Here is a 113,302-nt window from a genome sequence, read left to right on the forward strand (position 1 = left end):
AATTACTGGGGTAAGCTTTACTCATAACGCTCTCTCAGTGCTGTGTACTACATATTCGCAGCTTACACTGAGTGAGCTTTTTTGCTATCTAACCGACTTTTAAAACATCCTCTTAACAGCCTTCTTACTGCAAGCTGAACAGCAAACCCACGCCACCTAATGCAATTAAAACGCCTAAAATAGCTCTGGAACTGGGTTCATTTCAGCACGAACGCTGCAAATGTAGTATATTAGTAGTATTATAAACTGATAGCTTCCGCTGGAGCTTACCAGCGACTTGACTGTTATGACAGCACATTCTTTGCACTATCGAGCAACATCCGGTATTCAGGGAGAGATTTATTATTATCCACAAGCAGATGAAACTGTTAAAGATACTATTGAAATATTTAAGGATAGAAACCATAAGATTGAAATGCTTACAACTCCTAAAGAAGGAAAGCTGCTAATTCATGCGTTGATTTTAGAAATTTTAAATCATCAAATCTTAATTAATAAAAAGTCGGATCAGCTATATAAATATTCCGAAACTGCAATATTTCATTGCTTCAATGTTATTAAGTTTATTTCTAAAGCCTATTCAGCTACTATAAACAAGCCTAGCAATATAGAATATAACGGAAAAATCCAGACTATAGTGGAATTTGCATGCGGCTTATCTTTTGAATGCAATATTGTACCTTCCATTAGTAGTTCTACGTGTAAATCTTTAAATTATCCCGTCGATAATAATCTAAATGAATACATTAAAAGATATATGCTTATTGCTCAATTTTCTGATATGCCTTTGCAACTTGGAAGTTTGTATGGGTTAGTCGAGTTTATGGCATATAGAGAAGGATTGAAAACAAAGGATTTTCTAGAAAAAATGATGGTTGAGTTTGTAGATAAGACAAGAAAAGATTTAAAAGAGCCTATAAAAACTCAACGTATACAACAGCAATATGCTCAAATTAGGTGTGTTCGCAACCTAGTAAGTCATGGTGTATGCAATAAAGGAGATACTGTAACAACTCTTAATGAGGTACTTGGCACAAAAAAAACTTCACATGAGTTTGACCGAAATAATAAAGAGCAGATGGAATTAGTTACAAAATGTTCTAATGAACTTTTGGGTATCTTGAAAAACTATATTGATAGTCAAATTTACAAAAATGTATAGAAACTTATAAGTGTATTAAGACGATCGCTCATTCACTCCTTTTTTAAGAAAGTAACGATCGCTTCCCAGCCAAACCCTTATCCTACCGGAGGCTAAATAGCAAACCCACGCCACCTAATGCAATTAAAACGCCTAAAATAGCTCTGGAACTGACCGTTTCACCCATCAAAATTACGAGCGGTAAAACAAACAAAGGGCTTGTGGAAGTGAGAGTTTGAGCAATGCCCACGGGTGCGAATTTCAGAGAAGTTTGTTGTAACCAGATGCCGAGGTAGGTGCTGAAAAAGGAAGTCAAAGCGATCGCTCCCAACACTCGCCAAGATTGTAAAACCTTGAACGTCGGGACACTTTCGGGAGCCTTCTGCTGCTTACCTTTGAGCAACAACCACAGCACCAATACCAGTACCCCAGCTCCCAAACGCACCAGGGTACTCCACAAAGGGCTGATACTCGACTGCGCCAGCGCTGCACGGGAGAGGACTGCGCCATTTGCCTGTGAGACTGCTGCAAGCATTCCCCAACTGATCCCGCGTACAGTCAGATGCGTGGTGTTGGGGGTGGAATTGGGCAAGCGTTCCGTCACCACCCAAGCAACGCCTAAAATCGTCAATAAAATACCGCACCAAGAAGCGCCGCTGAGCTTTTCTTGTAAAAAAATCATGGCAAGCAGTGCTGCTAAGGGCGGTGCTAAGGTTTCTAATATTAAGGTGCGTCTAGGTCCCAGATAGTTGATGGCGGAAAAATAAGCTGTATCTCCTACGCCAATTCCCAGTCCGCCGCTGAGTAGCAGCAATGTCAGTGCAGTTGGGTTGATTTCAGGCAGCAGCTGACCGGAATAAAGTAGGGTGAGAATCAAAAGAGCGATCGCTACTATTCCCTTAAGGAAATTTAGTTCCAGGGGTGGAATTTGCCGCCCCAAGCGACCGTAAACTACGGATGCGATCGCCCACAAAAATGCGGCACCCAGCGCCGCCAGTTCTCCTTTAAAATTTGTAATCTCAATTAAAATATTTGCTAAAAATATCATTACAGTCTCTGGCTTTGGTTAAGTTAGATGTATATTTTATCTAAAGGTAGAGAAACTACTACCAGGGTCGCACTCCTTTTGGCTGATACTTTTCTTAATTGCACATCAATAAAATTTACTTTAGTGGGATGCTAAAGATGTAACCAATGTGACCATACTATCTTCTAAGAATTGGTATGACTCACAAAGAGAGAACAGATTCAGGTGACGGCTATGAAATATACCTTTGAAATTTTAGGTGTTTCTCCCGTTTTATACTTCTTCAACCACCAACAGGAAATAATTCAAAAAGACCCCAGCATTGGGGTGGAATATTTGGGAACCCCTAAATGCACTCTTGACGCTTTTTTAGAATCAGTCGAGGTTGTTCCGCCTAAGCGAGGCTGGGATTTAGAAGAAGTTTTAAATACGGTAGTTGACTTCTGGGTGAACAATTCAGAAAATATCCAGTATTGGAACAAGCGGTTAAAGGATGCGGGAAGAGAGAATTTATTAGTTGCCAGAGTCGCTGATTTTAATTCCTTAAAGGCTGAATTTGAATCTTTGTTTGGGGAAATATAGATGAACTAAGCTGCTTTACTTTTTAAGAGGATGTTTAAATTATGTATGTAACTCTGAAATCTTAGATTTCTCCGCCAGCATCCCCATAAATTGGGGGACTTGAAGCGGTAACGTTAGAAAAAACACTTTTTAAACATCCTCGAAAGAATAATTGTAGGTTGAGTTTGTGGAAGCATCTAGGCGGAATTTCTTAGGGGGCAGACAATAAAATAGAATTTCTGCTACGGCGCTAGGTTTTTGGACTCATCCCTTAACTTACGTGGGAGCGGAGTTTCTGGCGGATAACACTTGTCGCTATTCCCTGCCAAGCCGCTTCAGCCAGAATTAAGCTGTAAGCATAAGCAAACAGCCACTACTAGCCAACGTATTCCTTTAATAATACAGATGTACTAAACTGGGTTTTACCCAGTCCAGAGGTAAAAGCAGAGATGCTAAAGTCTTTGGTCAAGCGATCGCAACCGAGTTCTCGTGGAATACTTTGGCTTTCTCTTTTGGGCAGGCGATTGCACTGCCCCTACGACTCAAGACTATTGTGGTGGCAACAATGCAATAATTTGCTCCACAAACAGTTGATGATCGACAACTGGTTTAGAAATGTAGCTATCGGCACCGCTTTGCTTAAGGAAATTTTCCCGATCGCCCTCCATAGCGTGAGCCGTAACCAGGATAATAGGCAAATTGGCCGTTTGGGGATCAGCTTTCAACATTTGGGTAATTTTTATGCCATCAACCGACTTACCTTGGTAAACACTGTGTGCCAAGGATACATCCATCAAAATAATGTCAGCTTCTCCGGACTGGGCAATTTGCATTACCTCTTCTACATTTTCGGTATGCTTAACTGCCAAACCACCTCGTTTGCTCAGAATCTTAGAAAAAACCCGAGCATTAATCGGATCGTCTTCTACAATCAGAACGGTTTTCATCGAGTTTTTCCTTTCATTGGTGCTTTTGTGCAGAGTCGTGGTCATAACTGCGTTTCCATCCTACTGTGAAAGGTTCTTTGTCACGTTGCCATTTGCTAAGCAATTTGTCATCAATCTCTAGATGCAAAAAAATTTTGTGTGTTCAGGAAATAGGAATTAAAACTCATGGCGAAACAATTGAACCTGCTGGCGACTGGACAGATCATCCCCACGCCTCTACACGCGGAGATGCAACGGTCATATCTTGAATATGCCATGAGTGTGATCGTCGGGCGTGCCTTACCCGATGTCCGCGATGGATTAAAGCCAGTTCATCGGCGTATTTTGTATGCTATGCACGAACTGGGACTGACTCCAGACCGCCCTTATCGGAAGTGTGCGAGGGTAGTGGGAGACGTTTTAGGCAAATATCACCCCCACGGCGACCAGTCGGTTTATGACGCTTTGGTGCGCCTGGTGCAAGATTTTTCCAGTCGCTATCCCCTACTAGCTGGTCATGGTAACTTTGGCTCGGTGGACAATGACCCGCCAGCTGCTATGCGCTACACAGAGACGCGACTAGCGGCGATTGGCAATGAAGCGCTTTTGAGCGAAATTGGCGAGGCAACAGTTGACTTTATTGGCAACTTTGACAACTCCCAACAGGAACCAACTGTACTGCCAGCACAGTTGCCAATTTTGTTACTCAATGGTTGCGCTGGAATTGCCGTAGGTATGGCGACTAATGTACCGCCGCACAACTTGGGTGAGGTGGTGGATGGTTTAATTGCCCTTATCGATCGCCCTGATTTATCGGACGAAAAGTTATGGGAGCTGGTTCCGGGGCCAGATTTCCCTACTGGGGGCGAAATTATTGGCACGGAGGGAATTAGAGAAGCTTACAGCACTGGGCGCGGTATTATCCCGGTGCGGGGAGTGGCGACAATTGAGGAAATGCCAGCCAGTCGCGGTCGCCGAGGGCGGACGGCGCTGGTGGTGACAGAGTTGCCTTTCCAGGTGAATAAAGCATCTTGGATTGAAAAGGTGGCGGAACTGGTCAATCATGGTCGAATCGAGGGCATTGCCGATCTGCGGGATGAGAGCGATCGCGATGGTATGCGCGTGGTGGTAGAACTGAAACGAGACACCAACCCTCAAGATGTCCTCAGTAATCTCTACAAGCAAACTGCGCTGTGTACCAACTTTGGAGCGATTTTGCTGGCGTTGGTAGACGGACAACCGCGCCAATTGACACTGCGCGAAATGTTGCACGAGTTTATCAGTTTCCGTGAACAAACCCTGACTCGGCAGTATAGTCACGAGTTAGGGGAGGCAGAAAAACGCCTCCACATTGTGCAAGGGTTGGTAGCATCTTTATCTCAGCTGGATGCTGTGATTGAAATTCTGAGAAATGCTCCTGATGGTAGCAGTGCGAAAATCTCCCTGCAAGAACGGTTGAACATCAGCGAAGTGCAATCAGATGCAATTCTGGCAATGCCAATGCGCCGCCTGACGGGGTTGGAGAGGCAAAACTTACAAGCTGAGCTTGAGCAACTTTCAGAGAGAATAGGAGTATTGCGGGTTTTACTAAGCGATCGCCATGAATTGCTGAAAGCTTTGAAGAAAGATTTGCGAACTCTCAAACGTAAATTCGCAGATGCGCGTCGCACCAAAATAGTTGTCCCTCGTAAGTCGCGGCAAACGACTGAAACTAAAGAACGAAAAACTGACAAAAAAACTACAGCCGACAACCCACAACAAACAACAGACAATACACAACCCTCAGAAGAAGTTACTCTGGAATTTACCCGCCGCGGGTATGTGCGGCGACTGTCAAAAAGTGGAAATAAATCAGCGTCTGGTAAGGGTAACGGTGGAAGTCGTCCAGATGATTTTGTGGTGCAATTAGAGCAGACTGACACTACAGCAGAATTAATAGTTCTGACTGGTGGCGGCAAAGCTTACCCGGTCAAAGTTCGCGATATTCCGCCCACAACTGGACAGTCGCGAGGCACGCCACTCATAACATTGTTGTCTAGTTCTGCTCAAGCTGCTGCTGAAACAATTGTTTCCCACTTTGTTTTACCAAAAGAGCCGGAAAACGCCGACTTAATTCTTTTGAGCAAACAGGGGAAAATTAAGCGTTTACCAATGGTAGAACTTGCTAATATTTCCGGTCGGGGCTTGACGATAATTAAATTGAAAGAAGATGATGAATTGAAGTATGTCAACCTGACTAAAAGCGGCGAACATTTAATTTTGGCAACTACTGGCGGACGCTTGCTCAAGGTGGAAGTTACTGAGGAACAGTTCCCGGCAATGGGACGAGCAACGATGGGGGTGCAAGCATCGCGGTTGCGGCGTGGTGAGCAAGTTGTCGGGTGTGTAACGCTGCGTCCTGATGATAGTGTATTGCTGGTTTCTGGGTTGGGTTACGCTAAACGCTTGCCTGAAAATACTCTGAGATTGGGAAATTTGGGCGACATTGGAACTCAGGTGATGCAGTTTACTGATAAAACTGATGTTTTGCTGGGAATGGTACCAGCTAGAAAGGGAGAGGCGGTAATACTGCTGACGAATCGAGAGCGAGTAGTGCGAAGTCCCATAGATTCAATCAGGTTTTGGGGGAAAGATGGGACAGGCGATCGCATTCTTCAACTCAACGCTGACGAAAAAATCGTCAATGTAGTTATTGGTCAGTAGCTAATGGCTAATTGTTTTCTCTTTCCATTAGAGGATGTCTGAAAAGTCATCATCAACACGCTTAGATGGTGGAGATCCCCCCCCTTGCATCCCCCTTAAAAAGGGGGACTAAGACTTGATTCTCCCCCTTTTTCTCTAGCACAGCGGCTGGAGGGGATTAAATTAACTTTTGATTCTGGGACATCCTCTTAGCTATTAGTTATTGAGCCATAACTAATTAACATGAGCAGGCAAAATCCCGAAGGCTATTAATCGCGCCGGAAGGTCGCGTAAAATCGGCAAGCGGAGGATTGCTGGCAGTTTAAATTGCCGATTCGGCTCGATCGCCGGGGCAATAATTTGCTTCTGGGCAAAAGACTGAAATGCCTGTATAGTTCGTGTCGGTAACTCGCGCCGACGCTGCACCGCCGCTAAATCGCTCAGTTTTAACTGCTCCGTCCTCAGCGGCTTACTCAGTACATTTGCCGCTACAACTGCATCTTGAATGGCGTAGTTGATACCAACTCCCCCGACAGGCGACATTACGTGAGCAGCGTCACCGATGAGCAGCAGCCCTGGACGATACCAACGCTTTAAGCGACTCGACTCGACACTGAGAAAGGCAATCTGCGACCAGTCGTGAAGATGCTGCACGCGATCGCTAAATTCTGGCACCACCTCTACAATTGCTTCGCGCAGCGCCTCCAGACCCGCAGCGCGAATCTGCTGGTAGCCGCCTTTGGGGATAACATACGCAACTTGCCAGGTGTCGGAACGGTCAAGCATAGCCACTATCTTACCGCTACCAATGCGACCCATCAGACCCTCTAGGTCTTCTGGATGACGCGGTAAGCGGAACCAGAGGACATCCATCGGGGGTGAGGTGCTGATAACTTCAAAGCCAGCCAGTTGACGCATTTTGGAGTGGCGACCGTCCGCGCCGACTGTAAGACGCGATCGCACTTCGTGCCAGCCACCGTGTCCCCGATATCGCACGCCCCGAATCTCACCATCTTCTTCAACTAGCTCCTGCACGTTTGCACCCAGCACCAGCACAAAGTTAGGGTAACGTTTTGCCTCCTCCACGATCAATTCCAAGAATCGCACCTGCGGCATTATCGTAATGTACGGGTAGGGAGTCTTGAGGCGACTGAAGTCGGCAAGCGTTAGCGAACCTGACGGGGTAATAATGCTCATTTGACGAATTTTGCTGTGAGGTAGCTGGAGCAAACGGTCAGCTAGTCCCAGTTGTTCCATAATCTCCATAGTTGAAGAGTGAAGTGTATCCCCCCGGAAGTCGCGATCAAAGTCTTTGTGCGCCTCCAGCAACATCACCCCAATCCCAAGACGCGCCAGAAGTAGCGCCAGAACAGCACCCGCAGGCCCCCCGCCTACGATGCAGCAATCTGTCTGCTGTACATCTATTACCTCGTGGGTTTTGGTTGTTTCCTGATTCTGAGTGGATGTTGTGTTGATAGTCATAAAAACAACTCCTTTTTGATTGATTGATTAATCAACAAATAGTTAGGAGTGAGGGATTAATAACTCGTAGCTTTTAACTCCTAACTCTTAACGCTCCTATTCCCCATCTCCTTTTAAAGGATTGCCTTTTTCCATGCCCCACAAAAAAACTTCAACCACCGTCGTCGCCATCGTCTGCGGGCTTAAATCCTGGGCATCAGGCTGTGGAAAAACCTCTCGCGAAAGAACGTAAGCGATCAAAGGGCCAATAAAACATCGTGCTGCTGCCCCTGGATTCATGGTTTGCAGCACACCTGCATCCATCTGCTTTTCTAGATAACGAGTTAAGAAGGCAAAACCGCGCCCAGGCCCAATGGTATTAATCATTTCAGCAACCAAAGGGCGGCGAGTTGCTTCACCTAACATCAGCTTCATCAGCGCGATCGCAGTGGGATTATCCACTATCTTGAGAAACGTGCTGGCAAAGAGGGTAAGTGTTTCCTGCGGTGGTTTGGTCATCATCTCTTCGCTGTGGGTGAGTAATTGCAGCAAAGGGATGCGTTGTTGTACTACCTGCTGGAACAGGTCGCTTTTATCCTTGAAGTAGTGGTAAATCAGTCCAGGTGAGCCAATCTGAGAGGCTTGGGCAATATCTTTGTTGGTCGCCTTCTCAAAGCCTTTGCTGGCAAAGACTTCCAAAGCACCGTCAATAATCTGCTGTCGCCGACTCTCAAAGTCTTGCTCATCCCGTGCAGGCATCGTTTAATATTGATTGACTGATTAATCAATCATAAACTAGCCGATAGCTAATAGCAAGTTTAAGCAGGATCTTTATTTTCGATTTAGATTTTATTTAGCTGTTGGGTAGGCAATGGGGGTAATACGGCTCGGATAAGCCCATAGGCTAAAGGGTTGTATCGGGCGATAGGGGTTAATAGCCTACCTCAACTGCTTAGAAGAGTGTTATACGTTACCAGTTGCCTCATCCAATCAATGTGCAACGCTGATTGTTGCGCTCCTTTGTAAGTAACCGAGAATAGATTGGTAGTGGATATTGATTTATCGTGGCAAAAGTTGTTATAGAGAACGTTTACAAAAGCTTTTCCGTTCGTAAAGGGGAAGTTGTCGCACCAGTAACGGCAGAAATGCTGACATCAGTAGATGAAGCAGACAAGTCTTCGCCCACTGGAAATACGAATGTCTTGCGACGGATTCATCTGACGGTGGAAGATGGTGAGTTTATGGTGTTGGTGGGGCCTTCTGGTTGCGGCAAAAGTACCCTGTTAAGGATTATTGCCGGACTCGAAGAGTTGACTGGCGGCAATATCTGGGTAGGCGACTCCTTGGTGAACGACTTACCGCCGAAGGAACGAGACATCGCGATGGTGTTTCAAAGCTACGCCCTCTATCCCCACATGACAGTTTATGACAACATCGCCTTTGGATTGCGACGCACAGGGAGAGGGGGAGAAGGGGAGAAAAACCCTTCACTCACTCCTAAGTCCTCTTTGCCAATTTGGGCGGAAAATCTGTTGGTGGAGATGACGCGATCGCTTCCTAAACATCTTCGCTACATACCCGAACGCGAGAAAGCGATTAATGAGCAGGTACGGACGGTTGCTCAATTGTTGCAAATTGAGCCACTCTTAAACAGGTTGCCAAAACAACTATCGGGAGGACAAAAGCAGCGAGTTGCATTGGGACGAGCGATCGCACGTAACCCCCAAGTGTTTTTGATGGACGAACCCTTATCTAACTTAGATGCTAAACTCCGGGCGGAAACTCGCGCCCAAATTGTCAAGCTTCAGCGACAACTAGGTACGACAACAATATACGTCACCCACGACCAAACTGAAGCGATGACGATGGGCGATCGCATTGCGGTGATGAATCACGGTAAAATCCAGCAAATCGCCGCACCTTTGGAAATTTACAACCATCCTGCTAACCGCTTTGTGGCGGAATTTATCGGTTCTCCCCCGATGAATTTTCTCCCAGTACAGGTGAAAGCCCCCTTGTTAATTACCCATTCTCAGTTTCGCCTCACCTTACCTGATATTTGGGCATCGACACTGCAAAAATACGACACGCGATCGCTTACTTTAGGCATCCGTCCCGAACACTTAAGTATCGGCGTTCCCGCCCCTAAAAATCTACAAGTACGAGTCGATTTGGTGGAAGCACTAGGCAACGAAACTTATTTATCTGTAACTTTGCTTGATTCACCTACCACATCTCCCTTACAAGTCCGAATCCCACCAGACAAAGAGGTGAAAATAGGCGATCGTTTGTGGTTATCCTTAACACCAGAAAAAATTCATTTCTTCGATCCACAAACTGGCATGGCAATTACCTCGCGTTAGTCATTAGTCATTAGCTCATTGCTAATGACTAATGACTAAGTTTATTACCATTAGCTATTGATTAACTTATGACAACACTAAACGCCCGCAATTTATCTCTAGACGATGTTCATCGTTTTTTAAGATTTCAAGAGCAGTACGACGGCTCATTCACGCCTTTATTATCGCTAGAAACTATGACAGAATTTGAACACCAAGAACTTGTACAAATTAGGAATGACTTTCGGCACTACCTAACAGCAGGAAAAGTTTTGGAAGGACAGGTGAAGGGATGCTCCTAAACCCAATAAACCCAATATTAGCTTTGGTTTTCGTTACCTCAACCCAACCTATTTGCTTCTACAAATTTGGTAATCTAATCCTGCGCCTTGTTTTTAAAAACCCTATTTTTTCAAGCTTTCTATAACTTCAATCAATTCGTGGGGATTGTAAATTAGAAAATCTGGATTATGCTTGGCTAACACTTCTTTGGAATTAAACCCCCAACTGACTGCGATCGCTTTCACATTACTTTTTCTAGCTGCTTCTATATCTCTAGTTTCATCTCCAACATAAATAACATCTTGTTGTTTGATGTTATGTTGTTTTAAAAAACTATTTATTACCTTGTGCTTGCCAAAAACAGTAGGAGCTGAGTAAAGAAAATCAAAAATTTCTAAAAATACATTATTTTCCAAAAATAATATCACATTATCTTGGGAATTAGAAGTAATAATTCCTAAAGTATTACCTTGAGCTTTTAGCTCTATAAGAGCTTCTTTAATTCCGGGAAATGGTTTTAGCTCTTGAATTTTATTATTTAAGCCTGCTCTAACTTTCCTCAGCAGAAAGGGTAACTTAAAGAAGGAAACGCCAGATTTGTGAATAATTTCTCTAGAACTTAAATTTCGGAATTGTTCTATATCCTCTAGAGTGGCTAGCTTATAACCAAATTCTAAGGCTAAACAATTAGTAATACTCACAATGGCATCGAACGTATCAGCAATTGTGCCATCAAAATCAAAAATAATGGCTTTTTCGGTCATCGGTTTGGGTGTATCTTAACTTGGGATAAATTTTGTTTTGTGTACCGCCCACTTCTCCACCCTATTTTATTGGTTTAGTTGCCTGAAGCTTCTAGATTTGTTCTGGCATTGCGCCGCAACATCTCTGGTTTGATCCGCCGCAGGGCTGAGGCTGGAAACCGACGATCCCATTCTTCATCAGAAATTTCAGCTAATTCTGTTAAAGTGGGAGCCACATTTTCAGGATAAGGCTGAAACTCTGTAAGGTCAGTAGGCTTAGCGAAACGCTGGTTCCAAGGGCAAACATCCTGGCAGATATCGCAACCAGCAACCCAGCCTTGTAAATGGGGCGCGATCGCATCCGGCAACTTTTGAGTTCGATTCTCAATCGTGTGGTAAGCGATGCACCGCGAAGCGTCTACCACAAAGGGCTGAGTAATTGCACCCGTAGGACAAGCATCTAGACAACGAGTACAAGTCCCACAATGTTCAGTATGAGGCAAGTCAGGCGTTAAGTCGAGGTTAGTCAAAACTTCCCCCAAAAACACCCAAGAACCGTACTCTCGCGTAATGACATTCCCATTTTTGGCAATCCAGCCAATCCCAGCCTGCTGCGCCCAGACTTTATCTTGCACTGGCCCAGTATCAGCATAGTAACGCGCCTGAATACCTTCGCCTTGTTCACAGAGCCAGTTAGCTAGTGCTTTCAACTTTTTATGCAAAACCTTGTGATAATCCCGTCCCCAACCGTAACGGGAAATTTTCGCATACTCGCTGCCTTCGGGACGCTGCTGAGGCGTGTAATAGTTGAGGGCAACACAAATAAGCGATCGCGCCTCTGGCATCACCAGGCGAATATCCTGACGCTTGGGATTCGCCATCCATTCCATATCTGCCTGATAGCCTTGTGCCAGCCACGCCTGCAATCTCTGCGCCTCTAAACCGTCTGCTGCCCCATCTACAGCCGCAATTCCCGCCTTGTGGAATCCCAACTCCAAGGCGAGTTGCTTCACCTGACTGCTGCTGACGGAAACTTTCACACTCATTTTGGATACGTTTTTAATTATCCGAATTTCATTCTAACGTCAATAAAAAACTATATAGTTTAGCTTTTCTGTACTGTTTTTCTTATAAAAATGTCTAATGAGAACATTTTGGGAAAATCCCTCTAAAAGAGCAGGTATAAACCTGCTTTTTTGTTTAATACTAATAGCGTGGTTTCTTCTTAAACTGATGACACTTGCCGACAATTTGCCCGCAACCGAATCTGTTTCTACCACTGAGTTGAAAATTGAAGGACTAAATGAGCCAGTGGTACTGCGTTACTTTGAAACGATGAACGCAAGTGAGTTTGAAGCAACAGCTGCTTTATTTGCAGAAGATGGAGCAATGAATCCTCCGTTTGAGTCGCCGATAGTGGGGCCAGATGCGATCGCATCTTACCTGAAAGCAGAAGCCCAAGGATTTACACTTTCTCCCCGTCAGGGAATTGCCGAAACTTTAGAAGACACTAATACACAAGTCCAAGTCAGCGGCAAAGTGCAAACACCTGTCTTTGGTATCAACGTCTCCTGGCTATTTATCCTTAACCCAGAACATCAAATTATTTCCGCCACCATCAAACTCTTGGCATCTCCCCAAGAACTCTTAAATCTACGCCGCTAAACGATATTGTCTCTCGTTAAGAGTCACAGACTGAGAATGCCTGCTGTGTTGGCTTCGCTAATACACTTAAATTTGAAGAGAAAGCAGGCACCTCCCAATTGGCATTCCGGGTTCGGCATTGCTGAAAAGATAATGTTTTAGGCAACGCCAGCCAGCGATTTGAATCGCTGGCTGGCGTTGCAGCGTAGGTGCAATATAGGAGTTAGGCTACTGCTGATTGTTGCCAAGAAAGCGCCAACATCTCACGCCATAACTCTAGATCCTTGGGAGCGCATACCCAATCTGGGTGACTTGTCCGCAAGAGACTTTCGAGTGTTTCTTGGTCAAAAAGGTGCCATACGGGTGCGCCATTCACAACAGACGCTACCGCAAAGCAGTTTTCGCTGATACAGTGAATGGTACAAAAACAGGTTGTCCGCTCTATCCTCATCTGCTCCTCTGGCTGCATAGCTCTAAACAGCCGAATTTTTTGCTTCCACTCATCCAGAGAGCATACATTTAAGCCAGGAATTGCTACTTTCAGAGTGCGATCGCCATTTACCGCAATCCAGTAGTAGCGTGCTGGATCGATTCCCTCCAGCCAGGGTGATTCATCATCAAGGCGGTAACGTGGAGCCAGGGGAAACAACTGTTTCATAGCGATCGCCAACGCAAGATTAAAATTTAATGTCTTAACTTTTTCAAATAGTAAATATTAATTAGATTAAATCAATTCTTCTTAGTAAAACTTGACAAACACGTTTTTTTCTTGAAACTCCTTTACAAAGCTATCCCATCCCCATTGCCAACAACCAGCTTTAAAAGTTAAGCAAATTTTAGGTCAAAAGCTTTGCTTGAGTCCCCTGTGTTTAACTGTAAGACACCCTAATTGAATATTCGTTGATACGTCCCTAAGCTTTAGTTGCCTCTGGTAAGCTTGCTTCCAGCTTCAGACAGTTGCGACCATTTACCTGTAAGCGGTATTCCACCCTGTCCATCAGTCGGTTCATAATTAACCAACCATAGCCGCTTTCCTGTTTATCATCCGGGTTGGGTGGTAGATAAGTTGATAAATCAAATCCCTGACCGTGATCCCAAATTTCTAGAGCAATATCCCGATCTTTCAGCTCCAGACGAATCAACACTGGCAGATTTGGTTGATCTCTATGAGCATGACGCACCACGTTTGAGTATGCCTCCACCAAAGCCAATCGTAAGCGATTCGATTGACGAGGCCAATCAACCGAGTCAGTCAGCTCAACTTCCAAACAGCCCAGCAGCCAGCTTTCGACAATCGTCAAAAACTTTAAGTCACTTGGTACGTGCAGCTCAGTTCTCATTTATTTAAAGAACCTCCAGAGAGAGTATAGTTTGGTCGTCTTCCTGAACGTTGTTCGTCTGTTCTCGAATCCGGGCTAATAAGTTGGTCAAATTGAAAGGCGCTGGCTCTTGCCTAAGAAGTTTCCAAAGACCATCTTGTGTCAGCATACTACCCTGGGGTTCCAAGCTCCCACCAACATCCGATTGACCCGGTTCGCTCGACTGAGTGACAGTCGCTTCGGTGATCCCGTCACTCGTCAGCAAGAATATTTCCCCTGCATTTAAAGTTACCTGTCCCTGCTTGGCTTTCCAGATTGGTAGAATCCCTAGAGGAATGCCACGAGTCTTCAGGAAATTTGGCTCAAGTGCCGAGTCCTCAAGTTGTGCTGATTGTTGCAACACTGCTTGATGCGACCATATGAGGGGATAGATGTGACCAGCATTGGCATAGACGAGAGTATGATCTGCTGGGGTATAACGAGCCAGCACCATTGTAATAAAGCAGTTAGTGCTGACTAAATCATCTGACATAATACTGTTTAAATTCCGCATTACGACATCTGGCTCCGGAGAAATTTCTTGAGCCAGTTCCCGGCGCAACACGGAAATCGCACTAGCCATAAATAACGCGGCTGGTACGCCTTTACCAGATACATCTCCTACTGCCAGCCAGATGTCGCCTTGGGGATGGAAATATACTTCAAAAAAATCACCCCCCACCTCTCTAGCTGCTACGCAACAGGCTTGTACCTTAAGACCTTCTACTTCTGGCCAGCTTTGCCGCAGTAGGTTGTTTTGGATTTGCCGTGCTACCTCTAGTTCGGCGCGCATTTGCTGAGCCTGCTGTTGCGTGCGCTGGTAGAGTTTTGCCTGAGAAATTGCCAATGCTGCTTGTTCGGCAACACCTTCAATTAGCTGCACTTCTTGGGGTTCCCACATCCCATTTTGAGTGTCCTGATAGAGGCAGAGAACTGATTGCTGCTGTTGCTGGTAGATCAGGGGTACAACTAGATGGGTGTATTGCGTTCCTTGTTCTTCGCCTTGAGCCAATTGTGTTTGGTGAGTCTCAAGGGCAGCTTCGAGGGCGGAATCAATATTAGGGAATTGACTAGCGGCGGCATTAGGATCTTGGTATGAGAAGGCTTCGCTCGTCAAGCGATCGCCTTCTACTGGTCTGAGAATACAACGGCTTGCCTCAAATGTCTGACCGATTGTATTGACAACCGTTTGCAGCATACTGTTGTAGTCCAGTGACTCCCGAATGGCAGTTGTCACCGCATTAAACAGTTCTTCTCGTCGCAAAGCACGGCGCAGTTCGTTTGTTCTTTGCTTTAGAACCTTGTAGGTTTCTGAGGCTTGTTGAACTACTGCTTTCAGGTTCTCTGGGTTCCAGGGTTTGGTGATGTATTTGAATACCTGACCTGAGTTAATTGCATCCACCAAGTCTTCAACATCGGTGTATCCGGTTAACAGGATGCGAATTGTATCAGGGAAGCGCTCAACTGTTTTGCTTAAAAATTCCGTGCCGTTCATCTGGGGCATTCGCTGGTCAGAGATAATCACAGCCATTTCCCCTTCTGCCTCCAATACTTGCAGCGCCAAGGCGGCACTGTCGGCTTTGAAGACTCGAAAATCTCGGCGGAATGTTCGATAAAGCAAATCTAGGTTGTCATGCTCATCATCAACCACCATCAGTTTGAGTTTGCTCCCTTCTGCCTGACTCATCGGCTCATACCAATTTTGGATTGTGGATTGTGGATTGTAGATTGTGGATTGGAAAAAAGGTAATTACTAACACCCCATTTTTGCTTTTCACCTCTTCCCCAGTCACCTCCTCTCCATATATCGCTTGAGGGTTAAGATTAAACATCGACAGCTTAAGGGTAATCCAAATGGTCATACTTTGTTTTAATACAGCCAACCGGAGACAACGCTAAAAGCGTTTTTACCCTGTCAGATGCCGCTGGTTGATGATTTGGTCAGAACGACAGCTGATAAAAAGTTTAAAATGCAAAATTAATAAATTAATCATCGCTTTTTAATTTTTAATTTTGCATTTCAAACTCTGATGGCTCAAGAGTGTTTATCCTACTAAACCAGAGCGCAATGCACGCACAGCTGCTTGGGTGCGGTCATCGGCACACAGCTTATTTAAGATGTTCCGGACGTGGGTTTTTACGGTTCCTACGGTGATGTATAGTTTTTCGGCGATCGCGGCATTGCTACAGCCTTCAACAATCAGTTGCAGAACTTCCAATTCCCTTTCTGTCAGCGGGTAAGCTTCTATTAGCTGAGAGTATTCTGGCTCTGTAGCATGAATTATTACCGTTTTTGATGCAGGTGCTAAATCGCCTCCTGCTTGACTGGCTCTGGTCTGCCTTAAGACAATTCGGGCGATCGCTGGATCAATCCATCCGTTGCCTTCGTGAGTCACTTGCAGCGCTTCCAGCAATTTATCAAAACTGATATTCTTCATGCAGTACGAGTCTGCACCTGCTGCGAATGCCGCCAGCACTGCTTCTTCGTCATCTTGCAAGGTCAACACCAATACTTTCGTGTTAGCTGGGTCTTCCAATGCTGCCTGCGCTTCTTTGAACGTTCTTGTTAATTCAATCCCGTCCATATCTGGCAGACCAATATCGACAATGGCGACATCTGGCTTGGTCGCTTCCAGTAACTTCAGACCTTCGGCGGCATTTGCTGCCTCGCCGACAAATTCTATTTCCCCACGCTGTTGCAGCGCTGTTCGTATCCCGACCCTGGTTAGGTCGTGGTCTTCAATTAAAGCTACGCGAATTTGGCTCATCTTTTACTTCCACACTTTCCAATTCTATGACTTTCTTAAAATAATTGAGTTTATAAACATTTTGCAGCAGTCAATTAAAGTGCATCGCTTCAGTGTTCTGATAATTTATTCCCTCCCGAGCAAATTTCAGCACTCTTGTTTACTAAGGGTAGTCTAGGTAAACATTACACTACATTAATGTCAAGGGCAGCGTTTGTTTCTGGTGACAGTTTAGGGACTGGTTAATTGTAGTACAAACCTGTGAGCGATCGCGCCCTTTAAACCACCACTGCTCTTGATTTTGTCAAGACCCTATAGTCAAACACAGAACACAGCTAAAGCACACCACGCGATCGCAGCCAGAGATATGTGTTGCTGGAAATCGCTGGATGTTATCGGCTATAATTCTCCACATTGCTTGAGTCGGTGCCATTAGAACAATCACGGTTTTCAACTAGCGCTGGTATGAGTATACCGGGTTGGCAGCCTTAGAATCACCCTTTTTGCGGATTTCTTAAAATCTCGATCTTCAAAAGGGATTGGGGATTAGGGCAAAGCAAATACAGCGCTGCCTCATGGACATGGTATAGTCTGCCTAATGCCTATTAGGGTTTGACTTGTTGGAACAGGGGTGGTTCTATATTAATCCCTATCAGGGATTGAAATAAAAGCACAAAACAAGAAGTTCGTAATGACCGCCTCTGGAACTCAACAACTGCGTCTTCTCTGGTCAGACTTACCCGTGCGTCGGCGGGGTGCGCTGATTATTGCCATTCCCATTTTGTGTCTTTTAACTTCAGTAGTAGCATTTGCGGCACTTCAACGCAGTAACGCAGTGGCGCAACGATATGTAGACCATACTCAAAAGGTGCTTTTGTATGCCAATCGCTTGCTCACAGCTTTAGTAAATGCCGAAACTGGAGTTCGGGGTTATGCTCTGACGAATCGCCCTGAATATCTGCAACCCTATGATTCTGGGATGGCTAGCATTCCTCACACTATCGAGGAACTGAGTCAGCTAGTCAAAAATAAACCAGAACAGGAACAACGAGTCCGAGAGATTCAATCGCTTTCCCAGCGAAAAATCGACATTATGAACCAAAATGTGGCTAGGTTAAGAGCCATCCAACAAGGAGCCACTGACACCTTCAGATTGGATGCTCAAGACAAAATCACTATGGATGCCATTCGTCGGCAAATTACTGATTTTTCTAGGGAAGAGGAGATACTGCTTTCTCAGCGCAAACAGGAATTAAACCAGCAGCAGGTAATTACCATAGGCGTACTAGGTACTACGGTAATACTTGGGGTGCTAGGCTCGCTGGCAGCTGTGTATCTGTTTGACCAGTTAGACCGGGAACTTGCAGAACGGCAAACTGGCTTGCGCGAAAGTAATATTCGCATCCAGGCAATTTTGGATAATGTGGTTGATGGGATTATTACTATCAATGAGCAGGGACACCTGGAATCTTTTAATAAAGCTGCCGGGATGATGTTTGGTTATGAACCAGAGGAAGTTGTTGGCAAAAACCTAAAACTCTTGCTGGCACAATACTTTAGCGGTGATAGCGTCCAAACTCTGAACCGCTTTGTTGGCAATGACTATTCCAAAATTCGGCGGCTGCAAGAGACAGCAGGACAGCGGAAGAATGGGACAGTGTTCCCGATGGAGTTAGTCTTTAGCGAAATGCGATTGGACAATCAGCACCTGTTAATTGGGATTGTCCGCGACATTACGGAGCGCAAACAGTCGGAGGAAATTCTGCGAAAACAAGCGACTCTGCTCGACTTGGCGAATGATACGATTATTGTGCGCGATCGCAACGATCTGATTACCTATTGGAATCAGGGTGCAGTGCGGATTTATGGCTGGAGAAAAGAAGAAGCCATTGGTCAATTGAGCCACGCCTTATTCAAAACCGAATTTCCGCAACCGTTAGAAGAAATTCAAGAAGTCTTCCAAGAAGAAGGTTATTGGAAGGGCGAAGTTGTTCACACCAAGCGCGACGGAAGCAAGATTACTGTTTCTAGTCGTTGGTCGTTGCAGGTGGATGATGACGGGGAACCGTTAGCAATTCTGGAAATTAACAGCGACATCACCGACCGCAAAAAAGCTGAAGAAGATTTGCGATCGCGTGCAGGGGAATTAGCCAGACTTGGTTCTATCTTGGTTCAAACTAACACCGCCCTAGAAAAACGCAACCAAGAACTCGACCAGTTTGCTTATATTGTCTCCCATGACCTGAAAGCACCCTTGAGAGCGATCGCTAACCTCTCCACTTGGATTGGAGAAGATTTACCTGGTCAATCCGAAGAAACCCAGCACAATATAACTTTACTGCGATCGCGCGTTCATCGTATGGAAGCACTGATCGATGGCATCCTCCATTATTCCCGCGTCGGAAGAGTCAAAGCATCAGTTGAAAAAGTGGACGTTGCTAACTTGCTAGCAGAGATCGTAGACTCCCTAGCACCCCCACCCGCCTTTACCATCAGCGTACAACCGGGAATGCCCACTCTTTCCACCCAACGCCTGCTCTTACAACAAGTTTTTGCCAACCTGCTTTCCAACGCCATCAAACACCACGATCGAGCCGATGGAACGGTGACAATATCTGTTCAAGACCAAGGCAACTTTTACGAATTTGCCGTAGCAGATGATGGGCCAGGAATTGCTACCGAGTACCACGAGAGAGTTTTTGAGATTTTTCAAACCTTAAAAGCCCGCGATACAGCGGAAAACACTGGCGTTGGTTTATCTCTGGTTAAAAAAATTGTCGAGACTCAAGGGGGAAGCGTCCGCTTGGAATCTCAAATAGGTCAAGGATCGACATTTCGCTTTACCTGGTCTAAATTTCCGCCAAGAAGCGAGGAGTTAGAAGTTATGAGTTAGGAGTTGAGAGGCGAGAAGTTTCCTTGTTAAATATACGCCTCTAGGCTGTAGGCTAAGCCTTCCCCTTGGGGGAGGGTAGCTTGGTTTGTTAGGGCTTACGCACGTCAACACGCTGTAGGGGCATGGCAATGCCATGCCCCTACGACAGAATCAGGCATTCACTAATTAACTGCGTAAGTCCTGTTTGTGTACCCGCGTGTAGAGACTTTGCTAGCAAAGTCTCTACATTTAGAAGGCGTTTTTACTCAAAACCCAAAACTATTAAAAAAATTAGTTGCCCTCCTAGTGGTGGATGTCGAAGCAGCTGTTGTGTGGCATTTTGTCATTAGGAGGATGGAGCTTTTGCCTAGTGGTTTGCTCTTAGCTTATGCGTTACGGTGTCCCTATAGTAGCGGTAATACTAGCTTTGCTAATTAAACTGCTAGTAGACACTCTCAATATAAATAGCGATAAAAATGGCTACTTTAGCTTAATTTTTATGGTTATTTTAATTAGTGTCTTGTATGGTGGCATCAAAAGAGGAATGTTGACCTCTGTTTTAGCCGCTTTCTTGCAGGTAAAAAAGCATCAAGCAACTAGAAGTCGCGAAAGTAAAACTACTTTGGCGACAGCAAGCGTAGCGAGTGTGGTTAATACTTATCGCCAAAAGCTGCAAGGCGATCGCGCTATCCCTACCCAAAAGCAAGAAACTACACAAGATGCACTCCAGATACTCAGCTTTCATCTAGAAAACTCGCCACTAGCAGTCATCGAGTGGGATAGTAACTTTCGGGTGATCAAGTGGTCGCAGCAAGCCGAAACGCTATTCGGATGGGAAAGCGACCAACTAATGGGTAAACATCCGAGCGAATGGAAATTCGTATTACCTGAAGATTTAGCATCTGTCAATGGGGTAGTATCCCGGTTACTCAATGGCAGCGAACGGCGTAATATTTCCCACAACCGGAACTATACAAAAGATGGCTCGATTGTCTACTGCGAGTGGTACAACTCGGCTTTAGTAGATGAGTCGGGGAATGTCGTTTCAGTGCTGTCTCTGATTTTAGATATTACTGAGCGACAGCAGACGGAAACAGCGCTGCGTAAAAGTGAGGAGAGACTGCGGTTATCCCTAGACGCGGGAGTAATGGGGATTTGGGACTGGAACATTCTGACAGGGGAACTGGCGTGGTCGGATACGCTGGAACCTATGAATGCTATAGCTACTGGAAGCGGGACTTTTGCAGATTTTGTTGAAAAGATTTATCCGGAAGACCGGGAGTTTGTAGAGAAAACGATCGCGCAATCTGTAGAGCAGAAAACCAATTACGCCATTGAATTCCGGATTATTTCGCCTAACGGCGATATCTGCTGGATGGGGGGAAAAGGTCAGGTTTTTTGCGACGAAACAGGAAATGCAGTCAGAATGCTCGGCGTGTGCATGGATATCACCGAGAATAAGCGATCGCAAGCACAACAGCAGTTTCTTGTCGAGGCTAGCACCCTACTTTCTAACAGCCTTGACTACCAAACCACCCTGGAAACCTTGGCTCACCTCGCTGTCCCCCATCTGGCTGACTGGTGCTGCGTCGATATCCTTGATGAGGAACAGACACCCCGCCGCTTGGCAGTTATCCATGTAGACCCGTCAAAGGTGGAATGGGCGCAACAATTGCATCAACGCTACCCCCCCGACATGAACGAGCCGTATGGTCTGGCAAAGGTGCTGCGTACTGGCCAGGCAGAATTATACCCAGAGATTCCCGACTCGCTCCTGGTGGAGGTAGCCCGCGACGCAGAACAACTGGAACTGCTCAGGCAAATTGGCTACACATCTGCAATGATCGTACCGTTGGTAGCTCGCGGGCGGACATTGGGGGCGATTACCTTTGTCTGGGCTGAGTCTAATCGTCACTACAACGAATCTGACCTCATATTTGCCTCTGAACTGGCTCGTCGTGCTGCTTTAGCAGTTGACAACGCTCGTCTGTTCCAAACAGTGGAACAAGAACTGACTGAGCGTAAGCGATCGCAAGCAGCATTGCAAGAAAGCGAAGAACGTTTCCGCACAATGGCAGATAGTGCGCCAGTGTTGTTATGGATGTCGGGGACAGATGGGTTGTGTAATTTCTTCAATCAAAGTTGGCTTACCTTCGGAGGACGGACTCTGGAGCAAGAAATGGGCAACGGTTGGACTCAAGGAGTGCATCCAGATGATTTCCAACGTTGCTTGGATACCTACATGACGGCTTTTCATGTCCGCGAAAATTTCCAGATGGAATACCGTCTTTTGCGTGCAGATGGGGAGTATCGCTGGGTTTTGGATACAGGAAGACCGCGATTTACACCCGATGGCACTTTTGCTGGCTATATTGGCTCTTGTGTTGACATCAGCGAGCGCAAAAAAGCTGAAGAAGATTTGCTGGCCCGTGCGGAGGAATTAGCCCGTCTGAGTGGTATTCTCGCCCAGACTAACGCTGACCTAGAGAAACGCAACAAAGAACTCGACCAGTTTGCTTATATTGTCTCCCATGACCTGAAAGCACCATTGAGAGCGATCGCAAATCTCTCGACTTGGATTGAAGAAGATATCGAAGATAAACTCGATCTGGAAACGCGCCGTAACATGGATTTACTGCGGGGGCGCGTTCATCGCATGGAAGCACTAATTAATGCACTTTTGCAGTATTCCCGCGTCGGACGGGTGAGCAAACCACCAGAACTTGTAAACGTAGCAACCTTGCTGACAAACATTATCGGCTCCTTGCCAGCTCCTCCAACCTTTACCATTACCATAGAGCCGGAAATGCCAACGTTATTTACAGGACGCTTGCTCTTAGAGCAAGTGTTTGCTAATCTGCTGAGCAACTGTATTAAACACCACCCTCGGTCAGAGGGAAATGTGACAATATCTGTCCAGAATAGAGAAACGTGCTACGAATTTGCTGTCGCAGATGACGGAAATGGGATCGCTCCCCAATATCATGAAAAAGTTTTCGTGATGTTTCAGACACTGGAAGCGCGAGACAAGGTAGAAAATACTGGTGTTGGTCTAGCTATTGTTAAGAAAATTATTGAACAGCAAGGAGGAACAATTTGGCTGAAATCTCAATTAGGGCAAGGAGCAACTTTCTATTTCACCTGGCCCAAACAGCCAAAAAGTAAGTGATTGGGGACTGGGGGAGGATGCTCCCAATTACCAGTTTTAATTATATTTAAAATATGGAAGGTAAAATGACAAATTTGTTGCTTGTTGATGACGATGAAGTTGATGTGATGACGGTGCGACGAGCCTTTAAAAAAAACAATATCACAAATCCGTTTTATGTCGCCCACAATGGGTTAGAAGCGCTGGCTATTTTGCGGGATGAGGACAATGTAACAAAAATTCCGCGAGAGCGTCGGTTAATCTTACTCGACCTAAATATGCCGAAAATGGGCGGAATTGAGTTTTTGCGAGAGTTGCGGGCAGATCCGGAACTCCGCGCAACGCCCGTGATTGTCCTAACTACTTCCAATGAAGACAAAGATAAGGTAGAAGCTTATAATTTGAATGTGGCAGGCTATATTCTTAAACCAGTAACATTTACTAAATTTGTGGAAGCAGTGGCAACACTCAATCAATACTGGATGCTCAGTGAAATGCCGTAATTAGTTCAGTTGTCAAGTTGAAACGTTAGAAAATATTACAACACATTAAAGCCTGAAAACATTCAAACGTTAAAACTTTAACAGACAACGGACTAAAAACTAATTCATATGGAAGAAATTTTAAAGATACTGATAGTTGATGACGATGAAGTAGATCGAATGGCGGTGCGGCGATCGCTAAAAACTGCTGGCATAAAAATGGAAGTGGTGGAAGCAATCAATTGTCGAGAAGCGATCGCATCTTTAAGTCATGATGATTTTGACTGCGTTTTCCTCGACTATCGCCTCCCCGACGGTGACGGACTGAGCTTGGTGCAAGATATCCGCTCGTCTGGTTTCAAAGCCGCCCTGGTAGTATTAACTGGCCAGGGAGACGAACAAATCGCCGTTGAGGTGATGAAAGCAGGTGCATCAGATTATATTTCTAAAAGCAAAGTCTCCCCAGAAAGTCTCGCTCGGTCGCTCAGAAATGCCATTCGGCTGAATCGGGCTGAAACGCTTGCCCAGAGAGCAAATCAGCTACTCCAAGAAAGCGAACAACGCTACCGATTTGTTCTAGAAGGATCGAACGACGGGATTTGGGACTGGGATATCATTAGAAACCAAATTTACTGCAATGAGCGCTGTTTTGAAATCACTGGCTTGTCCGGCGATGGGTTTGTAAGCACTTACGATGCGTTTTGTCAACTAATACATCCAGAAGATAGACCGCGAATCATCGAGATCGTTACCGCTCACCTAAAGCTAGAGAGTGAATGTAATGTAGAATTTAAACTGCGCCATGTCTCCGGGGAATATCGTTATTGTATTGCCAAAGGCAAAGCGCAACGGGATAGCACAGGCAGAGCGTTTCGGATGTCAGGTATTATTAGCGACATTACAGAACGCAAGCAAGCCTTAGAAAGGCAGCGTTTCCTGGCTGAGGCTAGTGCCGTCCTCTCTGCTTCCCTAGACTACCAGGCGACTATGGAAACTCTAGCGCGACTGGTGGTGAATCACATAGCAGACTTGTGCCTAATAGACATTCTGGAAGCGGATGGCTTAGTGCGTCGGCTGGGGGCGGCTGTTTCAGATCCTAGCAAAGAAAATTTGGTGCGCCAGCTAAAGCACCGCTACCCGCCGGACATCGACGGAGGACATCCGGCGATGAAAGTGTTGCGTACTGGCAACTCGGAATTAGTTCGAGAAATTACCGACGATATGCTGGAAGCAGCTACCCGCGATGCCGAACACCTACAAATAGTTCGGGATATCGGCTTCCGCTCTTATATAGTAGTGCCGCTATTGGTGCGCGGGCGGGCGATCGGCGCGATTTCGTTGGTTTGCACCCAAGCAAAAGGAGCCTACGACGTATCAGACTTAGCGCTGGCGGAAGAACTCGCCCGTCGTGCTGCCTTATCAGTGGAAAATGGGCAACTATACCGGGAAGCGCAGGAAGCGAGTAATAATTTACGCAAGGCAATAATCATTCTGGGGGAACAACAGCAACAACTGCGGACGCTACAGCAACTGACAAATTTACTCAACCAGCGTCTGTCAGATTTACCAGGGTTGTTGCGGGTGATGGTGCAAGCGGTTTGCGATGCGATCGCAGGCGCGGAGTTTTGTTTCATAATGTTGCAAAATCCCCAATGCGATCGCTTGGTGCTGACGGTCACGGCGGGGATAGGTACGGAAAAGTTGCAGCTAGAAAATGGCTTTGCTTCAGAGGAAGGATTGCTTTCTCAGGTGTTTTTGACAGGAATTTCCCAGCTGATTCAGGACGAGGAAAGAGGGAAAGAGGGACACAGCCAAACAGGTTCCGAGATGGCTGCTTCAATGTATGTGGTGGCGATTGAGTCGGCGCAAGCGGGACGGCTAGGAGTGCTGGCGATTGGTAACTGGGAAGACTCTCATGCTTTTGACCAGGAAGACGGATTTCTGCTGGCGGCGGTGGGAGAACAAGCAGCGATCGCCATCAATAATGCTCGTCTGATTAATACTTTAGAGGAGCGAGAAGAACGTTTAGCTTACCAGAATGAAATCTTGGGTCAACAAAACCGGGATTTGGAAAGCCTTTCAACTCAGATTCAGCTGCAAAACCTGCAACTAATGGAAGCTGCTAGATTGAAATCGCAGTTTCTCGCCACCATGTCCCACGAACTGCGGACACCAATGAATGCTGTGATTGGGTTTTCTCAGTTGTTGTTGCGCCAGCGGCAAAATCCGCTTACCGAGCACCAAGAAGACATGGTGCAACGGATTCTCAGCAATGGCAAACACCTGTTAACGCTAATCAATGACATTCTCGACTTATCGAAAATTGAAGCCGGAAAACTGGAACTCAAACCAGACGAATTTAACCTGGTGCATCTAGTGAGAGCAACAACTGATGAATTGCGATCGCTTGCTTCGGAGAAGAATCTGAGTTTAGAGGTTCAGGCAGATTTAGCTAACCCGCAAATAATCAACGATAGCGCTCGCGTGCGGCAAATTTTGGTAAATCTTCTTTCCAACGCGATTAAGTTTACCGATTTCGGTGGTGTATGGGTCAAGCTGTGGGAAGTTTCTCCTAATGAAGTTGCGATCGCTGTTAAAGATACAGGTATTGGCATTGCCCAGGAAAACATAAACCATATTTTTGAAGAATTTCGGCAAGTCGATCAATCCCTCTCCAAAAGGTATGCTGGTACAGGTTTGGGACTTGCGATCACTAGCTCATTAGTACAATTAATGCACGGTAAAATATCAGTAGTGAGTAAGCTGGGACAAGGGTCTACTTTTGAAGTAGTGTTGGCTCGCAACGTTAGTAAGTAAGTCAGCGGAGGTTGGACTCGCGCGTCAGCCTATTTTTCCCCCCTGGAGGGATGTGAAGTTTGAGCAGGTGAGAAACCAAAGTATAATTAATATTAACTAACCGATAATTAATAAGTAATAAGCAATAAATAATCGCTACCATAGAAGTCCTATTTAATTTGTAAATTTAGGACTCACGAGAGGAAGTCGTAGGTGATACTACCAAAGAAAGAGGCGGGAAATAAATTTCCGTCTGAAAGCTCAACCCGTTGAAATGGGTTTAAATTAATAAATAGGAACCATTTTAGTTTGTTTTATCTCACTTGAGGTTTCAGTCCTGAACTTTACTTCAGGGCTTGAGCGCACAAAAGTTAAGTGCCATTCCGTTTAAGACTGCTATAACTACTGACTAATAACAACTTGTAGCCTGACAGCCTAGCTTTATCGCTAAAAAAGCATCTACCACTAGACACAAAAGGCTACTTTCACAAAAGTAATTAGGAGTTAAATGCCCGGTCACGACATAATTGTTATTGGTGCCTCCGCAGGTGGAGTAGAAGCTCTGTCAAAGCTGGTTAAGGCTTTGCCGACTGATCTGCCAGCTGCAATCTTTGTAGTTCTTCACGTTCCAGCCCACGGCACCAGCTTAATGCCAAATATTCTGAATCGTTACGGCACTTTGAGAGCGGCGCACCCCGAAGACGGAGCGCCAATTCAGCACGGCCACATATACGTAGCACCGCCAAATTACCACCTAATGATCAAACGCGGATACGTCCACCTAGCGCGTGGCCCCAAAGAGAACGGTCACAGACCAGCAGTCGATCCTCTGTTTCGCACGGCGGCGCAGCACTACGGGCGGCGAGTAATTGGTGTGGTGCTCTCAGGAAATCTTGACGACGGTACTGCTGGTTTAGCAGGGGTGAAAAGCCGAGGCGGTATAGCCATTGCTCAAAATCCCGACGAGGCCCTGTTTAGCGGAATGCCGCGCAGCGCTATCGAAAATGTAGATGTAGATCATATTTTGCCTTTGAATGCGATCGCTCCCTTCTTAGTACGCTTGGCTCAAGAGCAAGTAGAAGAGAAAGCAGGTTCTGCATCTGCTCAGATGGAAACAGAAACCGATCTGGTGGAATTAGATATGGCTGCTCACTCAAAATATGAAAGACCAGGGACACCCTCTGGTTTTGCCTGTCCCGATTGCGGCGGCGCATTGTGGGAACTAGGTGACGGAAAACTGCTCCGCTTCCGATGCCGCACAGGTCACGCCTTTTCTGGGGAAACGCTGCTAGCGGAGCAATCAGAGGCGCTAGAAACCGCGCTGTGGAGCGGACTCCGAGCGCTGGAGGAGCGGGCGGCTCTTGCCAATCGGATGTTTAAAGGCGCACACGAGCGCAACCAAGCCAGGTCAGCCCAACGGTTTGCACAGCAGGAACAGGAGGCACAGCAAAACGCTGCCGTTATCCGGCAAGTGCTGTTAAAAGGCCTGAAACATGGAGATGGGGAGGAAGTGGAAAATGGGCAGAATGGGAGAGTAGACAACAGAAACTGGCGAGATGGGGCAGAAACCTTGTCTTCCCAGCCCCCAGTCCCCAGCCCCGAATCCCCATTCCCAATAGTGGCGATCGCATCCTCTGCTGGAGGGATGAAAGCCTTAACTGAGCTTTTGTCTGCCTTACCGGAAAACTTTCCGGCAGCGATCGCTATAGTGCAACACCTAGAACCCCATCGTGCCAGCCAACTAGCTGAAATCCTGAATGCTCGCATGGCTTTGCCGGTTAAGCAGGCACAACAAGGAGATCAATTGCGTCCCGGAAAAGTCTACATCGCCCCTCCCAATCATCATCTGCTGGTTAACCCAGACGCTACCATCGAGCTATCAAAAACCGAATTGGTACACTTTGTGCGCCCCTCAGCCGATCTGCTATTTGAGTCAGTAGCAGCTAGTTTTAAAGAACGAGCGATCGCCGTCATCCTCACTGGCAAAGGTAGCGATGGTGCCAGCGGTATCCAGGCGATCAAAAAAATGGGAGGCAAAGCGATCGCGCAGGATCAAACATCTTCAGATAGTTTCGGGATGCCAGGAAACGCCATTGATACCGGCTGTATTGATTGGATTCTCCCATTAGATGAAATCGCTACTACTTTGTTAAATCTGATGATGGATAGTCGTTATTCATAGTCTTTAATAAATTGTCGTTAGCTAATAGCTAATTGTTCAAACTCTGGCTTATTAACCATTAGCCACTGACAAACTAGCCAAAACTAAAATTTCCCTGGTAATGAATCGGCAAAATATTGAGCCTGAATTTGAAGCCTTATTAGAGTACCTAAAAAACAACCGTGGTTTTGATTTCACAGGTTATAAGCGTTCTAGCTTGATGCGTCGGGTAAACAAAAGAATGCAAACTGTAGGGATAGAAACCTATACCGATTATTTAGACTACTTGCAAGTATATCAAGAAGAATTTATTCCGCTATTCAATACCCTATTAATTAACGTTACTTGCTTCTTTCGCGATCGCGAAGCCTGGGATTACATCGGCGAAAAAATCGTTCCCCTCATCGTTGGTAATAAAGAAGCCAACGAACCGATCCGCGTCTGGAGTGCTGCCTGTGCCTCCGGAGAAGAAGCTTATACCCTGGCAATGGTACTGGCTGAGGCGCTGGGGGTGGAACAGTTCAAAGCACGAGTGAAAATTTACGCCACTGAGTTAGACGAAGAAGCACTCTCCCAAGCCCGCCAAGCTAGTTACACTCTTCAGGCAGTGGAGAGCCTTTCCCCCCAAATGCTAGATAAGTATTTCGAGCGATGCGAACGCGGCTACAGCTTCCGTAAGGATCTACGTCGTACCCTGATTTTTGGGCGGAACAACTTAACTATCGATGCTCCCATCTCCCGCATTGACTTGCTGGTGTGCCGCAACGCCCTGATGTATTTCAATGCCGAAACTCAAGGCAAAATTCTCAACCGCTTTCACTTTGCCCTGCGAGAGGGCGGCTTTCTGTTTTTGGGGAAAGCTGAGATGTTGGTTACTCACGCTCATCGTTTTACACCTGTAGATTTGAAGCTACGAGTGTTTACAACAGTGCCTAAGATAGGTATGCGCGATCGCTTATTATTCATGGCAGATACTGATAAAGACCAGAAAGTGAACAATATCGGCAGTTATACACGCATCCGAGAAGCCGCCTTTGATAACTCCGTAGTTCCACAGATAGTGGTAAATGTCAATGGCTTGCTGATGCAGGTAAATGAACGAGCCAGAGCCATGTTTGGCTTGAAGCCTGGGGATCTCGGTCGTCCCTTGCAAGATTTAGAAATTTCTTATCGTCCGGTAGAGTTGCGTTCCTGCATTGAGCAAGCTTATACGGATCGCCGTCCGGTTCACATCAAAGATGTTGAATGGAGAACTTTCTCCGGTGACTTAATCTATCTAGACGTGCTAGTGTCACCCTTGATAGAGATGAGCGGCAATATCCTGGGCGTTGCGATTTCTTTTACCGATGTCAGCCGCTATAAACGGCTGCAAGACGACTTGCAGCACTCTAGCCAAGAACTGGAGATGGCTTATGAAGAACTCCAGTCTACAAATGAAGAGTTAGAAACGACTAACGAAGAATTGCAATCTTCTAATGAAGAATTAGAAACAACTAACGAAGAACTGCAATCTTCTAATGAAGAATTAGAAACAATGAATGAGGAATTGCAATCGACTAACGAGGAATTGCAAACTCTCAACGATGAAATGCGCCGCCGCACCGAAGAACTCAACGAAGTAAACGCCTTTTTAGAGGCTATCTTTACCAGTCTGCGAGGCGGTATTGTGGTGGTGAATCAAGATTTGTACATCCAGATTTGGAACTACAAAGCGGAAGATTTGTGGGGGCTGCGAGTCGATGAAGTTCAGGGACAGCACTTTCTGAATCTGGATATTGGCTTACCTGTAGAGCAACTTAAACAGCCCATCCGCAGATGTTTGTCTGGGGAAAGTGATTATCAAGAAGTGATAGCAAATGCTATCACTCGGCGCGGTAAGGCGATCGCGTGTAAAGTTACCTGCACGCCATTGGTTAACTCCCAACGAGAAATACAGGGAGTGATTTTGGTGATGGAGGAGCAAGAGGCGTTAGAGGCTTCTTAGAGGATGTCTGAAAAGTCATAATCGAGACGCTTAGAGGGTGGAGATCGGGAGCATCCCGTATTTGTAAATCCCCCACAGACTGGAAGTCTGGGGCTACACAAACCAAGTCCGCCTGCGCGGACTCAATTCAGCCTGCGGAGGCAGGCTTCGTTTGTGTAGCTGCGATTTCCAATCGCCTAGTATTTTTGCTTGATTCTCCCCCATTGTTTAGGGGGGCTGGGGGGGAATCAAACTAACTTTTGACACTTCTGGGACATCCTCTTAGGTGAAATCTTGTATATAACTTAAGAGCTAGTTAGTTTCAGCCTGATAGGGGAGTGATAAACATCCTAAGTTTGTAAATCTTATGTCTATAAGGATATACCAATTTCAAATTACTTAATTACACAGGAAAGTAACAAATGGCGAAATTCTTAACAAAAAAATAAACTTCTTGGATTCATGAGCCTGGAAATAAATTTCAAGCTAAAAACTTAAACCCGTTTTAACAGTTTGAAACATTTACCCAGGAATCGTGAGATAGCTTAAGCTATAAGCCGAAAAGTAAAGTTTTTGGCTGAGTTTGGCAAGATGCCTAATAAACAAGGGCTTTTCTGAGAAAGTAAGAAGAAACTTAAAACACATTGGTCGTGTAGAATCTCAAAAAGGCTTTAACATGAAAAGCATAATTTTGTTACTACCCCGTTCAATGACTGGTGGCTGAAAAGGAATTTTTTCTGACATTGCTTTCCAGAAGCAGTAAAATCCGGTTTGAATAAGGATCGTGGATTGGGACGAGGGCCAGCCAAATCCCACAAACGCCTTAATAAACTTGGGTTTTTGTAATAATCACCAAATTGTGGATTACTTTAAAGCTCTAGGGGCGTATAGTAATATTCACTTACTCTAAAAGAAACCCTATTCAAACCAATGCATCTGGGTTAGTGATGTTCCACTAGCGCGTAAGCACAAGCGATCGCAACAATTAATCTCTCTCTAGGAAATCTCTCTATAGGAAGAGAAAAGCCAAAAGGGCCGAAAACAAAAAAAAGTAGCTTTATTTCCCAAACCTGGGAGCAAGACAAGAAAAATTGAAGAATCCTTTTATACCCTTTACTTTTAAAAACAACCTCTAGTTCCCAAAATGAACACCAACGAATTTACCCAGCAAATGAAGAAGGTGTATAACCGCGCTGGTAACTTATATCAGCGAGCTGGGGAATCCCATGTAATAGAGTATCCAGCACTGCTGGTGGACTCTCTCGAAGAACTCCGCACCTCGTTGGAAGAACTGCGCGTCGCCGAAGAGGAACTGCGCCAGCAAAATGAGGAACTGCAATCAACGCGGGAAACAGTGGAAGCGGAACGCCAGCGCTATCAGGAGTTGTTCGAGTTCGCGCCAGATGGCTACCTGGTGACTGATGCTGATGGGACAATTCGGGAAGCTAATCGCGCCGCAGCTGATTTGCTGGGTATCGCGCACAATTATTTAATGGGCAAGCCGTTAATCATCTTTATCTCCCAGGAAGAACGACGCGCTTTTCGTACCAAACTTCTGCGGCTACGCGAAGGCGGCTCGGAGCGCGAGTGGGAGGTGGTTGTGAAACCGCGTCGTGACAACTGCTTTCATGCGGCTCTGACTGTCGCCAGTGTGCGCGATCGCCAAGACAAGGTTGTCTCCCTGCGCTGGATCATGCGCGACATCACCGCCCGCAAGGAAGCTGAAGAAAAAATTCGCACCTATCATCTGCAAAATCTCCAACTTCAAGAAGCTTCTCGGTTGAAATCGCAGTTTTTGGCGTTGATGTCCCACGAACTGCGTACTCCAATGAACGCGATTATTGGCTTTTCTCAACTGCTGCTGCGCCAGCGTAACCATCACCTGCCCCCAAGTCAAGCAAATATGGTGGAGCGCATTCTTAATAGTGGTAAGCACCTGCTGAAGATGATCGAGGAGATTCTGGATTTCTCTAAGCTGGAGGCTGGACGGCTGGATCTCGATTTAGCAGAATTTAACGTAGCCGCACTGGTGATGGAAACTGTAGAAGAACTCCGGTGTTTGGCAGAGCAGAAGCAGTTGGAACTGAATATTCAATGTTGTCTGGATAACCCTTGTGTTGTCAATGACAAAGCCCGTTTGAGGCAGGTTTTAATTAATCTCATCTCCAACGCGATTAAGTTTACTGATTCTGGTAGCATCTCGCTGGAGGCGCAGGAATTGTCTGATAATCGAGTAGCGATTGCTGTTAAAGACACGGGAATTGGCATTGATCAGTCGGACTTACAGCAGATTTTTCAAGAATTTCGCCAACTCAATCAGAGTCTAACACGCGACAAGGGCGGTACTGGTTTGGGGCTGGCGATTAGCGATCGCTTGGTTCGGATGATGCAGGGAAAGATTAAGGTAGAGAGTCAGCTGGGGGAAGGCTCCACTTTTCAGGTGGAATTGCCAAGACAAATTCCTGTGGAGTTAGAAGTTTTAAGTTAAAAGTTAGCAATTAATAATACCAATCTTAAAAAAGAATACAACATATCAATTGCCTGTAGGGGCATGGCGATGCCCATCGGTGTCAGTTTAACGTTAGCTTGGCGGTTGAAACCGCAGCTACACAAACAAAACCCGCCTGCGCGGGTTAAAAGAAACTTGATCAGCGCGCGTTAGTCCGCGCACCATCCGGACTTCGTTTTTGTAGCCGCGAATTCCATTCGCTAGGGCTTAAGTTGACACCAATGGGCAATGCCATACCCCTACCCGCGTTTCTGTCGCAGATATTACGCCCTACGATATATCAAGGCTCCTTTCGTTCTGCTATTCGCAGCTTAGCTGAACGCGATCGCGGATTATTTCCTATTTCATCTTCTTGGGGTATAATCGGCTTTTTCGTCAACACCCGTAAGATTGACGTTCCCCGCAGCCCGTGCTTCACCAGTCGGTCTTCTAAACTGTGAAAACTGATAATCCCAATTCTGCCTTCTGGTTTTAACCAGGTGGGTGCTTTATTTATGAAGGTTTCCAGCGCAGTTAATTCATCGTTAACTACAATTCGCAAGGCTTGAAAGACGCGAGTAGCTGGGTGAATTCTGCCGTAGCGGTATGCTTTGGGAACGCTGTAAGCGATCGCTTCCGCTAACTGTGTTGTTGTCTGAAACGGGCGTTTTTCCACAATTGCCCTAGCAATTCGTCTGGATAGGCGTTCTTCCCCGTATTTAAAGAAGATATCTGCCAGTTTCGATTCTTCCCAGTGATTGATCACCTCAGCTGCTGTAAGCGATCGCTCCCTGTTCATCCGCATATCTAACTCAGCTTCGTGGCGAAAACTAAAGCCTCGCTCTGGTACATCGAACTGAGCCGAGCTAACACCCAAGTCGGCTATTATACCATCAAAAGTGAGATTTTTCGGCTGATACTCAGAAAAATTGCCGTGCCAGAAGTGGATGCGATCGCTATACTGGGCGAGTTCGGTTTGGGCGGATGCGATCGCTTGCTGATCTTGGTCAATAGCCGTCACAGTCGTATCCGGCGCAGCTTCCAGAATTAACCGACTGTGACCACCACCCCCCACCGTTGCATCTAAATAGTGTCCCCCTGGACGGATTGCCAACCCCTCAATTAACTCCCGACTCAAAACAGGAACATGATAAAATTTCGGTGCCTCGGTCTCATCCGTCAAATAGTCGTCAATCTCATCCATCAGCAAAATATAGCAACGATAAATAGACGCATCCTCACTGACGCAAAATACTGTAACACAGGCAACAGTAGCTGCCAGGATTGCGCTAATGTTGTTTGCATCAATCAACTGTGGTCAGCGGCAGGCAGCCAAATCAACGTAGGAATGGAGTGAATGGAGCAAGCGCCTCCACCTCTGACCATTAATTGCTGCATTACTAATGAAAAGTAACATACATGGTAGCAGACTTCCAAGATTCCAATACAGACTTGGCTTCCGCCAAATCTTAGGACTAGTGACTACCTTCCTAGTGGCGATCGCGTTAATTTTCATCCTGTTACGTAAGCCAGTCACTCTATCTTTTGTAGTGCCAAATCGCGAAGCCGAACAGTGGCAACCATTAATCGAGGAATTCCACTCAAAAAACCGAGATATTCGGATCAACCTTACAAATTTTAGTCAGACTAATCCAGAAAAGCCAGAGAACACCGATCAGGTAAAAGAACTTTATACCGCCGCTTTTCAAAAGAAGCGGGGTAAGTTGCCCTATGACCTGATTTACCAGGATATTGCCTGGGTTCCTACATTTGCGGAGGCAGGGTGGCTGAGAGATATTTCTGACTGGATTTCAAAAGAAGAACTAGATAAGTTTCTGCGTAGTGAGGTTGAAGCTGGGCGCTACCAAGGAAAGCTGTATCGCATTCCCTTCCGCACTGATGTGGGCGTGCTTTACTACCGCAAAGATTTGCTAGAGCGAGTAAAAGAAAATCCGCCAGAAACGTTTGACGATTTGATCCGAATCTCTCAAAATTTGCAAAAACAGGGCATTGCCTGGGGTTATCTCTGGCAAGGATCGCGTTCTGAGGCTATTACAGCCATGTTCTATGAAGTGCTTCATGGTTACGGTGGCTTCTGGATCGACCCTAAAACCCGCGTAGTGGGACTCGATCGACCCGAAGCATTGAAGGCGGTTGAGTTTTTACACAACACAATTATGGAGGGTATTTCTCCCAAAGGTGTCACCAGCTATCGGGAAGACGAAACCCGCAGCCTGTTCACAGAAGGTAAAGCTGTTTTTCTGCGTAATTGGCCTGATGTCTGGGTTCAAGCCAATGCAGCAGACTCTTTTATCCGTGGCAAGATTGATATTAAACCGATGGTTCATGCCGCAGGTTACAGCAGTGGTGCCTGCAAAGGTGGCTGGGGCTTTGGAATTGCCCAAACCACGAAACATCCAAAACAAGCTTGGAAAGCAATTCAATTCTTCACCAGTGCTGCCGCTCAGCGCCATTTTGTCCTGACAATGAGCTTTGTGCCAAGTCGTCGGACACTGTTTATCGATCCACAAATTATTGACAAATACAGCCACTACCCGAAACTGCTAGAGATTATTGACGAATATTCAATTTTACGTCCACCCATTCCCGAATACGGTCAAGCCTCTGATATCTTACAGCAGTATCTTTGGAATGCTCTGATGGGACAGCAGAACCCTCAAGCGGCAATGAAAGCCGCAGCCGAGCAAACCCGCAAGTTACTGGCAAATGGCTAACGGCTAGATTTATTCCACGGCCATAACTGTATCGTGCCATCCCGACTGGCTGTGGCTAGAGATTGCCCATCTGGACTGAAGGCGATCGCTACTAAGCCACTCCCGTATTGCTCTTGTGCGACTAAACCAACGTCGATGGTATCCCACACTCTGGTATTACCGTCAGCGCTAGCCGTGGCTAAATATTTTCCATCCCCACTAAAGTTCACCGCTACTACTTCTTTATCTTGTGGCACAGAAACAACTTTAGAGCCGCTGGTGGCTTTCCACTCCCAAACTTGTGCAGTGCCATCCTGACTGGCTGTAGCTAGGTATTTCTCATCCGGACTGAACGCAACAGTCACCAGGCTACCCTCGTGTTGCTGGTTCGCGACTGCCTTATCGTTGAGAGTTTCCCACTCCCACACCTGTGCAGTGCCACTGGCACTACCTGTGGCTAGGTACTTTCCATTCCGGCTGAAGGTAATAGACACTACCCGATCCTGGTGTTGCAGTAGCTTAACTTGCTTGCCGCTAGTCGTCTCCCATACTCGTGCAGTATTGTCTAAACTAGCTGTAGCTACGAACCTCCCGTCCGGGCTGAAGACAACAGCTCTGACATAAGCTTTGTGTGGTAGAAGTGCGACTCGACGACCAAGGGTCGTCTTCCACACTCGTGCATTACCGTCAGCACTGGCTGTAGCTAAGTATTTTCCATCCCGGCTAAAGGCAACAGCCACCACACCATCCTCGTGTTGTAGGTGAATGATGCTGCCACTGCTCATCTCCTGCACCTGTACGGTTTTATCCAAACTAGCTGTGGCTAGGTATTTCCCATTTGGGCTGAAGGCGACAGCGACTACGTTATCTTTGTGTGGCAGGCACGCGACTTGCTTGCGGCTAGTTGTTTCCCACACTCGTGCCGTATTGTCTAAACTAGCCGTGGCTAGGTAGTTTCCATTTGGGCTGAAGGCGATCGCATTTACATCATCCTCATGTTTCCGGTCTAGAGCTTCCTTGGCAGGTGAATCACAAGGTTGTGGCGAGGCAACTGGTTGCAGCAGCGGTGGGACGAGCGACCCTAGCAATATGCCCTCCAGCAAGCCTAAGGAAAGTCCAATAACGAGCCAACCTAGACTAGAAGGCTGACGAGACGATGGGGAGATATGCTTAGTCGTGCCGTCAGCTAAATCATCTATGCGTTGCAAGGCATTTATACGTTTCAAGATGATTTGCGTATTGTCAGGTCGATTTTGCACAGATAGAGCCATCAATTCATCGATAAAATTTGCCAATGGCTCTGAAACCTGCGGCGCCCTGTCTCGCCAAATCAACTGACCCGTTTGGGAGTCTTCGGTGAGTTCTATGGGGTGTTTGCCTGTCAGTAAATGGACAAATGTGCGCCCTAGGGCAAAAAAATCGGATTGCGGAACGGGTCGGCTGTTAAGTTGCTCTGGTGCAGCATATCCAGGTGTAAAAACTCCGGTTAAATCCCGTCGCCCTTGAACTACTGTCGGCGTGACCCATCTAGCGGCACCAAAGTCAATCAACACAAGTTCTCCATTGGGGAGATCGCTATTTGGTCTCAGCATGATGTTTGACGGCTTAATATCCCGATGGAAAAGCCGCTTTTGATGCACTCCATCCAAAACTTCTGTAAGCTGTTTAAGCCACTCAAGTGCTACTAGCTCTTCAGAGATTCGTTTATTACTCTTCAACCACTGCTGCAAATCCTCCCCCTGAATTTTCTCCATCACCAAGCAGTGCAATTCTCTTGAGCTGTTGCTGGGTGAAAAGGTGAAGTATCCATCTGGATCTACCTTAGGGATTCCTGACTTAGGGATTCCTGAATGCCTCAGCTGAATCAAGGCTTGCGCTTCTCGCCGAAACAGGCGGAGTAAATCCTCATCATTGACTTTCAGAATCTTCAGGACTTTTGGTATGCCCGAATCATCTACCTCAAAGACATCAACATAGGGCGATTTATGCAGTTCGCGCAGAGGCCAAACTAACCGATAGCGATCGCTAACGAGCAACTTAGTGCCGCAGGCTTGGCAATACTGCGAGCTGTCAGGGTTTTGGCGATTTTGGCAGTCGGGGTTGATGCAGTAGCTCATAACTGTACCTGGGATAGTTGCTGGAATCAGCCTTCAATTCCACCAGCCGACTATTTTTGAGTCATGGTCATCAGACTAAAGTCTGCTGGAAATACTCAGCCTCAATCATTATTTCTGAGTGTTTGACGAGGATAACTCAAATGGATGTTGGCTTGACTTTAAACGCATCCTGCGGTCAAAGCTCCATATAATTAACTAAGTGCAACAAAAATAAACACTCAGTAGTAAACCGACAGATGGCCGCCGAGGCAATTTTGGCGTGTTTTGTGATTGAGATGCGGCTGCCCAAATTTTCATCAAGGGAATTGCTGATATATGGCAAAGTTAGAAACTAGAACTGAACCGATGGTGCTGAACATGGGGCCGCACCATCCCTCCATGCACGGAGTGATGCGACTAATCGTCACCCTAGACGGTGAGGATGTCGTAGATTGCGAACCCGTAATCGGCTACCTGCATCGTGGCATGGAAAAAATTGCCGAAAACCGCACCAACATCATGTATGTTCCCTACGTTAGTCGCTGGGACTACGCCGAAGGGATGTTTAACGAGGCTATCACCGTCAACGCCCCAGAAAAGCTGGCTGATATTGCGGTTCCCAAACGCGCCAGCTACATCCGCGTCATCATGCTAGAACTGAACCGCATCGCTAACCACTTGCTGTGGCTTGGCCCGTTCATGGCTGACGTTGGCGCACAGACTCCCTTCTTTTACATTTTCCGGGAACGGGAGTTGATTTATGACCTGTGGGAAGCCGCTTCGGGTTATCGGATGGTGAACAACAACTACTTCCGCATTGGAGGAGTTGCTGTTGATTTGCCTTACGGCTGGGTTGACAAGTGCCAAGACTTCTGCGACTACTTTTACCCCAAGGTTGACGAATACGAACGCTTGATTACCGACAACCCCATTTTCCGCCGTCGGGTTGAGGGCGTTGGCACTATCAACCGCGAAGAAGCGATTAACTGGGGACTTTCTGGCCCCATGCTGCGCGCTTCCGGGGTGAAGTGGGATTTGCGGAAAGTTGACCACTACGAATGCTACGACGATTTCGACTGGGATGTGCAGTGGGAAACTGCCGGGGATTGTTTTGCCCGCTACTTAGTGCGAATTCGGGAGATGCGCGAATCCGTGAAGATTCTTCGCCAAGCCCTTAAGGGACTTCCCGGTGGCCCTTACGAAAACTTGGAAGCTAAGCGCATGGCAGAAGGGCCAAAGTCCGAGTGGAACGATTTTGATTACCAGTACATCGGTAAGAAAATCTCCCCTACCTTCAAGATTCCTAAAGGCGAACACTATGTCCGCGTCGAGTGTGGCAAAGGTGAACTGGGAATTTTCTTGATTGGGGATGATAACGTTTTCCCCTGGCGTTGGAAGATTCGCACTCCCGATTTTGTTAACGTGCAAATCCTACCTCACATCATTAAGGGTGTGAAAGTAGCTGATATCGTGACAATTTTGGGCAGTATCGATATCATCATGGGTTCAGTGGATCGGTAAAGAAAATGAAAAAGGCAAAAGGAAAATCACTTTTGCCTTTTTCATGTTTAGCTTAAATAAATAATGGGTGAGGAGTTGATAATGCAAGTTCCAGAAATTACTCAGACACTCTTAGATGCGAAAAAAAATAAGAAACTAAGCTTTGGCGATTTAGAAAAAATATTGGGACGTGACGAGGTATGGATTGCAGCGGTGATCTACCGTCAAGCTAGTGCTTCTGAGGAAGAGGCGAATAAGCTGGTTGCTGCATTAGATGTTAACCCGGTTTATGCTAAAGAATTAACAGAAAGCCCTCTAAAAGGATTGGGGCCAGTTGTTCCTACTGATCCTTTGATTTATCGATTTTATGAAATAATGCAGGTTTACGGAATGCCGATCAAAAGCGTGATTCACGAAAAGTTTGGTGATGGCATTATGAGCGCAATTGATTTTACTTTGGATGTGGAGAAGGAAGAAGATCCCAAAGGCGATCGCGTAAAAGTCATCATGTCTGGCAAGTTTTTGCCCTACAAAAAGTGGTAACTCGTTGCTAGGGTTGGGGAAAGGCGATCGCGTTCTTGACCAGACGCTGGAAAGAGCGATCGCTTACCTGTTAAACTCCTGTTTTAAGGATTTGTTTGGAGAAAACTGTGGCGAATCAACCTAATGCGGTAGAGTGGACACCCGAAGCTGAAGCGAAGTTGAAAGAAATTCCCTTTTTTGTCCGTCCCGCCGCTAGGAAAAAAATTGAAAAATTTGCCCAAGAAGCAGGGCAAAAATTAATAACAGCGGAAGTTTATCAGCAAGCTAAACAACAGTTTGGGCAGTAGCAGCGCCGTAAAGTTTAAGGGCGATCGTTTTATGTTTAGTTGAGATAGCGATCGCGTAATTATCATCTCTGGCAAATTGAAAGCCCTTCAAGAAATGGTAGCACTCAGCCCCATAGCCCATCTAATAACCGCTAGGGCTGGTCGTTACGTTCAGTGTACCTATCGTCCCACTATCGTCGTACCAGGGGCGATGGGATAGGCGCTTGGTAAAGTAGTCGAGGGTGTGGTTATCATCCCTCCATAATTCGTTGTTGTACCAGGTGCCGAGGGATACTTAGTTGGCAGGGTGGTAGTAGCTGTTGACGCAGGTGGCAAAGTTGTAGGCTGAGGAGTAGTTGTAAAACTTGGCTCCATTGTAAAGAGTTTAGACTTATTTGTATTTTTTTTAGCTTTGTTCTTCTTGCTTGAAGAACTCTTTTTCGTGCCAGTCTCCTTAGAGGAAGCTTGCTGCACGAAATCTGGCCGGGAATTGCGCTGGGAAATTAATGTAAAACTGACGAAAGAAGAGATACCTGCAACGACAGACAGACTTAGAACGCTTAAGAGTAAATACTTACTTTTGTATGCTTCTTTTGATATAGCCCGCAAGTTCATAGGTGTTCCGTTACTTTAGTACAATACTCGTCTTCTGGACGAAACCGAGGTTATTACGCAAATATACGTATACACTCAACTTAACTTTAAGTAATCTTTAAGTAAAGCTGCCACCGTTCCGAGTCTATCTTTACTAAATATTTACAAACATCGGGATATTTCCGCCCAATTATAAAGTTTGTGTGAAGCGATCGCGTCAGCAATACGCACAGAAATGGATGCGATCGCTCAAGTCGCACTATTTTCAACTCCGTAAATCTACTTATTAATCCGTCTTAGGGCAGATGCAGACGGATACCTGCCAACTTCTATTAATTCTTGTCGTTCTACAATCCGCTCATCGTTGTTAAAATCTAGGATTCGTGCAGTTACTTCGCCAATATCTGTCAGCGGTTGAATCGCATTGTCATCTAGTCGAAAATGCTCCCCCAAAAGTCTCGACGTGGGTTGAAAAACCGCACAAGTTCCCCAGTTTGCCAAACAATAGAACCTAGATCGGTTCCTTTATTGAGATTACAGAAAACACAAGAATAGGCAAGATTATCCTCTGTTGTTGAGCCGCCGTGTTTCAAGCTAATGATATGCTCAACTTGGTAGCGCGAAGACCTATCTGACTCTGAAATTAGGCAATACTCGCAGAGGAAATCTGCACGTTTGGCAACCATACGCCGCAGTTCTTGACTAATGTAAGGACGAGGCACTTTAAATAGTTACTCAGCTTTAATATACTTATAAGCCCGTGCTTTTGCTAGGGTCATTATATGCTCTAGCGTCAGGAAATGGTCTAATTCCCGCTTTTCATCTGGTGTAAGTTCTCCTGCTTTGTGTTTATAAACCAAGTCTTCTAAACGTTCTTGCGCTGCTTCCGATAGTCCAAAATTAACAACACTTTGAGGAGTCGTTCCAGCAGCAATGAAGTCAATAATTTCGTCATAGACTTTGGTTGTCTTTACAGCGGTCATGAGTTTATCTCCATTTTTCTCTAATTTTATTTATCTAGTTCTTTTAGTTTCTTGCTGGCAAACTCGCGCACTTCCTCGTCTGGGTCATTGAGGGCGCGATCGCGCAACAGTAGTAGAGTTTGGGGATGGCTGGGATATTGCTCAATGATTCCCTCAAGTGCGTATTGCCGAGGGTTACGATTTGAGGGATGGTCGCGCTCAAAGGGGTCATTGACAGCGTGATCGCACAAAAATTCAAACACACCAGGCGTATCCTTCCAACCCTTTGCTAACTCTTGGACTGCTATTCGTCTAACACTCCAACTGCCAGCTGCTTGAACACAAGTTTTAAGAATAGGTAAGGTATCAGGGTCGTTTTTCCAATTCTTTGCTAACTCTTGCACTGCTACAACTTGTACACCCCAGTCGTCAGATGCTTGAGCATAGGTTTTGAGAAGAGGTAAGGTATCAGGGTCGTTTTTCCAACCTTTAGCTATTTCCTCCAATGCTGCCTGCCGCTCATACCCAGTTTTATCCGATTCGACACAAGTTTTGAGCCACAATAATGTATTAGGGTCATCTTTCCAAACTGTTGCAATCTCTGCGACAGCCTGGGTGCGAATTCTCTTGATTAGTTTGTAATTTTCTTCATTCAGCTTGTACTCCTCTTGACTTGAGGCTCGTTCTTTATCTCCGTATTTTGCTAAGCCTTTCAAGTGATTGAGCAAATTCGTAGAAGTTATTCCAATTACAGCTCGATTTCTCACATCTGAAAAACATTTAGCTGCCAGAAATAGATTTATAAATTTTTGCGCTTCGCCATTTTGAGCCATCAGATAGTCAATAATTTCACCGGCAAAGCTCGTATCAATCATCCCCGCAATCAGCCGCAGCACTTCATGCCAAGACTCATCCTGCCAGTGCTTGCCAAAAACTTCTGTTTTGAGTTCTTCAAGCGTCAAACCCCCTCCAAGCCCCCGTTTCCCAAACCGCTCAACAAACTCACAGGCACAGAAGTATTCTAAAAATGTCCGATGCACAAACGCATAGGAATCAGCACCCAGGAAACACAAAATAAAATTGCGAATCCGCAGTTGTTCAATCAGCAATCTGGCAACAGTTCTTGGCTGATTGACTTCTGTGCTTTTCAAAAAGCTAGTTAGAATCTTTTCTAAATCATCCCCGCTAATTAGATTACCAGCTAAACCTTTATCAGATGCTTGCATAAAGTACGCAACCTGACGTAAGATTGCCTGCTTATCTTTATAGTCAATCGTTACCGAATCTACCCTCGGATTTTCTAGCAGTTTCTGCTCCACATCCCATTGATGCAGCAGTAACCGCGAGGCTTGGTTGTAGAGTTCTGGTCTATCTCTGGGCAATTCTTGATTGCGGTTTAAAATCGCCATCATCGTCAGCAGCAGAGGATTCCCCGCGAGTTCTCCAATTGCTGAAGAAGTCTCAATTGCCCTTTGCAGTCGCTCCCGTTTTCTAAGTTTATCAGCCTCATCGGTGAACGTTAATTCATGCCATCGATTGATAAAATCCTCAATTTGGCCTGACTCTAAATCTTGCAGCATGAAGTGACGAAACTGAGCATCTCGCAACCGTTGTGGTTTGTAGCCAATAATGCGAGAAGTGACAATTACCCGCGCTTTCGGATAATCATTCGTGAAGCGATGAATATCAGTAATTACCTCCTCCCGTTTTGCCGGATCGAACACCTCATCCAACCCATCAAACATCACCAAAACCTTGCCAGCTTTTAGCCGTTCGTGCAGGTGGTGCTGATTGAGGCGACAGACAATTCCACAGCCTTTGTGGAAGAATTCCAGAAAATCCTTGCACTCTCCAGAGTCGCGATTGCGAATATAAGTCCGCAATTCAATCAGCAACGGAATCGGCTGTTCAATAACATTATTCAGGGGTGTTCCTGCCCAATTCAAAGCGATGTATTGCAACAACGTAGACTTCCCCGAACCTGGATCGCCCAAAATTACAAAATAGGGATAAGTTTGAGAATCATTAACAATATCCAGAACTGAGCAAATTGGCTGTTGATAATAAACCTGTTTGTATCGTTCCCACTCCTCCGGGTTAACGTCAGCTTCGAGTTGGTTACTCTCCCTCAGCCGTTTTTGATGCTCTTTAGGAATCTCGTAAACTTGGGGTAAATATTCCTGGCATTCTCGCACATTTTGTGCTATAAATGCTTGCCATACTTTGAGTTTTTCTCGATAGTCATAAACACTCGTATCTAAACTATCTAAATTAAGATTGCTGTATCGCTCTTGCAGCCCTTCCTGATATCGTCTCAAGTCAAATTCAGTAGGAATTCCAGCAATTTCTTTAGTGTCTTGTTTAATAGCTTCCAGATTTTGAGAGTCAAGTGTAGCGCGTAACTCGTCTAATTCGCGGATAATGGCTTTAACTTTTTTAAGATAGCGCTTGCCAACTTTTTCCCAATCAAATCCCTGTGGCAAAGATATCAAGTCTAGCTGATACCAAGTTTGAGATAATTTCTTAGTATCTATAGCTTGAAAGTCATATTGAAAAGCACTTCCTAGTATCTCTTTAACAGATTTATTATTAATAAATTGATCAAATGGTGTGGTGTAAGTTTTAAGTTGTTCTTCAGAAATTTCAGCATCTTCTAATTCCTGCTGCACCAATTGCAAAAATTCCTTCAGAGCTTTACCAACTACTGTTTGCAGGGTGTCTTTCTGGAATAATCCCGTAAAATCCTTAATGCTGTCTTTGAAAAAATCTTTGATGTAATCCTCTAAAGCTCCTTTGGCTAAAGGAGCCAAAACCTCTGTAAACACAAATCCCGCGACAGTATTAACTCCCCAGACCAATAACCAATCCACCATAATACTCGCACCTACTGAATTCCGTAGACTACGAGTATAGCGAGTGTGTTGGAGCGAGCGCTTTCTGTGTGCCATCGAAAGCGCGATCGCTATCACCAATTAATATGGAGTTGATATCAGATAATTTTGATGCTAAGGTCGAGCCATTCATTATTTCCCCTCGACGTGGACGGAGAGAGGACTGGGGGTGAGGTTCTGTCAGCTCATCAAAAAGCAATAAGGGTGAGCAATACCCACCCTTCTCCTACTGCTCTACATAAAATCGCGTGGGTCGGTTACATATCCAGTCAACGCCGAAGCCGCAGCAGTATAAGGCGAAGCTAAATAAATCCCCGCCTCTTTATTCCCCATCCGTCCGGGGAAATTGCGGTTAGTCGTAGAAACGCAAATTTCCGGCTCATTCACACGACCGAAAGTATCCTTGGGGCCACCCAAACAAGCCGCGCAGGAAGGTGCCGCAGGCTCAATGCAACCAGCCGCCAAGAAAATCTCAGACAGGGTTTGCCCTTCGTACTTCTGGGTGAACAAGTCTTCGTAGACTTTCTGCGTTGCCGGTACTAAATAAGTAGGAACCTTCACCTGCTGTCCCTTAAGAATGCGGGCAGCGTACATAAAATCTGAGGTTTTGCCGCCAGTGCAGGAACCGATATAAACTCGGTCAATCTTGACATCCCGACATTCCCGCGCCAAGGCACGATTATCTGGAGAATGGGGCTTAGCGACGACCGGCTCTAACTTGGAGACATCATAATGCCGATCTGAGTAGAAACGAGCATCAGCATCCGTATAAACTGGCTCGAAAGGTTTGTTAGTCCGGGCGCGGACGTACTCAAACGTCGTCTCATCCGGGGCGACCGTGCCATTTTTACCACCCGCCTCAATCGCCATATTACACAGCGTCATCCGGTCTTCCATCGAAAGACCGTTGATGGTACCACCAGCAAATTCCAACGCCCGATAAGTGGCTCCAGCAACCCCAATATCTCCAATGATTTGCAAGATCAGGTCTTTTGCCAATAGGTAATTCGGCATCTCTCCCTCAAAGACAAAGCGCATCGTCGCTGGGACTTTAATCAGCAGCTTGCCAGTTCCCATGATGAAACCAGCGTCCGTGTTGCCGATGCCAGTGGCGAACTGACCAAAAGCACCAGCATTGCAGGTATGGGAATCGGTACCAAACAGCACTTCACCAGGACGGGTGTGACCTTCTTGTGCTAGGGCAATGTGGCAAACACCTTTGTAATCGGGATTGGCTTTAAAGTCGGCTCGGTCGGTGATGTCGTAGAAATATTTAATGTCTTGCTCTTTGGCAAAGTCGCGTAGAATATCAACGTTGCGATTAGCGCGTTCGTCGGCGGTAAAAATGTAGTGGTCTGGAATCAAAACAATCTTTTCTTTGTCCCAAACTTTGGCATCTGCGCCAAATTCGCGCTTAAAAACCCCAATTGTACCGGGGCCGCAAACGTCATGGGTCATTAACAAATCAACGTTTACCCAGATATTGTCTCCCGGTTCGACAACAGACCGACCGGAAGCACGGGCTAAGATTTTTTCGGTGAGGGTCATCCCCATAAGTATTCTCCTGCAAAGATGCTTTAATAGCGATCGCTTTACCATCACTCAAGGGCAGCGAGTAGCGCTTTCCCGCATACGCCGGAAGCGAGTAGCGCATTCCTTAATGATGCCAACTTTTTCTAGAAATATGTCATTTTATATCGCCGTCCTCAACGAGTTGCGATTTTTTTTGTTTGTAGGTAGCGCAGGTGTCACGACAACAGGCATCCTGCTATAGCAATCCTAAATGATTCGTGAAACCCTGTAGGGACACGGCACTGCCGTGTCCCTACACCAGGGCGAATACTCGTTAACAACTTACATAGGATTGCTATACAAATGAAATAGGACTGCTATATCAATTTAATTTAAGGTATTAGCCATTAGTCTAACAACTAATGACTAATAACTAATAATTTACCACTTGAGCAAATTAAACTGCTCCATGTCCACCGTTTCGCGGTTGCGGTAAATTGAAAGCACAATTGCCAAACCAACAGCAGCTTCAGCAGCCGCAATTGTAATCACAAAAACAGTAAAAACCTGACCTTTTATTTCCTGGGGATCTAGATAATTAGAAAACCCCATTAAATTCAGGTTTACTGCATTCAGCATCAATTCAATCGACATCAGCACCCGCACTGCGTTGCGGCTGGTAATCAAGCCATAAATGCCGATGCAGAAAAGGGCAGCGGCTAATATTAGAAAATACTGAAGTTGCAGTTGCATGAGTTTTCTTTGGTTCTATGTATTGGTATCTACGGGGAGTTTTGTGCTTTCAGTGCCTACCGTCAAAAGTTCGCGGGGACGTTCTTGCAAAGTTAAAGCTTTTGTTTGAGCTAGTTCGGAGACTATTTCTTCTGGAATATATTCGCGACGCGCCAAAATAATTGCGCCCACCATTGCCATCAACAACAGTACAGAAACTAGCTCAAATGGCAGCAAAAAGTCGCTGAAAAAATGCTCACCCAACTGCACAATGGTACTTTCAAGAGAATGGGGTAAGCTGGATAAAGCCCAAGGAGTTCTTACCACCATCGTTCCCAGAAGCGCAAACAAACCGACACATACCAATCCGGTTGAACCTTGACGAATCCAACGATTGCGAATGGGTGTAAAATCTTCCCGCTTGTTCACCAACATGATGGCGAACAAAATCAAAACGTTAACAGCTCCAACATAGATGAGAATCTGCGCCGCTGATACAAAATCTGCATTCAGGAGAAGGTATAAACCAGCAATGCTGATAAATACTCCGCCCAACAAAAATGCTGAGTAGACAATACTAGAAAACAACACTACTCCTAATGCTGCCCCAATCATCATCACCGACAGCAAGCCAAACGAAACAATCTGAACGCCTTCTGCTAGATTCACTGCTTTTTGTCCTTTGCTAATTGCTAATTGCTAGTGGCTAATGGCTAATTGATAAAAACCATTAGCCATTAGTCATGAGCAATTAGCCACTGACTTTTATTTTTCCATCTGTTCCAGAATTTCCTCTGGACGCTGACCAGCGCGAACCGAACCAGGCGGTAGGTCGTGCGGCTCCATGACACCCTTCGGCAGGTAGGCTAGTTCGCGCAGGGGTGTCACCATCGGGTCTTGCGTGACTTTATACGGTAGACGACCGAGTGCCACGTTGTCATAGTTCAATTCGTGACGGTCGTAGGTAGAAAGCTCGTAATCTTCAGTCATCGACAAGCAATTAGTCGGACAGAATTCTACGCAGTTACCGCAAAAGATACAAACTCCGAAGTCGATGCTGTAGTGTTTGAGCTGTTTCTTTTTGCTTTCCTTGTTAAATTCCCAATCCACCACTGGCAGATTAATTGGGCAAACCCGCACGCAGACTTCGCAGGAAATACACTTATCAAATTCAAAGTGAATTCTACCCCGGAAACGCTCTGAGGGAATGAGTTTTTCGTAGGGATACTGTACAGTAATTGGACGGCGCTGCATATGGTCGAAAGTCACGGACAATCCTTGACCAATATACCGAGCCGCCTGGACAGTTTCTTTAGCGTAATCGCCAACTTGTTTGAGGAACTTCAACATTGTTCGTGTCTCTCTCTCTCCAATTTTGGATTTTGCGGAGGTGGGAGTTTTTGGTCTTCCGATAATTTTGGATTTTGCGGGGGTGAAGGAGTTTCTGGGTCTCCGATGATTTCGGATCTCACAACTAATCCAAAATCAAAAATCAAAAATCGGACTAGCCACCAAAAGCACCAGGAAATGCGAGTTTTAGCGCTGCGGTTAATAGTAGGTTTACCAGCGATACTGGCAGCAGGAATTTCCAACCCAAATTAAGCAATTGGTCAATGCGAACGCGAGGTAAAGTCCACCGAAGTAGAACGGCAATGAAGATGAGGAAGTAAGCTTTCAGCAGAGTCATTGTGATTCCCAGCGAGGCATCAATTACCTGCAACAAGGGACTCGCTTCATTGAATCCCAGCCAGCTGCCTAACATCTCAATGGGAATAGGGAATTCCCAGCCGCCCAGATACAAAATTGCAACCAGTAGGGCGGAGAGAACGAGGTTGACGTAGGAACCAATGTAAAATAAACCGAATTTCATTCCTGAGTATTCGGTTTGATAACCTGCAACCAATTCTTCTTCTGCTTCTGGCAAGTCAAAGGGAAGTCTTTCGCATTCTGCTAAGGCTGCAATCCAAAAGATGATAAATCCTACGGGTTGTCGCCAGATGTTCCAGCTGAAAATGCCGTAGCCAGATTGTTGTTCTACGATGTCGATGGTGCTAAGACTGTTAGACATCATAGCGATCGCTAATACGGACAGCGCCAGCGGAATTTCGTAACTAATCGACTGCGCTGCTGCTCTCAAGCCACCTAGCAGCGAATACTTGTTGTTTGACGAATAGCCAGACATCAGCAAGCCAATTGGGGCAATGCTGGAAAGCGCAATCCACAAAAAGACCCCTACGCTTATGTTAGCAATTACCAGGTTTTGTCCGAATGGCACAATTAAATAGGACAAAAACACTGGAATAACGACGATAATCGGCCCCAGGGTGAATAGCAAGCGGTCAGTCTTGGCTGGTACAATATCTTCTTTAAAAACCAGCTTCAGACCATCGGCTACTGGTTGTAAAACGCCCAATGGGCCGGCGAATTCTGGGCCAATACGCTGCTGAGCGGCAGCAGAAATTTTCCGCTCCAGCCATACAACTACCAAAACGCCGACCGTGGCACCAATGATCATCAAAAACATCGGTAGCGGCATCCAAATCGCTTTGGCAGCACCAGATGGGATGCCCAAATCCTTGAGGGATTGGATAAAAGTTCCTTGTAGGTCAATGCCTGGGTTCATGAAAGCCATCGCTAAGTAATTACTGAGCTGATTCGAGACACCGGGTGTCGAATCTGTCTATCTTTTCTATTGTGAAGATTTTTTTACGACCCCAGTGTTTAGTATATCGTTGCAGAGTATCCAGCCCAGCGCGGCACATGAGAAATTCTACTTATCAATTTGGTTAAGAGATTGTATCTGAGCAGCGAGCGATCGCATTCAGATGGATATGTAAAGTGCGATCGCTTGCTCCTGATGCTTCAGGGCGCTATGAGCAATACTCATCCAACCAAACAACTAAATCCGTTACAGTCTGAAAATCTAACAGCGCCTCGCCCAACTCCTCTAACTGCGCGACGGATAATGTCCCAATTTGCTCTTGCAGTTCTTGGTCAACAGAACCAAATCGACGGGTTAGCTGACGCAGGACAAGCGATCGCGCCTCCTCTTGTTTTCCTTCTTGCTTTCCTTGTTGCAGGCCTTGTTGCACTCCCTTTTGGATGATGGCTTGATACGTTACTGATTCCTGCATAATTTCCTCCCTCAAAAGTTGGCGAATTAAACTTTCTTCAAACCGCAAACCAGCCAGCACCTCGACACAAGCCGCGAGATTCCCCCGCTGCTCTGGTTCTTCGATCATATCGATCTGGGCTGCGACCTGCTCCAATAAGGCGTTGGGAGTGTTGCTTCTAGCTAGCGTAGCCAATGGCAACAAGGCAGTGTTTGCCAAAAGTGGAGCCGGGTCTTCCTCCCATAGGCGGATGACTCGGTAGCTATGTCTAGTATTTGTTGCCGCAAACTGCTCAGTAAAGACAGCTTCTGAGGTAGTAGATTTTAAAAAAATCACGACTTGCTCAATGGGACAGCGATACTGTCGATACAGTCGCACCCAATAGTCCAGCATTCTAAATGGTAGTGGTGGCTCTGATGCTGGCAGAGTTTGAAATTCTATGTGCAGGATTTGGTTGGCAGTTTGCAACAGTGTGAGAGAATCGGCGCGAATCGGTTCAGCACTAAGTTCAGTTTTGAGTACCTGAATCTCAGTAGCTTCATCTGAGAGTAGCCAGCGCACAAACTCAGCTGGGTACTGTTCTGCCAGATATTTGCAAATATTATCGTAATCCAATGGTAAATAGGTGTTGAGATTCTTTGCTTACTTTACTGGGTGATAGTAAATCAGAGCAATATTAAAAATTTCGGGAAAATGTTGCTCAATCTTCTCTAGTGGGGCATCCATAAATATAACTTTAGTCACGTTTATCCCCAAGCAGAATAAGCTCAAGAGCTTAAGCATCTTTATGATAAAATTATTTTGATTCAGTAGACGATTATGAAAATTTTTGAAAAAGATAATCATCAGCTAATTTTGGGCGATGCTATCACTGCTTTAGAGAATCAAATAGAAGATGGTACTATAGACCTTATTTTCGTAGACCCTCCTTACAATATTGGCAAAAACTTTAATGGTACAAAAGAGAAGTGGGCAACTGAGTCAGAATACTTAAGCTGGTGTTATCGATGGATTGACTTATGTATTAAAAAGCTTAAAAATAACGGTAGTATATACCTGATGGCTGCTACTCAATATATGCCTTATTTAGATATATATTTAAGAGATAAAATGACTATTTTATCCAGAGTTGTGTGGCACTATGACAGTTCAGGAGTCCAAGCTAAAAAATATTTTGGCTCATTGTATGAACCTATATTATTTGCTGTAAAAAACAAAAATAGTTATACATTTAATAGCGAAGATATAACAATAGAGGCTAAAACGGGTGCAGTTCGTCAGCTAATTGATTACAGAAAACCCAACCCTGCACCTTATAACTCCCAAAAAGTCCCTGGAAATGTTTGGTATATTACTAGAGTTAGATATAGAATGCCGGAATATGAAAATCATCCCAGCCAAAAACCAGAAGCCTTATTGGAAAGAATCATTAGAGCAAGTTCCAAGATAGGCGATTTAGTTCTTGACCCATTTGCAGGGACTTTTACGACTTGTGCTGTTGCCCAGAGACTTAATAGAAAGTCAATCGGTATAGAAGTACAAGAGGAATATGTCAAAATAGGTTTAAGAAGATTAGATATTACTTCTGAATATAAGGGACAAAAATTGACCAAGCTTTTAAAAAATTTTGAAGGCAAGAATGAAAAAGATATTCAACTAAGTTTAAATTTATCAGATTTTTATTAAATTGAAACACTCGTTTACAGAAACAATAAAGCAAATTTTAATAGATGAGTTTGAAGAAAAAGCTGATTTAATATATTCATATTGTCTGCTTTTACAATATATAAATCTTAAAACCAGTTCTGCTGAACGTGGCTCTAAAGCACGAAGTAGTTTTGGCAACCTGTACGCTATTTATGTTCTAGTAGAAGATTATATCAACAAAGGTTTTAATATAAATGAAACCTACAAAAATTATGAAGGAGCTAAGTTCTCAGCTCTTTTCCGTAGACAAAGGGAATTACCTTTCGGGGAAAAACTGCAAAACCATGCTCTAAATGATAGAGTTAATGGAGAGTTTAGGAAATTCTTTCCGACTTGTGAAAATATCCCAATTATTAGAGACGTTAGTAGAAAAAGATATTGGATTAATGAAAATTTATTAATATGTAACTTTGAAAACCAGACATATAACATCGCCGAAAGTATTATTAAAATCATAAATCAATATATTGAGGTAAAGCAAAATAAATTTGAAGACTTGATTAAACAATGCGAGCAGATAAAAAATTTGCACACAGCAGACCAATATCAGGCTACAAATTTTGTATTTGAACTTTTAGCTCCTAATGTAGATGCTAGATTATTTGAAATTGTCAGTTACAGCATATTAAAATACTACTACAATGAGCAAGTTATATATTTTGGTTTTGAACTTGAAAACATCCAAGAAGAAAATTTAAAATTATACAAAACAGGGCGCACTAACGCGAACGATGGCGGCATTGATTTTGTTATGAAACCTCTGGGAAGATTTTTTCAGGTAACTGAAACAACAGATGTTAGAAAATACTTTTTAGATATTGATAAAATTCAGCGTTATCCAATAACATTTGTAATAAAGTCGGACATCCACGTTGAAGAATTAAAAAGAAGAATTAAGGAAAAAGCAGAAGAACAATATTACATAACCACAATTGTCAAGCAATATATGGATGCTATAGAGGAAATAATAAATTTACCAATTTTAATAGAGCGATTTGAAGAAGCTGTTGAAAAAGGTTATCTGAGCCTAGTGTTAGATGAAATAATCAAACAAAGTAAAGTGGAATTTAACTATGATGAAGAGTAATGAGCGCGATCGCTTTCTCTTCCCCCCTTTTTTGTAAAGCGCGATCGCTCATCTGGTCTAGTCTATAAAAAAGCGCGATCGCTTTGTTGGACTAAGGAGAAACGATTGAAGAAGCTATTTCCAATTTGAAAGAAGCTACAAAGCTATACCTGGAAGAGTTTCCCTGAATTAAATTTTTGTTTTCTTATTAATAATTGTGGCACCCATCAAAAAAAATGTAGAGATGTTTCCAAACGTCTCTACATGAGAAATAATTTTTTGTTTTAACTTGTATCTAGCGCTGGTCGATGGGGATATAGGCAGCTCCGCGATCGCCAGTATACATTTGGGTAGGACGGAAGATGCGGTTTTCTCCGAGCTGTTCTTTCCAGTGAGCAAGCCAACCAGCTACGCGAGCGATCGCAAACACCGGAGTAAACAAATCTGTGGGAATTGCCATTTTCCGATAAACCAAACCAGAGTAAAAATCTACGTTTGGATAAATTCCTTTTGGGCCTAATTTTTCCTCGACTGCCTTTTCCAACTCCACGGCAATGTCATAGTATTTATCGTGTCCAAACTTCTCAAACAACTGCTCTGCTAAACTTTGCAGAATTGTTGCTCGCGGATCTTTCACCTTGTAGACGCGATGACCAAAGCCCATAATTTTAGACTTAGGCGGCAAATTATCCAGCCAAGGGCGGACATTTTCCACCGAGCCAATTTCTTCTAACATGGTGATGACTTCTTCATTCGCTCCACCATGCAGAGGGCCTGCTAAAGTTCCCACAGCTGAGGCTACTACTGCGTAGGGGTCAGTCAGAGTCGAAGCCGTTACCCTAGCTGAAAAGGTGGAAGCATTCATCGTATGCTCTGCATGGAGCGTCAGACAGACATCGAAAATCCTAGCCGCCAGCGGATCGGGTTCCCGCTCGTTTAGCATATATAGGAAATTGCCAGCATAGTCGAGATCGTCGCGAGGACGCACCGGGTCGTTACCTTTCCGCATCAGCTGGAACGCCGCCACCATTGTCGGAATCTTTGCTAAAAGACGCACCACGGCTTGGCGAATGTAAGCCGGGTTATCTAAAGCGCGACGCGAGTAAAACAGCCCTAGAGCCGCTGCTGAGGCTTGTAGCGCATCCATCGGGTGTCCGGTTTCGGGGAAGCATTTCATCATGTCCCGGATGCGATATTTAATCCGCCTGTGGTAGCGAATTTCACTTTCAAAGGCTTCGAGTTCTGCCTTTGTCGGGAGTTCACCCCAAATTAATAAATAGGACGTTTCCAAAAACGTACTTTTTTCTGCGAGGTCTTCGATACGAATGCCTCTATATTCCAGTATCCCCTGTTTACCATCGACGTAGCTGATGCTGGATTGGGCAGCCGGAATGCCTTCTAGACCTGGTTTATACTCGCAGACAGTCATGTTACTACCAGTTGGGTGAGTGAAACATTTTCAGGGTAACTTACCAAAAATGGATGTATCGGTCGCCCTTTTTACCAGAATTATTTTATCGGCATTACAGTAACAGCTTGGGTGCTGTCAGCCAAAATAGTTCGCTATTACCTATGGGCGAACCGCTAGATGGCAAGTTTAACCCGATAATTCCTGCTTTTTTCAGGATGATTGCTGCTTTGACATTACCCCAAACCAAGATTTCTGCCCAATTTCCCAAGTCTGGTTGATGACCAACTAGCGCTAACTGGGAACCGCCTGAGTTTTGCCATGCTTCTAACCAGTTGATCCAAGTATGGATGTTTCCACCGGGAGCAAGTTGGTTTGATTCTTCTAGATGGGAACTCAGATTAGTGTGGTAGAGAATTTCGGCAGTTTGACGCGCCCTTACTAGGGGACTGGTTAGAATCAGGTCGAAATGCAGATCCAACTCTTGCAGCCGTTTTGCTACTTTAGCAGTTTTTTGCTGCCCAACGGCTGTTAAGGGGCGATCGCGATCGCTTTCATACTCAAGTGGATCGGCTGCGATTCCGTGACGAATTAAGTATAGTTTAGTGGTCATTGGTAATCATCTTCCCCACTCCCAACCTTTACTCTCCATGAAGTAGGTTATCTTTGGGGTTGACCAAGCGGAGGAGTTTTTGCTTGATTTGGCTGTCAAAAACTTCCCATTTTATCTTGGCGTACTCGGAATTTTCATTAAACCCGCCCAAAAATCCCATTGGGATTTCAAAGCCGCCTGCTGAAAGTCTACCACCACCAAAGAAGCGTCCCTGACTGTCTTGCCCAAAGGCTTCTTTGATAAATTCGTCGGGGTCGAGGGTAAGTTTGCTGGTTCTCAGAGAACCGATGACGACTTCGAGTTCTTCGTCTTCGTCGTGGACAATCCCGTAAACCACAGCAGTGTGGACGTTTTCTTCTGTTACTAGAAAATCTGCCGCTTGGGGAATGGCATCTCGGTCTTCGTAGCGGAGGTAGCCGACACCAGCGATGGAGAAGTTATTCTGGACGATGCGGTTAGTAAGCGATCGCTCGATCACATCCATCACCCGCTTAGACCGATAAGCCTGCAAAACTGCATTCAGCAGTTGAGCATCATAAAATCGGCTCAGATACCCCGCCGCCTGAAAATCCTCTTCCTGCGCCTGCATCAGTCGGTTAGTATCCGACCTTAACCCGTGCATCAACGCCGTAGCGCATTTAACGTGATCGCTGACGCTGCTATCTAACTTCAGTAAACCCGCCTGGAGATACTGAGTTAAAATCGTGGCAGTAGCTCTGGTACTAGGGCGAATATCTGTAAATTCCGCGTTGAGTTCGTTCTGCGTACTGTGATGGTCAATCACAACCCTAATCGGGATGCCAGCCTGTTGCACCAGAGGCAGTAATTGACAAGTAGTGCCTTGATTATCAATCAAAACGCATCCCTGATACACGGATAAATCTTTTTCCTTCAGGCTCTGGATACCCCAGCGTCTAGCAGGTAAACCCGTAAGTTTAACCAGAGCAATATTTTCCTGATGGCTAAGAGTACCAGCATAGACAATTTCGCACTGGATATTGTACTGCTTAGCAATAAGTTGATACGCCCAAGCTCCAGAAAGAGCATCTGGATCGGGAAAATCTTGTAGTAGCACCAGCTGGCGATCGCCTCGGTGACGCTCTAAAGTTTGTCGTAGCAACTCGACTACACGTTCTGGCGGCCGTTCGTTCGACACTCTTCTAGAATAATTTCCCGAAGCATTGCTCGATTGTTTGGCAGTTGGCTCCATTTCTTGAGTTTCCACAACAGACCCTGAATTTTGCTGATTGTCTATAGACATCGACTCAGCGGCTATTGAAGAACCATTGAGAGGGTTGAGCAAATTTGATTGCATATAAATGACGCAATGTCAAAGTATTTTCTGATTAATATTCCAGTTACTGCCGCAATCGTCCTCACACTTACTGCCAGATGTTTGAGGGTTGGCCAAAATTGATCCAGGCTATGAACAAGAAGGCTACATATGCTTCAAACCCGCTTTTTCTGAGCCAACCAGGTTTTCAGACGGTGGTGATAGGATGCCGAGCTGGACAGACCGACTTATTCATCGATCTTGACAAAAAAATTGACCAGCCGCACTCCCTCTGTGGTCGCGTTTTCCGGACTTGACACAGAAACTTAACAGCTTAGAAATACAAGTTAGTTCTTTCTTTTGAGTTTTGACAAAAAACCCCCTGCACCTATTGATTGGTGTAGGGGGTTTAAAGACCAATTACATATTTTCGCCATTCCTGATGCGTACCACTCTTGAGGTGTTTAGCAACCTCAAAGTGCAGGCTACTGTATGGTTTTCGGGGAGGGTGTCGCAATATCATATTTGCTTCTTTGGGAGTGCGGCTACCTTTGTTGACATTGCACCGGACGCAAGCGGTGACAATGTTTTCCCAGCTATCACCACCACCGCGAGAACGGGGAATCACATGATCGAGGGTTAAATCATCACCCGTGTAAGAGCAGTATTGACAGGAGTGATTATCACGATGGAGGATATTTCGACGGGTCAGAGGAATTTCCTTGTAAGGAACTCGGACATAGTATCGCAGTCGAATAACCGTTGGTAATGGGAACTCTGTATATACGAGTTTGCCGTTGTGTTCAACTTGTTCGGCTTTCCCTTTGATCAACAAGACTGCCGCGCGTCGCCAGCTCGTTATATTGAGCGGTTCATACGAGGCGTTTAACACCAGAACCTTGCCCATGAGTGATCGAGATAAGAGAAGATTTTCCCAGATAGTAACACAGCTGACATAGGGGCAGCCGGGGAGAGTGGGAGATTCTTGTTAAGAGTTTCAGACTGGAAACGCTCACAAGAGAGGCGCTACCTCCCCCAAGGACTCAGGAAAGCTTGGATCATACGTGAGGCGGTCGCCTCGCTAATAGCATTCCCAGTTAAAAATTTTTAACGAAAAAAATTTTTTATTGTGTTGTAGGGACATGGCATTGCCATGTCCCTCCAGATGTATCGCTTTTCAGCCGCACTTATAGAACTACGTGGTTTTTAACTTTTTTCCCAACCAGGAGATAAGTTGTCATGTTGCCTTTGCCTTTTACTTGAATAACACCCCGCTCCTGAAACTGATACTGATATTTTAATAATTCGTATGTAGCATCTGTAACTTGTATTTCACCGGGTATTCCGTGGGATTCCATGCGAGAAGCGGTATTCACCGTGTCGCCCCACAGATCGTAAATAAACTTTTTGATACCAATAACACCAGCAACAACTGGCCCAGTGTTGATGCCGATACGGATGCTGAAAGTTTTATCGTTTTTGCGGTTGAAGTGAGCGATCGCATTCTGCATATCCAGCGCCATCGCCGCGATCGCTTCGGCGTGATCGGCTCTGGGTGTCGGTAAACCACCTACTACCATATAGGCATCGCCGATAGTTTTAATTTTCTCCAATCCGTGTTTTTCAGCTAGCAGGTCAAAAGCTGAAAATATCTCGTTAAGCAACTCTACGAGTTTAGTTGGCGGTGTATCAGCAGAAAGTTCTGTAAAACCAACAATATCGGCAAATAAAACTGTCACTTCGGCAAAACTGTCAGCAATGGTACTTTCATCTCCTTTCAGCCGCTCAGCAATTAACTTCGGTAAAATATTGAGCAACAATAATTCCGATTGTTCCTGTTGATAGCGCAGTGCTTCTTCTGCTAGTTTGCGCTCAGTAATATCTTGAACAGTGCCTTCATAATACAAAACTTGCCCTTGAGGATTTCTAACGTTGCGTGCACTTTCAGAAATCCAAATAATACTACCATCCAGACGATAAACTTGAGATTCAAACCGGGACACCGAATTATCCTTCTGCATGGCAGCAATAAATTCCGCACGTCGGTTAGGGTCAACGTAAACTTGCTGCTCAACATTGGTAATCTTCGCCATCATTTCTTCTGGTGAAGAGTAACCATATATGCGTGCTAATGCAGGATTCACGCTGATATAGCTTCCTTCAAGAGTGGTTTGGAAAATGCCTTCAACCGCGTTTTCAAAGATGCTGCGATATCTCTCTTCGGCTTGGCGCAGTGCTGCTTCAGCTTGCTTGCGTTCGGTGATATCGCGGGAGTTAACTACCATACCTGCTATTGATGGATCGTCCAGTAGATTGCTACCAGTTGATTCGAGAAAACACCAAGAGCCATCCTTTCGCGGAAAACGATATTCACAAGAAAAAACAATATGAGGGTTGTCAAGAGATTTTTGGAAAGTATCTGCAACGCGAGAAATATCATTTGGGTGAACCATGAACAAGGTATTTATGCCGATTAAGTCCTCCTTCTGGTATCCCAAAATGTTGAAAACCGAAGGACTTTGATAGCGGGTAATACCGTCAGCTCCAAAAATAGTGATTAAATCCGAACTGTTGAGAATCAGAGAGCGGAATTTAGCTTCACTGGTAGCGAGTGCGGCTTCAGCAAGGCGTGCGTCGCTTGCTTCCATCGCCAAAGCAGCCATATACGCCAAATAACTAGCAAAATTCTGCTCCTCCAGCGCCCAGCGTCGAACTGTACCGATGTGTTCCAGACAAAGCACCCCCACTGTTTGCCCCCCAACCCGAATTGGCGCATCCAACATAGAAGCAATCCCCAAAGGAGCGAGATAAGATGCGGAAAACTCCTGAGTTCGAGGATCGGTGTGAGCATCGTCAGCTGCAATTACACGATCCGCTTCCAACGCTTGGAAATAGCCTGGATAGTCAACATCTGCCAGTTCTGCGCCACTGGTATGCTGCTGGTTACGCAATTCATACAAGTCAACGCAAACCAATTTTAGATTTTGGTTTGTTTCCTCTGCCCTGCTCCCACTCTCCCTCTCTCCCCAGTCGCCAGTCGAGAGCCTCCAATTGTAGAGCCACACACTGGCGCGTTCCACGTCTAGAGTGTTAGTTGCTGTCTCGGTAATCTCCCGCCATGCAGCGCTCAAATCTCCGGCGTAGATGGGCTGACACCTAGCCATATCCAACAGCGCTGTCTGCTGTTTGCGTAGCCGAGTCTCGCTTTCTTGGAGTGTCGCTTCTTTCTGGCGAATTTCTGCTTCGGCTTGTTTGCGCTGGGTGATATCCCGAACTACGATACACAACACCTCTCTACCACCATAGGAAATCGGGTTGGCAGAGACTTCCACATCCACAAGAGTTCCATCTTGCCGCTGGTAGCGCCGTTCTCCCAGGACGTGATGTTTTTCTGTCAGGATACGCTGAATATTTTGGTCAATGGTTTCGCGACGCGAGGCTATTACATCATAAATTGTCAGTTTTAGCAACGCCGTGGAGGTGTAACCCACCAGTTCAGCAAAGGCGGTATTAGCTTCCAAAATGCGTCTGGTATCAACATCAACCAGAAAAATTCCTTCCGAGGCTTGCTCAACTACGGCGCGGTGACGTTCTTCGCTTTCTTGTCGCTGACGCACTTGATGTTCTAAGGCTGCCAGCATCAAGTTGATGTTGTCACTCAAGCTGGACAATTCATCTTTTCCCTGGCTTTCAAGGCGCATAGAAAGGTCGTTGCTCTTGCCAATTTTCTTTACCCCAGCGTTCAAAGAAGCCAACCGCGACAAAACTAATCGCTCCAGAAGCAGCAAGGTTATGCCGCCAAAAACCGCTCCCACCACTAGCAGGGATGCGATGAGATAGCGCAGGCGGATTTTGCCTTGCTGGTAAATTTCTCTGGGGATATCCACCCGCAACAGCAGCGCAGGCTTGCCGTAGATGTCTTTTAGTATGGTGTATCCGGCTGTGCGATCGCTTGTGGCGTTGACTGCAATCTGTCCTTTCTGCAACAAAGCTTTTTGTGCTGCTTGAAAGTCAACAGGCATCTTGGCATCATTTAGCCTGTGTATGGTGACGGGAAAACGGTTGATCCGACTTATCTTTTCCAAAGCGGCAGCATCTAGATAGCGCCCAAAAATTAAGGCTCCGCGATTCGCTCCTTTGCCATTGGTTGGTAAAATAGGCTGCGAATTAATCAGCATTGCCCCTTCAGGAAGCAGCAGCAGTCCCGCCAAACTGCGATTAGATAGGGGACGTTGTAAAAGCGGATCTTTGGGGGAAATGCGTTCTCGAATCAGCGCTGGAATCGGGGTTTTTTTCTGGCTTTTTAAATCAAAACCTGTGCCAAAGACAATTTTTGAGTTTTTGTCGATGTACAGCACCAAGTTAACCCGTAGGTTGGTGAGGGATTCTGGAATGAGATTTGATTCTATATAGGCTTGGTTTGGGTTTTCGATAAAGTTGTAAGTGTCATCCCACTTAGCCCAATCAACAGCAGTAACGCTTAAGTCGTTTCCGGTTTCGGCAAAAATATTAATTGTTCCCTTAACCACTTGGCGGGCATTGTGTTCCTCTGCTCTGGTGAGGCTACGCAACAAGATGGTCGAGGAGGTGGCATACAGAACCCCAACTAGACCTACGAGGGTCGCGCCAATGACGAGTAGTGTCTTCGTTCGCAGTCTCATTTGTAGGGCTGATAAGGTTAGGGTGATTACAGTTCTATTTAGGCACAGGACTATAGACAATAATGTCGTCTATAGTCCATCGTCTATCCTCTATCGTCTATCGTCCAGTGTGAAAATGCTAAAATCCGGCTTAATTTGATGTAGCTCGTCTGGAGGTGGCGTTGCTGCTACAAGGGAATGCTGTCGATACATCTCGGATAAGGTTTTGCTCCCCCGGCTTGCAACGACCCCGTTTTTAAGGGGGTGGAAAGAATAGCCGCAATACTGTTCGGTTAAAGGAAGAAAGCCAAAGCGATAATCGTGGTAGAGGCGTTAAGATAGAACGTCTCTACAGGGCTTAAATTCCCGCAAGCACCCCTTAACCCTTACACGATTAGGAATTTTGTAACTACACCTTGTAGTAGCACCTCTAACCTAAAATGTTGGGTAAAGCAATGGTGCAGAAAGCCAATTTCTCGACCACGTTCGGGAAATTATTCGCTTTTTCAAAATAGGTTGACGATTTTGGATTTATTGCTAATCCAAAATCTTACAGTAAGCCTGCTGACTCATAAAGCCGTCTGAGAGTTGCCTCAATTCTAGCGCCGTACTGTGGATCTGCCGCCCAACGTCCGCTTAGCTGCTGGATCAGAGGCGCAATCCCTCGTGTGACAAAGCGAAAGCGGGGGTCTACCTGTTCTTGTACCAAAGGCTCCAGACTAGCATAAGCTTTTAAATGTTGGATGTGCGCTCTGACACCAATTCTGGCGCTGGGAAACGATGCGCTTTCGGAAGCACCGCCGACAGCTCCCAAACCTGCAAAGTTGTTTTGGCTAGGTCTGATATCGCTACCGAAGCGCAAAAAGCCTGTTTCTACACACATTTGCGAGAAGGCAATGTCATAGTTTACGCCTTCGATGGTTGCTTCTTCCCGGTAGAGTTTAGGTAAGTCAGGAAACAGGGCGAGGGCGTTCTCATTGTTAGCTTTGAGGAACATAATCAGCTGCACCTCAGATGTATTACCATGTCCCATAATTCGGTCAAACTGACCGGGACAAATTGGTAAAATCGACCGCAAAAACAGGGTACGGGTGGCGCTATCCCAGCTCACAGAAATATTAAAGCTCCGCAGTTCGACGGCTTTAACATAGACGACACCCCGATATGGTACGCGACGGACTGAGGTGTTATTTGTCAAGTCAATTGAGAGCCTGTCTACCAAGTCAATTGGGATGTAGGCGTTGCTATTGATCAGGATGCCTTTTTCCCCGTACAACTGGTTGTTAATGTTGATATTTATGGGAGCATAGGTAGGATCAGTGCCAGGAACGGTGCCACCATCACCTCGGCTCCATGAGGCAAGTCCGTCTGCTATTCCTAGTGCTAGGTCGCGGCGACGATTTTGAATTAAAAAGCGGTCGTCTGGGTTGGTGAGAAACCCAACTTCCATCAGCAGGGAGGGAATAGTGATGTTACGGCAAAATTCTAAACGACCTACGCCTGTGGCTGTGTCTGGTTTAACTCCCCGACTAGGCAATTGGGGAACGCGGCGCAGTAGTGCCAGAAGTAGCAGTTCAGCATTTTTCTTGCGCTCGTCGTTGTTGGCAATGTAGTAGACGCTAGCGCCTCTAGTCGTTGGGTTGGACATGGCATCGGCATGAATTTCGAGCGCTACATCACCGCTACGAGCGCGGGCGTTTATCCAAGAAATTGTCTGCTCCATTGTCTGGTCGTCGGGGACAGAAAGAACTTCAAAATTGCGCGATCGCAATTCTTGTAAAATTAGGTCGCGCAGTAAAATCATCTCCTGGGCTTCTGTAGTGCCAGCAACTCTCGCGCCCGGCTCTCCAGCACCGTGACCTGCTGAAATAAAAATTCTTCCCATTTCAGATATTCTCCCTGCTGTAAAAGTTATTTATGTCAATCAACCAGAATAAGGATTTTTTGATGTAACGGCTAGTATCGCTCCTAATTCCAAGCTCTCAATGATGATATAGGTATCGATGGGTGCAGTTAGACAAGAAACAGTAATATTTTCGGTATGGTGTGACCCAATATAAACATCCAAATGAATAAAATTGTTGAAGTTTTACCGGAGCGGACGGCGCTGATAGAGCGATCTCTGGAAATATGTCTAGAACAAATTCACAAGGCGATAAATGAGCGATCGCTTTGTACTATAGCTTTATCCGGTGGTAGCACTCCCAAGCCTCTGTATGAAGCGATCGCTTCGCAAAATCTTCCTTGGGACAAAATTCACATATTTTGGGGTGATGAACGCTACGTACCGCCAGATCATCCCGATAGCAATCAACGCATGGCGCGTAGCGCTTGGCTTGACAAAGTTAATATCCCAGCTGCCAATATCCACCCCATACCCACCGACGAAGCCGACCCAGCAGTAGCAGCCGAGAAACACTCTCAACACCTCCGGGAATTTTTTCAAGTTCAACCAGGAGAGTTTCCGGCATTCGATCTGATTTTGTTGGGGATGGGAGATGATGGACATACAGCTTCTTTGTTTCCCCACACAGAAGCATTACAAGTACGCGAAAAACTGATAACAGTGGGTGACAAAGACACTCAGCCCCGCATCACCTTTACAGCGCCACTGATTAATCATGCCCGTTGTGTGGTATTTGTTGTTGCTGGTGCTAGTAAACGCCCCGCCTTAGCTCAAGTTTTTGCCTCTACTGCTGATGACATGGAATATCCCAGCCGATTAATCCAGCCCCAAGGGGAACTTTGGTGGCTTTTGGACGAAGCTGCTGGTCTTGAGCTAAAAAGTTAAAATCCCTGGCAATTCGGAATATATTTGAATCTGACCTCCCACTCCACTAATCAGGAGGGATACCGTCCGCAAGGAGATTTTATGATTGTCTGCCCCAATTGTAATCACCAAAATCCTGATGGAGCGCAAGCGTGTGAGGCTTGCTACACTCCCTTACCCGCTACTACAGCGTGTCCCAACTGTGGCGCACCTGTTCAAACCGATGCCACCTTCTGCGGTCAGTGTGGCACTAACCTCAAACCTAGTAACCCTTTAGAGGTAGAGGCATCAGCAGCACCTGGGCCGCTGCCCAGCATACCGGACTTAATGAACCCCGATCCGTTGGTAGCACCCGATCCCTTAGAGGTTAGTTCTCCACCATCTATCCCCAGTCCAGACATACCAGATCCAGTACCAGTACAAGCTACTGTGGTCAATGAACCCCCAACCTCAGGGAGCAGCGCTGAATCCTCATCGGAGCCTTCTTCTCGCAGCACAGGGGCAAGTGGGGCGGCAATGCCTGGTAGCTCTAAAACTCAACTACAGCAGCAGAGCGCCCGCCTGCTGCACACCCAAACGGATACGATGATAGAATTGCCCTCGCAATTGTCGGTAATTCACATAGGCAAGCCAAATGACCAGATTCCGCCTGATATTGATGTTTCGGGTTTTCCGAATTCAGAGATTGTTTCGCGGATTCATGCCGATATCCGTGTAGAGGGTGATGCCTACTACATTGAAGACGTTGGCAGTTCTAATGGCACATATGTTAACCATAATCCCCTGCCTAGTGGTAATCGGCACCGTCTGAGAACAGGAGATCGCATTAGCTTAGGCAAAGGTGATAAGGTGACATTCTTGTTCCAAGTTTCTTAAGGCTGTCTTCAAATCGCTCATAAAAGTGCCAAAGTTTACGCTGTGCAAGCCTTTGGGGTGAGGGGTCATGGCAATTGCAGACACTTTTTTTAAGTGATAGGCTTGAGGAAATAAATAAGCATCGCTATCAGGTTTGTGTAAATTCCACCCCTAAAGCTAAAAAGTATGAGAGCGGTAATCTTACTGAATCAATTCAGAGGTTACACGGACTCAACACCGTCATGGTACGATGCGATTGTAACGCCCGTGGGTATCCTAGACTAAGGACACAAAAAACTGGTGGAACGATGTCAAAAGCTTGTCTATTCCATCTACTCACGTCGTACCAATTCGCAGTCTGACTCCAGTAGTTGAGAGATAAATCTCAATTTATTGATTGAAAGATGTTACATCTGTTCAGACTGTTACAATTCCCAAGCCTAGAGGCGGAAATATTTAAAATTATGTGACATCGGTGATTACCCTGACACTGCTGCATCCTCTCCAATCTATCCCAGTCCAAAACTGGACTTTTGCCTCCGAATCAGTTATTCGGATCGGACGCTCAACTGAGAATAATGTCATCCTCTATAGCGCCGTTGTTTCTCGTCACCATGTCGAGCTACGCCGTCATGGTGATGAATGGGAAGTTGTTAGTTTAGGTGCCAACGGCACTTATTTAGAAGGAAAACGTATCACCCAAGCACCAGTGGTGGACGGGATGATTATTCGCTTAGCCAGTTCTGGCCCTCAAATTCAGATTCGCATGGGAGCAACAGAGTCAAAGTCCAGGCAAAACACGGTTGCGGGTAAGCAATCATCCCCCAAAACAGAGGGTCAATCTAAAGATAAAGATACTTTTATAGATCAGAGTTTCTACGAGGGAAAAGACACGAGTCAATCTAAGGAGAAGCTACTAAATAAGTTATAAAATCTGGAAAAATTAAATTTTTCAGATTGTATTTAGTTGCCTTTGGCGATCCGGGAACTCTACGTGGATGATGCCAATGTTGCAGGGAATGCCCTCAGCTCTTTTTAGGTGCAACTAAAGTGGTACTTTGAGGACTTCTCAGTTCTTCAAAGCATCAAAATATTGGAACAAATTAGTAAGTCTTATTCTCATCCGTATAAGGGTTGAGTGACACTGCTCTCAACTACCGATGTCCGCGATAGAGAGAAAGTGAAAGGAAAGTTTCACTCGCTGATGAATGATGCAATGTTTTCTACTCTCTGGTTCATCTGGGATTAAAGGGGGAGTATTGTCCAAACCGCCAGCGCAGAGGGGTAGCACCAGCGATCGCTATTACCCGATCGATTTCAAATTCCACTACACGCAAGGCACCAGTAAATTCTGCTAGGCGATCAGCGTCCCATACTACCTTAGCTTTTCCGGTTAGTTGTAAGGTGCTGCCACGTTCAAAGTCAACGAACAATAAGCCAGTATTGGGATTCAGCGAAATATTACCCAGAGTTTGGAACATATTATTACCGGAATAATCAGGAAACACAAGCTTGTTGGCACTCAACACCTTGACAAAACCTGGGTTTCCGCCACGATGAGATGCGTCAGCACCAGCGTCCGGGTGGAAGCTGGCAATGAAGAAGGTGTCTGCCTGGGCAATCTTTTGCTGCTGTTCTTCGCTGAGAGTCTGTCTGTCTTGAATACTAGGCAGACTGTATGGTTGAGCGAAATCGCTCTCTAAGTGGCGTCTTTGGATGTACTGGGGACAGTTGAAATACACCTGCTTAGGATGTACATAAATGCTGCCATCAGGCTGAACTTGAGCTTTACCGTTTAACCTTAAGCGCCTGCGAGTTGCCAGATCGATCGCCAGGATACCAATTTCATCTCTCACCCGCAAGTTTTCGTTGAGCAGATCGCTATTAACTGGTGCTGCTTCGATCCGCACCGTTCCTGTCACTACCTGCACGAATCCAGGTTCACCAGTCAATAGGGATGCCCAGACGCGATCGCTTGTATCGACGGTGCTGGCGATCGCTAGTCGTTGAGTACGCAGAAAGTCAACAGCTGCTGGCTTAACAATCTGGCTAATAATGTGACTCAAAGCTTTAGCTGCTTCTTGGACACCCGCACGTTGTTGAATCGCCAGTTCTCCGGAATGATATATAGATGTCATTGCTTGCTTGTCTTACAAACCGGGCATTCCAATGTAACCTGGTAGTTGCTTAATCCGGTTAATCCAAGCTCGCGCATGGGGATAAGCTTCGAGAGAAACTTTGCCATCCCCTGCTAAGCCGACATAAGGGTAGCAGGCGACATCTGCAATAGTTGGGCGATCGCATTCCAGCCAAGGACGCTGTGCTAAGTGTTCGTCTAAAATCTGAAGTACCTGATGTGCTTTTTTCTGAGCTAGACCCAGGTCTGTTTGCACGTTGAACAGGAAATGTAATCTGGCTCTAGCTAGACCTTGTTGAATCTCATTCGCCGCCATAGACAACCACTGCACAATTTTACTGATCAATTCAGCAGACTCTGGTAGCCAACCTTCATCCCCGTAGCGCCGCGCTAGATAAACCAGAATTGCCTGAGCATCCCGAATCACCACATCGCCATCCGTCAGGACTGGTACTTGCCCCAGTGGGTTGAGCTTGAGAAACTGTGGAGATTTTTGCTCTCCGCTCATCAGATCGACAGGTACAAGGTCATGCTCCAAACCAAGCAGCGACAGCATCAGCCGTGCTTTATGACAATTCCCGGATAATTCGTGATAGTACAACTGGATCATTAACTGCTCCTAGACGTGTCTTTGTACCGAACGCTCGGTTATAAAAACTGTACCGAGCGTTCGGTATAATGTCAAGAAGACAATCAGAGTGTTGTAGATGGAAAAAGAGGAAGCGATCGCCCGAATAGTAAAAGTTTTTCAGCAGTACGGCTATGAGGGAGCGACGCTAACGCGACTTTCAAAAGCTACTGGTTTAGGCAAAGCCAGCCTTTATCACCATTTCCCCAAAGGAAAAGAAGAAATGGCGGCTGCTGTTCTCAATTCGCTTAACCATTGTTTAGAACAAAGTATCCTCGCACCCCTGCGCGGCAGCGGCGAACCGAGAGAGCGAATTCGCCTGATGAGTATAAAGGTGGATGAGTTTTACAATTGCGGTCAACAAAGCTGTCTTTTAGCGGTACTGGCAATTGGGGAATCCCATAACCTTTTTCATACCCAGATCGGATGCGCCCTTAACCTTTGGATCGATACCTTGGCGCAGGTTTTGATTGAGGCGGGATTTAATTCAGACGCAGCACGGCAAAAAGCCGAAGATGCCATTTTGCAGATCCAGGGATCTCTCGTGCTGGCGCGGGGTCTTAATGACACTGCACCCTTCAAGCGTGTCATTAAGCGCCTACCAGAATATCTGCTAAACCCTTAAGTTGCAGTTTAAAAATTTGGAAATGGGGGCAGAGGGACTTGAACCCTCACGACCTTTTCGGGTCAACGGATTTTCATTCTCTCGCAGCTTTCGCTACTGCCAATAGGCTTTGAGAATTGGACTCTCTCTTTACCCTCGGCTTAACGTTAGGGTAGCTCCCGTCGAGTCTCTGCACCTTCCGAAATGATTTTGGATTTTCGATTGGTTTTGGATGTATCCCCAATTCTTCAATCTAAAATTATTTGGCTTGGCTCAGGATTGCCATATCTGTTGCCAGATTTAGGTTTCCCTGAATTTGAGAGCGGTCACTTGACAAATTTCTTCATCAAGGCTCAGTTTTCTAAGTCCGTAGCGTCTGCCATTCCGCCATGCCCCCGTGTTGAGAGATGTAATCTCTTATTTAGTACGATTTTATATCTTACACTCTAACTGGCTAATAAATGCAACTATCTTTTTGGCAAGGTGGTTAAGCGGCTTCCAACAAAGGGTAAAATATTTACAGTTAGTCGGGCATATAAGCGGCTGTTTGTGGTGTCCCCACACGGACGCTGGTACTGCTACTGTCTGGTTCTTCTACTGCAAGAAAAAATATGTTGGTTGCGATATTGTATCTAGTTCTGAGTGGAACCTACCTGATAGTTGTTCCCTTCGCCCTATATGCCTACCTGCAAAAGCGGTGGTATGTTGCCAGCTCGTTTGAGCGCGGGTTCATGTATTTTATGGTTTTCTTTTTCTTCCCTGGTTTGTTGCTGCTCAGCCCATTTTTGAATTTTCGGCCGAAGCGTCGCCTGGTGTAGAGCTAACATAAGAGCTTTTGATACTCAGCGAAGGCTGTAAAGCTGAAAGCAAATATCTTTAAAATGCGACGAATTGACATCATTGGGATTGGCATCGGCATCTTTGTTGCTGGTGGGTTAGCGTATTTGGTTTTGCAGTTGGCGGGGCTAGATAGCCTGGAGGCGGGTATTTGGAGTCAGCTGCTGTTGGTGGGAGGGTTAGTCGGCTGGCTGCTGACTTACCTGTTCCGAGTCGGGACGAAAAACATGACTTATAACCAGCAGCTGAAGGACTATGAGGACGCAGTGTTACAAAAGCGGCTGGAAGAGTTGACTCCGGAAGAATTGGCTAAACTGCAAGCTGAAATTGAACAAGAGAAGAAACTGAAAAGGCAATAGACCTCTTGCAAGAATATTTAGAACCCCTCCTTGACAAGCGGAGAGGGAGGAAGAAATTTTCCCCTCTTTGAAAAGCGGGGAGGGTGAAAAGGAATTTTGCAAGAAGTCTAATGACTAATGACTATTGACATTGGCTACTGAAAAATGACTTCAATTCGAGAGTGTTTTGAGTCTCTGCGCGATCGCCACCAGTGCGCTTTGATTCCGTTTATCACGGCTGGCGATCCGGATCTGGAGACAACGGAATCGGCTTTACGAGTCCTTGATGCCGCTGGTGCGGATATGATTGAGCTGGGTGTTCCCTACTCAGATCCGTTGGCAGATGGGCCGACGATTCAGGCAGCTGCTACGAGAGCTTTGCAACGGGGAACTCGTTTGGACCAGGTGCTGGAGATGGTGTCGGGTGTTAGTCACCAGATACGATCGCCTATTATTCTTTTTAACTACTACAACCCAATTCTCAACCGGGGAATTGAAACTTACTTAAAGCAGGTAAGTCGTGCTGGGGTAAAGGGTTTGGTGGTTCCCGATTTGCCTTTGGAGGAATCGGAGGTGCTGCTTGAAACTGCTGCTAGTCTGGGAATTGAAGTAATTTTGTTGGTAGCTCCCACCAGTTCTGAGGAAAGAATAAAAGCGATCGCGCATCAGTCTCAGGGATTTATTTACTTAGTCAGCGTAACTGGAGTGACAGGAATACGCTCAGAAATGGACTTCCGGGCGCAAGATTTACTCAAGCATCTACGGGCTGCAACTGATAAACCCATTGGTGTCGGATTTGGCATCTCCGAACCAAAACACGCCCGTCAGGTGAAAGATTGGGGAGCAGATGCGGTAATTGTGGGTAGTGCCTTTGTGAAACGGTTAGCAGAAGGAACGCCAGCAGAAGGATTGGATGCGATCGCTCAGTTTTGCCAAAGTTTGAAAACTGCGATTTTGTAAGCGTAGCACCTTTAAAGTTATCAGCCATAAGGATTTGCTTGTTCTCAGACATATATCTGAGAACGAGATTTTGTATTGAAAGTTTGCAGAATTGGCAAATTTATCAGACCAAACAGAAATTTTCCTGATAGACGTACTCAAATCAGTATGAGTAGCTAGCACATCACAGCTACATTCATGCGCGTCTCGACTGTTGCTATTTGTACCTTAGCGGCTTTGACTGCTAGGGAACTCGCCCAGGAAGCTAATGCCAATCCTAGTTCCAACCTGCCGATTAAGGAACCAGAAACCGACAATTTTGTTGTTCCAGTTAAGACTGTTGAAATAAACCCGTCTGGCTCGATTGCAGCGCCAGAAATACTAGCACAACAGCTAGAGTCAGGAGTCAAAAGTCAAGACTTTCTAAAAACTGTTATGGTTTCAGAAGAGCTTGACGACTCAAACATCTCTGGTACAAAGTCTTTAGCTGAATCTCCTTTAATTGACAGGGAAGTGGAGGCTTTACGCTCTAAAAAAATTATTTCTCCCGACACTGGGGAGGACGCACCTCCCAGTCCTCGTTCCCAGGCTGAGCTGAGGAAGCAAAATACAGGGGGGGTCGGTACTGGTAACAGATATGAGGAAGCGGATAAATGGACTCCCAGCGCCTCATTACGACGAGCTGCGGCGTTGCAGGTAACTCCGCAAGTAGCGCCAGAATGGTCAGTTAGTAAAGGCGAAGAAATTTCACCCGATTCAACAAATCAGCTGGCACAATTGCCAGATAACCCAACCATAAATGTACCCTCTCTAGAGGAAATTCGCAGATTGCAGTCGCAGCTTGGAGAGGTAGAAAAAACTGCTGAGTTTGGCGATGTTTATCGAGGTTCGCCGTCGCTTACCATCGTTACTCCTACAGGTTTTGGTGCAGATAATAACACTGGTTTTATCAGCGCCACCTATCAATCCCGGACACGATTCGCCGATGTAAGTGATGGAGGGCTAGGTTTTGGAGTCGGCTTAGGCGACGCTCGGAAGTCGGTGGGTGTAGAGTTATCGTATGCGATCGCTAGTTTTGGCAGCAATCGAGATTTTGGTAGTGGCGGATTTAACGCCAAAGTGCATCGTCGGTTAGCAGAAGATTTATCTATTGCTGCTGGCTGGAATGGATTTTTAAATATTGGCGATGACAACGACTTTGAGAACTCAGTCTATGGCGTTGTTACTAAAATTTTCCGAACCCGCGACGATATCAACCAGCCTTTTAGTCGAGTCGCTGTAACAGCTGGTGTGGGCAACGGACAATTCCGCACCGAAAGTGCTGTTGACGATGATAGAGGTGGAATCAATGTTTTTGGAAGTGTGGCAGTGCGGGTGGCTCGTCCTGTTAGTTTGATTGCGGAATGGACGGGACAAGATTTGGGAGTGGGAGTTTCAATTGTTCCATTCAAAAATATTCCTCTAGTAATTACCCCTGCACTGCGTGACATTACTGGCGCAGGAGATGGAACGCGGTTTGTATTGGGTACTGGGTTTTCTTTCAAGTTTTAGGTGGTGATATTATGGACTTTTGCATAACTAAAGGGCAACATTCAAAAATCAAAAATTTAAATATACTTCTCTATCTTTTGCCTTTTACTTGTTTGCTTCTTCAGTCTTTTCCTGTTAACGCCAATCCTCCCAACCAATCAGATAATACGGGAACTAACATATGGAATAATACAGCGCCCCGCTTTGGTTCAAGTAGCAAGCTTGATCCTGAAATTATTAATACTGCCAGAAGACTTTCCAAAGATTTAGATGATGCCTATGGTGCTTGTGTTGCTTCTGCGGAGGCAATTGCTAAGTTGCCGCGAAGATTTGCCAGAGGAGCAGCGATTTCTCCAGTAGATTGTAACACCCCGGAGTGTCAGCGACTAAATAGCTTGTTAGAAGAAACCAAGAGATTTATCAGCGGTTTGGACAGTTTGGAAGCGGAAAGATTGAGGGCTAGTGGAGCTTTGGAAATTTGGTAATTAATGGAAAAAATATGAAACTTAATCAGATGATTCCACCGGCTTTAATCAGCGCGATCGCGCTAGGATTATTTAGCATCATTACCACCCCACTCCAAGCCCTAGAAACTTTTGGTAATGAGGGCATTCAATTTGAACTAGACACTATTATTGAATTTGAATTTGTTGAATCAAACGGAGCATTTCAGTCAACGTTTGGCGTTATTAATTTAGATACAGGTGAGAAAACCCCTCTAATTAGTGAAGCCAAGCCCTCGAATAAACCACAGGATATCTCCCGTCCATCCGATTTTCAGGACGACACAGGCGTAAGCAACCAAAATGATTTTTTAGGAACTCCTGGTGATGCAGTTCCGCAACCGTTAGCTGAGTTTAAGTTTCAGGCAAATACAAGATATGCCTTTTACTTAGAATCTTTTTATAATGGCAAACCTGTAGGCATCATCTACTCAACAAATACTGAAAATCCTAACACCAGGCAACAAACTGAGTTTAATGGTGGGATAGACAGTCTTGCTAAGGGTGGTAATCTCATCCGTTGGGACGATACTGGCATAGTAAAGGCTCAACAAGAAAGAGATTTTGATGATTTTATTGTCAGAGTTGGCGGTCATCAAACCTGTCCATCTTCTAGTAATGTTTTCGCTAGTGTCAAATGTCTCACACAAAATTAGGATAGTTATAGGTTAAGTTTTGCTTTCGCTAAATCCAACCTATAACTCAAGCTTATTGTTAGATAGTCTGATAATTTCCAAGCACAAATAGGTGCAAAAATATTAAATAACCTTTAGATGCCTTTGCCTTTTTTACCACCCGTTCTCATCAATCGGCTCCAGATTCTGAGTAAGTTTGTCTCGATCCAACTGGTGATTCAAGCAATAGGTATGGCTAGTGGAATTTTTCTGGTTCGCACACTGGATAAACAGGAATATGCCTATTTCACTATTGCTAATACTATGCAAGGGACAATGAATTTATTAGCTGACATGGGTATTAGCAGTGGTCTATTGGCAATTGGAGGAAAGGTTTGGCAGGATCGGTACCGTTTTGGTCAATTGATCAACACTGCAATGCAGTTGAGACGCAAGCTGGCAACAATTGCGATCACTTTAGTTACGCCTCTTCTGCTGTGGCTATTATTCAATAACGGAACATCGCTTTTATATGCAATTTTAATTACTATTACTGTCCTGGCAGGGCTAAATTTCCAGTTGAGTACTGTTATATTAGGTGTAGTTCCGCGATTACATTCACAGCTTAATTATGTCCAAAGGTTAGATTTTATTTCTGCTATTGTTCGACTAGCAATTTTAGTTGTTGCTTACTTTACTTTTTTGAATGCTGCCATAGCTATTTTGACAGCATCAATTGCCTTGGGGTTGCAGCAATTGTTTTTGAGCCGTTGGGTTATTCATAGCATTGATATAAAAGCACCCGTTTATGAAACAGACAAATTAGAAATTTTACAAATCGTCAAAAGTCAAGCACCCAATGCCTTATTTTTCTGCATTCACGGACAGCTTACTATCTGGTTGATCAGCATTTTTGGGGATACGAAAAGTATTGCTGAAGTAGGAGCTTTAGGACGGTTAGGGGTTATATTTTCCTTAATTTATGCGGTTATGCAAAGTATTATTTTGCCAAGCTTCTCTCGTTGTCAGTCAGTTATTAAGTTTCGCGATCGCTACTGGCAGGTTCTGGTAATTTTTTGTATTTTTGGGGCGTCTTTAATAGCAATCGCTAACTTTTTCCCTAAAGAACTATTGTTAATATTAGGGCAAAAATATGCTCACTTAAAACAAGAATTGCTGTTAATAGTTGTTATAAATGTTCTAAATGGTCTTTCAGCAATTATGTTGTCAATTAATACTTCAAAAGGATGGTTACAATATTACTGGCTGAATATTCCGTGTATTATCTTGATTGAGGCTGTTATGGCTTACTTTCTAGATTTATCTACCACTTATGGAGTTTTATTGCTGGCAATGGTATCAGTGATTCCAGGGTTAATATGTAGTGGTGCGATTACTTATATTAACTTATTGCGTTGGTCGGTTGTAGCAAAAGAGTAATTAAAATGTTAGGAAATGTAGAAGAAGTTTTATCACGCATAAAACCTAATGACCTTGTTCTTGATGTAGGTGGTTGGGCTTGCCCATTTAACCGGGCAAACTGGGTAATTGATGCTGAACCTTATGAAACCAGAGGTTTTTACGCAAGAAATGGAATGGGCAAAGCTCAGGGAGGAGAAAAAGAATATTTTAATCGAGATACTTGGGTTCAAAGAGATATTTGTGATAAGGAGTCTTGGCCCTTTAAAGACAACTTTTTCGACTTTTCTATCTGTTCCCACACTCTGGAAGACATCAGAGATCCACTATATGTCTGCTCTGAACTAATTAGAGTGTCGAAGCGTGGGTATATAGAAGTTCCGTCAAGATTAGTGGAATCTTGTCGAGGAATAGAAAGTAGCAGAATAGTTGGACTGTCACATCACAGATGGCTAGTTGATATTACTGATAATTGCGTGCAATTTACTATGAAGTACCACATGATAAACGGAGATTTTCAGCTATCATTTCCCCCTTCATTTGCTAAAAAACTATCTCCCTCAGAAACTATCTCTTACCTTTTTTGGGAAGATAGTTTTGATGTTGCTGAGACACAAATTCATGGAGTAGATAATATTCACGCTCATCTGCGTCAGTTTGTAGCACAGAGGTATAATTACCCTCACTATCGGTTTGTTATGAAATGGGTAAATAACCTGGTAGATCGAGGTTTGAAGAAGATTGCACGTAGTTTCTCTGTATAAGGTTTTTCAGGATGAAGCAATGAATATATTATCAGTTGGGTGTGGTCGTAAATCCTCAGAACCTGATGTAATAAGACTGGATAAATCTTCTGAAGTAGAACCAGATATAGTTTGGGATTTAGATGAATTACCCTATCCATTTGATAACTCCAGATTCTCGGAGATTGAGTGCTTTGATGTGATAGAGCATTTACAAGATATACCCAAAACATTGGAGGAATTTTATCGAATATTGGAACCAAATGGAACTTTAAAAATAACAACGCCTCATTTTTCTTGTGCTAATTCATTTGTAGATCCAACCCATAAATGGCATTTAAGTTACTTTTCGTTTGATTACTTTTGTCAGGAACACAAGTTGTCCTACTACTCAGATGCGAAATATACTATTAAGCACCGTCATATTCAATTTCAAGGAGGTAGATTTAATAGATCCATTATCAGCCGGTTAGCTAATAAATTTCCCCATACTTATGAGCAAAGATGGGCTTGGATTTTTCCAGCTTGGTATCTTTATTTTGAATTAGAAGCTAGCAAAGAAGTTAATTTTAATTTATGAAAGTTGTTCACATTACCCCTACTTACTTCGATGACTCATCAATCATTGGTGGTGGTGAACGCTATACAACAGAATTAGCTTCTTTTATGGCAGAGGTTGTAGATACTACGCTGGTGAGTTTTTCTTCAAAACGGCAATCTTATTGTCAAGACAATCTCAAAATCGAGATTTACCCGGTTAACTATTTTATTCATGATAACAAGGTCAATCCCCTAACTTTTCGATATCTTGCTTCAATTTGGGATGCTGACGTAGTTCACATCCACCATATAAATACACTTATTTCCGATTTGGGATGTTTGACAGCATCTTGGCTAGGAAAGCGGGTTTTTGTGACTGATTACGGTGGGGGTGGGGATTTTGTAATTAATCATAAAATGCCTGTGTTTCGAGGCTATTGTAATGCGATCGCATACTCCCGCTTTGGCTTTAATTTTCTTCCTGCTGAACTACAAAAAAAAGGAGTTTTAATTAAAGGTGGCATGAACACAGAGCGATTTTATCCGGATATATCTTTAGAAAAACAGAAAAAAATTTTGTATGTGGGTCGGATTTTACCCCACAAAGGCATTAATTATTTAATTGAAGCTTTCCGCCTCTTAAATCTTCCAGATTACAAGTTAACAATTCTTGGAAGAGTCTATAACGAAGAATTTTACGAAGACTTGAAAAAATTGGCAGTTGGTTTACCTGTAGAATTCGTTCACGATGCAGATGATAGGAGGTTACTGCATGAATATCGTACAGCGATCGCTACCGTTTTACCTTCTGTTCATACTAACTGTTATGGTGGCTATACCCCTGTTCCAGAATTAATGGGTTTCACGTTGCTAGAATCTCAAGCTTGCGGCACTCCTGCGATTTGTACCGATGCCGGCGCAATGTCTGAATTTGTTGATGATGGTAGGACGGGATTTGTGGTAAAACAGAATTCAGGGGAAGCGATCGCTACTGCTCTTCGTCAAATTATTAGCTTATCCCCATCCGAATATTTAGAGTATCAAAATCGCTGCTACGAGTGGATAAAAACCTTAACTTGGTCAACAGTAGTCAAGAAGCATTTAGAGCTGTACAGCAAGTCTTTATAAGCTTACTTCAAGCTCCACAGATTTCCATTGATAAACAAAGATTTTTTTGTATAGTCTAAATCCATTTGTTAGAAAATAATACTATGCGGATAGGACATTATATGTACGGCATTTGGGAACCAGGCGGAGTTGCGTCATATATCCGCCGTCTAAGTGCCGCCCAAATTGCAGCCGGTGACGCTGTTTATTTTCTGGATAATCAGACAAATACCAGTGTGCCAAATAGTGGAACCGAACTACCAATATTTGTGCGCGATGACAGGGATTTATTTACTCAGGCAAAGGCACTAAGGCTGGATATTTTGCATCTGCACACTGACATTAGTACACTTCCAGACGAGCGTATTGCAACCATCCGCACCATTCACGGACATAAACCTTACTGTCCCAGTGGTGGCAAGTATCTAAAACGCTCTAGTCAGCCTTGTGATCGCATCTACAGCCTCACTGGGTGTCTCTGGGGACATCTCGTGGATCGCTGTGGTAGTGCTAGGCCACATAAGTTGTACGCTGACTTTCAGAGTACCTGGGACGAGATGCGCGTTTTGTCTGATATTCATGCGATCGCAAACAGCCAGTTTCTCAAAGATCAAATGGTTCGTTTAGGTTACGCCGAGAACCTGATTCATGTCCTTTATTACCCTGCTCCCAAACTTCCGGAATACTTCCCCCCGCCTCAAGAAGACGTGCCGCATTTCCTTTTTATGGGACGCATTGTGCCACAAAAAGGACTCGACTGGCTGTTACGAGCAATACAAAAAGTCAACGTCCCAGTTCACTTAGATATTGCTGGCGATGGCTATCAAAAAACAGAAATACAAGCTTTATCAGAGCGTCTAGGACTTACTAAAAAAGTCACATTTCATGGATGGGCAAATGAAGCGGAAATCTTTAAATTACTCCAGACAGCAAGGGCGCTCATTTTTCCGTCAGTGTGGCACGAACCAGCAGGAATAGTCAGTATAGAAGCTGCCGCAGCTGGTAGACCTATCATCGCCAGTCGAGTAGGAGGAATACCTGAGTATATCGCCCAACAACAACATACCCTACTTGTAAAACCAAATGATATTTCTGGATTGGCACAAAATATTGAACGTTTAGCTCTCGACTGGTCTTTAGCAAAACATTTGGGAGAGGAAGGAAGGGAAATGGTGCCTACCCAATTTTCAATGCAGAAACATCTGGATGTACTGAATCAACTGTATAAACTGGCTATGCAAGTTAAGGTTGGTTTATGAAAATATTCACCCTTTCTATTAGGGCGCTAAAGAGAGTTTTATTTGAGGGTATTCTATATTTTACTAATCGATTTGTGGCTCATATTCCTTTCCATTTTATCCGGTTGTCTTTTTACCGGTTTTGTCTGGGATTTGAAATTGGTTCAGATAGTCTTATCTTTATGGATGCTTGGTTTGATACAAGAAGCAACTTTAAAATGGGTAAAAGTAGCGTAATTAATCAAAAATGTCGATTGGATAACCGTGGCGGTATCACTATTGGTGGCAATGTTTCGATTTCTGCCGAGGTATGTATTCTGACAGCAGATCATGATTTACAAAGTAGTAATTTTAAAGGCCGGCATCGTCCAGTAAATATTGAAGATTATGTCTTCATTGGGACGCGAGCGATAGTTTTACCTGGAGTTACTTTAGGTAAAGGCTCAGCTGTAGCAGCTGGTGCAGTAGTCACTAAAGATGTTGCCCCTTTCACAATTGTTGCAGGTGTTCCTGCCAAGCCCATAGGTAGCCGACCTGATGAGCTAAAGTATAGCGCTAGTTACCATCGGTTATTTTTTTAGCTATTTTTTAAAGTTAATCTACTTGATATTCAACAGGCTTATGAAAAAAGTTCAACCGCAAGATAGTTGGCGTGAGAGTTGGAAATATAGCTATCCATATGATTTGCTGGAAATTTATGGCGAGATGAGTTATCGCGGATATGCTTATGCTTACGCAAATCGCCGCCAACATACTTTGGAATTAGTTCAAAAAATTGCCCGACCGGGGGCGAAAGTATTGGATGTAGCAGCCGGACAGGGAAATTTTACATTGTCTTTAGCAGAACTCGGCTATGAAGTTACTTGGAATGACTTACGTGAAGAGTTAGTTGATTATGTCAAGCTTAAGTGGGAACGCGGCGTAATTCATTATGCACCTGGAGACATTTTTTCTCTTGGTTTTGAAGGGTGTTTCGATGTAATCTTAATTACAGAAATTATCGAACACGTTGCCCATCCTGATGATTTTTTATATAAAATTGCTCAATTGGTTAAAGTGGGCGGATACATTGTTATGAGTACGCCTAATGGTGAATATTTTCAGAACCGTTTACCTAAGTATTCGGATTGTCCCGATCCAAGTCAGTTTGAAGAAATACAATTTCAGCCTAATGCAGATGGACATATTTTTTTATTGCATCTCGATGAAGTTGAATTGCTGGCTAAAAAAGCAGGGTTAACTGTTGTAGAAACCCGACTTTTTACCAATACTCTCACCAATGGGCATCTAAAATTAGGGACTGTACTCAAGCTTGTGCCGCGTAACTGGGTTGATGCTTGCGAAAGCTTTACTCGCTCTCTACCTTTTTCCTGGCGAAAAAAAATACACACTGGCATGGTTTGTTTACTATCACGGTCTTCTGATATTACTAGCTAATAGTACCGATTCTGGTTTTTAAAATTTTAGCGAATGCACACCTCATCACCAATTATCTGTATCGTTCCCCGCCTGCCTCCAGCAATTGATGGAGTGGGTGATTATGCTTTGAATCTAGCTTTCCAACTGCGTAAAGATTACGGAACTAAAACGCATTTTATTGTAAGCGATCGCTCTAGCATCGTTTCTCCACAAACTGAGAGATTTCCTGTTAGCCAAATAAAGGTGCATTCGGCTAGCGAGCTGTTGTCTTTAATGCCTAGCGATACAGCCACAGTTTTGCTACATTATGTGGGTTATGGCTATGCAAAACGAGGCTGTCCATCTTGGTTAGTTGAAGGCTTGGAACGTTGGAAGAGTACGGGAAATAACACGTATTTAGTAACAATGTTCCATGAAGTTTATGCTTCTGGTGCAATTTGGAACAGTTCCTTTTGGTTATCGCCGCTACAGAAAAATTTGGCGGCGCGTCTGGCAAGAGTTAGCGATCGCTGTCTCACCAGCAAACAACACTATGCCGAAATACTATATCAATTGAGTCAAGGCCAACAAACCCAAATCTCCACCCTCCCCGTATTTTCCAACATAGGGGAGCCAGAACAGGTGCCACCTTTACTAGAACGTAACCGATGCCTAGTGGTGTTTGGAGGACGCGCTAAAAGGCTACAGGTTTATCGAGAATCTCTAGCAGAACTAGAGCTAGCCTGTCAGCTGCTAGAAATTAAAGAAATCTTCGATATTGGGCCATCAACAGGTCTAACTTTATCTTCCGTTAATGGCGTACCGATAGTTGAGATGGGACAGCTACCCGCTACAGAAATCAGCAGCATCCTGTTAAATTCTCTGGCAGGTTTCTTGAACTACCACCCTAACTTCCTGGCGAAATCTACCATCTTTGCTACTTACTGCGCTCATGGCGTACTTCCCGTCAGTTCTCGATGTAGTGCGCCAACTGATGGCATACAAGCAGGAAAACATTACTGGGTTCCGGATAAGGAGACTACAGACTGTAAAAATTGGGTGGAGGTGCAAGCGATCGCAGACAATGCCCGTACTTGGTATCAAACCCATAACTTGTTGGTACACGCAAAAACTTTTGCGGCACACTTAGAGAAAACAATTGTTGAGCATTAATCAAAGTCTCAAAGCCCAGCGTCAATTTGCTTCAGATGTCAGCGGTGGTAGGAGTAGTCAACCAATCTACACAGCATTTGAGCAGGTGTTGGCGCAGCTCGATCTCAAAGGCGATCTTCTAGATTTTGGTGCTGGTACAGGCAATCTAACTAAGCGCCTTCAAACATTAAATCGATTTAGTTCCATCACTGGCATTGACATCATGCAGTGTCCAGTTGACATAGATAATTCTATTAGATGGATCACTTGGGATCTAAACGATAAAATTCATCTTCCCAATCAATCATTTGATGTGATTGTATCCGCTGAAGTCATCGAGCATCTGGAAAATCCTAGAGCCGTAGCAAGGGAATGGTTTCAATTACTCCGTCCTGGTGGAACACTTATTTTTAGCACACCTAATAACGAAAGCTGGCGTTCTTTGATAGCGCTTCTATTGCGAGGGCATTTTGTCGCCTTCAGCGATACTTGTTACCCGGCACATATCACCGCACTTCTACGCAAGGACATTCAGCGCATTCTAAGTGAAGCTAACTTTTCTCCACCAAAGTTTGTTTTTACTAATGTTGGTGGTATTCCCAACTTTCCCAAGCTGCAATGGCAAACAGTTTCTGGAGGACTGCTTAAGGGTATTCGTTACAGCGATAACTTACTAGCGATCGCTCATAAACCAATGTCATAACTCAGCCTACGCATCAACTATATTAATCACCTAATATTTCGGCAAAGTGATAAGCATTATGGTAAAAATTCTCATGTCATCTCGCCTATTTTATCCGAGCATTGGGGGCAGTGAAACAGATATAGAAGTCTTGGCACATGAATTTACCCGGTTTGGACACGCAATTAAAGTTGTTACTCAAACTCCAGGTAGTCATATTGATGCTGATGGTTTAGAGTTTCCATTTGATGTGATTAGGCAACCAAGCCCTGCCAAGCTTTTCCAACTCGTAAAATGGTGTGATGTATATTTCCACAATGGTATTATTTTGAAAGATGCTTGGCCGCTTCTGATATGCCGAAAACCCTGGATAATTAGGCACCAGACCTGGATTAAATTACCACATGATATTGGTGGTAACTTTTCTGGTTGGAAGGCGAATTTAAAAGAAGTATTGGTAAAATTTTCTACATCAATTTCAATTAGCAAATCTATAGCTGAACATTTGCAGCATCCTTCTACAATTATCCCCAATCCATACCGCGATAATTTATTCCGCGTAATTCCTGAAATTGCTAAAACCACAGAATTTGTATTTCTGGGACGGCTAGTTTCAGACAAAGGTGTAGAGATGCTGCTTGAAGCATTGGCAGAATTGAAACATCAGGGAATGATGCCTCAGTTATCCATCATTGGTTCTGGGGTGGAGGAGCCAAAACTGCGCCAAAAAACTAACGATTTAGCACTGGCAGAACAAGTTTTTTTTCTGGGTTCAAAAATCGGAGAAGAATTAGTACAGATACTAAATGAACATCAAATTATGGTAATTCCTTCACTGTGGGATGAGCCTTTTGGCGTAGTTGCACTAGAAGGTATTGCTTGTGGTTGTGCAATCGTTGGTTCAGAGGGAGGCGGACTAAAAGATGCCATTGGTTCTTGTGGAGTGACTTTTCCTAATGGAGATGTTAAAGCACTGACGAAAGCGCTATTCGACTTGTTGACTAATCCTGATAAATTATCGACTTGCAGGAGAAACGCCGAATCACATTTATTACGCCATAAAAAAGCAGAAGTTGCCAAGGCATATTTACAGGTTATTGAGGCAGCAAAAAAGTGAAACTGCTAATTGGTCTGGTAGCTATTTTAGTCATAATTTATATTTCATCCCTCAACTGGCGGCGCACTCTTAAAGCTCTATTTGCGCTCTTAATTATTGAGGGTGCAGTGCGAAAATGGGTTTTACCCCAAGCTAGCGATATGATTTATTTTTTGAAAGACTTTGTTCTTTTAGGCGCTTATATTTCCTACTATGGCTCCTCAGCTTCTGCGAGAAGATTGCCGATTAAAAATGACCCGATCACTATGATAATATTTTTAGTTGCCGCCTGGTGCTTGTTTCAGGCTTTTAATCCTAGTTTAGGGTCGCCTATGGTAGGATTTTTTGGAATGAGAGGCTATTTATTTTATCTTCCTTTAATGTGGATAATTCCTACCTTATTTCAGTCAGAAGAAGAGCTATATAAGTTTTTGCGATCGCATCTTTTATTTTTAGTCCCAGTTTGCCTCTTAGGTATTGCCCAATTCTTCGCTCCTGCTTCCAGTCCTCTTAATGTTTATGCTCCCGGTGAAGTGACATCAGCAGCCACATTCGGGGTGACATCTTCTGTCAGGGTTACAGGAACTTTCTCCTACATAAGTGGCTACTCAGTCTACCTGCTAGTATGCTTCAGTTTACTAATACCCTTACTGGCATCATCCCAGTACAAATGGTGGAAGTTAGCATCTGTTATAGAAATATTTTTGCTAACCGTTAACTCATTTATGACTGGCGCTCGCGGTCTTATAATTGGTGAAGTTTTATTTTTGTTTGGTTATTTATTCTTCCTGGCATTTACCCGTCCTATAAGTACGGTGCGCTTCCTTAGACAGTTGTTACCATTGGCGATTGTTGTTGCTATTGTTGCTCCTATCTGGTTTCGTCCAGCAATCAATGCTTTTTGGCTGCGTACAACTTCTAACCAAGATGTATCCGGCCGCATTGTGGGCAGTTTTACACAGCCTTTTGAGTTTATTAAATACAAAGAACTTGACGGATATGGCACTGGTGCAACACACCAAGCAGCCCCAGCCCTCAAGAAAGCATTAGGTTTGCCATCCGGTGAAGTTATTCCCACTTATTATGAATCGGAAATGGGCAGAGTAATATTGGAATTAGGGCCTGTTGGTTTTTTTCTTTGGTATGGATTAAGAGTTAGTATTATTATCGCTCTTTGGCTGGTATTTTGGAAATTGAAACGAGCATTTTTGCGCCACTTAGCACTTGCAGCTTTTATCATTCAAGTAATTCAGATTAATGGTCAACTGGTTTTTAATCATACTTTCTCAATTTACTACTGGTTTCTCAGTAGTTTTATTTTTCTCTTACCTCGATTAGAGCAAGTAGAAAATTGGCATCGAGAACAACAACTATTGCAAGAAGATGTCTCATCCACGTATTTCCCTGATTCACCCTACCAGTAGTCCATTTTCTCGCAATGCTGCGATCGCTTTATGGGAAGCCGACTTACTCCACGAAGTAATCACCACCATTGCCTATAACCCAAAAGGTTCTATATCACGCTACTTAAGTCTATTACCCAAACAAATTAGAAATCGTGTTGCTCATGAATTAGGGCGACGGACATGGATTACCCCCACTGGTATACCAATGCGAACCCATCCCTGGCAAGAAGCGATGCGGTTGGCGCTAGTAAAAACGAGTTTAAGCCATCGATTAGGTTTAGGAAATCAGGGGCCTATTAATTGGGTCTATTCTTCATTAGATTGTCACGTTGCTAAGCATCATCTTAGCAATATTCATGCAGTTTACGCCTATGAAGATGGAGCTGCTGTCACCTTTGAAACAGCTAAACAGCAAGGCGTTCTCTGTTTATACGATTTACCAATTATTTTTTATCGCATGAGTCGCGATATTCAAGTAGAAGAATCTGAACGATTTCCGGATTTAGCACCAGCATTACAGGCAGTTAAAGAACCGGCTTGGAAAATCGAACGCAAACAGCAGGAAGTCGAGTTATCAGACCATATTTTTGTAGCATCTTCTATCACAAAAAAATCTTTGTTAGATATTGGCGTGAAACCGGAAAAAATTAGTGTCATTCCCTACGGTTCGCCCATTGACTATTTTCATCCACAACCCAAAAGCGATAAACTTTTTCGAGCTTTATTTGTGGGTCGGGTAGGGCCGCGTAAAGGTGTGCATTACTTATTACAAGCTTGGCAAAAAATGCGACTTAGAGAAGCGGAATTATTATTAGTAGGAATTAATGAGTTTCCGGCTGGCTGGTTAGCTCAATATACCGATAGTTTTCGGTATGTCTCCTCTGTACCTCATACCTTATTGAGTCAATACTATAGTTCGGCAAATGTTCTAGTTTTTCCTTCTTTAGTTGAAGGATTTGGTTTAGTGCTTTTAGAGGCAATGGCTTGTGGAATTCCCGTTATTACAACACCTAATACGGCTGGTTATGATATTGTCACAGATGGCGTGGAAGGGTTTATTGTGCCAATTCGTGATGTAGAAGCTATTAAGGAAAAACTAGAGTGGTGCTACTGCCACCCGCAAGAATTAGCAGAGATGGGACGAGCAGCTCGTCGGAAAGCTGAGCAATTAACTTGGGATTTATATCGACAAAAATTGGCAAGTCGGGTGCAAGAGCTTTTGAATAATTAAACTGTGATATATCGCTATAATACCTAATACGGTTAACTTAAGAATAGTTCTATGTTGGGGTTAGATTTTTTGCTGTTGCAGGCATAAAGTGAAATGGTATAACTTAGGGCAATTTCTGAATTGTCCCAACACATACATATTCCTGTACACCCACTACGTCCAAATTTAATAATTAAATTCGGATTGTTATATTCGCTTCATAATTTATAAACACCTCCCGAACCATTCGTCCTGATGTCATAACAAAAGTCTGTATCAGTAGGTAGCAATTCTGATAGAGGCAATTGTGAAAGTTTTACACGTTATTCCCTCCGTAAGTCCAGCTTTGGGAGGGCCAAGTCACGTTGTTTTAAATTTGGTAAAAGCTTTACGAGACTGCGGTATTGACGCGGAAATTGCTACGACAAATGATAATGGTTCAACACTGTTAGATGTACCTTTAAATGAACGGATTGAATACGAGCAAGTTCCTGTTTGGTTCTTGCCTCGGTTTTCGCCACCGATGAAAGAATTTATTTTTTCTGCGGCTCTCACTCGCTGGCTCATGTTACACATCCGCGACTATGACATCATAGAAACTCACTATCTTTTTTCCTATGCTTCTACTTGTGCTGGCGCGATCGCTAGATGGCAAGGCGTTCCCTACATAGTCCGTACTATAGGCCAGATGGCTCCTTGGGCATTGGCACAAAGTCAGCTGAAAAAACAAATTTACACCTTTTTAATTGAGCGACACAATTTGAATTCTGCCGCTGCAATCCATTGTACTTGTACTGGCGAAGCAGAAGATGTCCGTAAATTTGGAATTAAAACTCCCACAATTACCCTACCTTTAGGAGTCGATAGACCTACTATTTCCCCTGAAGCTAAACAAAAACTACGCCAAATTTACGGCATACCATCAACTACGCCAGTGGTGCTATTTCTGTCTCGCCTTCATTATAAAAAGCGCCCAGATTTGCTGGTGTACGCGCTAAGCAGACTTGCCGCCCAAAAAGATGATTTTCACCTAATATTAGCGGGTTCAGGAGAGTCAAATTATATTACACACTTAACAAATTTAGTTTCATCGCTTGGCTTAGCTTCTCGCACATCTATGACCGGCTTTGTCACTGGTGAAGATAAAGATTTGCTGCTGCAAGGTTCAGATATGTTTGTCTTGCCATCGTTTTCGGAAAATTTTGGAGTTGCTGTAGCAGAAGCAATGGCGGCGGGATTACCAGTAATTGTGACTCCAGATGTGCAAATTTCGCCAGAAATTGCCGCAGAAAAAGCTGGACTGGTTATTAAAGGAGAAGTTGAGCCTTTAGCAGGTGCGATCGCTTCCCTCCTCAACTCTCCAAAACAGCGATCGCAATTGGGTGAAAATGGTAGGCGCTTGGTAAGTCGTCGATACTCTTGGCCTTGCGTCGCGCAAAATCTTGCTTCTGCCTATAGCGCCATTCTCAAAGAACAACCAATCCCTACTAATGAGCGATTAGCTATTAGCGATTAGTCTGTTGTCCGTAAGCCTTGGAAAGTTGGAAATGACTAAGGACTAATAACTCTTGTGAGCATCGACGCTATTTTAGTGATGGGTAAAATATGCTGGACTGCACCAAGCGCGATCGCTTCTTTTGGCATTCCGAACACCACACAACTCGCCTCATCCTGAGCAATGGTGACACCACCAGCAGACGCGATCGCCTGCATTCCCTCCGCACCATCTCTACCCATCCCCGTCAATAATATCCCCACAGCAGCCTGACCATAGACACTCGCCACCGATTTAAAAGTAACCGTTACAGAAGGGCGATGCCCTTCCAGGGGTGGTGAGGAAGAATACAAAAATCTGCCTTGTGCATCAAACTCCAAATGCGATCGCTCCAGGGGAAAATAAATAGTTCCCGGTTTTGGAACCTCCCCAGCACGAGCAATTTTGATAGGCATTTGACACTCAGCCGCCAACCAATCTACCATTCCTTGCAAAAAACCTTCGCTGATGTGCTGAATACAAATCACTGGCACCGGGAAATTAATCGGCAGCTGAGTGAGAATTGCGTACAAAGCTTGCGGGCCACCTGTAGACGCACCAATTGTGACGATTTTATCTTTTGGATTTCGGATTTTGGATTGGCCATTTAAAATCGAATATTTCTTGTTACCAGGCTCAGCTTTGTAACGAATGTTGGAAGGCTCAGTCTCCCGATTATTAACAATAGTATCAACTGTAGGTTTCTTTCGATAATGAGTAAAAACTGTAACCCCGGAAAGGATTTTTATCTTCCCGATCAACTCCTGTTTTACCAACTCATAATCCGAACCATTTCCACCACGCGGCTTAGGGAAGATATCCACCGCCCCTGCTTCCAGCAACCGAAAAACATTGTGTTTATCCTCTTTTTGTACTGAAGTGCTAATCACAAGAATTGGTTTTGGATACGTTGCCATAACTTCAGATATAAATTCCAGACCATCCATCTGTGGCATATAGAGGTCTGTGCAAATCACATCTGGCAAACAACTCGGAATCAGCGCCAATGCCTCTTTACCAGTTCCGGCTGTTCCCACCACTTGAATTTCCCGAGAGAATGCCAGAATTCGTTTCAGCATTGTCATAGCAATAGGAGAATCGTCTACTAATAAAACTTTTATTGCCATTTTGTCAAATGCTAGTTGAAGAATTGCGCTTACTATTAGCCATAAGCTAAATAAACCTTCTCAAGGTTTCTAAAAGCACTTCCTGATTAAAAGTACCCTTGGTGATATAAGCATTGGCACCAGCTTCGGCACCCCTACGTTTATCTTCATCTGATGCCAAAGATGTCACCAGAATTATTGGCAATTCGTTATATTCCTGATGCTGACGAATCTTAGCAGTAAACCCCAAGCCATCCAAATTTGGCATTTGCACATCGGATATCACCGCATCAAAGGAACGAGTTCTCAGTTTGTTGTAGGCATCCAATCCATCAACAGCGGTCACCACTTCATAACCTGCATTCTCCAAAATGCGCTTTTCTTGAGTGCGAATGGCGATAGAATCTTCCGCTAATAAAATTGATCTTCTTTTTTCCTCCTGGGCAAATACTCTTGTCAGGGTCATCGCTGCGGTTCGTTTTTGCACAGATTTAATCAAATCTAGGGGATTTAAAACCATGCAAACTTCCCCAGTTCCGAGAATAGTTGCGCCAGCAACATTGCGAACCCGCTTGAGTAACTTACTCTGAGGTTTAAGTATGACATCCTGTTGATCTATACAGGCATCTACCAATAATCCCAGTCTCTCCTCTCCCACCTGCAAAATAATGCACAGCAGTTGTCCCTTGTCAGTCGTTTTGCCATTGACTACTGACAATTCCAGCAAATCTACCAGTTGCGCTACTGATACAGGGTGATTGTCCTGAATAATAGTTTCTCTGCCTTGAATAGAAAAAATTTCATCAGAAGACACCAACCGCGTTTGTTGCACAAACTCCACTGGCAGGGCATAAACTCTGCCGCCCACTTCCACAATCAACACTGACACAGTTGCTAGGTTTATACCCAGTTGTACTCGGAGCGTGCATCCTCTTTCGGGGGTAGATTCTACTTGTATAGTTCCTTTCAGGCGTTCGACGTTGGTGCGAACTACATCCAGCCCTACACCTCTGCCAGAAACTTCGGTGACAAAGGTGCGGGTGGAGAAGCCGGGGGCAAAAATCAAGGAGTGAATTTGAGTTGTTGTCATGGCGGCGAGTTCTTCTTCCCGACAGATTCCGCGCTTAAGTGCTGTCTGCTTAATCTTTGCAGTATCTAAACCTCGCCCATCGTCCGCGACTTCTATCACAATATTCGTGGCGGTTTGGTAGCCTCTGACGCGAATTGTGGCGGTAGGTGGCTTGCCTACAGCTTCTCGCTCTGCTGGTGTTTCGATACCATGATCTACGCAATTGCGAATCATGTGGATCAATGGATCTTTCATTTCTTCTATGATGCGCTTGTCGGCTTTGGTTTGGTCGCCTGCGATCGCTAGTTCAATTTCTTTATTTTGCTGTTTAGCTAGATCCCGTACCATCCGGGGAAGCATCTGAAAAATAGTTGATAGGGGCAAAAGGCGTAGGGTACGTATTCCCTCTTCTAAGTCACTAGCAATCGTATCCAGTCTGGTGGTGTCTTCGTAGATGGCATTTCTTAACTGGTTGACTAGAACTCCCATGCGCTCCCCGAAGGCTTTAGTTTCTAAGGACGCACTGCTGTACGCCCCTATATGTGAGTGCTGAGTGGTAGAGGGATTTAATTGCCTCTCAGGTTTTAGCTTTTCCTTCTGGACATTCAGCGCTGAAGTTCTCAGGAGTGTTGGGCGGTTCCACTCTTCGCACAGGGCAACAATTTCCTCAATTTCCGCCAGTCGATGAGCAATACGGATTTTGGTGACGGTTAGTTCGCCTGCTTGGGTGAGCAAGGCATCGAGATTGCGGGTTTCGACGCGAATTGTTTCGATGCGGTAGGGTTCGTTTGCTGCTGGGGGTGGTACGGTGGGGGTTCTACCGTTGGAGAAGGTCTTTTCGTCGGCAGGAGTGGGGTGGGGAGGCTCCGCTTCTAATGGTGCTGCCTCTACTGGTGCGGGTGGTGAGGAAGGTGCTAGTAGTGTCTCTAATGGTGATGGTGCAGGCGATATCTCTAAATCTATTTGTGGTGGGGGCGCTTCGGAAGTTGTGGCTATTGTGACGGTATTGGCTTCAACTTCTTCCTGAACTCGATCGTTGTGATTGTTTTGTTTGGCTGGATTGATAGAATCAGCTCCCATCATGTGGGCAAGGACGCCAAAGGTATTGATGCCTGCTGGTTCGCCTGTGACGGCTTCATGTACCAGCTTGCACATAGCATCTAAGCCTTGATACAAGCGATCGCACGTTTGGGCTGTCAGTTGTGCCTCACCGCGTTTAACACATCCCAAAATATGTTCTAGTTGATGGGTAAGGGTTTCTACATCGCGCACGCCCAGCATTCGAGAATCCCCTTTGAGGCTGTGAGCTTCTCTTAGTAATTCTTCTAATCTGGCTTGGTCTTCCGGGTGCTTTTCTAAATACAGTAAACCGTCATTTATTTTCTGTAAATGTTCTTCACTTGCCGTTTTAAAAAGATTGCGTAGTTCTTCGTCTTCTACGATCATGGCTAGCTTTTAGTTATACTTTATTGGCGATTACGTGTTGGTGTTGTTTTTTATAGCTAAAAGCTAATAGATTTTAGCTTTACCACTGTTTTAAGATTCAAGGCGGCTTTGTTCAGTTGTTGAGTAGGGTAAAGAGCTGATAATTGTATAGCTACCTAATTAATTGGTTGGACGATTTTGCGAACTATAAAAATTGCCTTCTGCCAATCAATTTTAATTTTTGTATTCTTTACACAACTACTTTCAGATTTAAGGCAGCTTCGTTTAGTCTTTGGATGCCTACCTTGGTTTGACTGATGCCACTAGCAGTTTCTGTTGCTGCCACATTGAGAGCATTCATCGCTTGGACGACTTGTTGAATAGCGATCGCTTGTTGTTTGGCACTCAACGAGATTTGTTGACTGTTCACAGCGATATTGTGGATAGAATCCGCAACTCCGGCGAAAGCATCTGCTGTGCCTTGTGCAGTTTTCGCCCCTTCCTGCACAGTTTTCGTTCCTTCATCTGTAACCATTACGGTTAAATTAATAGAATTTTGGATATCGGCAACCAGGGTGCTAATCTTTTGAGCTGATGTCTTACTTTGATCTGCTAGTTTGCGAATTTCTGCCGCAACAACAGCAAATCCTTTGCCATGATCGCCTGCCCGCACGGCTTCTACTGCTGCATTTAGTGCCAGCATATTAGTTTGGTTGGCTACATCACTCACCAAACTAGAGATATTGCCAATCTGATTTGTTTGATCCGAAAGACGCAAAATTTGAGAAGCGATCGCTCCCACTCTCTCTTTGAGCATTGCCATCTCTTCGAGGGTTCTGTTTACCGCTTGGCTCCCCGACTCTGTGAGAGCCATAGCCTGCCGTGCTCCCGTTGCTGCTGACTCGGCTTGCTCTGCTGTAGCCCTTGAGGAAGCACCGAGTTCATCCATTGTGGTAGTTGTTTGGCTAACTGCCGCCGCCTGTTGAGCAGCCGTGCGTTCCTGCTGCTCTGCCGTGGCAGCTATTTCTGATGAAGAAGAGACAATAGTGTTGACAATTCCGCTTATTTTGGAACTAAGCGGCTTGGCGATCGTGATGCTGAAGAAAATGCCAAAGATAATGGCAGTGAGGGGGCCGAGAATCATACCTAGGATGATCCAAAACGTGGTTTGAGCTACATCTGTGTCAGCTGCTTTTTTGGCTGCTGCCCCAAATTGTTCGCTGTAATTCATAACTGATATAATTGATTCGGTTGCTTTGTCAAAAGATGCTCTCTCTTCATTTGCTGATAGTTTACTCAGCTCATTTAATAGATTTACAGCAACTTTTGCTGCTGTAAATTGGGGGAAATTCCCCTTATTTTGGTTGAGAAGTTCAACCTGCACTTCTCTAGGATTAGGGATACCTATATCCTCAAATTTTTGATAAAGTCGCAGAAATTTTTCTTGGCCTTGCTTCCACCTGCCCCAGTCTATAAGGAATTGTTCATATATCTTTTTTTCCTCCTCGGTCGCTGGAGCTGACTCGTATTGTTTAAATCCCTCCTCAATCTGCTCCCAAGCCTGCTTGATTCTTGTTAATTCAACTTGCCGATTTTGTTGGCTCAGAAGTGTATTGAGTAAGGCTCTCTCTGATGACTGGACTTGAGTTTGCCCTTCCTTAATTTTCCACAATCCAATAACACTTGGCACTGTATTATTATTAAGAGTATTAATATGCTCGCTTAAGCTGGAGTTTCCGATCCAACCCACTATTCCAACTACTAATACAATCAAACCCATTAATAGAAATGAGCCGACCAATCTAGACTGTAAACTTAAGTTTTTAAACATTGTATTTACCCTGCTTAATGCTGAACTACACGGTGAATTTTACAATCATGACAATTTAACTTTTATTCGGGATGTCTACTTTAGTTTTAGTAATGCCATTGGCTCATTTCTCCTTAAGCAAGCAGCTAGTAAATGTGAGCTGTAAACAATAAATAATTACGCTTGTTCATCAACCATCAGTCCGCCTTGTAATAAGATTTTAGGTAAATCTAAAATACACATCATTGTTTCCCGGTAAAGAGCTGTTCCCTGGAGATATTCATCATTCATAGAATGGGCGGCAGCAGGTACTGGCATCATCTGGGACGGGTTTAGGTATATTACGTCAAATACAGCATCAATCATGACACCAACCACTAAATCGTCGATGTAAACAACCATTGCTTTAGATGCAGTAACTACATTAGCAATTGGTAAATTCAAGACCATACGAATATCAATTAATGTTAATATTTCACCACGCAAGTTCATATTACCTAGAATATGAGCTGGGCAGCAGGGAATCGGCTGTAAGTGACGAATATCAGTAAACTCCCGCACCGCAGCTAAGTCTAGTCCAAAATACTCATTATTTAAACCAATAACTGCAATCGGGCGACTTCCGATAACATTTTGAATTTCAGGTTGTCGCATCAAATTTGCTACCCGTTCCTGAAATATTGCTCTTTCTTCAGGGGTGGCATTAGGGCAAAAGACCCGATTTTCTTTAAAAGAATTACGAGAAGTATATGGTTCTTTACTTTTACCTTCTACCGTTTGTTCTAAGGTTAAAGCTTCAACTCTATCGAAGAATTGAATTAGGTTTTCAGGATTTAGCAATCTTACAATATCTGTCCCTACTGTGGCGAAACCAGCAACAAAATGAGAGGAATTGGTGCCTTCTTGCCCATAAGATAGTTCTGCTGTAATTTTATTTATGGAGATAGTCTGCACTTCCAGAACTTGATTGACGATGATGCCAAACCGAAATCTCTGGCATTGCAGTACGATGATGCTATCGGTGAGGCGGTATTCTTCCAACTCATAACCAAACCGAAGCTGGAGATCCATGATTGGCAAAATTTCGCCTCGAAGATTCAGCGCACCGACTATAGCAGGCGGTGCTTCCACTATTGGCGTTAACTCAGGAAGAAAAAATATTTCTTGTACTGAAAGTGCTTCTACTCCATAAAGGGAAGCATTCAACCTGAAGATAATATATTGTTTGGATTCCATATAATTTATAGCTGTCGTGGTAACATTTTATTAATTTTTGCTATAAGTTCCTCAACGGTCAGGTTATCTAGTTTTTCTAAGGTAGCTTTGAAAGGTAATTTTTGTAATATTTCTAAAGCAACTGTTCGCATTTTTGTAGCTTTGATTCCCTCTCCTTCTTTATCATAAATATAGCCTAATTCTAAATAAGCGTAGATACAGTAAGGAACCAAGTAAATAATTTTCTTTAAAAAAGATTTCGCTGCATTAATATCTCCTCTTTCATCTGCAATATGAGCTAGCAGGTATAGTGGCTCTTCTGCTAGAGGATTTACTTTAAGAGCCATCTGGCAATAGTGAATTGCTTTATCATATTTACCTAAATTCGCATAGATTTCTGCTTGGAGATGGTAGGGATAAAATTGCTTAGATTCCAAAGCGATCGCTTGTTCCGCTTTCTCAATAGCTAAAGCATAAAATTTATTTTTAAAAAGAGCTTCTGCTTCTAACAGAAGTGTAGTAACCGCTGCATCATTATTTTTTTCTTCCTTTAGTTTAGCAACCGATAAACTGCTCAAATCTTTGGCTGTATTATTAATTTTTTCCGCTGCTTCCTGCAATAATATTTCTGGTTTCATCAACTGAGAAGTGTTACCTATGGATTGTCCAAGGTTCATTCCCAAATTATTGGCGGGAGCGGAGGAACAAAGTTTTTTTTCTCCATCAGGATATATGCTTGGTTTGCTTTCCCAAAGACCTGCCCCTAATTCCAAATTTTCACGCCGTTGATAGATAACTGATTCTGGAAACAATTTTGCCTCCAATAAACCTATATCTTGTCCCTGAAGTTCACTATGAGCCGTCAGGAGATATCCACCAAGCTTAAGCGTGTTGTTGAATTTATTTAAAACTAAGGAAATTGCTGGCTTTTCAAAATAAACAAAAACATTACGGCAAATAATTAAATCGAGTGTTTTAATACCATAAGCTGAATTATCAAATTGCTCTTTTACCAAATTTATATTTCTAAATATTACTCGTTCGCGTATATTATTATTAAGGTGCCATTTGTCCCCTTTCAGAAAAAAATAGCGTTCTTTTAGTTGAGACTCTAGTAAACGAAATGACCAAGAACTATAAACTCCTTGCCGGGCTTGCTCAATCGCATTTTGATTAATATCTGTTCCCAAAATAAAGATGTTCCATCTGTCACAATCTGGAATTAACTCATTGAGAAGAATAGCCAGAGAATATGGTTCTTCGCCAGTTGAGCAACCGGCGCTCCAAATCCGCAGAGTTTTTGTGTACTTTTGAGCGGCTATTAATTCCGGTAATATTTTATATCGCAGCAGAGAAAACTGTCCTTTATCTCGAAAAAAGTAACTTTCGCACACGGTCAACGAAATTGCCAATTCTTGCCATTCATCATCACTCTGGGGGGAGGAATCTTTTAATAGTAAATAATATATTTCTGGTACGGATATATTGAATAACTTCATCCGTAAGCGAATTTTTTGGGTTAAAGCTTCTCTTTCTTCTGGGCGAATGTGTAAGCCTGTATGAGTGGCAATAAGTTGAATAAAACGCTCTAGTAAAGCCTGATTAAATTCTCCAGAAAATGACACCTCGATCTCCTTTTATTTAAGGTTGTATATAATAACGCGGATTGGCATCGTTTGTCAGCTCATGCCCATGCGATCGCTTAAGGATAGGCAATCTATCACGGGATACTTTATAAATACCCCTAGTTATTAAAATCTCTGTCCTAGAGGAATCTCAATCAAAAATTCTGCACCCTTTCCAGGTTCTGAGAAACACTTCAGTACCCCGCCATGTTTCTCTACTACAATTTGATAGCTAATTGATAGACCTAAACCAGTGCCTTTACCTACAGGTTTGGTGGTGAAAAAGGGGTCAAATAAGCGCTTTCTCACGTCCTCCGTCATTCCTGCTCCGTTGTCTGCAATCTTAATCACCACTCTATTGTTTCGCACTTCGGTAGAAATCGAAATTGTAGGGATTGGAGACTCTTGACTGATAACTGGGGAAGGGTAAATTGAGGATTGGGGATTAGGGGAAGAAGAGGCATTTTCCCGGAGTCCCCAGTCAACAGTTCCTATTTCCAAAGCCTCAATAGAATTGCTTAAGATGTTCATAAACACTTGATTAAGCTGTCCGGCGTAGCATTCTACCAAAGGAAGTTCGCCGTACTCCTTAATAACTTGAATCCCGGTGTGGTTAGGGTGCGGTTTCAAGCGGTGATGCAGAATCAGTAAAGTATTCTCTATTCCCTCATGGATATTTACTGGCTTCATTTCTGCTTCATCGAGTCGGGAGAAGTTCCGCAAAGACAGGACAATCTGACGGATACGTTCTGCACCAATCTCCATTGAAGACAGCATTTTTGGCAGGTCATTAATGATGAAGTCTATGTCAATTTCTTCCTGTCGGAGGAGAATTTCCGGGTGAGTATTGGGATAATGCTGTTGATAAAGGCAGATTAAATCGAGTAGTTCTTGGATGTAGTCGCTGGTGTGGCTAAGATTTCCGGTGATGAAATTGACTGGGTTGTTGATTTCGTGGGCGATACCTGCAACCATTTGCCCCAGGCTGGACATTTTTTCGGTTTGAATTAGTTGAGATTGGGCTTGTTTGAGGTTGTTCAAAGCAGTCGCCAGCTGTTGAGCTTGGGTTTGCGCGGCTAGGGCGGCGGCGCGAGTTTGGGCGTAGAGTTCTGCTTGGTCAATTGCGATCGCTAGCTGATCCACCACAGCTTGCAACAACTCCACTTCGCTGTTACTCCAAGGTTTAGCACCACTGGAATGACTGCAAACAATTGCTCCTAGATGTCCGGCGTGGGTTTTTAGCGGCAAAAGCAACAGGGAAGTAATCCCCATAGGCGTTAACAGCTCTTTCGTTTGGGCATCCAGGCTGTTGTCATTCTTGACATCATCAACTCGCAGGATCTGGAGTTGGCGAATTTTTTCACTCAGCTGGTAAAGTTCTTGAGGCGGACAGTCTCCGAGCAAACTCGGTTGATTGGGCTTAGCCAGGGCTTCGTGAGTTACTGTCAAGCTAGGCTGATTGGGAAGCGACCAGCACCACAAATACTGGCAGCGGTCAACTTGCAACAAACTCCGAATCTCCTTGACAGCGGTTCCCAGAATGGTATCTAGATCCAGAGAGTCGCGAATCTGACTTGCTAAGCCAAAAAGCAAAGCTTCCCGACGCGCCAAGAGTGCTTCTTTTGCCCAATTTCGATCGATGGCGAGTGCAAGGGCGTTGGCTACCCACCCCAACATATGATTAACTGCTTCAGTAAAGCGCGAATGACTGCCCACAGCGATCGCGCCCACTAGCCGATCTTCCACAATCAAGGGATATCCTGCAAAATAACTGTTGGCGATTAGCAAACAGCTTTCCGCTAACTCACCGTTATAAAGACGCGCTTCCATCCCAGCCGACCGCAGACTGCTATCTTGACTTAGGTAGGGTTGACGGGTTTGGGCAACGAAGCCAATTACGGAACCCTCCAGAGAGACGCGACGCTCAGCAAATAAATCTTGCCAATACACTTGGCTAAGAGAATTTGCAAAGGCAATTGCTTGCTGTTCCAGAAAAGCCTCTGAAGCAGAAGCTTCTGCAACACTCTGTTGGTTAAATGTCCAGATACTGACAAAATTCGCTTCCAGATGCTGCAACATCGCTTCTGTACAGCGGTTGAGCCTTTCTGATAAGGTGCCGCCAGCGCCCAAGGCGGTGCCAATTTCTGCTTCTAAAGTATACAGACGCGATCGCTCTAGCAGTGCTGCCTCTGACTGTTTACGAGTTGTAACATCGCGGAGAAAAACCGACAAACCATCTTGATAAGGATAGGATCGTACCTCCAGCCACGTTTCCAGAGGTTGATAAAATTCCTCAAAGTGAACCGTTACCTGACAGGAAACTGCTCGGTAAGATTCGCTTTTGAAAGTAGAACCGACTGTTTCTGGGAACTCATCCCATATACACTTACCAATCAATTCCTCTTTTGTTTTAAACAAAAGTTGCTCTGCCCGCGGGTTCAGGTAAGTAAATCGCCACTGGTTGTCCACGCTAAAGAAAGCATCGGCGATACTTTCCAAAATATTTCTGGTTATATTTTCACTTCTAACCGCCGCCTCTCGCGCCGCCTGTTCTCGTGCTAATAGTTGGATGCGCTCTTTCTCGGCTTGCTTGTGTTCATCGATGTCAGTGTTCGTCCCAAACCAACTGACAATCTGCCCCTTGTCATCGCGCATAGGTAGCGCTCGTCCTAAGTGCCAGCGATAGCTACCGTCAGGCGCATACCGCAGGCGAAATTCAACTTCGTAAGCATCTCCTGTTGTCAGAGAATGCGACCAACGTTCAAAGCAGTTTTGCACATCGTCTGGATGCAGTACATTTTGCCATCCCCAACCCACCATTTCCTCATATGTGCGCTGGAAATACTCTAGAATGCGCTGGTTGACATAATCGAGTGCGCCATTTGGCTTAGCAGTCCATACCTGCTGGGGAATGATTTCCGTTAGGGCGCGAAAACGGTTTTCGTTCTGCCGTAGCGATTCTTCCGCTTGTTTGCGCTCGGTGATATCTTGGCGAATCGCCACATACTGATGTGGTTTTCCTTCACAATTCAATACTGGAACAATGGTGGTATATACCCAGTAATAAGTTCCGTTTTTAGCTCGGTTTTTGATTTCCCCTTTCCAGACGTTGCCACTGCTAATGGTTGCCCACATCTGTTTAAAAAATTCCTTTGAATGGTACCCGGAATTGATTATGCGGTGGTTCTGTCCGATAAGTTCTTCTTTAGAGTATTTAGAAATTTCGCAAAATTTATCGTTTACATAGGTGATAGTTCCGATGCGATCGGTAATCGCCACAATAGAAGATTGATCTAATGCAAACTTGATATCTGTTACTTGTTTAACTAAGTCAGAAACTTCTAACTCTGTCCGCTGGCACTCTTGTACTGCCTGGGTATCTTTGCTATTTTCAATTATAGTTTCTAGTTGAAATTCGCTTTCTCTCATCCCTAAGTTTGTCGGCTGGGGAGTCATAATAATTTGTTCTGCTGTTATTAAGTTTTCGTATGGGGACAAAAGCGCGATCGCTACTTGCCTTAATGCCCTAATTGCTTCCTGCTCTTTCTCGCTTAAATCTCGCGGCACATAATCAATTGTAGATAGCACTCCAATCATCAATCCGGAGGGCGTGACTAAGGGGACACCTGCAAAAAATCGAATTTTTGGGGCAGATTTCACGCTGGGATGGTTCGCCAAAGAGCGATCGCAAAGGGCATCCCGAACGATTATCAAATCGCATTCTTGCGGGTGCGAGATGGCGCTAGCGCCGAAAGCTAGATACTTGTCTGCTTCTGTGGTGGTAATACCCAGTTTTGACACTAGCCATTGTTGTCCGTCATCCGTGAAGCTCATGTAAGCTACTGGTGTCTGACAAATGTCAGTCATCAGACGAGTCAGATTGTCAAAACCTGCTTTCAAAGAAGAGTCTAACAGCGGGCATTGGCGCAGCTCGTCAAATTTGATAGCTTTGTTTCTAGGTAAAAATGGGTTCATCTTTAAGCGCCCTCTTCTCTAAAATCCGCCTTTGAGCAATTCAAGTATAAATAAACACTTTTTTTTATATATTCTAAATACGCTCTTTAATCATACCCTTCAAAAATCTGCGGAAAGAGGCATCTTTGAAGGCTTTAAGCCGCAGGCGATCGCTTGACACTTTGGAGTTAGACCGAGTAAGTGAGATAAATAAAAATGTAACATTTGTATCTAGATAAAAGATTTTTTTACACAGATACGTAAGAAACAAACAGGAATCCTCGCCTCAACTCACTCTTGTCGCAAGAGAAGAGCTAACGCGATCGCTATGAGCCACTTAGCCCAACCTTGCTTAATCTAGGGTTCCCATAGAGGATATATTTCTATCACCCATCGATATATTTTGGATTTTTTGTTTTTAGTATAGTGGTAGAAATTAACGTAAAGTCGCCAAGCCGTTTTCTACACCTAACTTAATCTTCCACCAGCTCAAATGAAGAGCAGCTCTCAGATTTTTGTTACAATAATTTATATATAGTTCAGTAATTTTGCTGTTAGCCGCTCACTCGCAATCGAGATAAAGTGCGTATGTATGATCTACGCCTCGAAATATATCAACTGTTGCAAATTAATTTACAGAGTGATTATGTTAAAAATAATTGTTAACAAAGGGAATTAAAATGTAATGTTACAGTATACAGTGTGATTAAATAATTTTATACAAAAATGCAGTTCTCTTTTACTTACTAAAGTTAATGCCAGAAAAAACTTATTTTTGTTTAGCTAGTAATAGCCTGGGAATATTATTTGCAGTTTTAAACTTTTACTAACCTAAATCCTGGGGGAAAAAAATGCCTTCAACCTTGAATGATGTACCCGCTATCCTAGTAGTCGATGATAGTCCCGTAATGCAAACTCTGCTCAAAAAGGCGCTAGAGAAAAAATACAAAGTTTTATTAGCTGATAACGCAGTAGATGCCTTATCAGCGATATACCACCAGCCGATTGAAATTTTGTTACTAGATGTTTCAATGCCAGGAGTCGATGGATTAGAACTTTGCCGCACCATTCGCAGCTTACCACAATTTCATCATCTACCCATCATCATGTTAACAGCAAGAGATGGAGTATTTGACAAGGTGCAAGGACGGATTGCTGGTGCTACAGAATATTTGACAAAACCCTTCGATGTGGAGCAATTGCGTCAGGTTGTTGGCAGTTTTGTTAAGTCTAATTGTGCCACTGAAATTTGAAAAAGTTCTCGTTGCTAATAATGCAATACGGTTCACTTAAGAACAGTTGTGCTACTTAGGGTTTGGTTTTTTAGCTTTAAGTAAACTGTATTAGATTTGATCCCCCTTTAAAAAGGCAGGCAAAGCCTTGATTTTCTAAGCCCCCAATTTAGCCTTAGGGTTGGGCGATCTTGGCGGTTTGATTGCACTAACCAAATCGTAGTGCCATTGGGGGAGGCGGGAGCCTCCAAAACTTGTGTTCCCAAGAGGGAGCCTGGAAACGAGAAACCTATTAATTATTAATTACTTCTCCGTCATCGTCCAAACACCATCCCAGTCACTGGGGACGGGGTTGGTGAGCCAATACTTACAACGATCTAGGTGTAGGCCAGCTGCCTTATCCTGGGGATCAAGTGCCATAACTTTTGCAAACTCGCCGATAGCGAAGGCAAATTCACGATTGAGGTAAAGTTCGCGAGCTTTGTGGTAAAGCTCGATCGTATGCTGCTTCTGATCGGGAATTGACTCAGAACGTAACCCCACCAATTCATAAATACTAACTGGTTGGTTCTTGCCCTTAACTCGAATACGGTCAAGTTCTCTCGCCCATACTCTGTCATTGCAGGGTCGATAGGTGCTTTCGCTGATAATGATATCGCAACCGTACTGCTTACTGGCACTTTCTAAGCGAGATCCCAGGTTAACACCATCACCAATCGCTGTAAATTCCATACGGCGACTAGAGCCGATATTGCCACTAATTACCGTGTCGGAGTTAATGCCAATACCAATTTTGATTTCTTGCTTTTTGGATGCGAGACGACGTTCATTGAAGTCTTCCAAACGATGGCGCATTTCGACTGCTGTTTGCACCGACATCCAGGCGTGATCGTCTAGAGGTAAGGGTGAACCAAACACCGCCATGATCGCATCACCAATGTATTTATCGAGGGTGCCTTTGTGCTTAAATACAGCATCTACCATTGACTCAAAATATTCGTTAAGCAACTGCACCACTTCTTCCGCCTCCATTCTTTCGGTCAAGCTGGTGTAGCTGCGAATATCTGAGAATAAGACAGAAACTTCCTTGCGATCGCCTCCTAATTTAGCCTCACCGCTATTGATTAGCTGTTCTGCCAGTTCCTGCGTCATGTAGCGATACATCGTACTCTTGAGGCGTTTCTCTTGAGAGATATCATCCATCACCACCAGCGCACCGTAGACATTGCTAGCGTCGCTGGCATCAGCAATCGAGTTAATCGATAGGTGAACGCTATGCTGTTCCTCCCCAGTAGACAATAAAGTTTGATCCGGGTAATATTGCCGGCGGCATTTTTCATCAGCTGCTTTTATTGCCGCGCCAAACCATTTGGAAAAATCGCCTTCTTTGATGCGAATAAGTTCATCAATTTTTCTACCTTCTAGATGGTCTTGTTCGCTAAATCCTAAAAGCTTCTTAGCACTTTCATTAGCAGCAATAATATAACCAGATTTATCAGTAGAAACAACTCCATTAGAAAGACTGCGGAGAATATCTCGCTGCATTTGTTCTTGCTGCTTGACTGTCGCAAACAGCTTGGCATTTTGCAACGCTACTCCTGCTTGAATATTAAATGCTTCCATGAAGGCTTCATCACTTTGGTTAAAGCTTGCCTTCCAGCATTCAGGTGGTTCCGGCCAATTTTGAGGATTATATGGGGGAAGTTCTCCTTGCTTTTTCTTGTTAACAAGTTGGGTGACACCAATCAATTCTTTATCTGCATTAAAGATTGGCATACATAATAAACTACAGGTGCGATAACCATTAGCTTGATCGAGTTGTTTAGAAACTCCAGAGTCGGGATCGTCGTATAAGTCAAAGGAAATATTTAAAGGTTGACCAGATTCGGCAACTTTACCAACATAACCTTTGCCTTGTGGTACTCTGAGTTCTCTCATGGAACCATCAGCCAGAGATATTTTTGTCCATAAATCATGGCGATCGCTATCTAACAGCCACAAGGTACTGCGATCTGCGTTCATCAAATTCTTCGCTTCATCCATCACCCGTTCCAGGGTGTCTTCTAAGTCCAAATTACAATGGCTCAAGGAGCGCGTCGCCTTCATTAGGGCATCACTTGCCCTTTGCTTCTGCGTCGCCGCGTAAAACGAGCGGGAACTTTCCAAAATTAGGCGAATTGAGGGGGCAAATTCTTCAAAAACTGTTTCGTCTTCTTTAGAAAATCCTTGCAGATCGATTCTTTGGGCTAATTTTTTTTCTGGTTCGTGCGGTAACTTTAACTTATTAATTAATTGAACTACCGCCACCAAATCTCCATGCTCGTTGAGCAAAGGTAGAGTTAACATTGTGTAGGTACGGTATCCGGTTTTTTCGTCGGTTTTCTTGGCAAATGCTGACCGAGGATCGTCGTAGAAATCAAACTGTATATTAATGCTTTTCTTGCGTGTTGCTACATCTCCGGCGATGCCTTTATCAGCAGGAATCCGCAACTCTAAAGGTTTTCCTTCATCTCCTTCGGCAAGAATTGACCATAGTTGGTTCTTCTCTTCATCGAGTAAAAAAATCGTAGTGCGGTCTGCACCTAGTAATTCTCCCGTCTTCAAGGTAATAGCATTCAGCATTTCTTGCAGAATGGCTTCAAAACCCTGACTGTCTGTCAGCATTGACAGGGTGTGATTTACTACCCGAAGTTTATCTTCAACACCTGTGACGACTTCTTTAAAACTTTCCTTTTTTAGCGGCGCGAGCAGCGCTGTAAAACTTCCGGTTTTTGTAGCTAATGAGCCACCACGATCCGATTTATCTGGATGATTTTGCGGCATTTGATGCCCTGAGTAATTTTCATCTTGGTGGGCAACAACGTCAATTACCTGATCGGTGTTATTCCAACCATTGATTGTGGTAGATGAAGATGTCATATATTTTACAGGTGCCTGATGTTGAGAAAGGGAGGAGGCTGTGCAAGTATCCTATAAATTTTAGGGAGACATTTTTTGTGTCTGGTGAGCAAAGATTATACTACTCAACAGTTTAATCTCTCTTTGGGAATTAGACATCTGCTTTTATCCAGGGTAGGTGTGTTTGACCGTGGCGGCTTGAGTAAGAAGAGACTCGGCAAAGGCGATCGCATCTTTGGCAGAGTGTCCGCCAGCTAGGGTTGCTAGTTCTTGGCGGCGAGTTTGATGATTGTCCAGAACGCTTACCCTAACGACAGTGCGTTCGGAGGGAGGAAGGATGAAGGATGAAGGATGAAGTGATTTATCGTTGCCATTGGTTTCGATGACTTGTTTATCGACGCGAAAATGTCGATCTGCCATTGCTGCAACCAAGGGTTGGTGAGTAACACACAAAACTTGCTGTCGTTGGGAAAGTTGGTGAAGTTTATCTGCGATCGCTTGCGCTACTCTTCCAGACACTCCCACATCTATTTCATCAAAGATTAGCGTACCCGGAGCGTTAAGGGTAGCATCACCGTGTGTTCCTGCCGAAAAGCAAGCTTTCAAAGCCAGCAAAAAGCGGCTCATTTCTCCTCCAGAAGCAGTTGCAGCCAGCGGTTGCAGTGGTTCTCCGGGGTTCGGACTGAAGAAAAAGGCGATCGCGTCTGCACCAGTTGCAGTTGGGGAAATAGGCGAAATCTTAACTTGAAACTGCACCTTTTCCATTGCTAAAGGCTTGAGTTCTGCTACCAGTCGCGTTTCCAGTTCCCCAGCAGCAACGCGGCGCAGAGTTGTGAGTTTGCTAGAAACTTCGGTTAAGGTTTCCTGACACGCTTGATAATTTTTTTCCAGTTCTTCGAGAGACTGTCCTTCTCCCTGAAGTTCTACCAGTTCTGCCCCGATGCGAGTATGGTATGCGATCGCATCCGCTAAAGTCGGGCCATACTTGCGGCAAATCTGCTTAAGTTCCCTGATCCGCTCTTCAACCTCAGTTAGTCGCTGGGGATCTGCCTCCAAATTATCACCGTAGGCGTTAATTTGCTGTCCGGCTTCCACTACCTGCGCCAGTGCGGTACTTACCATTTCCAATACTGGTTGCAGGCTAGCATCATATGTCACCATATCACTAAGTGTTGCCTCGGCTTGCCCTAACAAGTCAGCACCCGCTGACTCGCCGGAGTCATTTTGGTAGAGAGCTTGATAAACCTGATAACTCAGCTTTTGTAAATCCACCACATGGCTGAGGCGCTGGAGTTCTTGTTCTAGCTGTTCTTGTTCGTCCGGTTCGTTTAAAGAAGCGGTGTTTAATTCTTTAGCTTGATATTCTAACAAGTCAAGCCTTTGTAACCGTTGCTGTTCAGACTGGCGGCGGTTGTCAAGCAAAGCTTGTGCTTGTTGACAGATAAGATAAGCAGTTTGAACCACATCTCGCTGTCTAAGTACGGCTTCGCCAGCGTAGACATCCAGCAACTCGCGCTGGATAGCTGGTGCCATAAGCTGTACAGTTTGACCTTGAGCGGTAATTTCCACTAAGCGATCGCGCAGACGATCCATCATCTGTCGGTTCACCAGAACCCCATTCACGCGAGATCGACTGCGGAGACTTCCCTGAGAGCAGGCAATTTCCCGACAACAAACTATAGCATTGTCGTCGAGCAGTTCAATCTCCTGCTCCAACAGCCAATCACTCATCAATGGGTCTACCTTAAAAGTAGCTTCCACCATCGCGCGTTCAGCACCAGTTCTAATCGACCATTTAGATACTTTCCCGCCTAAAGCAGCATCAATCGCATCCAGAATAATCGACTTTCCGGCACCAGTTTCGCCAGTAAGAACATTCAAACCAACGCCGAATTCGAGTTCTAGCTGGTCTATCAAGGCAAAGTTTTCAATCCGTAGAGACAGGAGCATGGAGCAAAGTTCACCTTGAGGGGAGAGGTCAGGCACTGGCAACCCAGTGAACAATGGCAAGTGCCACATACGTAATAGATTAATGAAAAGAAAACGGGTACTGAGCTACCAAATTTAGTTTAGTGTCTACTTTCAAGTCTCGAAACTTTTCGCCAAACCGGGAGATTGACTTCCCCGCTATTGCTTCGAGCTTTGGCGCGTTAGCGCTTCATTATCCTAACAACAGTTATTGTTACAATACTTTACATCGCCCTGAAGTCGCTTCCCAAGCTTATGAATGTAAAAACAGTCTCCTCTGCCCCATACCAGACAGGCACAGTTGTCATCGAAAAGACAGATACTTTAGCGCCTGTTGAGGTTGATGTAGAGACGCGGTATATCCCGTCTTCAGTACCTACTACAAGCTATATCCAACCAGAAGGACTGCGCTACAATCCCGTCGCCATTAACGAGATTTATCGGCACCAACCATTCCAAGTATGGGGGCGACTGATTGGCATTTTAGTGCCATTGCTGCGCTTTGCCTTCAGTTTGTGGTGGGACAAGCAAACAGGAAAGGTTGCCCAAAATGAACGGAAACGGGCAATTGCGTTGCGCCAAATGATCGCCAGACTGGGGCCAGCTTACATCAAGGTAGGACAAGCACTCTCGACGCGACCTGACTTAGTTCCTCCGGTATATTTAGATGAACTCACACAGCTGCAAGACCAGCTGCCACCATTTCCGAACGAAGTGGCATATAGATTTATTGAGGAAGAATTAGGCGATCGCCCGGAAAACATTTACGCTGAAATTACTCCAGATCCAGTAGCAGCAGCTTCACTGGGACAAGTTTACAAGGGTAAGCTGAAAACAGGCGAAACCGTTGCGATAAAAGTACAACGCCCCGGTTTGAAAGAACGCATCGCCCTAGATATTTACATTCTGCGCGGTCTTGCTCAGTGGGCGCAAAACAATCTCAAACAGGTGCGGAGTGACTTGGTAGCCATCATGGATGAGTTTGGCACCCGCATCTATGAAGAAATGGACTACACCCAAGAGGGACACAACGCCGAGCGCTTTGCTTCTCTATACGGTCACTTACAAGATATTTACATTCCCAAGATTTACTGGGAATATACTCAGCGTCGCGTCTTGACGATGGAGTGGATCAATGGCACCAAGTTAACTCAGCCAGAGACACTCCGCGCTCAAGGAATTGATGCGGTTCATTTAATTGAAGTCGGTGTCCAGTGTTCGCTGCGGCAATTGCTAGAACATGGCTTTTTCCACGCTGACCCCCATCCTGGCAACCTGTTAGCAACTACTGACGGTCAGCTAGCTTATCTAGACTTCGGCATGATGAGCGAGGTCAAGCCTTATCAGCGATATGGCTTGATAGAAGCAGTCGTTCACATGGTCAACCGCGACTTTGAAGGACTTGCCCGCGACTACGTGAAGCTAGAGTTTTTAACTCCGGATACTGACCTGACTCCCATCATGCCAGCGCTTGCCAAAGTCTTTAACAACGCACTGGGAGCTAGCGTCGCGGAGATGAACTTCAAGAGCATCACCGACGATATGTCGGCTTTGATGTATGAGTACCCTTTCCGCGTCCCAGCTTACTACGCGCTGATTATCCGCTCTCTGGTCACGCTAGAAGGGATTGCCATTAATGTTGACCCGAACTTCAAAGTTCTCAGTAAAGCCTACCCCTACGTTGCCAAACGCCTCTTGACAGACCCCTCGCCAGAGTTACGGACATCTCTGCGCGACCTGCTGTTTAAAGACGGCAGTTTCCGCTGGAATCGTCTGGAAAATCTGTTAAAAAATGCCCGTAACAGTGACGATTACGACCTGAATCAGGTGTTGAATCAAACGCTTGATTTTCTTTTCTCGGAACGGGGCGCGTTTATCCGGGAAAACCTGATTGATGAAATTGTTAAGGGTGTAGACACGCTCGGACGGCGGTCTTTCCAAAATTTCACATACTCGTTACGCGAACGGGTGGGAATGACGGTTAATGAGGCACCGCCAACGGTGGAGACATCCCAAAGTCTGGATCATATCAAACGGATTTGGGACATTCTCCAAGAAACTAAGGGCTTTGACGCGATGCAACTGCTGCCTGTGATTCCCCAGTTGTTGATGAAGCCAGAAACTCAGCGGATGGGACAAAAAATTGCTGGCGGTTTGGTGCAACGAGTAGCGGCGCGACTGATTCGGGACGTTTTACTTCAGGATACGCCTCCAGAAGCCTCTCGGAACGGTCACAAGCCCCGCGAATATCCGCAAACACCTCCGCGCTTAGCTTTGCCTCCTGCTGCCCTTAGATAAGGCTGTATAGACCCTACGGGACGCGGCTGTGCGCCCCTACAAAAGGTAATTGTAAAAAAGGCTGGGTCATTGAAGAGCGTATCTTCGCTCCTCAATGACCCAGCTAATTTTTTTTGATTAGTAATAGCATTTGTCTGTGAGGCTACATTTGGCAAGCAATCCTCAGTAGTTAACCCGTTGTTCTATTCACTTCAAGTTTGATTAATAGAAATTTACGATCTAGCTTAGTTTTAGGCGATCGCTTCCCTACGCTTGCTAACCTAAAGCAGCATAGGTTGCCAACTGGATAAATCTTTAAGGATTTTGGTTATGAACGCACAACCACAGATTATTAGACAAAGTGAGTTACTCAATCGGCTGGTGCTGAATCGCAGTACAGCAGAAGAAGCCGGTCGTGTAGATCAATTGTGGTTAAATCCTCAATCTCACCAAGTTATAGGTTTTACCTGCAAGTCAGGATTTTTGGGTGGTCTGAAACAGGTGTTTAGCTGGGAGCAAATTACTACTATTGGCACCGATAGTATTATCGTCAACAACACTTCAGAAGTTATTGAACCTGAAACGCCAATTCAGAAAATTTCTTTAATTGGTCATGAAGTGTGGACGGACGCAGGTAACAAAGTTGGCAAAATAGTAGATTATCTCTTCAATCCTCAAACTGGCGCTATCGTTAATTACTTATTTGTTTCTAGTGGTTGGCGTGGGATTTTGGATGGGATTTACCTGCTTCCGTTAGAAGCGATCGCATCCACTGGAAGCAAACGAGTAATTGTCTCAGATGCAATTATTCAAGCCCCTCAACAGTATGCCGAGGGACTGAATCAAAAAATGACTCAGGCGGCAGAGTTACTAAAAGAAGACTATAAGAAAACTCAGGATGATTTAGAAGCTCTAAAGCGCAGCGCTCAAAATATTGCCGAACAAGTCAAAGACACAACTGAAACGGTGGCTGGTATTGCTAAAGAAAAACTTTCTGAGGCGAAAGCACAACGACAAGATACTTCTCAACCAACTGAGATAGTGCAAACGATTGATACTACCGCTCAGCCTTTACCAAACGAACCTCCACAGTTACCAGAAGATACAAAATAAGTTAATTGTAAGGGTAGGGAGAGAGGCGATCGCTCCTCCTCTTTATCCAAAGCCAATACACAAAACTATCATTCGGGATAAAGCGATCGCGTTTTGCTGGAGAGAATGCGATCACTACCTCTTCTCCTCATCCAAAGGCTCTCTATTGCCTATTGTTTAAGCTAAAGAGTGTAGAGCCATTCAATCAATAAGTGGGTAAAAATGTCAAATCTTTTTAAGGCAGAAACTCAAACAATTATAAATGAGATTTTTTGGATTCCGTCCCTATCATGGGTTGCTTCTTGCAAACATCCAGACCAATTGGAGTGGTGGCGTGGAATTGATGACCGATTCAAAAAACTGCACAGCGTTTTAAAGGCTAATTGCTTTAAAGAGCCTTTTTTTCTGTCAAACCTAGAGAAAAGTGAAAGGAATTTTTACATAGCTTGGGTGGAGTACTACAAAGCCCTTTACGATGTCCTTGAAAACGGATGGGACATTATTGCTCAATCGGCTAGAAAATTCGGGCTAAACTTCACGCTTCAATCTCCGGGAGAAGCCATGTTTTATATCATTCAGTGTCATGCTGCGGCAATGTTCGCTGTGTGCAAGCAAGACTTTGGCTACTCTAGCTGGTCATCAAAAAGTGCCTATGACGAGTATCGACTTAGGAAAAAAGAGGAAAAAAAGAAAAAAGGAAAACTGTACAAGAGTAATCAGAATAAATTGAAAAATTTAGTGAAACTCAACGAGAACCGAGGAAAACAGATTAACACGCTATCTACATTAGAGCAGTTCTGCATTAGCAGTTGTTTAGCTGCATCAAAAAAAGACCTTAGTATGAAAGATAAAATTCGGGAGCTTAATGATTGTGCAAAAACTTTCCAAGAAAAACTTCAAGCAATACTACGCAATACACAAGGCTTCGCATGGGAAAAAGGGAACAAGAAGAACTCAAACTCAGAGGGCGGTGTCTACAAATAGTGTGACTGTCTTAACAAAACTTAAGATCTGGTCAAAAAATCTAACTGACAATAATCTGCCCTTATTCTGAAACTAAGAAAGCCACTTAACACCTAAACCAAGCAGCTGCTAACAGGTTGAAGCAGACAGTGGAATTGAAGCCTGTCCTTTAAGTTTCGTTGAGACCAATTATGAATCAGAATCAGCACAATGAGGCTGGAATCTCCCATCTTTCAACCTCGTTTCCTCAAAAATTGGGGTATGACTTCTCCACTCAAAAGAAAGTGAGTAAGGTAGAACAAGAGCAGAGTATTCTTATGTCTTCTAATCCAACTGACTCTTCTAAATCGCCAGAATCAGGAGGTTTAAATGCCATATTGACTTATGGAGGAGTTCCAGTAGCTGTCATTATTGCGATGGCTTACTTCTCCCAAATCCAGCTAAAGTCGATTACTGAACTGCTGAAAACAGTGAACAAAAAAACTAAGTAACTTGTTTGTCTCTACTCCTAAAATATTTCAGCAGCCAGTTTATATGGGTGGCTGCTGAATAGTAATATTTACTTAGTCCTAATGCGCGATCGCTGTCAAACTCCAAAACGTTTATGCTTGATGCTGTGCTAGCCAAGTGACTAGTTCTGTTTCATCCGAAAAGTCTAATAAAGCTTCGCTTAATTCATCGAGAGCAGTTGCAGATAAGCTGTTTATTGTTGATCGTAAATCGGGAGCGATCGCGCCGATTCTTCGAGCCAGCAAACGATTAACAATTGTCAACTTTCCTTGTTGAATTCCTTCCTGTAAACTCTGTTCTACTCGCTCGACTCCCCAAGGTAGCATATTTCCATCATCCCACCACCGTAACCAATTAGCAGTTACTTCTGCCTTTGTTCCCTGCCAAACTCCCAGAAATAAACCTATTGATGCGATCAAGTAACGTCCATTCGCATCGGGTTGTCGCAGTTGATAGTGTCCCTCTACTAAGTCATGGACTTCTAATGTCCCATGATTAGGGTCAAAAATTACATAAATTGGTACTTGTAAAATGCGCTCGTAAAAGTACCATTTTCCATAGGGATAAGTAGATTTAGCGGAATATTCACCCTGTTCGGTATCTGATAGAAACTCCATAACAACTGCTGGGATATCACCCTCTGCATGAGGCGTATAACTGCGGCGAATGGCTCCAGGTGCGACGGCTGGCACATTCGGAATGTAAACCCAGTCTGGTGCTTTTACAACTATTTTCTCGTTCACATTGGCACAAATACCAAAGTTTGAAGCTATCAGCATGGATGCAGTGATAAAGCCAGCAATTTCTAGAATTTCTCGCAGCGCCGATGCTAATAAAGGGTGATAAATGTTTTCCACTGGCTCGTCAGGTAATTGAAAGTCATCGGGTAATTTGTCCCATTTGATAGTGTAGGATGTTTTAGAAATTGCTACTTGAGTTTGAGTCATATATCTTACCTTTTTATTAATAAAAAAGACATAAATTTAATATTAAATTTATTATAAAATAGCAGCCAGCTTTTAGGGCTGACTGCTAAATGTTAATGGCTGACTGCCGAATTACGCGCCGACTGCTTCTTTAGCTGCATACATCACTTCTAGGGTGATGACGTTGAAACCGCGATCGCGTGCAAATTTCTCGGTGTTGCGCTTCACTTTGCCGCGAACAAAACCAGGAACTTTGTTGAGTTCTGCTTGCGCTTCCTTGTTCCAGCCGAGGTCAGAACCAGCAGAAATCCCCTTGGTAATCACTTCCTTGGTGTCGTGTCCGCCGAAGATTTCTAAGAGGTGATCTTCCATTCCCAAAGTGAAGGAATTGTAGATCAAATCAGTAATTTGATTGGTGCCTTCGTAGCCGCAGAATGGCTTGTAACCGATGGGGAAATTCTGCACGTGAATCGGTGCTGCAATTACGCCGCAGGGAATATTTAGACGCTTACCGACGTGACGTTCCATTTGGGTGCCGAAGATGGCAGAAGGTTCCACACGAGCGATCGCATCCCCAATTTGACCATGATCTTCGGTGACAATCACTTCATCGCAGTATTCGCCCACCTGCTCTTTGAACCACTCAGCATCGTACTTACAATAAGTACCCGCCCAAACAACATGAATTCCCATTTCTCTGGACAGAATTTTGGTGATAGCGGCGGCGTGAGTGCTGTCGCCAAACACCACAGCTTTCTTCCCTGTCAAGTTTTGGCAATCAATTGAACGGGAGAACCAAGCGGCTTGCGAAACGTGCAAAGTTTGCTCGTTGATGTAGTCTGTGTAGTCAACATCTGCGCCTTGAGCGTTAATTATTTCCTGAATTTTGCGGATGCAACGCGCTGTTTCCACCACACCCATCGGCGTAATATCTACATAAGGCATCCCAAATTCTTGCTCTAGGTAACGAGCCGCCATTGGCCCGATTTCGCGGTAAGGAACCAGGTTAAACCAAGCTTTCGGCAAATTCTTGAGGTTGTGAACCGATGCGCCTTCGGGAATTACCTCGTTTACCTGAATTCCCAAATCAACCATCAACCGCTTCAACTCGGTGCAGTCGTGGTGATTGTGAAATCCGAGGCTGGAAATTCCGAGAATGTTAACTGAGGGCTTTTCCGTTTTCCCTTCTGGTAAATCGCCTTTTTTCCGGGCTTTCTCGATGTAAAGCTGGACAATTTGCCGCAGGGTGATGTCGGCTGCTTGCAGTTCATTGACGCGGTAGTGGTTCACGTCCGCCAGCATCACGTCTGACTTGGTTTCTATGGAAGCGCGTTCCACAAAGTTTTCCAGGTCTTCTTGGAGAATGCTGCTGGTGCAGGTGGGAGTTAGGACAATCAGGTCAGGGTGTTCCTCAGCGTCTTTGCGGGTGATGTTGTCCACAACCTTTTCCTGGGAGCCACGCGCCAAAACGTTCCGGTCAACGGAACTGATGGTAACTGGGGTGAAGTTGCGATCGCGCTCTAGCATTGAGCGCATGACGTTGAAGTAGTCATCTCCAATCGGCGCGTGCATGATGGCGTGGACGTTCTTGAAGGAGCTAGAAACGCGCAGGGTGCCGATGTGAGCCGGGCCTGCATACATCCAGTAAGCCAATTTCATAGAGTTCTCCCTTATGGTGATTCCTAATTTTGTGTCTGGAGGCGGCTGAAATAGTTGATTGCAAAGGCTTATTGTCTCAGATTCTCTCAAACATCGATGCGGCTGTGCTTTAGAGAAATTGTTAACCCCGTCAACATGGAAAAGAGGTTGTAATCTGCTTGATGACTAGGATGCAAGGTTAGGAAAGCGCGATCGCGCTTCCCTGTCATCGCAATTAATCTTAATTTTTTTCCACATTCCGTTTCAATTACCACCTAGTATTTCCATAGTAACTATAGGCTTATATCTATATAATCGGTACTGGAAGCAATTTTAAAATCATAAATATATTAAAAAGTCAACAGCTCATTAGCTTAAGAGCGTGATAACTGATACGAGGTCGTAATGCAAACTAAACAGGATTGGGAATGGCTTGCTGCAAGTTCTGAGTATCAAACTGCGATCGCAGTCCAAGAACTTTTGAGAGAGGAAAAATGGATGGAAGCAAGCGAGGGTTTAGCTTTTTTAATTGAATCAATGGGAAAATCAAAAAGATTGTCCCTGAAAAGTCAGCTAATTCGGCTGATGAGCCACGTAATTAAGTGGAAGTGTCAACCAGGGCTACGTAGTGCTAGTTGGAGCATTAGTATTCGTTCGGCTCGTCTAGAGATTGAAGATATTCAAGAGGAAGTTCCTAGCTTGAATCGAAATTTTATTGAGTCTATCTGGGATAAATCCTTTAGTAGAGCAGTCAAAAACGCTGAGGAGGAAATGGGAATGAAATGTCAATTAACCTCACTTTCTTGGGAAGAGGTATTTGACGAAAAATACAGCTTGTTAGCAGAAAATTAATTTAGCTAAATGCAGTTTTTAAAGCTTCGCGCTGTGCTATCAGCATTTCTTGAATACCCTTTTCTGCTAAGTCCAACATTTGATTCATCTGAGTGCGGTTAAAAGTTCCTTCCTCCGCAGTTCCTTGAACTTCAATTACGCCCAGATGTTCGTTCATCACCACGTTGAAATCTACCTCAGCGCCAACATCTTCAACGTAGTTCAAATCCAAAAATGGCTCACCTTCTAAAAGTCCAACTGACACGGCAGCGATTTGATGACGAATAGGCGATCGCTCCAACTCTCCCATCTGCACCAATTTCTCCAAGGCATCTGCAAGCGCCACAAATCCGCCTGTAATCGACGTTGTACGAGTTCCCGCATCCGCCTGTAAAACATCCGCATCCACAGTCACCGTGAGTTCTCCCAGCGCCTGCAAATCGAGAGATGCCCGGAGACTGCGCCCAATCAATCGCTGAATCTCTTGAGTGCGTCCAGACAGCTTGAGAAATTCCCGTTCTTGGCGTTGGGGTGTGGCGCTTGGTAACATTCGGTACTCAGCAGTTAGCCAGCCTTTACCGCTACCTTCTAAGAACTTGGGAACACCCTTTTGAATAGTCACGCTACACAGAACATGGGTATCGCCGCAGCTAGTCAGAACAGAACCAGCGGCAAATCGGGTGAACATTCGCTCAAAACGAATCGGACGAAGTTGATCAGGTTGCCGACCATCAGGACGTTGCCAAGACATCGCACTTGCCTCAAAATCCTTGATTAGAATACAGCAGTTAGTGGTCAGTTTAGCGTAAGTAATCGTTTACAGCCTTAAATTACTTTTTAAGCGCAAAGATATGCAAAGGACTCTGCGAACCTTTGCGTTAGCGAAGCGACAGCGCTACCTCTGCGTTTAAAAATCGGCGTTGCATAATGGAGGGATGAATTAGGGTTGGTTTTGATGCAATGCCCAGACTGTCAATCCACTCACATCCGTAAGAACGGCAAGAGAAGGGGTAAGCAAAATTACATCTG

General features: G+C 44.6%; 90 protein-coding genes and 4 pseudogenes. 51 read left to right on the plus strand and 43 right to left on the minus strand.

From position 1 onward, the window contains the following. The first annotated feature begins 286 nt into the window (after positions 1-286). On the plus strand, positions 287-1,162 hold the full coding sequence (locus H6F66_RS25080; RefSeq protein ID WP_190427285.1) for a hypothetical protein: 876 nt from the start codon (positions 287-289) through the stop codon (positions 1,160-1,162). An 82-nt stretch (positions 1,163-1,244) separates the two neighbouring features. Here H6F66_RS25080 and H6F66_RS25085 read toward each other — a convergent pair whose 3' ends face one another. After that, positions 1,245-2,189, minus strand: coding sequence for a DMT family transporter (locus H6F66_RS25085; protein ID WP_190427288.1), 945 nt, complete (start codon positions 2,187-2,189; stop codon positions 1,245-1,247). Between the two features lie 213 nt (positions 2,190-2,402). Between H6F66_RS25085 and H6F66_RS25090 the strand changes: the two genes are divergently transcribed. Next, positions 2,403-2,750, plus strand: coding sequence for a hypothetical protein (locus H6F66_RS25090; protein ID WP_190427290.1), 348 nt, complete (start codon positions 2,403-2,405; stop codon positions 2,748-2,750). Between the two features lie 527 nt (positions 2,751-3,277). Here H6F66_RS25090 and H6F66_RS25095 read toward each other — a convergent pair. Continuing rightward, entirely contained in the window at positions 3,278-3,676 is a 399-nt protein-coding gene (locus H6F66_RS25095) for a response regulator (protein WP_190427293.1), read from the minus strand. 165 nt (positions 3,677-3,841) lie between these two features. On the opposite strand from H6F66_RS25095, the gene gyrA reads away from it, so the two are divergent. Further along, positions 3,842-6,358 carry a DNA topoisomerase (ATP-hydrolyzing) subunit A gene (gyrA, locus tag H6F66_RS25100; RefSeq protein ID WP_190427296.1) on the plus strand — a complete coding sequence of 839 codons (2,517 nt, stop codon included), beginning with the start codon at positions 3,842-3,844 and terminating at the stop codon, positions 6,356-6,358. 213 nt (positions 6,359-6,571) lie between these two features. Here gyrA and H6F66_RS25105 read toward each other — a convergent pair whose 3' ends face one another. Further along, complete coding sequence (locus H6F66_RS25105; protein WP_190427299.1) at positions 6,572-7,819, minus strand: FAD-dependent oxidoreductase; 1,248 nt, start codon at positions 7,817-7,819, stop codon at positions 6,572-6,574. A gap of 96 nt (positions 7,820-7,915) precedes the next feature. After that, positions 7,916-8,557: a TetR/AcrR family transcriptional regulator C-terminal domain-containing protein gene (locus H6F66_RS25110; protein WP_190427311.1), complete on the minus strand. Its 642-nt coding sequence runs from the start codon at positions 8,555-8,557 to the stop codon at positions 7,916-7,918. Between the two features lie 305 nt (positions 8,558-8,862). Between H6F66_RS25110 and H6F66_RS25115 the strand changes: the two genes are divergently transcribed. Further along, positions 8,863-10,161, plus strand: coding sequence for an ABC transporter ATP-binding protein (locus H6F66_RS25115; RefSeq protein WP_347269426.1), 1,299 nt, complete (start codon positions 8,863-8,865; stop codon positions 10,159-10,161). Positions 10,162-10,229: 68 nt separating this feature from the next. Further along, positions 10,230-10,430 (plus strand): annotated as a pseudogene (locus H6F66_RS25120) (restriction endonuclease subunit R); the annotation flags it as partial. 114 nt (positions 10,431-10,544) lie between these two features. Here the strand turns inward: H6F66_RS25120 and H6F66_RS25125 are convergent. Further along, positions 10,545-11,186 carry an HAD-IA family hydrolase gene (locus H6F66_RS25125; RefSeq protein ID WP_190427312.1) on the minus strand — a complete coding sequence of 214 codons (642 nt, stop codon included), beginning with the start codon at positions 11,184-11,186 and terminating at the stop codon, positions 10,545-10,547. A 74-nt stretch (positions 11,187-11,260) separates the two neighbouring features. Further along, the gene (queG, locus tag H6F66_RS25130; protein ID WP_190427315.1) at positions 11,261-12,211 is read right to left on the minus strand and encodes a tRNA epoxyqueuosine(34) reductase QueG; all 951 of its coding nucleotides are present in this window, start codon (positions 12,209-12,211) and stop codon (positions 11,261-11,263) included. A 187-nt stretch (positions 12,212-12,398) separates the two neighbouring features. On the opposite strand from queG, the gene H6F66_RS25135 reads away from it, so the two are divergent. Beyond that, entirely contained in the window at positions 12,399-12,830 is a 432-nt protein-coding gene (locus tag H6F66_RS25135; RefSeq protein ID WP_190427319.1) for a ketosteroid isomerase family protein, read from the plus strand. A 202-nt stretch (positions 12,831-13,032) separates the two neighbouring features. On the opposite strand, the gene H6F66_RS25140 is transcribed toward H6F66_RS25135, so the two are convergent. From H6F66_RS25140 to H6F66_RS25155, 4 genes are all read right to left on the minus strand, one after another. Further along, positions 13,033-13,467 carry a hypothetical protein gene (locus H6F66_RS25140; protein WP_190427322.1) on the minus strand — a complete coding sequence of 145 codons (435 nt, stop codon included), beginning with the start codon at positions 13,465-13,467 and terminating at the stop codon, positions 13,033-13,035. Positions 13,468-13,720: 253 nt separating this feature from the next. Then, positions 13,721-14,149: an anti-sigma regulatory factor gene (locus tag H6F66_RS25145; protein WP_190427323.1), complete on the minus strand. Its 429-nt coding sequence runs from the start codon at positions 14,147-14,149 to the stop codon at positions 13,721-13,723. Between the two features lie 4 nt (positions 14,150-14,153). Then, positions 14,154-15,854 carry a SpoIIE family protein phosphatase gene (locus tag H6F66_RS25150; protein WP_190427325.1) on the minus strand — a complete coding sequence of 567 codons (1,701 nt, stop codon included), beginning with the start codon at positions 15,852-15,854 and terminating at the stop codon, positions 14,154-14,156. A 358-nt stretch (positions 15,855-16,212) separates the two neighbouring features. Continuing rightward, the gene (locus H6F66_RS25155) at positions 16,213-16,935 is read right to left on the minus strand and encodes a response regulator transcription factor (RefSeq protein WP_190427327.1); all 723 of its coding nucleotides are present in this window, start codon (positions 16,933-16,935) and stop codon (positions 16,213-16,215) included. A 670-nt stretch (positions 16,936-17,605) separates the two neighbouring features. Here H6F66_RS25155 and H6F66_RS25160 point away from each other — a divergent pair. From H6F66_RS25160 to H6F66_RS25190, 7 genes are all read left to right on the plus strand, one after another. Further along, a complete protein-coding gene (locus H6F66_RS25160; protein WP_190427329.1) occupies positions 17,606-19,807 on the plus strand; it encodes a PAS domain S-box protein in 2,202 nt (733 codons plus the stop codon). A gap of 367 nt (positions 19,808-20,174) precedes the next feature. Next, positions 20,175-22,955: a PAS domain S-box protein gene (locus H6F66_RS25165; RefSeq protein WP_190427331.1), complete on the plus strand. Its 2,781-nt coding sequence runs from the start codon at positions 20,175-20,177 to the stop codon at positions 22,953-22,955. A gap of 53 nt (positions 22,956-23,008) precedes the next feature. After that, entirely contained in the window at positions 23,009-23,437 is a 429-nt protein-coding gene (locus H6F66_RS25170; protein WP_190427334.1) for a response regulator, read from the plus strand. 108 nt (positions 23,438-23,545) lie between these two features. After that, on the plus strand, positions 23,546-26,233 hold the full coding sequence (locus H6F66_RS25175) for an ATP-binding protein (RefSeq protein ID WP_190427337.1): 2,688 nt from the start codon (positions 23,546-23,548) through the stop codon (positions 26,231-26,233). 487 nt (positions 26,234-26,720) lie between these two features. Then, entirely contained in the window at positions 26,721-28,394 is a 1,674-nt protein-coding gene (locus tag H6F66_RS25180; protein ID WP_190427339.1) for a chemotaxis protein CheB, read from the plus strand. 100 nt (positions 28,395-28,494) lie between these two features. Beyond that, positions 28,495-30,357, plus strand: a complete 1,863-nt coding sequence (locus H6F66_RS25185) for a CheR family methyltransferase (RefSeq protein WP_190427353.1) — start codon at positions 28,495-28,497, stop codon at positions 30,355-30,357. A 1,123-nt stretch (positions 30,358-31,480) separates the two neighbouring features. Then, positions 31,481-32,824 (plus strand): ATP-binding protein, encoded by a 1,344-nt coding sequence (locus tag H6F66_RS25190; protein ID WP_190427356.1) that lies wholly within the window; start codon positions 31,481-31,483, stop codon positions 32,822-32,824. 301 nt (positions 32,825-33,125) lie between these two features. On the opposite strand, the gene rsmH is transcribed toward H6F66_RS25190, so the two are convergent. After that, positions 33,126-34,028: a 16S rRNA (cytosine(1402)-N(4))-methyltransferase RsmH gene (gene rsmH, locus H6F66_RS25195; protein ID WP_190427535.1), complete on the minus strand. Its 903-nt coding sequence runs from the start codon at positions 34,026-34,028 to the stop codon at positions 33,126-33,128. A 274-nt stretch (positions 34,029-34,302) separates the two neighbouring features. Between rsmH and H6F66_RS25200 the strand changes: the two genes are divergently transcribed. Further along, the gene (locus tag H6F66_RS25200; protein ID WP_347269427.1) at positions 34,303-35,559 is read left to right on the plus strand and encodes an ABC transporter substrate-binding protein; all 1,257 of its coding nucleotides are present in this window, start codon (positions 34,303-34,305) and stop codon (positions 35,557-35,559) included. Here H6F66_RS25200 and H6F66_RS25205 read toward each other — a convergent pair. Then, complete coding sequence (locus H6F66_RS25205; protein ID WP_190427360.1) at positions 35,556-37,655, minus strand: protein kinase; 2,100 nt, start codon at positions 37,653-37,655, stop codon at positions 35,556-35,558. The genes H6F66_RS25200 and H6F66_RS25205 overlap by 4 nt on opposite strands. Before the next feature lie 315 nt (positions 37,656-37,970). Here H6F66_RS25205 and H6F66_RS25210 point away from each other — a divergent pair, with 315 nt between their 5' ends. The 3 genes from H6F66_RS25210 (at position 37,971) to H6F66_RS25220 (ending at position 39,964) form a co-directional block, all read left to right on the plus strand. After that, positions 37,971-39,155 (plus strand): NAD(P)H-quinone oxidoreductase subunit H, encoded by a 1,185-nt coding sequence (locus tag H6F66_RS25210; protein ID WP_190427363.1) that lies wholly within the window; start codon positions 37,971-37,973, stop codon positions 39,153-39,155. Between the two features lie 81 nt (positions 39,156-39,236). Further along, a complete protein-coding gene (cynS, locus tag H6F66_RS25215; RefSeq protein ID WP_190427364.1) occupies positions 39,237-39,677 on the plus strand; it encodes a cyanase in 441 nt (146 codons plus the stop codon). Positions 39,678-39,784: 107 nt separating this feature from the next. Then, on the plus strand, positions 39,785-39,964 hold the full coding sequence (locus H6F66_RS25220) for a PCP reductase family protein (RefSeq protein ID WP_190427366.1): 180 nt from the start codon (positions 39,785-39,787) through the stop codon (positions 39,962-39,964). Between the two features lie 159 nt (positions 39,965-40,123). Here the strand turns inward: H6F66_RS25220 and H6F66_RS25225 are convergent, their stop codons facing one another. The 6 genes and pseudogenes from H6F66_RS25225 to H6F66_RS25250 form a co-directional block, all read right to left on the minus strand. Beyond that, positions 40,124-40,558 (minus strand): hypothetical protein, encoded by a 435-nt coding sequence (locus H6F66_RS25225; RefSeq protein WP_190427368.1) that lies wholly within the window; start codon positions 40,556-40,558, stop codon positions 40,124-40,126. A gap of 86 nt (positions 40,559-40,644) precedes the next feature. After that, a complete protein-coding gene (locus tag H6F66_RS25230) occupies positions 40,645-40,806 on the minus strand; it encodes a hypothetical protein (RefSeq protein WP_190427371.1) in 162 nt (53 codons plus the stop codon). A 10-nt stretch (positions 40,807-40,816) separates the two neighbouring features. Further along, a pseudogene (locus H6F66_RS29585) lies at positions 40,817-41,259 on the minus strand (HNH endonuclease signature motif containing protein). 9 nt (positions 41,260-41,268) lie between these two features. Continuing rightward, complete coding sequence (locus H6F66_RS25240) at positions 41,269-41,520, minus strand: hypothetical protein (RefSeq protein ID WP_190427373.1); 252 nt, start codon at positions 41,518-41,520, stop codon at positions 41,269-41,271. Positions 41,521-41,546: 26 nt separating this feature from the next. Next, positions 41,547-44,372 carry an NACHT domain-containing protein gene (locus H6F66_RS25245; protein WP_190427376.1) on the minus strand — a complete coding sequence of 942 codons (2,826 nt, stop codon included), beginning with the start codon at positions 44,370-44,372 and terminating at the stop codon, positions 41,547-41,549. Between the two features lie 252 nt (positions 44,373-44,624). Next, positions 44,625-45,944, minus strand: a complete 1,320-nt coding sequence (locus H6F66_RS25250) for a 3-isopropylmalate dehydratase large subunit (RefSeq protein WP_190427378.1) — start codon at positions 45,942-45,944, stop codon at positions 44,625-44,627. On the opposite strand from H6F66_RS25250, the gene H6F66_RS25255 reads away from it, so the two are divergent. Then, entirely contained in the window at positions 45,928-46,164 is a 237-nt protein-coding gene (locus H6F66_RS25255) for a hypothetical protein (protein WP_190427381.1), read from the plus strand. The two genes, H6F66_RS25250 and H6F66_RS25255, sit on opposite strands and share 17 nt — an antisense overlap. A 179-nt stretch (positions 46,165-46,343) precedes the next feature. On the opposite strand, the gene nuoK is transcribed toward H6F66_RS25255, so the two are convergent. The 5 genes from nuoK to H6F66_RS25280 form a co-directional block, all read right to left on the minus strand. Continuing rightward, the gene (gene nuoK, locus H6F66_RS25260; RefSeq protein WP_190427538.1) at positions 46,344-46,649 is read right to left on the minus strand and encodes an NADH-quinone oxidoreductase subunit NuoK; all 306 of its coding nucleotides are present in this window, start codon (positions 46,647-46,649) and stop codon (positions 46,344-46,346) included. Between the two features lie 21 nt (positions 46,650-46,670). Then, entirely contained in the window at positions 46,671-47,303 is a 633-nt protein-coding gene (locus H6F66_RS25265) for an NADH-quinone oxidoreductase subunit J (protein WP_190427384.1), read from the minus strand. Positions 47,304-47,399: 96 nt separating this feature from the next. Beyond that, complete coding sequence (gene ndhI / locus H6F66_RS25270) at positions 47,400-47,981, minus strand: NAD(P)H-quinone oxidoreductase subunit I (RefSeq protein WP_190427539.1); 582 nt, start codon at positions 47,979-47,981, stop codon at positions 47,400-47,402. A gap of 157 nt (positions 47,982-48,138) precedes the next feature. Then, the gene (gene nuoH, locus H6F66_RS25275) at positions 48,139-49,257 is read right to left on the minus strand and encodes an NADH-quinone oxidoreductase subunit NuoH (protein ID WP_190427542.1); all 1,119 of its coding nucleotides are present in this window, start codon (positions 49,255-49,257) and stop codon (positions 48,139-48,141) included. Between the two features lie 247 nt (positions 49,258-49,504). After that, the gene (locus H6F66_RS25280; RefSeq protein WP_190427388.1) at positions 49,505-50,362 is read right to left on the minus strand and encodes an Rpn family recombination-promoting nuclease/putative transposase; all 858 of its coding nucleotides are present in this window, start codon (positions 50,360-50,362) and stop codon (positions 49,505-49,507) included. Between the two features lie 204 nt (positions 50,363-50,566). Between H6F66_RS25280 and yhdJ the strand changes: the two genes are divergently transcribed. The 3 genes and pseudogenes from yhdJ to H6F66_RS29590 all read left to right on the plus strand — a co-directional run. Then, positions 50,567-51,433, plus strand: a complete 867-nt coding sequence (yhdJ, locus tag H6F66_RS25285; RefSeq protein ID WP_190427391.1) for an adenine-specific DNA-methyltransferase — start codon at positions 50,567-50,569, stop codon at positions 51,431-51,433. 1 nt (position 51,434) lies between these two features. Further along, a complete protein-coding gene (locus tag H6F66_RS25290) occupies positions 51,435-52,541 on the plus strand; it encodes a restriction endonuclease (RefSeq protein ID WP_190427394.1) in 1,107 nt (368 codons plus the stop codon). Positions 52,542-52,636: 95 nt separating this feature from the next. Beyond that, positions 52,637-52,708: pseudogene (locus tag H6F66_RS29590) on the plus strand (type II toxin-antitoxin system HicB family antitoxin); the annotation flags it as partial. A 107-nt stretch (positions 52,709-52,815) separates the two neighbouring features. Here H6F66_RS29590 and H6F66_RS25295 read toward each other — a convergent pair. The 6 genes from H6F66_RS25295 to H6F66_RS25320 all read right to left on the minus strand — a co-directional run bounded on the left by H6F66_RS25295 (position 52,816) and on the right by H6F66_RS25320 (position 62,339). Further along, complete coding sequence (locus H6F66_RS25295; RefSeq protein WP_190427398.1) at positions 52,816-53,949, minus strand: citrate synthase; 1,134 nt, start codon at positions 53,947-53,949, stop codon at positions 52,816-52,818. A 94-nt stretch (positions 53,950-54,043) separates the two neighbouring features. Continuing rightward, entirely contained in the window at positions 54,044-54,541 is a 498-nt protein-coding gene (sixA, locus tag H6F66_RS25300; protein ID WP_190427400.1) for a phosphohistidine phosphatase SixA, read from the minus strand. 28 nt (positions 54,542-54,569) lie between these two features. Then, the gene (locus H6F66_RS25305) at positions 54,570-55,856 is read right to left on the minus strand and encodes a bifunctional oligoribonuclease/PAP phosphatase NrnA (protein ID WP_190427403.1); all 1,287 of its coding nucleotides are present in this window, start codon (positions 55,854-55,856) and stop codon (positions 54,570-54,572) included. Positions 55,857-56,223: 367 nt separating this feature from the next. Beyond that, positions 56,224-56,721 (minus strand): HNH endonuclease, encoded by a 498-nt coding sequence (locus tag H6F66_RS25310; protein WP_190427406.1) that lies wholly within the window; start codon positions 56,719-56,721, stop codon positions 56,224-56,226. Positions 56,722-57,001: 280 nt separating this feature from the next. Beyond that, complete coding sequence (locus tag H6F66_RS25315) at positions 57,002-60,475, minus strand: PAS domain S-box protein (protein ID WP_190427409.1); 3,474 nt, start codon at positions 60,473-60,475, stop codon at positions 57,002-57,004. 529 nt (positions 60,476-61,004) lie between these two features. Next, the gene (locus H6F66_RS25320; RefSeq protein WP_190427411.1) at positions 61,005-62,339 is read right to left on the minus strand and encodes an N-acetylmuramoyl-L-alanine amidase; all 1,335 of its coding nucleotides are present in this window, start codon (positions 62,337-62,339) and stop codon (positions 61,005-61,007) included. A 183-nt stretch (positions 62,340-62,522) separates the two neighbouring features. Here H6F66_RS25320 and pgl point away from each other — a divergent pair, with 183 nt between their 5' ends. From pgl to H6F66_RS25335, 3 genes are all read left to right on the plus strand, one after another. After that, a complete protein-coding gene (pgl, locus tag H6F66_RS25325; RefSeq protein WP_190427413.1) occupies positions 62,523-63,245 on the plus strand; it encodes a 6-phosphogluconolactonase in 723 nt (240 codons plus the stop codon). Positions 63,246-63,326: 81 nt separating this feature from the next. Continuing rightward, on the plus strand, positions 63,327-64,100 hold the full coding sequence (locus tag H6F66_RS25330; RefSeq protein WP_190427545.1) for an FHA domain-containing protein: 774 nt from the start codon (positions 63,327-63,329) through the stop codon (positions 64,098-64,100). 454 nt (positions 64,101-64,554) lie between these two features. Further along, on the plus strand, positions 64,555-65,010 hold the full coding sequence (locus H6F66_RS25335) for an FHA domain-containing protein (protein ID WP_190427548.1): 456 nt from the start codon (positions 64,555-64,557) through the stop codon (positions 65,008-65,010). Between the two features lie 304 nt (positions 65,011-65,314). On the opposite strand, the gene H6F66_RS25340 is transcribed toward H6F66_RS25335, so the two are convergent. Together H6F66_RS25340 and H6F66_RS25345 are read right to left on the minus strand one after the other, a co-directional pair. Continuing rightward, positions 65,315-66,217, minus strand: coding sequence for a pyridoxamine 5'-phosphate oxidase family protein (locus H6F66_RS25340; protein ID WP_190427414.1), 903 nt, complete (start codon positions 66,215-66,217; stop codon positions 65,315-65,317). 12 nt (positions 66,218-66,229) lie between these two features. Further along, entirely contained in the window at positions 66,230-66,826 is a 597-nt protein-coding gene (locus tag H6F66_RS25345; RefSeq protein WP_190427416.1) for a glutathione S-transferase, read from the minus strand. Between the two features lie 97 nt (positions 66,827-66,923). Between H6F66_RS25345 and H6F66_RS25350 the strand changes: the two genes are divergently transcribed. The 20 genes from H6F66_RS25350 to H6F66_RS25445 all read left to right on the plus strand — a co-directional run bounded on the left by H6F66_RS25350 (position 66,924) and on the right by H6F66_RS25445 (position 85,716). Then, on the plus strand, positions 66,924-67,469 hold the full coding sequence (locus tag H6F66_RS25350) for a TetR/AcrR family transcriptional regulator (RefSeq protein ID WP_190427417.1): 546 nt from the start codon (positions 66,924-66,926) through the stop codon (positions 67,467-67,469). Positions 67,470-68,029: 560 nt separating this feature from the next. After that, entirely contained in the window at positions 68,030-68,266 is a 237-nt protein-coding gene (gene ndhL / locus H6F66_RS25355) for an NAD(P)H-quinone oxidoreductase subunit L (protein ID WP_277873954.1), read from the plus strand. 63 nt (positions 68,267-68,329) lie between these two features. Next, a complete protein-coding gene (locus tag H6F66_RS25360) occupies positions 68,330-68,644 on the plus strand; it encodes a DUF3007 family protein (protein ID WP_190427434.1) in 315 nt (104 codons plus the stop codon). A 144-nt stretch (positions 68,645-68,788) separates the two neighbouring features. Continuing rightward, positions 68,789-69,583: a tryptophan synthase subunit alpha gene (trpA, locus tag H6F66_RS25365; RefSeq protein WP_190427437.1), complete on the plus strand. Its 795-nt coding sequence runs from the start codon at positions 68,789-68,791 to the stop codon at positions 69,581-69,583. Between the two features lie 177 nt (positions 69,584-69,760). Beyond that, complete coding sequence (locus tag H6F66_RS25370) at positions 69,761-71,113, plus strand: hypothetical protein (RefSeq protein ID WP_190427440.1); 1,353 nt, start codon at positions 69,761-69,763, stop codon at positions 71,111-71,113. Between the two features lie 92 nt (positions 71,114-71,205). Further along, a complete protein-coding gene (locus H6F66_RS25375) occupies positions 71,206-71,577 on the plus strand; it encodes a hypothetical protein (RefSeq protein WP_206755807.1) in 372 nt (123 codons plus the stop codon). A 14-nt stretch (positions 71,578-71,591) separates the two neighbouring features. Further along, positions 71,592-72,251 carry a DUF4114 domain-containing protein gene (locus H6F66_RS25380; protein ID WP_190427446.1) on the plus strand — a complete coding sequence of 220 codons (660 nt, stop codon included), beginning with the start codon at positions 71,592-71,594 and terminating at the stop codon, positions 72,249-72,251. Positions 72,252-72,443: 192 nt separating this feature from the next. Further along, positions 72,444-73,649, plus strand: coding sequence for a hypothetical protein (locus H6F66_RS25385; RefSeq protein WP_199295419.1), 1,206 nt, complete (start codon positions 72,444-72,446; stop codon positions 73,647-73,649). A gap of 5 nt (positions 73,650-73,654) precedes the next feature. Beyond that, entirely contained in the window at positions 73,655-74,392 is a 738-nt protein-coding gene (locus tag H6F66_RS25390; RefSeq protein WP_190427452.1) for a methyltransferase domain-containing protein, read from the plus strand. A gap of 19 nt (positions 74,393-74,411) precedes the next feature. Then, the gene (locus H6F66_RS25395) at positions 74,412-74,951 is read left to right on the plus strand and encodes a methyltransferase domain-containing protein (RefSeq protein WP_190427455.1); all 540 of its coding nucleotides are present in this window, start codon (positions 74,412-74,414) and stop codon (positions 74,949-74,951) included. Continuing rightward, positions 74,948-76,039, plus strand: coding sequence for a glycosyltransferase family 4 protein (locus tag H6F66_RS25400; protein ID WP_190427457.1), 1,092 nt, complete (start codon positions 74,948-74,950; stop codon positions 76,037-76,039). Before H6F66_RS25395 ends, H6F66_RS25400 begins: the two co-directional genes overlap by 4 nt. An 83-nt stretch (positions 76,040-76,122) precedes the next feature. Then, a complete protein-coding gene (locus H6F66_RS25405; RefSeq protein ID WP_190427458.1) occupies positions 76,123-77,277 on the plus strand; it encodes a glycosyltransferase family 4 protein in 1,155 nt (384 codons plus the stop codon). Next, the gene (locus tag H6F66_RS25410) at positions 77,274-77,837 is read left to right on the plus strand and encodes an acyltransferase (protein WP_190427461.1); all 564 of its coding nucleotides are present in this window, start codon (positions 77,274-77,276) and stop codon (positions 77,835-77,837) included. Before H6F66_RS25405 ends, H6F66_RS25410 begins: the two co-directional genes overlap by 4 nt. 40 nt (positions 77,838-77,877) lie before the next feature. After that, positions 77,878-78,693 (plus strand): methyltransferase domain-containing protein, encoded by an 816-nt coding sequence (locus tag H6F66_RS25415; protein WP_190427464.1) that lies wholly within the window; start codon positions 77,878-77,880, stop codon positions 78,691-78,693. A gap of 33 nt (positions 78,694-78,726) precedes the next feature. Then, complete coding sequence (locus H6F66_RS25420; protein WP_190427466.1) at positions 78,727-79,827, plus strand: glycosyltransferase family 1 protein; 1,101 nt, start codon at positions 78,727-78,729, stop codon at positions 79,825-79,827. Continuing rightward, on the plus strand, positions 79,814-80,509 hold the full coding sequence (locus H6F66_RS25425) for a methyltransferase domain-containing protein (RefSeq protein ID WP_190427468.1): 696 nt from the start codon (positions 79,814-79,816) through the stop codon (positions 80,507-80,509). Before H6F66_RS25420 ends, H6F66_RS25425 begins: the two co-directional genes overlap by 14 nt. 73 nt (positions 80,510-80,582) lie before the next feature. After that, a complete protein-coding gene (locus H6F66_RS25430) occupies positions 80,583-81,605 on the plus strand; it encodes a glycosyltransferase family 4 protein (protein ID WP_242019297.1) in 1,023 nt (340 codons plus the stop codon). Beyond that, positions 81,602-83,008 (plus strand): hypothetical protein, encoded by a 1,407-nt coding sequence (locus H6F66_RS25435; RefSeq protein WP_190427474.1) that lies wholly within the window; start codon positions 81,602-81,604, stop codon positions 83,006-83,008. Before H6F66_RS25430 ends, H6F66_RS25435 begins: the two co-directional genes overlap by 4 nt. Further along, positions 82,968-84,221: a glycosyltransferase family 4 protein gene (locus H6F66_RS25440; RefSeq protein WP_190427477.1), complete on the plus strand. Its 1,254-nt coding sequence runs from the start codon at positions 82,968-82,970 to the stop codon at positions 84,219-84,221. The genes H6F66_RS25435 and H6F66_RS25440 overlap by 41 nt, the downstream gene beginning before the upstream one ends. Before the next feature lie 286 nt (positions 84,222-84,507). Then, positions 84,508-85,716: a glycosyltransferase gene (locus H6F66_RS25445; protein WP_190427480.1), complete on the plus strand. Its 1,209-nt coding sequence runs from the start codon at positions 84,508-84,510 to the stop codon at positions 85,714-85,716. Between the two features lie 35 nt (positions 85,717-85,751). Here the strand turns inward: H6F66_RS25445 and cheB are convergent, their stop codons facing one another. The 6 genes from cheB to H6F66_RS25475 form a co-directional block, all read right to left on the minus strand. Further along, positions 85,752-86,861 (minus strand): chemotaxis-specific protein-glutamate methyltransferase CheB, encoded by a 1,110-nt coding sequence (cheB, locus tag H6F66_RS25450; RefSeq protein WP_190427482.1) that lies wholly within the window; start codon positions 86,859-86,861, stop codon positions 85,752-85,754. A 46-nt stretch (positions 86,862-86,907) separates the two neighbouring features. Beyond that, positions 86,908-89,355, minus strand: coding sequence for a hybrid sensor histidine kinase/response regulator (locus tag H6F66_RS25455; protein WP_190427485.1), 2,448 nt, complete (start codon positions 89,353-89,355; stop codon positions 86,908-86,910). Between the two features lie 229 nt (positions 89,356-89,584). Next, a complete protein-coding gene (locus H6F66_RS25460; RefSeq protein ID WP_190427488.1) occupies positions 89,585-91,165 on the minus strand; it encodes a methyl-accepting chemotaxis protein in 1,581 nt (526 codons plus the stop codon). Positions 91,166-91,321: 156 nt separating this feature from the next. Continuing rightward, entirely contained in the window at positions 91,322-92,380 is a 1,059-nt protein-coding gene (locus H6F66_RS25465; RefSeq protein WP_190427491.1) for a chemotaxis protein CheW, read from the minus strand. 5 nt (positions 92,381-92,385) lie between these two features. Continuing rightward, positions 92,386-93,984, minus strand: a complete 1,599-nt coding sequence (locus H6F66_RS25470) for a CheR family methyltransferase (RefSeq protein ID WP_190427494.1) — start codon at positions 93,982-93,984, stop codon at positions 92,386-92,388. 126 nt (positions 93,985-94,110) lie between these two features. Further along, complete coding sequence (locus H6F66_RS25475; protein WP_199295420.1) at positions 94,111-97,959, minus strand: PAS domain S-box protein; 3,849 nt, start codon at positions 97,957-97,959, stop codon at positions 94,111-94,113. A gap of 830 nt (positions 97,960-98,789) precedes the next feature. Between H6F66_RS25475 and H6F66_RS25485 the strand changes: the two genes are divergently transcribed. After that, positions 98,790-99,191: a response regulator gene (locus H6F66_RS25485; RefSeq protein WP_190427497.1), complete on the plus strand. Its 402-nt coding sequence runs from the start codon at positions 98,790-98,792 to the stop codon at positions 99,189-99,191. Positions 99,192-99,473: 282 nt separating this feature from the next. On the opposite strand, the gene H6F66_RS25490 is transcribed toward H6F66_RS25485, so the two are convergent. Both H6F66_RS25490 and recN read right to left on the minus strand, forming a co-directional pair. Next, complete coding sequence (locus tag H6F66_RS25490; protein WP_190427570.1) at positions 99,474-101,993, minus strand: adenylate/guanylate cyclase domain-containing protein; 2,520 nt, start codon at positions 101,991-101,993, stop codon at positions 99,474-99,476. 240 nt (positions 101,994-102,233) lie between these two features. Next, entirely contained in the window at positions 102,234-104,018 is a 1,785-nt protein-coding gene (gene recN, locus H6F66_RS25495) for a DNA repair protein RecN (RefSeq protein ID WP_190427573.1), read from the minus strand. A 273-nt stretch (positions 104,019-104,291) separates the two neighbouring features. On the opposite strand from recN, the gene H6F66_RS25500 reads away from it, so the two are divergent. From H6F66_RS25500 to H6F66_RS25515, 4 genes are all read left to right on the plus strand, one after another. After that, a complete protein-coding gene (locus H6F66_RS25500; protein ID WP_190427500.1) occupies positions 104,292-106,334 on the plus strand; it encodes an AarF/ABC1/UbiB kinase family protein in 2,043 nt (680 codons plus the stop codon). A gap of 309 nt (positions 106,335-106,643) precedes the next feature. Next, positions 106,644-107,426 carry a PRC-barrel domain-containing protein gene (locus tag H6F66_RS25505; protein WP_190427503.1) on the plus strand — a complete coding sequence of 261 codons (783 nt, stop codon included), beginning with the start codon at positions 106,644-106,646 and terminating at the stop codon, positions 107,424-107,426. Between the two features lie 201 nt (positions 107,427-107,627). Beyond that, on the plus strand, positions 107,628-108,389 hold the full coding sequence (locus H6F66_RS25510) for a hypothetical protein (RefSeq protein ID WP_190427505.1): 762 nt from the start codon (positions 107,628-107,630) through the stop codon (positions 108,387-108,389). Positions 108,390-108,559: 170 nt separating this feature from the next. Next, complete coding sequence (locus tag H6F66_RS25515; protein ID WP_190427508.1) at positions 108,560-108,859, plus strand: hypothetical protein; 300 nt, start codon at positions 108,560-108,562, stop codon at positions 108,857-108,859. Positions 108,860-108,970: 111 nt separating this feature from the next. Here H6F66_RS25515 and H6F66_RS25520 read toward each other — a convergent pair whose 3' ends face one another. The 3 genes from H6F66_RS25520 to H6F66_RS25530 form a co-directional block, all read right to left on the minus strand. After that, the gene (locus H6F66_RS25520) at positions 108,971-109,825 is read right to left on the minus strand and encodes a DUF4351 domain-containing protein (RefSeq protein ID WP_190427510.1); all 855 of its coding nucleotides are present in this window, start codon (positions 109,823-109,825) and stop codon (positions 108,971-108,973) included. 111 nt (positions 109,826-109,936) lie between these two features. Next, on the minus strand, positions 109,937-111,463 hold the full coding sequence (bchB, locus tag H6F66_RS25525) for a ferredoxin:protochlorophyllide reductase (ATP-dependent) subunit B (RefSeq protein WP_190427513.1): 1,527 nt from the start codon (positions 111,461-111,463) through the stop codon (positions 109,937-109,939). Positions 111,464-111,549: 86 nt separating this feature from the next. After that, on the minus strand, positions 111,550-111,717 hold the full coding sequence (locus H6F66_RS25530) for a hypothetical protein (protein ID WP_190427514.1): 168 nt from the start codon (positions 111,715-111,717) through the stop codon (positions 111,550-111,552). Positions 111,718-111,847: 130 nt separating this feature from the next. On the opposite strand from H6F66_RS25530, the gene H6F66_RS25535 reads away from it, so the two are divergent. Then, positions 111,848-112,294: a DUF29 domain-containing protein gene (locus H6F66_RS25535; RefSeq protein ID WP_190427517.1), complete on the plus strand. Its 447-nt coding sequence runs from the start codon at positions 111,848-111,850 to the stop codon at positions 112,292-112,294. A gap of 1 nt (position 112,295) precedes the next feature. Here the strand turns inward: H6F66_RS25535 and rph are convergent, their stop codons facing one another. Next, complete coding sequence (gene rph, locus H6F66_RS25540; protein WP_190427520.1) at positions 112,296-113,024, minus strand: ribonuclease PH; 729 nt, start codon at positions 113,022-113,024, stop codon at positions 112,296-112,298. A gap of 204 nt (positions 113,025-113,228) precedes the next feature. Between rph and H6F66_RS29595 the strand changes: the two are divergent. Continuing rightward, positions 113,229-113,302: pseudogene (locus tag H6F66_RS29595) on the plus strand (IS1 family transposase); the annotation flags it as partial.

The sequence above is a fragment of the Trichocoleus sp. FACHB-6 genome (genome assembly GCF_014695815.1).
In the GTDB taxonomy this organism is placed as follows: Bacteria; Cyanobacteriota; Cyanobacteriia; order Cyanobacteriales; family FACHB-T130; genus Funiculus; species Funiculus sociatus.

Bases quoted from the DNA above. Each gene is read 5' to 3' on its own strand.
- H6F66_RS25090 (WP_190427290.1), top strand. From the start codon at position 2,403: ATGAAATATACCTTTGAAATTTTAGGTGTTTCTCCCGTTTTATACTTC.
- H6F66_RS25185 (WP_190427353.1), top strand. From the start codon at position 28,495: ATGAATCGGCAAAATATTGAGCCTGAATTTGAAGCCTTATTAGAGTAC.
- H6F66_RS25295 (WP_190427398.1), bottom strand. From the start codon at position 53,949: ATGACTGTCTGCGAGTATAAACCAGGTCTAGAAGGCATTCCGGCTGCC.
- H6F66_RS25460 (WP_190427488.1), bottom strand. From the start codon at position 91,165: ATGTTTAAAAACTTAAGTTTACAGTCTAGATTGGTCGGCTCATTTCTA.
- cheB (WP_190427482.1), bottom strand. From the start codon at position 86,861: ATGGCAATAAAAGTTTTATTAGTAGACGATTCTCCTATTGCTATGACA.
- H6F66_RS25165 (WP_190427331.1), top strand. From the start codon at position 20,175: ATGCGTTACGGTGTCCCTATAGTAGCGGTAATACTAGCTTTGCTAATT.
- bchB (WP_190427513.1), bottom strand. From the start codon at position 111,463: ATGAAATTGGCTTACTGGATGTATGCAGGCCCGGCTCACATCGGCACC.
- H6F66_RS25500 (WP_190427500.1), top strand. From the start codon at position 104,292: ATGAATGTAAAAACAGTCTCCTCTGCCCCATACCAGACAGGCACAGTT.
- H6F66_RS25505 (WP_190427503.1), top strand. From the start codon at position 106,644: ATGAACGCACAACCACAGATTATTAGACAAAGTGAGTTACTCAATCGG.
- H6F66_RS25170 (WP_190427334.1), top strand. From the start codon at position 23,009: ATGGAAGGTAAAATGACAAATTTGTTGCTTGTTGATGACGATGAAGTT.
- H6F66_RS25225 (WP_190427368.1), bottom strand. From the start codon at position 40,558: ATGAACTTGCGGGCTATATCAAAAGAAGCATACAAAAGTAAGTATTTA.
- H6F66_RS25175 (WP_190427337.1), top strand. From the start codon at position 23,546: ATGGAAGAAATTTTAAAGATACTGATAGTTGATGACGATGAAGTAGAT.
- H6F66_RS25210 (WP_190427363.1), top strand. From the start codon at position 37,971: ATGGCAAAGTTAGAAACTAGAACTGAACCGATGGTGCTGAACATGGGG.
- H6F66_RS25440 (WP_190427477.1), top strand. From the start codon at position 82,968: ATGTCTCATCCACGTATTTCCCTGATTCACCCTACCAGTAGTCCATTT.
- H6F66_RS25410 (WP_190427461.1), top strand. From the start codon at position 77,274: ATGAAAATATTCACCCTTTCTATTAGGGCGCTAAAGAGAGTTTTATTT.
- H6F66_RS25125 (WP_190427312.1), bottom strand. From the start codon at position 11,186: ATGACCGAAAAAGCCATTATTTTTGATTTTGATGGCACAATTGCTGAT.
- H6F66_RS25510 (WP_190427505.1), top strand. From the start codon at position 107,628: ATGTCAAATCTTTTTAAGGCAGAAACTCAAACAATTATAAATGAGATT.
- H6F66_RS25390 (WP_190427452.1), top strand. From the start codon at position 73,655: ATGTTAGGAAATGTAGAAGAAGTTTTATCACGCATAAAACCTAATGAC.
- queG (WP_190427315.1), bottom strand. From the start codon at position 12,211: ATGAGTGTGAAAGTTTCCGTCAGCAGCAGTCAGGTGAAGCAACTCGCC.
- H6F66_RS25475 (WP_199295420.1), bottom strand. From the start codon at position 97,959: ATGAACCCATTTTTACCTAGAAACAAAGCTATCAAATTTGACGAGCTG.
- H6F66_RS25160 (WP_190427329.1), top strand. From the start codon at position 17,606: ATGACCGCCTCTGGAACTCAACAACTGCGTCTTCTCTGGTCAGACTTA.
- H6F66_RS25465 (WP_190427491.1), bottom strand. From the start codon at position 92,380: ATGGAATCCAAACAATATATTATCTTCAGGTTGAATGCTTCCCTTTAT.
- H6F66_RS25515 (WP_190427508.1), top strand. From the start codon at position 108,560: ATGAATCAGAATCAGCACAATGAGGCTGGAATCTCCCATCTTTCAACC.
- H6F66_RS25135 (WP_190427319.1), top strand. From the start codon at position 12,399: ATGACACTTGCCGACAATTTGCCCGCAACCGAATCTGTTTCTACCACT.
- H6F66_RS25370 (WP_190427440.1), top strand. From the start codon at position 69,761: ATGCGCGTCTCGACTGTTGCTATTTGTACCTTAGCGGCTTTGACTGCT.
- H6F66_RS25240 (WP_190427373.1), bottom strand. From the start codon at position 41,520: ATGACCGCTGTAAAGACAACCAAAGTCTATGACGAAATTATTGACTTC.
- H6F66_RS25155 (WP_190427327.1), bottom strand. From the start codon at position 16,935: ATGAGCCAAATTCGCGTAGCTTTAATTGAAGACCACGACCTAACCAGG.
- H6F66_RS25415 (WP_190427464.1), top strand. From the start codon at position 77,878: ATGAAAAAAGTTCAACCGCAAGATAGTTGGCGTGAGAGTTGGAAATAT.
- H6F66_RS25485 (WP_190427497.1), top strand. From the start codon at position 98,790: ATGCCTTCAACCTTGAATGATGTACCCGCTATCCTAGTAGTCGATGAT.
- H6F66_RS25490 (WP_190427570.1), bottom strand. From the start codon at position 101,993: ATGCCGCAAAATCATCCAGATAAATCGGATCGTGGTGGCTCATTAGCT.
- sixA (WP_190427400.1), bottom strand. From the start codon at position 54,541: ATGACCACTAAACTATACTTAATTCGTCACGGAATCGCAGCCGATCCA.
- H6F66_RS25520 (WP_190427510.1), bottom strand. From the start codon at position 109,825: ATGACTCAAACTCAAGTAGCAATTTCTAAAACATCCTACACTATCAAA.
- H6F66_RS25105 (WP_190427299.1), bottom strand. From the start codon at position 7,819: ATGACTATCAACACAACATCCACTCAGAATCAGGAAACAACCAAAACC.
- H6F66_RS25455 (WP_190427485.1), bottom strand. From the start codon at position 89,355: ATGATCGTAGAAGACGAAGAACTACGCAATCTTTTTAAAACGGCAAGT.
- cynS (WP_190427364.1), top strand. From the start codon at position 39,237: ATGCAAGTTCCAGAAATTACTCAGACACTCTTAGATGCGAAAAAAAAT.
- H6F66_RS25245 (WP_190427376.1), bottom strand. From the start codon at position 44,372: ATGGTGGATTGGTTATTGGTCTGGGGAGTTAATACTGTCGCGGGATTT.
- trpA (WP_190427437.1), top strand. From the start codon at position 68,789: ATGACTTCAATTCGAGAGTGTTTTGAGTCTCTGCGCGATCGCCACCAG.
- H6F66_RS25395 (WP_190427455.1), top strand. From the start codon at position 74,412: ATGAATATATTATCAGTTGGGTGTGGTCGTAAATCCTCAGAACCTGAT.
- H6F66_RS25150 (WP_190427325.1), bottom strand. From the start codon at position 15,854: ATGAGTCAGGCAGAAGGGAGCAAACTCAAACTGATGGTGGTTGATGAT.
- H6F66_RS25420 (WP_190427466.1), top strand. From the start codon at position 78,727: ATGCACACCTCATCACCAATTATCTGTATCGTTCCCCGCCTGCCTCCA.
- H6F66_RS25085 (WP_190427288.1), bottom strand. From the start codon at position 2,189: ATGATATTTTTAGCAAATATTTTAATTGAGATTACAAATTTTAAAGGA.
- H6F66_RS25330 (WP_190427545.1), top strand. From the start codon at position 63,327: ATGATTGTCTGCCCCAATTGTAATCACCAAAATCCTGATGGAGCGCAA.
- H6F66_RS25145 (WP_190427323.1), bottom strand. From the start codon at position 14,149: ATGAGAACTGAGCTGCACGTACCAAGTGACTTAAAGTTTTTGACGATT.
- H6F66_RS25250 (WP_190427378.1), bottom strand. From the start codon at position 45,944: ATGGGGATGACCCTCACCGAAAAAATCTTAGCCCGTGCTTCCGGTCGG.
- H6F66_RS25310 (WP_190427406.1), bottom strand. From the start codon at position 56,721: ATGGGCAAGGTTCTGGTGTTAAACGCCTCGTATGAACCGCTCAATATA.
- nuoH (WP_190427542.1), bottom strand. From the start codon at position 49,257: ATGAACCCAGGCATTGACCTACAAGGAACTTTTATCCAATCCCTCAAG.
- H6F66_RS25345 (WP_190427416.1), bottom strand. From the start codon at position 66,826: ATGATCCAGTTGTACTATCACGAATTATCCGGGAATTGTCATAAAGCA.
- H6F66_RS25380 (WP_190427446.1), top strand. From the start codon at position 71,592: ATGAAACTTAATCAGATGATTCCACCGGCTTTAATCAGCGCGATCGCG.
- H6F66_RS25205 (WP_190427360.1), bottom strand. From the start codon at position 37,655: ATGAGCTACTGCATCAACCCCGACTGCCAAAATCGCCAAAACCCTGAC.
- gyrA (WP_190427296.1), top strand. From the start codon at position 3,842: ATGGCGAAACAATTGAACCTGCTGGCGACTGGACAGATCATCCCCACG.
- H6F66_RS25095 (WP_190427293.1), bottom strand. From the start codon at position 3,676: ATGAAAACCGTTCTGATTGTAGAAGACGATCCGATTAATGCTCGGGTT.
- H6F66_RS25400 (WP_190427457.1), top strand. From the start codon at position 74,948: ATGAAAGTTGTTCACATTACCCCTACTTACTTCGATGACTCATCAATC.
- H6F66_RS25080 (WP_190427285.1), top strand. From the start codon at position 287: ATGACAGCACATTCTTTGCACTATCGAGCAACATCCGGTATTCAGGGA.
- H6F66_RS25430 (WP_242019297.1), top strand. From the start codon at position 80,583: ATGTCATCTCGCCTATTTTATCCGAGCATTGGGGGCAGTGAAACAGAT.
- rsmH (WP_190427535.1), bottom strand. From the start codon at position 34,028: ATGGATGAGATTGACGACTATTTGACGGATGAGACCGAGGCACCGAAA.
- H6F66_RS25405 (WP_190427458.1), top strand. From the start codon at position 76,123: ATGCGGATAGGACATTATATGTACGGCATTTGGGAACCAGGCGGAGTT.
- H6F66_RS25350 (WP_190427417.1), top strand. From the start codon at position 66,924: ATGGAAAAAGAGGAAGCGATCGCCCGAATAGTAAAAGTTTTTCAGCAG.
- H6F66_RS25305 (WP_190427403.1), bottom strand. From the start codon at position 55,856: ATGCAATCAAATTTGCTCAACCCTCTCAATGGTTCTTCAATAGCCGCT.
- yhdJ (WP_190427391.1), top strand. From the start codon at position 50,567: ATGAAAATTTTTGAAAAAGATAATCATCAGCTAATTTTGGGCGATGCT.
- rph (WP_190427520.1), bottom strand. From the start codon at position 113,024: ATGTCTTGGCAACGTCCTGATGGTCGGCAACCTGATCAACTTCGTCCG.
- H6F66_RS25535 (WP_190427517.1), top strand. From the start codon at position 111,848: ATGCAAACTAAACAGGATTGGGAATGGCTTGCTGCAAGTTCTGAGTAT.
- recN (WP_190427573.1), bottom strand. From the start codon at position 104,018: ATGCTCCTGTCTCTACGGATTGAAAACTTTGCCTTGATAGACCAGCTA.
- H6F66_RS25180 (WP_190427339.1), top strand. From the start codon at position 26,721: ATGCCCGGTCACGACATAATTGTTATTGGTGCCTCCGCAGGTGGAGTA.
- H6F66_RS25140 (WP_190427322.1), bottom strand. From the start codon at position 13,467: ATGAAACAGTTGTTTCCCCTGGCTCCACGTTACCGCCTTGATGATGAA.
- H6F66_RS25340 (WP_190427414.1), bottom strand. From the start codon at position 66,217: ATGACATCTATATATCATTCCGGAGAACTGGCGATTCAACAACGTGCG.
- H6F66_RS25360 (WP_190427434.1), top strand. From the start codon at position 68,330: ATGCGACGAATTGACATCATTGGGATTGGCATCGGCATCTTTGTTGCT.
- H6F66_RS25110 (WP_190427311.1), bottom strand. From the start codon at position 8,557: ATGCCTGCACGGGATGAGCAAGACTTTGAGAGTCGGCGACAGCAGATT.
- pgl (WP_190427413.1), top strand. From the start codon at position 62,523: ATGAATAAAATTGTTGAAGTTTTACCGGAGCGGACGGCGCTGATAGAG.
- H6F66_RS25320 (WP_190427411.1), bottom strand. From the start codon at position 62,339: ATGGGAAGAATTTTTATTTCAGCAGGTCACGGTGCTGGAGAGCCGGGC.
- H6F66_RS25190 (WP_190427356.1), top strand. From the start codon at position 31,481: ATGAACACCAACGAATTTACCCAGCAAATGAAGAAGGTGTATAACCGC.
- H6F66_RS25315 (WP_190427409.1), bottom strand. From the start codon at position 60,475: ATGAGACTGCGAACGAAGACACTACTCGTCATTGGCGCGACCCTCGTA.